The organism is Erwinia sp. QL-Z3, from assembly GCF_004551645.1.
In the GTDB taxonomy this organism is placed as follows: Bacteria; Pseudomonadota; Gammaproteobacteria; order Enterobacterales; family Enterobacteriaceae; genus Erwinia; species Erwinia billingiae.
The window spans coordinates 4,830,188-4,926,645 of sequence record NZ_CP037950.1 but is presented as its reverse complement, the minus strand read 5'-3'; the positions used below and the strand labels follow the sequence as shown (position 1 = coordinate 4,926,645).

Annotated in this window: 141 protein-coding genes, 1 tRNA gene and 1 pseudogene (1 of these 143 cut by a window edge); 91 read left to right on the top strand and 52 right to left on the bottom strand. The window is 51.2% G+C overall.

Features of this window, described 5'->3' with window-relative positions; translation table 11 throughout:
* Positions 1-47: 47 nt before the first annotated feature.
* The gene (mgrA, locus tag E2F51_RS23750) at positions 48-1,037 is read right to left on the bottom strand and encodes an L-glyceraldehyde 3-phosphate reductase (protein ID WP_013203269.1); all 990 of its coding nucleotides are present in this window, start codon (positions 1,035-1,037) and stop codon (positions 48-50) included.
* 204 nt (positions 1,038-1,241) lie between these two features.
* Between mgrA and E2F51_RS23745 the strand changes: the two genes are divergently transcribed.
* Together E2F51_RS23745 and glk are read left to right on the top strand one after the other, a co-directional pair.
* Entirely contained in the window at positions 1,242-2,894 is a 1,653-nt protein-coding gene (locus E2F51_RS23745) for an alpha-keto acid decarboxylase family protein (protein WP_134824788.1), read from the top strand.
* A gap of 161 nt (positions 2,895-3,055) precedes the next feature.
* A complete protein-coding gene (gene glk / locus E2F51_RS23740; protein ID WP_013203267.1) occupies positions 3,056-4,021 on the top strand; it encodes a glucokinase in 966 nt (321 codons plus the stop codon).
* A gap of 47 nt (positions 4,022-4,068) precedes the next feature.
* On the opposite strand, the gene E2F51_RS23735 is transcribed toward glk, so the two are convergent.
* From E2F51_RS23735 to E2F51_RS23725, 3 genes are all read right to left on the bottom strand, one after another.
* Positions 4,069-4,800 carry a LytTR family DNA-binding domain-containing protein gene (locus tag E2F51_RS23735; protein ID WP_013203266.1) on the bottom strand — a complete coding sequence of 244 codons (732 nt, stop codon included), beginning with the start codon at positions 4,798-4,800 and terminating at the stop codon, positions 4,069-4,071.
* Positions 4,801-4,826: 26 nt separating this feature from the next.
* Positions 4,827-6,521 carry a sensor histidine kinase gene (locus tag E2F51_RS23730; RefSeq protein WP_081461042.1) on the bottom strand — a complete coding sequence of 565 codons (1,695 nt, stop codon included), beginning with the start codon at positions 6,519-6,521 and terminating at the stop codon, positions 4,827-4,829.
* 125 nt (positions 6,522-6,646) lie between these two features.
* Positions 6,647-7,885 carry a DUF1479 domain-containing protein gene (locus E2F51_RS23725; RefSeq protein ID WP_134824787.1) on the bottom strand — a complete coding sequence of 413 codons (1,239 nt, stop codon included), beginning with the start codon at positions 7,883-7,885 and terminating at the stop codon, positions 6,647-6,649.
* 107 nt (positions 7,886-7,992) lie between these two features.
* Between E2F51_RS23725 and E2F51_RS23720 the strand changes: the two genes are divergently transcribed.
* Positions 7,993-8,520: a GNAT family N-acetyltransferase gene (locus E2F51_RS23720; RefSeq protein ID WP_013203263.1), complete on the top strand. Its 528-nt coding sequence runs from the start codon at positions 7,993-7,995 to the stop codon at positions 8,518-8,520.
* Positions 8,521-8,638: 118 nt separating this feature from the next.
* Positions 8,639-9,874 carry an alanine transaminase gene (gene alaC / locus E2F51_RS23715; RefSeq protein WP_134824786.1) on the top strand — a complete coding sequence of 412 codons (1,236 nt, stop codon included), beginning with the start codon at positions 8,639-8,641 and terminating at the stop codon, positions 9,872-9,874.
* Positions 9,875-9,925: 51 nt separating this feature from the next.
* Here alaC and ypdK read toward each other — a convergent pair whose 3' ends face one another.
* The 3 genes from ypdK to E2F51_RS23700 form a co-directional block, all read right to left on the bottom strand.
* Positions 9,926-9,997: a membrane protein YpdK gene (ypdK, locus tag E2F51_RS23710; RefSeq protein ID WP_105760737.1), complete on the bottom strand. Its 72-nt coding sequence runs from the start codon at positions 9,995-9,997 to the stop codon at positions 9,926-9,928.
* Positions 9,998-10,184: 187 nt separating this feature from the next.
* Positions 10,185-11,213: an HlyD family secretion protein gene (locus E2F51_RS23705; protein ID WP_134824785.1), complete on the bottom strand. Its 1,029-nt coding sequence runs from the start codon at positions 11,211-11,213 to the stop codon at positions 10,185-10,187.
* A gap of 4 nt (positions 11,214-11,217) precedes the next feature.
* Entirely contained in the window at positions 11,218-12,819 is a 1,602-nt protein-coding gene (locus E2F51_RS23700; RefSeq protein ID WP_134824784.1) for an MFS transporter, read from the bottom strand.
* Between the two features lie 166 nt (positions 12,820-12,985).
* Between E2F51_RS23700 and E2F51_RS23695 the strand changes: the two genes are divergently transcribed.
* From E2F51_RS23695 to E2F51_RS23680, 4 genes are all read left to right on the top strand, one after another.
* Positions 12,986-13,768, top strand: coding sequence for an IclR family transcriptional regulator (locus E2F51_RS23695; RefSeq protein ID WP_134824783.1), 783 nt, complete (start codon positions 12,986-12,988; stop codon positions 13,766-13,768).
* A gap of 12 nt (positions 13,769-13,780) precedes the next feature.
* Complete coding sequence (locus E2F51_RS23690) at positions 13,781-14,233, top strand: universal stress protein (protein WP_134824782.1); 453 nt, start codon at positions 13,781-13,783, stop codon at positions 14,231-14,233.
* A 52-nt stretch (positions 14,234-14,285) separates the two neighbouring features.
* Complete coding sequence (locus E2F51_RS23685) at positions 14,286-15,092, top strand: hypothetical protein (protein ID WP_134824781.1); 807 nt, start codon at positions 14,286-14,288, stop codon at positions 15,090-15,092.
* Between the two features lie 250 nt (positions 15,093-15,342).
* The gene (locus E2F51_RS23680) at positions 15,343-15,630 is read left to right on the top strand and encodes a hypothetical protein (RefSeq protein WP_013203256.1); all 288 of its coding nucleotides are present in this window, start codon (positions 15,343-15,345) and stop codon (positions 15,628-15,630) included.
* A gap of 119 nt (positions 15,631-15,749) precedes the next feature.
* On the opposite strand, the gene E2F51_RS23930 is transcribed toward E2F51_RS23680, so the two are convergent.
* Positions 15,750-15,911: a hypothetical protein gene (locus E2F51_RS23930; RefSeq protein ID WP_013203255.1), complete on the bottom strand. Its 162-nt coding sequence runs from the start codon at positions 15,909-15,911 to the stop codon at positions 15,750-15,752.
* Positions 15,912-16,207: 296 nt separating this feature from the next.
* On the opposite strand from E2F51_RS23930, the gene E2F51_RS23675 reads away from it, so the two are divergent.
* A complete protein-coding gene (locus E2F51_RS23675) occupies positions 16,208-17,089 on the top strand; it encodes an SMP-30/gluconolactonase/LRE family protein (RefSeq protein ID WP_053144385.1) in 882 nt (293 codons plus the stop codon).
* A 56-nt stretch (positions 17,090-17,145) separates the two neighbouring features.
* On the opposite strand, the gene E2F51_RS23670 is transcribed toward E2F51_RS23675, so the two are convergent.
* Positions 17,146-18,372, bottom strand: a complete 1,227-nt coding sequence (locus tag E2F51_RS23670) for an MFS transporter (RefSeq protein WP_134824780.1) — start codon at positions 18,370-18,372, stop codon at positions 17,146-17,148.
* 191 nt (positions 18,373-18,563) lie between these two features.
* Positions 18,564-19,814 (bottom strand): mechanosensitive ion channel family protein, encoded by a 1,251-nt coding sequence (locus E2F51_RS23665; protein WP_013203252.1) that lies wholly within the window; start codon positions 19,812-19,814, stop codon positions 18,564-18,566.
* A gap of 328 nt (positions 19,815-20,142) precedes the next feature.
* Between E2F51_RS23665 and E2F51_RS23660 the strand changes: the two genes are divergently transcribed.
* Positions 20,143-22,077 (top strand): methyl-accepting chemotaxis protein, encoded by a 1,935-nt coding sequence (locus E2F51_RS23660; RefSeq protein WP_134824779.1) that lies wholly within the window; start codon positions 20,143-20,145, stop codon positions 22,075-22,077.
* 52 nt (positions 22,078-22,129) lie between these two features.
* Here E2F51_RS23660 and E2F51_RS23655 read toward each other — a convergent pair whose 3' ends face one another.
* Complete coding sequence (locus E2F51_RS23655; RefSeq protein ID WP_013203249.1) at positions 22,130-22,342, bottom strand: hypothetical protein; 213 nt, start codon at positions 22,340-22,342, stop codon at positions 22,130-22,132.
* 114 nt (positions 22,343-22,456) lie between these two features.
* Complete coding sequence (locus E2F51_RS23650) at positions 22,457-22,777, bottom strand: hypothetical protein (protein ID WP_245174161.1); 321 nt, start codon at positions 22,775-22,777, stop codon at positions 22,457-22,459.
* A gap of 274 nt (positions 22,778-23,051) precedes the next feature.
* Between E2F51_RS23650 and E2F51_RS23645 the strand changes: the two genes are divergently transcribed.
* The 4 genes from E2F51_RS23645 to E2F51_RS23630 all read left to right on the top strand — a co-directional run bounded on the left by E2F51_RS23645 (position 23,052) and on the right by E2F51_RS23630 (position 25,098).
* The gene (locus tag E2F51_RS23645; protein WP_167738430.1) at positions 23,052-23,459 is read left to right on the top strand and encodes a hypothetical protein; all 408 of its coding nucleotides are present in this window, start codon (positions 23,052-23,054) and stop codon (positions 23,457-23,459) included.
* Positions 23,460-23,609: 150 nt separating this feature from the next.
* Positions 23,610-23,951 (top strand): hypothetical protein, encoded by a 342-nt coding sequence (locus E2F51_RS23640; RefSeq protein ID WP_134824778.1) that lies wholly within the window; start codon positions 23,610-23,612, stop codon positions 23,949-23,951.
* Between the two features lie 24 nt (positions 23,952-23,975).
* Positions 23,976-24,272 carry a hypothetical protein gene (locus tag E2F51_RS23635; protein WP_013203245.1) on the top strand — a complete coding sequence of 99 codons (297 nt, stop codon included), beginning with the start codon at positions 23,976-23,978 and terminating at the stop codon, positions 24,270-24,272.
* A gap of 112 nt (positions 24,273-24,384) precedes the next feature.
* A complete protein-coding gene (locus tag E2F51_RS23630; protein ID WP_134824777.1) occupies positions 24,385-25,098 on the top strand; it encodes a YoaK family protein in 714 nt (237 codons plus the stop codon).
* Between the two features lie 524 nt (positions 25,099-25,622).
* Here the strand turns inward: E2F51_RS23630 and E2F51_RS23620 are convergent.
* From E2F51_RS23620 to E2F51_RS23925, 4 genes are all read right to left on the bottom strand, one after another.
* Positions 25,623-25,877, bottom strand: coding sequence for a hypothetical protein (locus E2F51_RS23620; protein ID WP_134824775.1), 255 nt, complete (start codon positions 25,875-25,877; stop codon positions 25,623-25,625).
* Positions 25,874-26,500, bottom strand: coding sequence for a hypothetical protein (locus tag E2F51_RS23615; RefSeq protein ID WP_134824774.1), 627 nt, complete (start codon positions 26,498-26,500; stop codon positions 25,874-25,876). Before E2F51_RS23615 ends, E2F51_RS23620 begins: the two co-directional genes overlap by 4 nt.
* Positions 26,497-26,721 carry a hypothetical protein gene (locus E2F51_RS23610; protein ID WP_134824773.1) on the bottom strand — a complete coding sequence of 75 codons (225 nt, stop codon included), beginning with the start codon at positions 26,719-26,721 and terminating at the stop codon, positions 26,497-26,499. Before E2F51_RS23610 ends, E2F51_RS23615 begins: the two co-directional genes overlap by 4 nt.
* A gap of 293 nt (positions 26,722-27,014) precedes the next feature.
* A complete protein-coding gene (locus tag E2F51_RS23925; RefSeq protein WP_167738429.1) occupies positions 27,015-27,188 on the bottom strand; it encodes a hypothetical protein in 174 nt (57 codons plus the stop codon).
* A gap of 124 nt (positions 27,189-27,312) precedes the next feature.
* Here E2F51_RS23925 and E2F51_RS23600 point away from each other — a divergent pair, with 124 nt between their 5' ends.
* Positions 27,313-27,996, top strand: a complete 684-nt coding sequence (locus tag E2F51_RS23600; RefSeq protein ID WP_134824772.1) for an SOS response-associated peptidase family protein — start codon at positions 27,313-27,315, stop codon at positions 27,994-27,996.
* Between the two features lie 11 nt (positions 27,997-28,007).
* Here E2F51_RS23600 and E2F51_RS23595 read toward each other — a convergent pair whose 3' ends face one another.
* The 18 genes from E2F51_RS23595 to E2F51_RS23520 form a co-directional block, all read right to left on the bottom strand.
* Positions 28,008-28,529 carry a hypothetical protein gene (locus E2F51_RS23595; protein ID WP_134824771.1) on the bottom strand — a complete coding sequence of 174 codons (522 nt, stop codon included), beginning with the start codon at positions 28,527-28,529 and terminating at the stop codon, positions 28,008-28,010.
* Positions 28,526-28,858, bottom strand: a complete 333-nt coding sequence (locus tag E2F51_RS23590) for a hypothetical protein (protein WP_134824770.1) — start codon at positions 28,856-28,858, stop codon at positions 28,526-28,528. The genes E2F51_RS23595 and E2F51_RS23590 overlap by 4 nt, the downstream gene beginning before the upstream one ends.
* 44 nt (positions 28,859-28,902) lie before the next feature.
* A complete protein-coding gene (locus E2F51_RS23585; RefSeq protein WP_134824769.1) occupies positions 28,903-29,937 on the bottom strand; it encodes a phosphoadenosine phosphosulfate reductase family protein in 1,035 nt (344 codons plus the stop codon).
* 3 nt (positions 29,938-29,940) lie between these two features.
* Complete coding sequence (locus E2F51_RS23580; protein WP_134824768.1) at positions 29,941-30,348, bottom strand: hypothetical protein; 408 nt, start codon at positions 30,346-30,348, stop codon at positions 29,941-29,943.
* A gap of 2 nt (positions 30,349-30,350) precedes the next feature.
* The gene (locus E2F51_RS23575; protein ID WP_134824767.1) at positions 30,351-30,662 is read right to left on the bottom strand and encodes a hypothetical protein; all 312 of its coding nucleotides are present in this window, start codon (positions 30,660-30,662) and stop codon (positions 30,351-30,353) included.
* A 20-nt stretch (positions 30,663-30,682) separates the two neighbouring features.
* A complete protein-coding gene (locus E2F51_RS23570) occupies positions 30,683-31,387 on the bottom strand; it encodes a Rad52/Rad22 family DNA repair protein (RefSeq protein WP_134824766.1) in 705 nt (234 codons plus the stop codon).
* Positions 31,369-31,536 (bottom strand): hypothetical protein, encoded by a 168-nt coding sequence (locus E2F51_RS23920; protein ID WP_167738428.1) that lies wholly within the window; start codon positions 31,534-31,536, stop codon positions 31,369-31,371. Before E2F51_RS23920 ends, E2F51_RS23570 begins: the two co-directional genes overlap by 19 nt.
* Entirely contained in the window at positions 31,533-31,724 is a 192-nt protein-coding gene (locus E2F51_RS23565; RefSeq protein ID WP_134824765.1) for a hypothetical protein, read from the bottom strand. The genes E2F51_RS23920 and E2F51_RS23565 overlap by 4 nt, the downstream gene beginning before the upstream one ends.
* Positions 31,725-31,837: 113 nt before the next feature.
* On the bottom strand, positions 31,838-31,975 hold the full coding sequence (locus tag E2F51_RS23560) for a protease FtsH-inhibitory lysogeny factor CIII (protein WP_134824764.1): 138 nt from the start codon (positions 31,973-31,975) through the stop codon (positions 31,838-31,840).
* Positions 31,972-32,481, bottom strand: a complete 510-nt coding sequence (locus tag E2F51_RS23555; protein WP_134824763.1) for an HNH endonuclease — start codon at positions 32,479-32,481, stop codon at positions 31,972-31,974. Before E2F51_RS23555 ends, E2F51_RS23560 begins: the two co-directional genes overlap by 4 nt.
* 20 nt (positions 32,482-32,501) lie before the next feature.
* Entirely contained in the window at positions 32,502-33,602 is a 1,101-nt protein-coding gene (locus E2F51_RS23550; RefSeq protein ID WP_134824762.1) for a hypothetical protein, read from the bottom strand.
* A 139-nt stretch (positions 33,603-33,741) separates the two neighbouring features.
* Positions 33,742-34,188 carry a hypothetical protein gene (locus E2F51_RS23545; RefSeq protein ID WP_134824761.1) on the bottom strand — a complete coding sequence of 149 codons (447 nt, stop codon included), beginning with the start codon at positions 34,186-34,188 and terminating at the stop codon, positions 33,742-33,744.
* Positions 34,166-34,348 (bottom strand): hypothetical protein, encoded by a 183-nt coding sequence (locus tag E2F51_RS23540; protein WP_134824760.1) that lies wholly within the window; start codon positions 34,346-34,348, stop codon positions 34,166-34,168. The genes E2F51_RS23545 and E2F51_RS23540 overlap by 23 nt, the downstream gene beginning before the upstream one ends.
* A gap of 42 nt (positions 34,349-34,390) precedes the next feature.
* Positions 34,391-34,621, bottom strand: coding sequence for a hypothetical protein (locus E2F51_RS23535; RefSeq protein ID WP_134824759.1), 231 nt, complete (start codon positions 34,619-34,621; stop codon positions 34,391-34,393).
* Positions 34,622-34,825: 204 nt separating this feature from the next.
* Positions 34,826-35,113 (bottom strand): hypothetical protein, encoded by a 288-nt coding sequence (locus tag E2F51_RS23530; protein ID WP_134824758.1) that lies wholly within the window; start codon positions 35,111-35,113, stop codon positions 34,826-34,828.
* A 574-nt stretch (positions 35,114-35,687) separates the two neighbouring features.
* Positions 35,688-36,665, bottom strand: a complete 978-nt coding sequence (locus E2F51_RS23525; protein WP_134824757.1) for a P63C domain-containing protein — start codon at positions 36,663-36,665, stop codon at positions 35,688-35,690.
* A 153-nt stretch (positions 36,666-36,818) separates the two neighbouring features.
* Positions 36,819-36,959, bottom strand: coding sequence for a hypothetical protein (locus E2F51_RS23915; protein WP_167738427.1), 141 nt, complete (start codon positions 36,957-36,959; stop codon positions 36,819-36,821).
* Between the two features lie 48 nt (positions 36,960-37,007).
* Positions 37,008-37,670, bottom strand: coding sequence for a LexA family transcriptional regulator (locus E2F51_RS23520; RefSeq protein ID WP_134824756.1), 663 nt, complete (start codon positions 37,668-37,670; stop codon positions 37,008-37,010).
* Positions 37,671-37,751: 81 nt separating this feature from the next.
* Here E2F51_RS23520 and E2F51_RS23515 point away from each other — a divergent pair, with 81 nt between their 5' ends.
* From E2F51_RS23515 to E2F51_RS23420, 20 genes and pseudogenes are all read left to right on the top strand, one after another.
* Complete coding sequence (locus E2F51_RS23515) at positions 37,752-37,937, top strand: Cro/CI family transcriptional regulator (RefSeq protein WP_134824755.1); 186 nt, start codon at positions 37,752-37,754, stop codon at positions 37,935-37,937.
* A gap of 114 nt (positions 37,938-38,051) precedes the next feature.
* Entirely contained in the window at positions 38,052-38,390 is a 339-nt protein-coding gene (locus tag E2F51_RS23510) for a hypothetical protein (RefSeq protein WP_134824754.1), read from the top strand.
* 33 nt (positions 38,391-38,423) lie between these two features.
* On the top strand, positions 38,424-39,251 hold the full coding sequence (locus E2F51_RS23505) for a DNA-binding protein (protein WP_134824753.1): 828 nt from the start codon (positions 38,424-38,426) through the stop codon (positions 39,249-39,251).
* A gap of 581 nt (positions 39,252-39,832) precedes the next feature.
* Positions 39,833-40,204: pseudogene (locus E2F51_RS23500) on the top strand (Replication protein O); the annotation flags it as partial.
* On the top strand, positions 40,201-40,905 hold the full coding sequence (locus tag E2F51_RS23495; protein WP_134824752.1) for a replication protein P: 705 nt from the start codon (positions 40,201-40,203) through the stop codon (positions 40,903-40,905). The pseudogene E2F51_RS23500 and the gene E2F51_RS23495, both read left to right, overlap by 4 nt.
* A gap of 499 nt (positions 40,906-41,404) precedes the next feature.
* Positions 41,405-41,836, top strand: coding sequence for a recombination protein NinB (locus E2F51_RS23490; protein ID WP_134824751.1), 432 nt, complete (start codon positions 41,405-41,407; stop codon positions 41,834-41,836).
* Between the two features lie 364 nt (positions 41,837-42,200).
* Positions 42,201-42,407, top strand: coding sequence for a protein ninH (locus tag E2F51_RS23485; protein ID WP_134824750.1), 207 nt, complete (start codon positions 42,201-42,203; stop codon positions 42,405-42,407).
* A complete protein-coding gene (locus E2F51_RS23480; RefSeq protein ID WP_134824749.1) occupies positions 42,400-42,606 on the top strand; it encodes a hypothetical protein in 207 nt (68 codons plus the stop codon). Before E2F51_RS23485 ends, E2F51_RS23480 begins: the two co-directional genes overlap by 8 nt.
* Positions 42,591-42,767, top strand: coding sequence for a protein NinF (locus E2F51_RS24370; RefSeq protein WP_134824748.1), 177 nt, complete (start codon positions 42,591-42,593; stop codon positions 42,765-42,767). The genes E2F51_RS23480 and E2F51_RS24370 overlap by 16 nt, the downstream gene beginning before the upstream one ends.
* Positions 42,733-43,314, top strand: coding sequence for a recombination protein NinG (locus E2F51_RS23470; protein ID WP_134824747.1), 582 nt, complete (start codon positions 42,733-42,735; stop codon positions 43,312-43,314). The genes E2F51_RS24370 and E2F51_RS23470 overlap by 35 nt, the downstream gene beginning before the upstream one ends.
* Positions 43,311-44,045, top strand: a complete 735-nt coding sequence (locus E2F51_RS23465; protein ID WP_134824746.1) for a site-specific DNA-methyltransferase — start codon at positions 43,311-43,313, stop codon at positions 44,043-44,045. Before E2F51_RS23470 ends, E2F51_RS23465 begins: the two co-directional genes overlap by 4 nt.
* Positions 44,042-44,173, top strand: coding sequence for a YlcG family protein (locus E2F51_RS24365; protein ID WP_134824745.1), 132 nt, complete (start codon positions 44,042-44,044; stop codon positions 44,171-44,173). The genes E2F51_RS23465 and E2F51_RS24365 overlap by 4 nt, the downstream gene beginning before the upstream one ends.
* The gene (locus E2F51_RS23455) at positions 44,157-44,780 is read left to right on the top strand and encodes a hypothetical protein (RefSeq protein ID WP_134824744.1); all 624 of its coding nucleotides are present in this window, start codon (positions 44,157-44,159) and stop codon (positions 44,778-44,780) included. Before E2F51_RS24365 ends, E2F51_RS23455 begins: the two co-directional genes overlap by 17 nt.
* 690 nt (positions 44,781-45,470) lie before the next feature.
* Positions 45,471-45,878 carry a hypothetical protein gene (locus E2F51_RS23450; protein WP_134824743.1) on the top strand — a complete coding sequence of 136 codons (408 nt, stop codon included), beginning with the start codon at positions 45,471-45,473 and terminating at the stop codon, positions 45,876-45,878.
* On the top strand, positions 45,875-46,114 hold the full coding sequence (locus E2F51_RS23445; RefSeq protein ID WP_134824742.1) for a hypothetical protein: 240 nt from the start codon (positions 45,875-45,877) through the stop codon (positions 46,112-46,114). The genes E2F51_RS23450 and E2F51_RS23445 overlap by 4 nt, the downstream gene beginning before the upstream one ends.
* Positions 46,111-46,578 carry a glycoside hydrolase family protein gene (locus tag E2F51_RS23440; protein ID WP_134824741.1) on the top strand — a complete coding sequence of 156 codons (468 nt, stop codon included), beginning with the start codon at positions 46,111-46,113 and terminating at the stop codon, positions 46,576-46,578. Before E2F51_RS23445 ends, E2F51_RS23440 begins: the two co-directional genes overlap by 4 nt.
* Complete coding sequence (locus E2F51_RS23435; protein WP_134824740.1) at positions 46,575-46,919, top strand: hypothetical protein; 345 nt, start codon at positions 46,575-46,577, stop codon at positions 46,917-46,919. The genes E2F51_RS23440 and E2F51_RS23435 overlap by 4 nt, the downstream gene beginning before the upstream one ends.
* On the top strand, positions 46,916-47,212 hold the full coding sequence (locus E2F51_RS23430; protein WP_134824739.1) for a hypothetical protein: 297 nt from the start codon (positions 46,916-46,918) through the stop codon (positions 47,210-47,212). The genes E2F51_RS23435 and E2F51_RS23430 overlap by 4 nt, the downstream gene beginning before the upstream one ends.
* Positions 47,166-47,360, top strand: coding sequence for a hypothetical protein (locus E2F51_RS23425; protein WP_134824738.1), 195 nt, complete (start codon positions 47,166-47,168; stop codon positions 47,358-47,360). The genes E2F51_RS23430 and E2F51_RS23425 overlap by 47 nt, the downstream gene beginning before the upstream one ends.
* A complete protein-coding gene (locus tag E2F51_RS23420; protein ID WP_134824737.1) occupies positions 47,357-47,620 on the top strand; it encodes a hypothetical protein in 264 nt (87 codons plus the stop codon). Before E2F51_RS23425 ends, E2F51_RS23420 begins: the two co-directional genes overlap by 4 nt.
* A 69-nt stretch (positions 47,621-47,689) precedes the next feature.
* On the opposite strand, the gene E2F51_RS23415 is transcribed toward E2F51_RS23420, so the two are convergent.
* The gene (locus tag E2F51_RS23415) at positions 47,690-47,983 is read right to left on the bottom strand and encodes a hypothetical protein (RefSeq protein WP_245174160.1); all 294 of its coding nucleotides are present in this window, start codon (positions 47,981-47,983) and stop codon (positions 47,690-47,692) included.
* A gap of 405 nt (positions 47,984-48,388) precedes the next feature.
* Between E2F51_RS23415 and E2F51_RS24180 the strand changes: the two genes are divergently transcribed.
* The 32 genes from E2F51_RS24180 to E2F51_RS23260 all read left to right on the top strand — a co-directional run bounded on the left by E2F51_RS24180 (position 48,389) and on the right by E2F51_RS23260 (position 72,086).
* The gene (locus tag E2F51_RS24180) at positions 48,389-48,550 is read left to right on the top strand and encodes a YnfU family zinc-binding protein (RefSeq protein ID WP_256372243.1); all 162 of its coding nucleotides are present in this window, start codon (positions 48,389-48,391) and stop codon (positions 48,548-48,550) included.
* A 6-nt stretch (positions 48,551-48,556) separates the two neighbouring features.
* Positions 48,557-48,766: a helix-turn-helix domain-containing protein gene (locus E2F51_RS23410; protein WP_134824735.1), complete on the top strand. Its 210-nt coding sequence runs from the start codon at positions 48,557-48,559 to the stop codon at positions 48,764-48,766.
* A 73-nt stretch (positions 48,767-48,839) separates the two neighbouring features.
* Positions 48,840-49,037, top strand: a complete 198-nt coding sequence (locus E2F51_RS23405) for a hypothetical protein (protein ID WP_134824961.1) — start codon at positions 48,840-48,842, stop codon at positions 49,035-49,037.
* Positions 49,038-49,046: 9 nt separating this feature from the next.
* The gene (locus tag E2F51_RS23400) at positions 49,047-49,676 is read left to right on the top strand and encodes a putative metallopeptidase (protein ID WP_134824734.1); all 630 of its coding nucleotides are present in this window, start codon (positions 49,047-49,049) and stop codon (positions 49,674-49,676) included.
* Positions 49,677-49,707: 31 nt separating this feature from the next.
* Positions 49,708-50,187: a DUF2280 domain-containing protein gene (locus E2F51_RS23395; protein WP_134824733.1), complete on the top strand. Its 480-nt coding sequence runs from the start codon at positions 49,708-49,710 to the stop codon at positions 50,185-50,187.
* Positions 50,174-51,646 carry a DNA-packaging protein gene (locus E2F51_RS23390; RefSeq protein WP_134824732.1) on the top strand — a complete coding sequence of 491 codons (1,473 nt, stop codon included), beginning with the start codon at positions 50,174-50,176 and terminating at the stop codon, positions 51,644-51,646. The genes E2F51_RS23395 and E2F51_RS23390 overlap by 14 nt, the downstream gene beginning before the upstream one ends.
* Positions 51,647-51,658: 12 nt before the next feature.
* Positions 51,659-53,059, top strand: a complete 1,401-nt coding sequence (locus tag E2F51_RS23385) for a DUF4055 domain-containing protein (RefSeq protein WP_134824731.1) — start codon at positions 51,659-51,661, stop codon at positions 53,057-53,059.
* A gap of 125 nt (positions 53,060-53,184) precedes the next feature.
* Positions 53,185-53,937: a DUF6651 domain-containing protein gene (locus E2F51_RS23380; RefSeq protein ID WP_134824730.1), complete on the top strand. Its 753-nt coding sequence runs from the start codon at positions 53,185-53,187 to the stop codon at positions 53,935-53,937.
* Between the two features lie 15 nt (positions 53,938-53,952).
* Positions 53,953-55,077, top strand: a complete 1,125-nt coding sequence (locus E2F51_RS23375; RefSeq protein WP_013203196.1) for a P22 phage major capsid protein family protein — start codon at positions 53,953-53,955, stop codon at positions 55,075-55,077.
* Positions 55,078-55,123: 46 nt separating this feature from the next.
* Complete coding sequence (locus E2F51_RS23370; RefSeq protein WP_134824729.1) at positions 55,124-55,351, top strand: hypothetical protein; 228 nt, start codon at positions 55,124-55,126, stop codon at positions 55,349-55,351.
* A complete protein-coding gene (locus E2F51_RS23365) occupies positions 55,351-55,743 on the top strand; it encodes a hypothetical protein (protein ID WP_013203194.1) in 393 nt (130 codons plus the stop codon). The genes E2F51_RS23370 and E2F51_RS23365 overlap by 1 nt, the downstream gene beginning before the upstream one ends.
* 1 nt (position 55,744) lies before the next feature.
* Positions 55,745-56,389: a hypothetical protein gene (locus E2F51_RS23360; protein WP_134824728.1), complete on the top strand. Its 645-nt coding sequence runs from the start codon at positions 55,745-55,747 to the stop codon at positions 56,387-56,389.
* A gap of 1 nt (position 56,390) precedes the next feature.
* A complete protein-coding gene (locus E2F51_RS23355) occupies positions 56,391-57,212 on the top strand; it encodes a hypothetical protein (protein WP_134824727.1) in 822 nt (273 codons plus the stop codon).
* Between the two features lie 3 nt (positions 57,213-57,215).
* The gene (locus tag E2F51_RS23350; RefSeq protein ID WP_013203191.1) at positions 57,216-57,401 is read left to right on the top strand and encodes a hypothetical protein; all 186 of its coding nucleotides are present in this window, start codon (positions 57,216-57,218) and stop codon (positions 57,399-57,401) included.
* 60 nt (positions 57,402-57,461) lie between these two features.
* The gene (locus E2F51_RS23345; protein WP_134824726.1) at positions 57,462-59,018 is read left to right on the top strand and encodes a phage tail protein; all 1,557 of its coding nucleotides are present in this window, start codon (positions 57,462-57,464) and stop codon (positions 59,016-59,018) included.
* A 45-nt stretch (positions 59,019-59,063) separates the two neighbouring features.
* Positions 59,064-59,495 carry a hypothetical protein gene (locus E2F51_RS23340; RefSeq protein WP_134824725.1) on the top strand — a complete coding sequence of 144 codons (432 nt, stop codon included), beginning with the start codon at positions 59,064-59,066 and terminating at the stop codon, positions 59,493-59,495.
* Between the two features lie 10 nt (positions 59,496-59,505).
* Complete coding sequence (locus E2F51_RS23335; RefSeq protein ID WP_134824724.1) at positions 59,506-59,883, top strand: hypothetical protein; 378 nt, start codon at positions 59,506-59,508, stop codon at positions 59,881-59,883.
* Between the two features lie 178 nt (positions 59,884-60,061).
* Positions 60,062-60,502, top strand: a complete 441-nt coding sequence (locus E2F51_RS23330; RefSeq protein WP_245174159.1) for a hypothetical protein — start codon at positions 60,062-60,064, stop codon at positions 60,500-60,502.
* A 251-nt stretch (positions 60,503-60,753) separates the two neighbouring features.
* On the top strand, positions 60,754-61,320 hold the full coding sequence (locus tag E2F51_RS23325; protein WP_134824723.1) for a Panacea domain-containing protein: 567 nt from the start codon (positions 60,754-60,756) through the stop codon (positions 61,318-61,320).
* Positions 61,321-61,323: 3 nt separating this feature from the next.
* On the top strand, positions 61,324-61,734 hold the full coding sequence (locus E2F51_RS23320) for a hypothetical protein (protein ID WP_134824722.1): 411 nt from the start codon (positions 61,324-61,326) through the stop codon (positions 61,732-61,734).
* A gap of 82 nt (positions 61,735-61,816) precedes the next feature.
* A complete protein-coding gene (locus E2F51_RS23315; protein ID WP_134824721.1) occupies positions 61,817-62,215 on the top strand; it encodes a hypothetical protein in 399 nt (132 codons plus the stop codon).
* Positions 62,216-62,285: 70 nt separating this feature from the next.
* On the top strand, positions 62,286-62,633 hold the full coding sequence (locus E2F51_RS23310; RefSeq protein ID WP_134824720.1) for a hypothetical protein: 348 nt from the start codon (positions 62,286-62,288) through the stop codon (positions 62,631-62,633).
* An 84-nt stretch (positions 62,634-62,717) separates the two neighbouring features.
* On the top strand, positions 62,718-63,086 hold the full coding sequence (locus tag E2F51_RS23305) for a hypothetical protein (protein WP_134824719.1): 369 nt from the start codon (positions 62,718-62,720) through the stop codon (positions 63,084-63,086).
* A 65-nt stretch (positions 63,087-63,151) separates the two neighbouring features.
* Entirely contained in the window at positions 63,152-65,437 is a 2,286-nt protein-coding gene (locus E2F51_RS23970; protein WP_209215466.1) for a hypothetical protein, read from the top strand.
* 10 nt (positions 65,438-65,447) lie between these two features.
* Positions 65,448-66,437: a hypothetical protein gene (locus E2F51_RS23295; RefSeq protein WP_134824718.1), complete on the top strand. Its 990-nt coding sequence runs from the start codon at positions 65,448-65,450 to the stop codon at positions 66,435-66,437.
* A gap of 2 nt (positions 66,438-66,439) precedes the next feature.
* Positions 66,440-67,555 (top strand): phage late control D family protein, encoded by a 1,116-nt coding sequence (locus tag E2F51_RS23290; protein ID WP_167738425.1) that lies wholly within the window; start codon positions 66,440-66,442, stop codon positions 67,553-67,555.
* Positions 67,552-68,151: a phage baseplate assembly protein V gene (locus E2F51_RS23285; protein ID WP_134824717.1), complete on the top strand. Its 600-nt coding sequence runs from the start codon at positions 67,552-67,554 to the stop codon at positions 68,149-68,151. The genes E2F51_RS23290 and E2F51_RS23285 overlap by 4 nt, the downstream gene beginning before the upstream one ends.
* A gap of 9 nt (positions 68,152-68,160) precedes the next feature.
* Positions 68,161-68,526 carry a phage tail protein gene (locus tag E2F51_RS23280; protein WP_134824716.1) on the top strand — a complete coding sequence of 122 codons (366 nt, stop codon included), beginning with the start codon at positions 68,161-68,163 and terminating at the stop codon, positions 68,524-68,526.
* A gap of 3 nt (positions 68,527-68,529) precedes the next feature.
* On the top strand, positions 68,530-69,657 hold the full coding sequence (locus E2F51_RS23275) for a baseplate J/gp47 family protein (protein ID WP_245174158.1): 1,128 nt from the start codon (positions 68,530-68,532) through the stop codon (positions 69,655-69,657).
* The gene (locus tag E2F51_RS23270; RefSeq protein WP_134824715.1) at positions 69,658-70,320 is read left to right on the top strand and encodes a hypothetical protein; all 663 of its coding nucleotides are present in this window, start codon (positions 69,658-69,660) and stop codon (positions 70,318-70,320) included.
* Positions 70,321-70,386: 66 nt separating this feature from the next.
* On the top strand, positions 70,387-71,667 hold the full coding sequence (locus E2F51_RS23265; RefSeq protein WP_134824714.1) for a hypothetical protein: 1,281 nt from the start codon (positions 70,387-70,389) through the stop codon (positions 71,665-71,667).
* 8 nt (positions 71,668-71,675) lie between these two features.
* Positions 71,676-72,086 (top strand): tail fiber assembly protein, encoded by a 411-nt coding sequence (locus tag E2F51_RS23260; RefSeq protein WP_134824713.1) that lies wholly within the window; start codon positions 71,676-71,678, stop codon positions 72,084-72,086.
* Between the two features lie 362 nt (positions 72,087-72,448).
* Here the strand turns inward: E2F51_RS23260 and E2F51_RS23255 are convergent, their stop codons facing one another.
* From E2F51_RS23255 to E2F51_RS23245, 3 genes are all read right to left on the bottom strand, one after another.
* Positions 72,449-73,243 (bottom strand): acyltransferase, encoded by a 795-nt coding sequence (locus E2F51_RS23255; protein WP_134824712.1) that lies wholly within the window; start codon positions 73,241-73,243, stop codon positions 72,449-72,451.
* A 50-nt stretch (positions 73,244-73,293) separates the two neighbouring features.
* On the bottom strand, positions 73,294-73,545 hold the full coding sequence (locus tag E2F51_RS23250) for a hypothetical protein (RefSeq protein ID WP_134824711.1): 252 nt from the start codon (positions 73,543-73,545) through the stop codon (positions 73,294-73,296).
* A 222-nt stretch (positions 73,546-73,767) separates the two neighbouring features.
* Positions 73,768-74,013 carry a hypothetical protein gene (locus E2F51_RS23245; RefSeq protein ID WP_134824710.1) on the bottom strand — a complete coding sequence of 82 codons (246 nt, stop codon included), beginning with the start codon at positions 74,011-74,013 and terminating at the stop codon, positions 73,768-73,770.
* Between the two features lie 399 nt (positions 74,014-74,412).
* Here E2F51_RS23245 and E2F51_RS23240 point away from each other — a divergent pair, with 399 nt between their 5' ends.
* Both E2F51_RS23240 and E2F51_RS23235 read left to right on the top strand, forming a co-directional pair.
* Positions 74,413-74,655 (top strand): DNA polymerase V, encoded by a 243-nt coding sequence (locus tag E2F51_RS23240; RefSeq protein WP_209215464.1) that lies wholly within the window; start codon positions 74,413-74,415, stop codon positions 74,653-74,655.
* 1 nt (position 74,656) lies between these two features.
* Complete coding sequence (locus E2F51_RS23235) at positions 74,657-74,977, top strand: hypothetical protein (protein ID WP_134824709.1); 321 nt, start codon at positions 74,657-74,659, stop codon at positions 74,975-74,977.
* Positions 74,978-75,972: 995 nt separating this feature from the next.
* On the opposite strand, the gene E2F51_RS23230 is transcribed toward E2F51_RS23235, so the two are convergent.
* Together E2F51_RS23230 and E2F51_RS23225 are read right to left on the bottom strand one after the other, a co-directional pair.
* On the bottom strand, positions 75,973-77,145 hold the full coding sequence (locus tag E2F51_RS23230; protein WP_134824708.1) for a tyrosine-type recombinase/integrase: 1,173 nt from the start codon (positions 77,143-77,145) through the stop codon (positions 75,973-75,975).
* 163 nt (positions 77,146-77,308) lie between these two features.
* Positions 77,309-77,383, bottom strand: a tRNA-Arg gene (locus tag E2F51_RS23225).
* A 194-nt stretch (positions 77,384-77,577) separates the two neighbouring features.
* Between E2F51_RS23225 and E2F51_RS23220 the strand changes: the two genes are divergently transcribed.
* Positions 77,578-78,747: a site-specific integrase gene (locus E2F51_RS23220; protein ID WP_134824707.1), complete on the top strand. Its 1,170-nt coding sequence runs from the start codon at positions 77,578-77,580 to the stop codon at positions 78,745-78,747.
* On the opposite strand, the gene E2F51_RS23215 is transcribed toward E2F51_RS23220, so the two are convergent.
* Positions 78,731-78,913, bottom strand: coding sequence for an AlpA family transcriptional regulator (locus tag E2F51_RS23215; RefSeq protein ID WP_134824706.1), 183 nt, complete (start codon positions 78,911-78,913; stop codon positions 78,731-78,733). The two genes, E2F51_RS23220 and E2F51_RS23215, sit on opposite strands and share 17 nt — an antisense overlap.
* 49 nt (positions 78,914-78,962) lie before the next feature.
* Entirely contained in the window at positions 78,963-79,313 is a 351-nt protein-coding gene (locus E2F51_RS23210; protein WP_134824705.1) for a hypothetical protein, read from the bottom strand.
* Positions 79,314-79,359: 46 nt separating this feature from the next.
* Here E2F51_RS23210 and E2F51_RS23205 point away from each other — a divergent pair, with 46 nt between their 5' ends.
* Entirely contained in the window at positions 79,360-80,043 is a 684-nt protein-coding gene (locus E2F51_RS23205; RefSeq protein WP_134824704.1) for an SOS response-associated peptidase family protein, read from the top strand.
* Positions 80,044-80,054: 11 nt separating this feature from the next.
* Here the strand turns inward: E2F51_RS23205 and E2F51_RS23200 are convergent, their stop codons facing one another.
* The 6 genes from E2F51_RS23200 to E2F51_RS23175 form a co-directional block, all read right to left on the bottom strand.
* Positions 80,055-80,699 carry a hypothetical protein gene (locus E2F51_RS23200; RefSeq protein ID WP_134824703.1) on the bottom strand — a complete coding sequence of 215 codons (645 nt, stop codon included), beginning with the start codon at positions 80,697-80,699 and terminating at the stop codon, positions 80,055-80,057.
* Positions 80,696-81,034 carry a hypothetical protein gene (locus tag E2F51_RS23195; protein WP_134824702.1) on the bottom strand — a complete coding sequence of 113 codons (339 nt, stop codon included), beginning with the start codon at positions 81,032-81,034 and terminating at the stop codon, positions 80,696-80,698. The genes E2F51_RS23200 and E2F51_RS23195 overlap by 4 nt, the downstream gene beginning before the upstream one ends.
* Positions 81,034-81,342: a hypothetical protein gene (locus tag E2F51_RS23190; protein WP_134824701.1), complete on the bottom strand. Its 309-nt coding sequence runs from the start codon at positions 81,340-81,342 to the stop codon at positions 81,034-81,036. Before E2F51_RS23190 ends, E2F51_RS23195 begins: the two co-directional genes overlap by 1 nt.
* Positions 81,343-81,590: 248 nt before the next feature.
* Positions 81,591-81,773 carry a DUF1317 family protein gene (locus E2F51_RS23185; protein WP_134824700.1) on the bottom strand — a complete coding sequence of 61 codons (183 nt, stop codon included), beginning with the start codon at positions 81,771-81,773 and terminating at the stop codon, positions 81,591-81,593.
* Positions 81,734-82,183, bottom strand: coding sequence for a hypothetical protein (locus tag E2F51_RS23180; RefSeq protein WP_134824699.1), 450 nt, complete (start codon positions 82,181-82,183; stop codon positions 81,734-81,736). The genes E2F51_RS23185 and E2F51_RS23180 overlap by 40 nt, the downstream gene beginning before the upstream one ends.
* Positions 82,184-82,669: 486 nt before the next feature.
* Positions 82,670-83,329 (bottom strand): LexA family transcriptional regulator, encoded by a 660-nt coding sequence (locus E2F51_RS23175; protein ID WP_209215587.1) that lies wholly within the window; start codon positions 83,327-83,329, stop codon positions 82,670-82,672.
* Between the two features lie 92 nt (positions 83,330-83,421).
* Here E2F51_RS23175 and E2F51_RS23170 point away from each other — a divergent pair, with 92 nt between their 5' ends.
* From E2F51_RS23170 to E2F51_RS23115, 12 genes are all read left to right on the top strand, one after another.
* On the top strand, positions 83,422-83,625 hold the full coding sequence (locus E2F51_RS23170) for a Cro/CI family transcriptional regulator (protein WP_134824698.1): 204 nt from the start codon (positions 83,422-83,424) through the stop codon (positions 83,623-83,625).
* Between the two features lie 22 nt (positions 83,626-83,647).
* Positions 83,648-84,172: a YmfL family putative regulatory protein gene (locus E2F51_RS23165; protein ID WP_134824697.1), complete on the top strand. Its 525-nt coding sequence runs from the start codon at positions 83,648-83,650 to the stop codon at positions 84,170-84,172.
* 26 nt (positions 84,173-84,198) lie between these two features.
* Complete coding sequence (locus E2F51_RS23160) at positions 84,199-84,408, top strand: hypothetical protein (protein ID WP_134824696.1); 210 nt, start codon at positions 84,199-84,201, stop codon at positions 84,406-84,408.
* Positions 84,401-84,577, top strand: a complete 177-nt coding sequence (locus tag E2F51_RS23155; protein WP_134824695.1) for a DUF4222 domain-containing protein — start codon at positions 84,401-84,403, stop codon at positions 84,575-84,577. Before E2F51_RS23160 ends, E2F51_RS23155 begins: the two co-directional genes overlap by 8 nt.
* Complete coding sequence (locus E2F51_RS23150; RefSeq protein WP_134824694.1) at positions 84,574-85,608, top strand: conserved phage C-terminal domain-containing protein; 1,035 nt, start codon at positions 84,574-84,576, stop codon at positions 85,606-85,608. Before E2F51_RS23155 ends, E2F51_RS23150 begins: the two co-directional genes overlap by 4 nt.
* Complete coding sequence (locus E2F51_RS23145) at positions 85,605-86,048, top strand: PerC family transcriptional regulator (protein ID WP_134824693.1); 444 nt, start codon at positions 85,605-85,607, stop codon at positions 86,046-86,048. The genes E2F51_RS23150 and E2F51_RS23145 overlap by 4 nt, the downstream gene beginning before the upstream one ends.
* A gap of 118 nt (positions 86,049-86,166) precedes the next feature.
* Positions 86,167-87,468, top strand: a complete 1,302-nt coding sequence (locus tag E2F51_RS23140; RefSeq protein ID WP_134824692.1) for a chromosome partitioning protein ParB — start codon at positions 86,167-86,169, stop codon at positions 87,466-87,468.
* Positions 87,465-88,091, top strand: coding sequence for an MT-A70 family methyltransferase (locus tag E2F51_RS23135; RefSeq protein WP_134824691.1), 627 nt, complete (start codon positions 87,465-87,467; stop codon positions 88,089-88,091). The genes E2F51_RS23140 and E2F51_RS23135 overlap by 4 nt, the downstream gene beginning before the upstream one ends.
* Positions 88,088-88,471, top strand: coding sequence for a RusA family crossover junction endodeoxyribonuclease (locus E2F51_RS23130; protein ID WP_134824690.1), 384 nt, complete (start codon positions 88,088-88,090; stop codon positions 88,469-88,471). The genes E2F51_RS23135 and E2F51_RS23130 overlap by 4 nt, the downstream gene beginning before the upstream one ends.
* Before the next feature lie 80 nt (positions 88,472-88,551).
* A complete protein-coding gene (locus tag E2F51_RS23125) occupies positions 88,552-89,355 on the top strand; it encodes a KilA-N domain-containing protein (protein WP_134824689.1) in 804 nt (267 codons plus the stop codon).
* Between the two features lie 9 nt (positions 89,356-89,364).
* The gene (locus E2F51_RS23120; RefSeq protein ID WP_134824688.1) at positions 89,365-90,369 is read left to right on the top strand and encodes a DUF968 domain-containing protein; all 1,005 of its coding nucleotides are present in this window, start codon (positions 89,365-89,367) and stop codon (positions 90,367-90,369) included.
* An 11-nt stretch (positions 90,370-90,380) separates the two neighbouring features.
* Positions 90,381-90,749 carry an antiterminator Q family protein gene (locus tag E2F51_RS23115; protein WP_134824687.1) on the top strand — a complete coding sequence of 123 codons (369 nt, stop codon included), beginning with the start codon at positions 90,381-90,383 and terminating at the stop codon, positions 90,747-90,749.
* Here E2F51_RS23115 and E2F51_RS23110 read toward each other — a convergent pair.
* The 3 genes from E2F51_RS23110 to E2F51_RS23100 are packed head-to-tail and all read right to left on the bottom strand — an operon-like array spanning position 90,746 to position 92,301.
* Complete coding sequence (locus tag E2F51_RS23110; protein ID WP_134824686.1) at positions 90,746-91,159, bottom strand: hypothetical protein; 414 nt, start codon at positions 91,157-91,159, stop codon at positions 90,746-90,748. The genes E2F51_RS23115 and E2F51_RS23110 overlap by 4 nt on opposite strands.
* Positions 91,156-91,407 (bottom strand): hypothetical protein, encoded by a 252-nt coding sequence (locus tag E2F51_RS23105; RefSeq protein WP_134824685.1) that lies wholly within the window; start codon positions 91,405-91,407, stop codon positions 91,156-91,158. The genes E2F51_RS23110 and E2F51_RS23105 overlap by 4 nt, the downstream gene beginning before the upstream one ends.
* Positions 91,408-92,301, bottom strand: a complete 894-nt coding sequence (locus E2F51_RS23100; protein ID WP_245174157.1) for a hypothetical protein — start codon at positions 92,299-92,301, stop codon at positions 91,408-91,410.
* Between the two features lie 316 nt (positions 92,302-92,617).
* Here E2F51_RS23100 and E2F51_RS23095 point away from each other — a divergent pair, with 316 nt between their 5' ends.
* The 4 genes from E2F51_RS23095 to E2F51_RS23080 are packed head-to-tail and all read left to right on the top strand — an operon-like array spanning position 92,618 to position 94,374.
* Positions 92,618-93,001, top strand: coding sequence for a phage holin family protein (locus E2F51_RS23095; RefSeq protein WP_134824684.1), 384 nt, complete (start codon positions 92,618-92,620; stop codon positions 92,999-93,001).
* Positions 92,988-93,272, top strand: a complete 285-nt coding sequence (locus E2F51_RS23090) for a phage holin family protein (RefSeq protein ID WP_134824683.1) — start codon at positions 92,988-92,990, stop codon at positions 93,270-93,272. Before E2F51_RS23095 ends, E2F51_RS23090 begins: the two co-directional genes overlap by 14 nt.
* Entirely contained in the window at positions 93,269-93,895 is a 627-nt protein-coding gene (locus E2F51_RS23085; protein ID WP_134824682.1) for a glycoside hydrolase family 19 protein, read from the top strand. The genes E2F51_RS23090 and E2F51_RS23085 overlap by 4 nt, the downstream gene beginning before the upstream one ends.
* The gene (locus tag E2F51_RS23080; protein WP_371732196.1) at positions 93,895-94,374 is read left to right on the top strand and encodes a lysis protein; all 480 of its coding nucleotides are present in this window, start codon (positions 93,895-93,897) and stop codon (positions 94,372-94,374) included. The genes E2F51_RS23085 and E2F51_RS23080 overlap by 1 nt, the downstream gene beginning before the upstream one ends.
* A 29-nt stretch (positions 94,375-94,403) precedes the next feature.
* Here the strand turns inward: E2F51_RS23080 and E2F51_RS23075 are convergent, their stop codons facing one another.
* The gene (locus E2F51_RS23075) at positions 94,404-94,919 is read right to left on the bottom strand and encodes a helix-turn-helix transcriptional regulator (RefSeq protein WP_134824681.1); all 516 of its coding nucleotides are present in this window, start codon (positions 94,917-94,919) and stop codon (positions 94,404-94,406) included.
* A 203-nt stretch (positions 94,920-95,122) separates the two neighbouring features.
* On the opposite strand from E2F51_RS23075, the gene E2F51_RS23070 reads away from it, so the two are divergent.
* From E2F51_RS23070 to E2F51_RS23055, 4 genes are all read left to right on the top strand, one after another.
* Positions 95,123-95,413, top strand: a complete 291-nt coding sequence (locus tag E2F51_RS23070; RefSeq protein WP_134824680.1) for an HNH endonuclease — start codon at positions 95,123-95,125, stop codon at positions 95,411-95,413.
* Between the two features lie 12 nt (positions 95,414-95,425).
* Positions 95,426-95,635, top strand: coding sequence for a serine acetyltransferase (locus E2F51_RS23065; protein WP_134824679.1), 210 nt, complete (start codon positions 95,426-95,428; stop codon positions 95,633-95,635).
* A gap of 180 nt (positions 95,636-95,815) precedes the next feature.
* Positions 95,816-96,250 carry a hypothetical protein gene (locus E2F51_RS23060; RefSeq protein WP_134824678.1) on the top strand — a complete coding sequence of 145 codons (435 nt, stop codon included), beginning with the start codon at positions 95,816-95,818 and terminating at the stop codon, positions 96,248-96,250.
* 12 nt (positions 96,251-96,262) lie between these two features.
* Positions 96,263-96,458, top strand: the beginning of a protein-coding gene (locus E2F51_RS23055; RefSeq protein ID WP_134824677.1) for a terminase large subunit. Its footprint extends 1,337 nt past the window's final position; the window shows 196 of its 1,533 coding nt (coding positions 1-196); its start codon is at positions 96,263-96,265; its stop codon lies beyond the right edge, outside the window.

Genomic DNA, 96,458 nt, shown 5'->3' with positions numbered 1-96,458 from the left:
TGAGATTTATCTGGAGAGATCCCGCCGCAGGGCGCGGCGGGACGGGTTTAGCCGAGAATGCTGCTGATTTTTTGCAGTTCAGCCTGGCTGAAATCACGCTTTTGCAGCATGCCAACCGCATCATCAATCTGGCTGGTTTTACTGGCACCAATCAGCACCGAGGTCACGCGGTTTTCCCGCAGCACCCAGGCCAGCGCCATCTGAGACAGTTTCTGCCCACGCTCCTGCGCCATCGCGTTCAGCTGACGCACCTTCTCCATTTTCTCCGGGGTCAACTGGTCGCCGCTGAGGAACTGGCTGCCGCTGGCCGCGCGCGAATCTTCCGGGATACCGTTCAGGTAGCGGTCGGTCAACACGCCGCCAGCCAATGGGGAGAAGGCAATGCTGCCGACGCCTTCTTTTATCAACACGTCCAGCAGACCGTTATCTGGCGCACGCTCGAACATCGAGTATTTCGGCTGGTGGATCAGACATGGCGTGCCGAGCTGCTTGAGGATGCCAATGGCTTCTGCCGCCAGTTCAGCCGGATAGTTGGACAGCGCGATATACAGCGCCTTGCCCTGACGCACAATGTGGTCCAGTGCGCCCATCGTCTCTTCCAGCGGCGTTTCAGGATCCGGACGGTGGTGATAGAAGATATCGACGTAATCGAGTCCCATACGCTTCAGGCTCTGGTTCAGGCTGGCAATCAGATATTTGCGCGAACCCCAGTCACCATAAGGGCCGTCCCACATGGTGTAACCCGCTTTGGACGAAATGATCAGCTCATCACGGTACGGCGCAAAGTCTTCCCGCAGGATGCGGCCAAAGTTTTCTTCAGCTGAACCCGGTGGTGGACCGTAGTTGTTAGCCAGATCGAAATGAGTGATACCGTTATCAAATGCATGGCGCAGCAGCTGACGGCTGTTATCCACGCGGGTGCTGTCGCCGAAGTTATGCCATAAGCCTAACGAAATTGCCGGTAGCTTGAGGCCACTCCGTCCGCTGCGGTGATAGGTCATTTTCTGATAACGTTCTGCATCTGCCTGATAAACCATGAATAAATCCTGTTCAGTAGAGGTCGGTTTCCGGGAAAGCATAGCAGTGTATACGGTTACACCGAACCGGTTCGCGCGGTAGATCGCAACTTGAGGATAATTCCGAGGCGTAACGACAGCTTGCCACTGCAACAGCCTGCCGCTGTGCTGCGCATTGAAAAATATCGCTAATACTTTGCTGAGGACAACTGTGGAGAAAGAGCTATGCAAAGTCTTACCGTTGGGGAGTACCTGCTGTCGCGCTTACGGGAAGCCGGAATTGGGCATCTGTTCGGCGTGCCGGGTGACTACAATTTGCAGTTTCTCGATGATGTTATTACCAGCAGCGAGATTGGTTGGGTCGGCTGCGCCAATGAGTTAAATGCCGCCTACGCGGCCGATGGCTATGCGCGCTGCCACGGCGCGGCGGCGTTACTGACCACCTTTGGCGTCGGTGAGCTGAGTGCGTTAAACGGCGTGGCAGGGAGCTATGCCGAATACTTACCGGTTATTCATATTGTCGGTGCGCCTGCAACGGCCGCCGCCCGCGAAGGTCTGCTGCTGCATCACACGCTGGGTGACGGTGACTATCGTCACTTTATGCGCATGTCGCAGGAGGTGACGGTCGCCCAGGCAATATTAACGCCAGAGAACGCCGTGGAGGAGATCGACCGCCTGCTGATTGCCGCTTTACATGAACGGCGTCCGGTCTACCTTTACTTAGCAACCGATGTGGCGGTGGCAAAAATCATCCCTGCCGCCACGCCATTGGCGACAGAACGGCCCTGCGATGCGGCGACCGTCGCCGCCTTTGCTGATGCGGCAGACCAACTGCTGGCGGGGGCAAAAAACGTCGCCATGCTGGCGGACTTCCTCGCCGACCGGGCGCAGCAGCAGGGCAAGCTTAAACAGTTGTTAACCGATGCGCCGATGCCGTTTGCCACCTTATTGATGGGTAAGGGCGTGCTCCCCGAGCAGCATACCGGTTTTGCCGGAACCTATGCCGGTGCTGCCAGTGCCGGTCACACCCAGCAAATTATTGAGCAGGCCGACGTGCTGATTACCGTGGGCGTGCTCTATACCGACACCATCACCGCCGGATTCACGCAAAATATCGACAGCGCCAAAACACTCGCTATCGGGCTTTCATCCAGCCGCATTGGAGACAAGACCTTTACCCAGTTGCCGATGAGCGCCGCATTAACCGCGCTGCAGCCGCTGGTTAAACGTTATGCCGCGCAATGGCCTGAACCCGAGGTTTCGCCTCCGCCGCTCAACGATGTACCGTCAGACGCGCTCACGCAGGACAGTTTCTGGCAGGCAATACAGCATTTTCTTAAGCCTGGTGATATTGTGCTGGCCGACCAGGGCACCTCGGCTTTTGGCGCAGCGGCGTTAAGGCTGCCTGAAGGCGTGACCTTTATCAGTCAGCCGTTGTGGGGATCGATTGGTTATACGTTACCCGCCGCTTATGGCGCGCAGGTTGCCTGCCCCGATCGTCGGGTGGTGCTGCTTAGCGGCGATGGATCGGCTCAGCTGACCATCCAGGAATTAGGGTCGATGCTGCGGGATGGTATGAAACCCGTCATCTTTATCCTGAATAATGCAGGATATACTGTCGAGCGGGCGATCCATGGCGAGCATCAACGCTACAATGATATTGCCGCCTGGAACTGGACGCAGCTGCCGCAGGCGCTGAGCCTGAACTGCGCCGCGCAGAGTTGGCGGGTGGAGCAAACGGTGCAACTGGTTGAAGTGATGAAGGTTATCGCGCAAAGCGATCGCCTGTCGCTGGTGGAGGTGGTACTGCCACCACTTGACGTGCCGCCGCTGTTGCAGGCGGTCTGTGAAGCGCTAAATAAACGAAATTCTGCATAATGTTACAGAATTCAGATTGATGCCCGTGGGCAAGGACGTCGCGGGCAGGTAAGGTAGTCGATTAACGTGCCTCGCGTGCCTGTTTTGACCGGGGAGGCGTTGTTGTTTGAGTGGGGGAAATTTATAGTGTGTTTAAATGACGTAAGCGGAGCAAAACAATAATGACTAAGTATGCTTTGGTAGGTGATGTTGGCGGCACGAATGCCCGCCTGGCACTGTGTGAAGTAGAAAACGGTGCCCTTTCACAAGCCAAAACTTTCTCCACAGCAGACTACGACAGCCTTGAAGCTGTGATCCGCTTCTATCTTGACGAACAGAAGCAGGAGATTACCGACGGCTGTATCGCTATTGCCTGTCCAATCACTGACGACTGGGTCGAGATGACCAACCATGACTGGGCGTTCTCCACCAGTAAAATGAAAGCCAACCTCGGCTTTGAGCACCTGGAGATCATCAACGACTTTACCGCCGTTTCTATGGCCATCCCGATGCTGTCCGCAGACGATGTGATGCAGTTCGGTGGCGGCAAAGCGGTCAACGACAAGCCGGTTGCGGTCTACGGCGCAGGGACCGGTCTGGGCGTTGCTCACCTGGTTCACGTTGATAAGCGCTGGGTCAGCCTGCCGGGCGAGGGCGGTCACGTCGATTTCGCTGCTAACAGTGAAGAAGAAGACCTGATCCTCGAAGTGCTGCGTGCGGAACTGGGCCACGTCTCTGCCGAGCGCGTGCTGTCTGGTGCCGGTCTGGTGAATCTGTATCGGGCGATTGTTAAATCAGATGACCGGGTGCCGGAAAACCTGAAGCCGAAAGACGTGTCGCAACGTGCGCTGGATGACAGCTGCACCGATTGCCGCCGGGCACTGGCGATGTTCTGCGTGATCATGGGCCGCTTTGGTGGCAACCTGGCGCTGAACCTTGGTACCTTTGGCGGTGTGTATATCGCCGGCGGTATCGTGCCTCGCTTCCTGGAATTCTTTAAATCGTCCGGCTTCCGTGCCGCGTTTGAAGACAAAGGCCGCTTTAAGGATTACGTGCAGAATATTCCGGTATTCCTGATCACTCACGATCAGCCAGGCCTGCTGGGTGCCGGTGCGCACCTGCGTCAGACGCTGGGCAGCGTGCTGTAACTGTGGTAACAGGGCCGGTTTCCCGGCCCTGATCTTGTTTCCTTCCTCTATAACCGCATCAGCTGGCGAAACTCTTTTACTTTGCTGCGGCTGACCGGCACCTGAAATTCCAAATCCCGCAGTTTCAGCATGTAGGTGTTATTAAACCAGGGTTCGATTTCGCGGATCTTGCTGAGATTGATGCAATACGATCGATGGCAGCGGAAAAAGGCCTCTTCCGGCAGCCTGCTACAGAATTCGGTGATATTCATCGACATCACATACTCTTCCCGCCGGGTGTAGACAAAGGTCATTTTTTCATGGGCTTCAGCGTAATAAATATCGTTGATATCGGTGACGATAATCCGCTCATCCTTAACCAGGTTAATGGTATGCACCGAACTGCGGACGGCTTCCGGATTGCTCTGGTGCGCGGCCTGTTGCAGGGTATTTTCGACCTTGCGCAGCATGGTGATAATGCGCATCTCATGATAGGGCTTGAGGATGTAATCGAATGCTTCCAGCTCAAAGGCATCCACCGCATGTTCCTTATAGGCGGTGATAAAGACGATCAGCGGCTTTTGCGCGAACTTGCTGATGTTCTGCGCCAGCAGCACGCCGTCCAGTGATGGGATGTTGATGTCGAGGAAAATCACGTCAACCTGGTGGCTTTGCAGATATTTCAGCACGTCCAGACCATCGTCAAACGTGGCCTCAAGGGTCAGCTGGCTGTGTTGTCTGATTAGCCAGCTCAGCTCCTGCTGGGCCAGAAACTCATCTTCAACAATTATCGCTTTCACATCATTTTCCCGGAGTTAGCAGGGCATTACGCCCGTAAAGAGACGCTTTCACTGGCCGGCAGAGCCGTGCCGTTTTTACTGATATAAAAGGCGATTTCAGTGCCCGGATTGCGCCGGTGAATATGCAGACCTTCGCCGTAAAGCAGCTTTACGCGGTGATGAACGTTGAGCAGGCCGATTTTATTGCCGGGCATCTCATTACTTTCCACCCGCGCCATCACTTCTTCGCTAATGCCATTGCCGGTATCGCGCACGGCGATGCGGATCCGGTCGCCCTGGTCTTTCAGGCTGATGGTCACCACGCCTTTTCCACGGCAGGGATGGATGCCATGCACGATGGCGTTCTCAACCAACGGCTGAAGCAGCAGGCTGGGCAGCGCGCAATTGACGTCTTCATCAATGTCATAGATTACCGTCAGCTTGTCGCCAAAACGCGCCTGTTCGATGGCGATATAATCCTTAACCTGATACAGCTCTTTCTTGATATCGATGATCTCATCATCGTTCAGCTCAAGGTTATAGCGCAGGTAGCGCGCCAGATTGGTGATCAGCTGCCGCGCGGTATCCGGATTCATGCGGATTGAGGAGGAGATGGCATTCAGCGCATTGAACAGGAAATGCGGGTTGATTTTGCTTTGCAGCGCGCGCAGTTCGGCTTTGTTCGCCATTTCACGTAGCTGCTCGGCGCGGGACACTTCCAGCTGGGTGGAGATAATTTGCGACAGGCCTACCGCCATCTCTTTCAGCGACCAGGTGATGCGGTGCGCATGGCGATAGTAAATTTTCAGCGTGCCGGTGACTTCCCCTTTTTCCCACAGCGGGATCACAATCATCGAGTGAATTTCCGGCGTGCGGTGCGCCTCGTCGTTATTCTTGATGATGATCTCGCCGTTGGCGATCGAACGGGCGGTGGTCGGGCTGATCGCGTCATCCCCGTTGTGGTAATTCGCTTCGCCAACGCCGACATAGGCGAGGATCTGGTTTTTGTTGGTGATGGCGACCGCATCGGCATTGATATCATTACGGATAATGTCACACACCTGGCGCAGCGACTGGCTGTTGACATGCCGGAACAGCGGCAGGGTTTTGTTGGCAATCTCCAGTGCCAGCTTGGCCTGTCTGGCGGCAATGGCCTCTTTTTCGCCCTCAACGCTCTGGATTAACAGCACAATCAACCCGATGCTTACCGCACCGAGGATCATCGGCACCGCGATTTCCGAGACGATTTCAATGCCTAAGGTAGTGGGCTGTGACCAGACGACAATCAGGATCATGGTCAGGGATTCACACAGCATGCCGCCGAGAATACCCACGCTCCAGCGCTTCTCTTTCACCACTTTCAGGTTGATATAGCCGGAAACCACGCCGGCGATGATGCTGGTGATCAGGCAGGGCACCGAGGTCACGCCATGAACATCGATCAGGAAACGGTGCAGGCCGGCAATCACGCCGGTAACAATCCCAACCCAGGGCCCAAACAGAATGCCGCCGGACATAATCGCGATGGTGCGGACGTTAACCAGCGAGCCATCAACGTTGATGCCGCTCCAGGTACCAAACAGGGCAAATAGCGAAAAGATGGCGGTAACGGCGATCAGTTCCTGGCGTGAATGCTCGTCTTTTTGCAGCAGCTGCCGGAAATGGCGCGTGCGGGTCATGAAGAACAGGCAGATCAGCATCAGCGCGGCGCGGTCCAGCACGGCTAACAGCATTTCAAACATCGAGTGCACGGGCGCCTCGGCGGAGGGAAGAGGGGAAAGGGCTATGATAAGGAAAGCGGGCGGGATGTGCCAGGCATCGGCGCAGTGATTTGCGCCGATGCCTGTCCAGATCAATTTCGGATGGGCTATTTCATCTGGGATTTGCCCAGTTCGGTCAATTCGGCTTCCGTTGCGCGGCCGACAAAGTCCACTTCGAAATCATCGGCGGCAAAGTCCGGCGGCGAGCGGCCCTCGATAAAGGCTGGCCACTGACGCTGCAGGTAGGCTTCATTTTTCGCACACCAGGGCGCGGCAGAAATGTACATCACGTTGCTGTCGAAATCGCCCTGATGTTCATTCTCAACCGAATGGATCACATCGCAGTGCCAGAATACGGTATCGCCGGCTTCCATATCGGGAATTGCGGAAATCCCAGTCAGCAAAAGGGGATGCCATTTTTCACTGATCGAGAGTGCACGGCCCGGCGCCGCGCCACAGAGATCGTCTTCCGGCACATCATCCTGGACGGCACGCAACAGGATCCACGCCATCACGTTTGCTACCGGCAGCAGGTTCAGCGTACCGCCGTGTTTGCGCTGCGGCGAAAGCGCCGTCCAGCCCTGAAAGGTGCGGAACATTGAGCATACGGCCGGTGACGCAAATTCACGCACCTCGGTACGCATTTCTCCATCGAATGGGTTATATTGCTGCCAGTTGCCGCTGAAAACGTGACGGTAAACGTGGCGGAAATTCTCATCCAGCCAGCGTTCAAGCGAGCCGCCATCAATGTGCGGCGACAGGCCAAGTGACCCCGAGTTCGGTGGCCGTCGACGCGTGCGATCGGCATAGCTGACGATGCGCGCAGGGTCGAAATGCTGCTTGCCGTGACTTTCGGTTTGCCACAGCGTATTCAGGAATACCTGTACCGCGTTCATCCGCGCGTGCTGGCGGGCTTCAACCTGCGGCTTCGACCAGTAGATGCCGTAAATCTGCGGTTTACCCTGTTTGAGATCGCCAAAATAGTTGTCTTCCGCCGCATGCTTAAGGCGCTCGACAAAGTTATTACGGTCAAGGTAGTTACCGACTTCCTGATTCCAGGCCTCGGCCTGTTCCTGGGGCAAAACCCCGTGGATGACGCAACAGCCACGTTGCAGGATCTGCGCTTTTTGCTGGCGGGTGACGCGGTGCTGAAGTATATCCTCGGCATCCAGCTGCGGCACGGGATTTTCACCGCGTTGCTGTTGCGCATTCAGTTCGGCAATTTGCTGGCGGATGTTGGCATCAACTTCAGCAAATACGTCTGCATAGTTCGGCAGTGCCTTGCGCAGCTGACGTTTAATATCCGCAACGGCCTGCGGGATGTTATCAATGTTGAGGGAAGACATGGCGATTCTCCTGTAACACTCTCGTTATGGTTATGTAGGGTTGATGTGAATTACAGCGCTTAAAAGCGGCTAAGTTTGTGCGAGACTTCCCCTTTTGTGAGGGCACTATGCATCTGTTTACCGAACGGCTGGAGCTGAAAGGGTTAAAGCCGGAAGACTGGCAACTTTTCCATCGGGTACATACCGATAAAACCAGCATGGAATTTATCAGCGCCGTGCCGCAGCTGGCCGATATCCGCCAGCGTTTTCACGATCGTCTGGCCCCGTGGCAGGTCACCAGTTTTCATATGCTGTGCCTGACCGTCCGCTTGAAAAGCAGCGGTGAGATCCTTGGGCTGATTGGCGCCAACGCCGAGTGGGCACCGTATCGCCAGGCCGAAGTGGGCTATTCCTTCCTCAACGAGCACTTTGGCCGTGGCTATGGCAGCGAGGCATTAGGCGCGCTGGCGGGCTATCTTTTCGAACACTGTGAGTTTCATAAACTTAAGGCGCAGGTGGTGGAAGGCAACTGGGCCTCGCGGCGGGTGCTGGAGAAAAATGGTTTTATCCTTGAAGGCACCCTACGGGATAATTATCTGTTACGCGGGCAATGGGTGAACGATTGGGTGTTTGGAAAGCTGAAAAGCGACGCCTGAAAATATTTTATCTCGCCTCTCGACAGGGCAGCGGACTCTACGTTATGTTCGTTGTTCGACCAGTTTCTGGTCAGCGTCGCTCGGATGGTCCGGGCGCTAACGTAAATCAGAGGTATCTATGGCTGACAACAGCTCACCACGCCGTTTTTCCCGCATTGAACGTCTTCCCCCTTACGTGTTTAACATCACGGCCGAACTGAAAATGGCCGCACGCCGTCGTGGCGAAGACATCATCGATTTTAGTATGGGCAACCCCGATGGCCCTACGCCGCCGCATATCGTGGAAAAACTCTGTGCTGTCGCTCAGCGTGACGATACTCACGGCTACTCTACCTCGCGCGGTATTCCGCGCCTGCGTCGGGCCATTTCACACTGGTATAAAGACCGCTATCAGGTGGATATCGATCCCGAGTCTGAAGCGATTGTCACCATCGGCTCAAAAGAGGGCCTGGCGCATCTGATGCTGGCCACGCTGGATCACGGTGATACCGTGCTGGTGCCGAACCCAAGCTATCCGATTCATATTTACGGTGCGGTGATTGCCGGCGCGCAGGTGCGTTCCGTGCCGCTGGTGGCGGGCGTCGACTTCTTTACCGAGCTGGAGCGGGCGATCCGTGAAAGCTATCCAAAGCCGAAAATGATGATCCTCGGCTTCCCGTCTAACCCAACCGCGCAGTGCGTTGAGTTAGATTTCTTCGAGCGCGTGATTGCGCTGGCGAAGCAATACAACATTCTGGTGATCCCCGATTTGGCCTATGCCGACATCGTCTATGACGGCTGGAAAGCCCCGTCGATTATGGAAGTGCCGGGCGCGCGGGATGTCGCCGTTGAGTTCTTCACCCTGTCGAAAAGCTACAACATGGCCGGCTGGCGTATTGGCTTTATGGTTGGCAACAAAGAGCTGGTGGCGGCACTGGCGCGAATCAAAAGCTATCACGATTACGGCACCTTTACTCCGCTTCAGGTCGCCGCCATTGCAGCGCTGGAAGGCGATCAGCAATGCGTGAAGGACATTGCCGAGCAGTATAAACGTCGTCGTGATGTGCTGGTGAAGGGGCTGCATGAAGCGGGCTGGATGGTCGAAATCCCGAAAGCCTCGATGTACGTCTGGGCGAAAATCCCCGATCATTACGCACAGATGGGCTCGCTGGAGTTCGCCAAGCATATGCTGCAGGAAGCCAAGGTTTGCGTCTCGCCGGGCATTGGCTTTGGTGATTACGGTGATACCCACGTGCGCTTTGCGCTGATTGAAAACAGCGACCGTATTCGTCAGGCGGTGAGAGGCATTAAATCGATGTTCCGCGCGGACGGCATTTTGCCGGGCGCAACGAAGCTGAACGAAGAAGAAGCGTAAGGACTGGGGTCAGGCCGTGTGGCCTGACCCGCTTAATCAGCCCTGGCAGGGTTAAACCATCAGATAGAAGGTGCCAACCCAAAGTAGCAGGATAAAAGAGATCCCCATCAAAGCATATTTCACCGCAAAACTCCTCTGAGCGCCTACGTCTGGGGCGATCCCGGGCCTGCGTAACGCGAACAGATACGATACGGCAGACAGTTACGCCCTACCGTATCAGGTAGCCATAAGAAGCTTATGGCAGGATCGTTCGCTAATTTACCCGCTCTGTTCCGCAAAATAAAGCCGATTGTGCTATGAATCACTGGTATCACGGCGTCTCGATGGACGGGATCACCGACATCCCAACCCGCAAACGCGCCACATCGGCCTGGCCCGGTTCAAACACAATCTTCACCGGCAGGCGTTGCACCACCTTGGTGTAGTTACCCGTGGCATTATCAGCCGTGATCGCCGCGAAGGTGGAACCGGTGGCCGGAGCAATACTGTCGACATGCCCGCGTAACGTCACGCCCGGCAGCGCATCAACCTCAACGGAAACCGGCTGGCCTGGCTTGACGTCGGTCAGCTGAGTTTCGAGGAAATTCGCCACAACGTAGGTCTGGTGCAAGGGAACCACCGCCAGCAGGCGGGTTCCGGCGGCCACCCACGCGCCCTGACGGACCGAGCGTTGTCCTACTGAGCCATCAATCGGCGCCGTAATGGTGGTGTACGACAGGTTCAGGCGCGCCTGATCGACACTGGCGGTTGACGCGGCGATATCGGCTTCAGCCTGTTTGATACTGGCCTGCAAAATACCCACCTGCTTGCGTGAGGCGAGGGCGGCGGCCTGACTCTGACGCAGCTGGGCCGAGGCTTCACGCATTGAGGCATTGGTTTTCTGCTGCTCGTCGGCGGTGGTGGTGCCGCTTTTTAGCAGGCGGCGATAACGCTCGGCATTCTGTCCGGCATAGTTCAGCGTTGCTTCGCTGGAGCTGACCGCCGCATCATTCTGCGCAATGGTCGCCTGCTGCTGATCGAGCTGCGCCTGAACGCTGGTGAGCTTGGCCTGGCTGACCTGCAGGTTGGCTTCTGCGGTTTCCAGCGCGACGCGATAATCGCGGTCATCGATGGTCGCCAGCAGGGCACCGGCCTTAACCGCCTGGTTATCGCTGACGTTAACGGTGCGGATATACCCCGACACTTTTGGCGCAACCAGCGTGTAGTCCGCGGTCACCACGGCGTCATCGGTGCGTGACTGGTGGCGATTCATTGCTGACCAGACAAAAAACACGATGCCCAGCAGGATCGCTAGCAGCAGCACTAACATTAAGGTTCTTTTGGCAGGTGTGAAGCTCATATTATTATCTCGTTGCTTTTGCGGCTTGTTGTAAAAGGGTTTGCGGCGGATAAACACGCTTGGGTAGCCAGACGGTCAACAGCACCATCAGCAGGGCAAAACCAATGATCAGCAGATAGGCATCGCTGATGCTAAGGATCACCGCCTGATGCTTGAGCAGCGTGGCGAAGTGGCTCAGATTTTCTGTTGAGCTGGCGCTGCCATCCGGCAATAACGGCGTCAGGCTGCTGGCACTGGCAGAGGTGTCCGCGGTCATCAGCCACGGACGATTGCCCAGGTTATCGACCAGCGTATGCGAGTGAAACTTCTCGCGGTGGGTCAGGAAATTCTCCACCAGACAGCTGGCCGCCACGCTGGAAAAACCGCGCACGGTGTTAAACATGGCCGAGGCAAAAGGCCCTTCCGGTGGCAGAACCACGCTGGTGGCGCTCATCAATACCGGCAGGATCAGCATCGGCTGGGCAAAGGCTTTCAGCAGTTGGATCAGCCAGAAGTTCTGTCGCGCCCAGTCGTCAGTCAGCTGCATGCCCATCAGGCAGGAGATGATCATTAATGCCGCGCCGCAGGCCAGCATCCAGCGGCAGTCTATCCAGCGCCGGTTGAGTAACGCCGCCATAAAGGGCGCAATGATCAGCTGTGGCAAAGCGATGGTCAGGGCCAGCGGCGCAAACTGCACCGTACGGAATCCACTGACCTGACCGAAGTACCCCGACGGCAGAGCAGAGCCGGACAGCGACACCATCAGCACGCCCGCCAGCACCAGCAAGCCATGGGTCAGATTCCGGCGCTCCAGCATCTGCAACTTAAACAGCGGCAGCGGGTGATACCACTCGTTGATAAAGAAGACGATCAGCAAGGCAAAGGCGCTGAGCATCATCCCGCTAATCAGCGGTGAGGCAAACCAGTCAAGGCGTTCGCCCTGGCTCAGCGACAGGATTAACAGCGCAATACCGCTGGTGCCGGTCAACATGCCGAACAAATCGATCTGTTTAAAACGCTCAAAGCGGGTGGGATCCTGCGGAATTCCCCAGCCAATTAACAGGTTGGCGATCAGGATCAGCGGGATCACCTGCCAGAAGACGAACTGCCAGCCGACCGAATCGGTCCAGAACGCCGCCAGCGACGCGGCAATGTTGGGGCCGAAGGTGGCGGTTAAGGCATAGGCAGCCAGTCCATAAAGCTTGATCGGCGGCGGCAGAAAACGCAGTGCCACGGTCATCAGCATCGGCGGCAGCGCGCCACCAAAAATCCCCTGGATCACGCGTAACGCGATAAATAAAGAAGGCGTGGGTGCGAAAGGCTGCAATAAACCCACCAGCGCAAAGCCGGTTGCGACGGTCAGGGTAAAGCGCCGCAGGGAAAACGTCACCGCAAACCAGGGAGCGATCATCATCGCGGCGACTTCTGCCGCCTGATACACCGAGGTGATCCAGCTGGCCTGGTCATAGCTGAAGCCAATGGCTGCCCGCACATCGGCCAGCGCCAGGTCGGTGACGCGGTCGTTTAATCCTGAGGTCAACGCAGCGATCAGTACACCCACCAGTCCCAACGCCAGACGCAGAGTAAACGGGTGGGGAGCAGGCGGCGCTGCTGGTTGAGCAGTCATAGCAGGGGCTCCGTCAGGAAGGAAATAAATTACGATGCACTGTATTGCATTGTGGTACATTTGCCGCAGAGTTTACAGTGTGAATGGGTGTATTGCAATGCGATACAGCCTGCCTGGAACGGTAAATAAGTGCTAAAGTATCGTCATCAAGCAAGGAGCAACGCGTATGTCTGACCCTATTACACAGCGTGAGGATGAGCGCACTGGGGGGATCCAGGTGATCTCTCGTGCGGCGAAAATATTGGATGCGTTGGGCAACCGTCCCGACGGCATGAGCCTGGGCGAAATCGCCCAGGCGGTGGATTTACCCCGTTCGACCGTGCAACGCATCGTCGCGGCGCTGGATTCGGTGCAGCTGGTGCGCAGTTCCGGCGCAGGCGGCGTCCGGCTTGGGCCGGCATTGCTTCGGCTCATTGCCACGCTGCATACCGACGTGGTGGCGATTGCTCAACCCTGGCTGCAGGCGCTGTGCGATGCCACCGGTGAAACGGTTTCTCTGGCGCGTGCCAGCGGATTGCAGTTGGCGATCGTGCATTATGTGGTGGCCGATCGTGAGCTGCGCGTGGTTCCGCGCATCGGCCTGAATCTGCCGTTGTACAGCACCTCCGGTGGCAAAGCGCTGCTGGCGCTGGACAGCGATGAACAGGCTCGCGCCGTCGTCGGCGATGCCTATGAAGCCATTACCGATCTGACCGTTAAGGCGTTTCCTGAACTGATTGAACGCCTTAAGGAGATCCGCCGCACGGGTCTTTCTTACGATCGGGGCGAGACGCTGGAAGGGATCTCCACGATGGCGGTGGCGATCGATACAATTCTGGGCCGTTTTTCCATCAGCTTGCTGGTTCCGTCTACCCGTTTTCAGAAGCATGAGGCGCTCTACCGTACAGAGATCCTTAAATGCAAAGAGGCGCTGGTGGATGAGATAGGCAAAGCGGCCTTACGTGACTGACAGGAGAGGGAAATGAAAACGCTTTTAGTCGCTGTTGATAATTCCGCTATAGCCCGCAAGGTGGTGGCACTGGCCACTGAACAGGCGCAGGCTTTGCAGGCCAACGTTGTGGTGCTGTGCTGTATCGATGCCAGCTATGCCAGCACCACCGGCACCTACCTTATCGAGGCCGGGGAAGACCCGAATGATTTCGGTTGCGCGCTGGATGAGCAAAACACCGCTGAAGCCGCGGTGCGTCAGGCACTGGCGGAACTGCAGCGCGCCGGCATCGCCTCCACCGGGCGTGTGGTGGCCGGTGAGTCTGCGGAAACCATCGTCGCGCAGGCCAACGAACTCTCTGCTGCGATGATCATTATGGGCCGCCGTCATCTTTCCTCTTTTAACCGTCTGCTGAAGGGCTCTGTCAGTGCTGCCGTGATCGAGCGCGCCAGCTGCCCGGTGCTGGGGGATGTTCGGCTAGATTAACTCCGCCTATTGGGCCGCGCATCGCGGCCCGCCTCTACAGGTATTTACTGTCATGTCCCAGGCTACACTCATCTCCTTAATTAGCGGCCTGCTGGTCGTTTTATTTCTCGCGTGGTTGTCAAAGCGGGGTTCCCTCAGTAAAGCCAAAGCGGTTTTACTGGCCTTTGTGCTGCTGTTTGCCGGTAACCTTTATTACTTTGGTTTTGTGGCACCGCAACAGCAGCAGGAAGCCCGTCTGGCTGCGGCAGAGCAACGTCTGGCGACGCTGCCGGTCTACCGCACCATCAAAGATCAGCAGCCGGCACTTTACCAGACGTTGGATCAGGAATTTATTCGCGCCTTACGTGAAGGCAACAGCGAGCAACAGGCGCTGGAACGGTTACGTCCGATGCTGTCAGACCTGCTGAATCAGCGCATCAGCTATGCCGGCGATCGGCAACTGCATGATTATATGGCCGTAGCGCTGGAAGAAATGAAAGTCATCAGGCAGAAGGACAGTGCACTCTGTTTCAAATACCTTTTCCCTCAGGTGGAAGGTGGCGTTAACACCGCAGAAATATTACCCAAGGCGCTGATCGACAAAGAGATGGCCAGCATTGATGATTTCCTGCTGCACAGCCACGGCGCACAGCAGCAGGTCGATGTGGCGAAGGGCCGTGCCGCTCTGCAAACCATCGTGCGTTCGCTATACGGCAAGTGGGGCAGCGATCTGCAAACGCTTAACTCCCCGGCCGAAGCGGGTTCTGATAAAGGTAAACTCTGCGATATGACCATTGACCTTTATCAGTCGGTTCTGGCACTTCCGGTTAATAATTCTGCAGACGTTTTACGTATTATTCTCGACGGTAACGCGAATTAAGCGCAAAAAAAAGCCCGCTCGCCGCGGGCATAACACATTGTTATTGTAAGTCATTCATGGTGTTGGCAGACATTAAAATATGTCTGTACGGATAATCGCATCCCTTTCCAGATAGCGCCAGACGGCTTCCTGAATCGATTCAATTGGTAAAACAATGCATTTGCACGGTAAAGAAACTGCAAATGCGGGATTTTCCGATGGCGTCAAGAAAGTCGGCTGTTATCATGCCGCACCGAACGAAGGAGCTAAAATGAAGAAGTTAGTGACTGGCGCCGTTGCGCTGGCTGTATTTGTATTAGCCGGTTGTACTTCCAGCAAGCCAGGGGCATTTGAAAAAGTTGATGAAGATCCTGCGGTAAATACTGTGCAGTATCGTTTTAATCCGTCCACCGTCAATAAGATGGCGATGCAAGAGGATGTGGAACGCTACTGTACAGAACGCGGGTTTGATAAAGTGGAACCGATTAAACCGCAGGAAAGTCGGGTGCCTGGATTAATGAACGCCTGGTATCAGTGTAATTACAGCATTAAAAGCTAAAACGAAAAAAGGGCGGGGAAAATTCCCGCCCAATATTTTTTTCAACGATCTTATTATATTGCCGTGTGCAGGCTTTGCCCGCTTGAGGATGAGTTTCCTCACCCTCTTAGAATTTCTGCTTACCAGCCCCGATGCGGGCCATTTCCGTGGTGATAGCCGCCATGATACCCGTTATGATAACCGCCGCCGTGATGTCCGCCACGATATCCATCATGCACGATACAACCGTTCAACATCAGCATTACGCCCAGAACCGAGACAACTTTAATGAGTTTTTTCATTGTGAATGCTCCTTCACTTTTTCAATGACTACAACTTTACTTGAGAAAAGTGGAGGAATAATGCCGGTTGTGTAGAGTTATTTAATCAGGTATTTCCAGATATTTCAAATTTGTGTTTAATAATTGCGGCATAATATTCATAAATAAGATAAGACCTAAAATAAGCCGTTTCCATCCGGAATGCTCTTAATTTATCGCCAGCGGCGAATAAACCTTAATACGAATCAATTTCACCTCAGGCCGCCACCGACATCAAATATGCAGTAGACTTAGGGCAGACTGACTAAGGAGAAACTATGAGTTATCAGGTAGAAAACGTGCTGTCGGCGCAGGCGGAACTGGGTGAGTGTCCGGTCTGGTCTGTCAGGGAACAGGTCCTCTATTTTGTCGATATTCTGGCGCCTGCTTTGCACCGGTTCGATCCACAGAGTGGTAAGCATCAGGTTTTCCCGGTAGCTGAGGACATTGGCTGCTTTGGCCTGAATGCTCAGGGTGGATTTGTTGCCGCATTACGCAGCGGCGTCTGCATGCTGGATGATCACGGGCAGATTACTCAGCGCATCGCGCCAAATCCGGGTGATGCGGAACGCAGCCGTTTTAATGATGGCCGCGTCGATCGCCACGGTCGTTTCTGGTGTGGCAGCCTGTGGGAACCGCAGGATCGCAACGGCGGCAAGCTGTGCCGTCTGGACGAACACCTGACGCTGACGGTGCAGGCTGAAGATATCAAAATCTCCAACGGGCTGGCTTTCTCACCAGACAGTCGCTGGATGTATCAAACCGATACGCCAAACGGCGTGCTCTGGCGTTATCCGATGGATGAACAGGGCGAAATCGGTCCACGCGAAGTGCTGCAACGCTTTGTGCAGGAAGAGGGCGGTTTGCCTGATGGTGCCGCCGTCGACAGTGAAGGCTTCTACTGGGCGGCAATGTTTGATGGTTCCCGGGTGATCCGTCTCGATCCCGCTGATGGACGCATTGTGGATGAGATCCCGTTGCCGGTTCGCTGGCCGACCATGGTGGCATTCGGCGGGGAGGATCTGAAGACGCTGTATATCACCAGTTCACGCGAAGACCGCACGGCAGAAGAGCTGGCGCGCTATCCTCAGTCAGGCGATGTGTTTGCGGTAAGAGTGGCGGTGGCGGGAATTGCCGAGCCGCTGTTTCAGGCGAAATAATCCGGGAAGGGATATATCTACAGTGTATGAATGGGGCGAATTATCTCCCCATTTTTTTACGCGTGCTGCAGCGCCTTTTTCTCTTCTTCCGCACGGTGCGGTAAGCGAATGGTGGCAGACATAATCAGCGAAATCACCAGCAGGGCCATAATCAGGCTGAAGGTGATGGTGAAGCCGCCAAACAGCGAAGCAATCAACGACCCCAATACGCTACCGATACCAAAGCCCAGATAAATCAGCCCGTAGTTTTTGGTCAGATTGTTCAGGCCGAAGAAGTCGCTGACCAGCGAGGGGTAAACGGTAATGGTGCCGCCAAAGCTGAAGGCCACGCAGGCGATAGAGATAAAGAAGGTGGTTTCATTCATCTGGGTAAACAGCAGGATGCTCATGCCCGCCAGCGAGACCACCTGCGCCAGGGTAATCACCCGGATACGGGCCATCTTGTCGGACATCACGCCGAGGATCAGTCGTCCACTCAGGTTAGCAATGGCGATAATGGTCACCGCATTGGCCGCCGTTTGCGTCGACAGATGCACCAGGCCTTCGCCAATATCTTTTGCCACGCCAATCACATACAGGCCGCTCATACAGGCGGTCAGAAACATCAATGCCAGCATCCAGTACTGCGGCAAACGCACCGCTTCGGCCAGAGAGAAATCGCGGGCTTTACTGTGACTGCCCTGCGCTGCGGCAGATTGTTTCGGCGCTTCCTTCATAAACAGTGCGCCGGTGACAATCAGCGCCATCGCCAGCAGACCCCAAATCAGGAAGGTATTTTCCAGGCTGTAGACGCTGAGCAGGTAGCCGCAGATAAATTTAAAACCGAGGCTGCCCAGCCCGTAAGCCCCAATGGCACAGGCGGAAATCAGCCCTTTGCGTTCCGGGAACCACTTCACACAGTTCGACAGGGTCATCAGATAGCCGGCGCCATCCGCCAGTCCCACCAGCACGCCCGCGCTCAGATACAGCATAAATAGGTTGCTGGAGTGCGCCGTCAGATAAAAACCAATCGCCATCAACACGCCCGCACCGATGGTGACGTTGCGCACGCCAAAACGCTCCTGCAGCTTGCCGGCCAGGGAAGAAGCAATCGCCAGCCCCAGGCTCAGCAAGCCAAAGGAGAACGCCACCTGGCTAACCGGGGCATCCAGCTTATGCGACAACTGACCATTAAACAGGCTCCAGGTATAAACGGAGCCCAGCGCGAACTGGGTAATGATGGTGCCGAACAGGGTTAACCAGCGGGTACGGTTAACGCTTGTGCTGACGGGCTGTGTGCTCATGGAAAGCTCCCGGGGGAAAGTTTAAGAGAATGAGCAGATGATAAGCCGGGACTTCGCGCGCGGGGAGAATAGGGCATGAACTGCCGTCAGAGCGGAATGAAATGCCTGTTAGCGGGTATGAATGGCATGGCGAAATACACAGCGGGCGTTGGCGGACGGGCTTTTCAGCATCCCGTCCGCCGGTTCAGCCCTTATTCCGCGGGGGAAAAGCGCATATTGCGCATATCATTGCCGGTCGGCGTCTGGTGCACGCGCAGGCCGAATTCAGGCAGCAGCGCAAAGATGTGGTCAAAGATATCTGACTGGATCTTTTCGTACTCCAGCCAGACCGTGGTGTTGGTGAAGACATAAATCTCAATCGGCAGGCCTTCAGAACCCGGCGCCAGCTGGCGAACCATCAGCGTCATATCTTTGTGGATCTGGGGATGAGACTTCAACCAGGCTTCGAGCCAGGCGCGGAAGGTGCCAATATTGGTCATATGCCGGCCATTCAGTGGCGTGGTGAGATCGCAGCCCAGGCTGGCATTGTGGTTAGCGACTTCAGCGACCTTGCCGTCGAGATACGGCGTCAGCAGCTGCGCGCGATTCATCCGGGCGATCTCTTCATCTGACAGAAAATGAATGCTGGTGGCATCAATATTCAGGCTGCGCTTGATGCGGCGGCCACCGGATTCGGACATGCCGCGCCAGTTCTTAAACGAGTCGGAAATCAGCGCGTAGGTCGGGATGGTGGTGATGGTTTTGTCCCAGTTGCGTACTTTCACCGTGGTCAGCCCGATATCAATCACGTCGCCATCCGCGCCGTATTTTGGCATATCCAGCCAGTCACCCATTTTCAGCATATTGTTGGCCGAAAGCTGAATGCCGGCGACCAGGCCGAGGATCGGATCCTTAAACACCAGCATCAGTACGGCGGTCATCGCACCCAGACCGGTCAACAGCACCAGCGGGGATTTGCCAATCAGTAGCGAGATCACCATCAGCCCAATCAACAGGGTGGCGATCAGTTTGATGCTCTGAAAAATGCCGCGTAACGGCAGCTGGCCGGCAAAGCTGCTGTTATCGGAGAGCTCCAGCAGGACGTCCAGCAGCGAGTAAAGGATCAGCAGGGTGAAGATCATCAGCCAGACCTGACTGGCGATCATCAGCACGGAGTAAATCGGCTCGTCGCCCTTCAGGAACACCTCAAGCTGGATTTGCAGCAGCACGCCCTGCATCAGCAGCGCGAAACGGCTGAACAGCTTTTTATCAATGATGGATTTTGGCCACAGGTGTGAGGATCGGTCGGCAAACCGACGCAGGAATGGCAGCACCGCGCGGTGCAGTAAGCCATGCACAATCAATGAGATGATGGCAATCAGGGCGATGATGGCGAAGAGCGCAATCAGGGGCGCGTAGGGCAGGTCGAAGGCGGTCAGCCATCCGGTTATCAAAAGTTGCATGTGGCTATTATCCCTTCAGGTGAAGCTGTCCAGAGTGCAGTTTCAGTCAAAAAAATATCGTTCAGGCGGGCCTTTGGGTTCATGCGAACCCCAGCCTCCCGGCCTTTGACAGCGCAGACGTTCCGCTGCCAGCCGTTATTATCAATTAAGCGCGGCGATGAATGAAGGGTAAATCCGATCCTTTACCTGCGCTGACATACTCTGTTTAAGGTTTTCTCACGGCAGGCCGATAACCCGAGGATGTGATGGTTAACAATCACGCTGTGTCATCTCTTACGCCACCCTTTCTCTCAGTTATCACGACTTCTTTACTATGAAGGAAATCACTATGCCGGGGATCCCAGTTCGTCTGTCAGGGAAATTGACACTAGGTGGCATTTCGATGCTGCTACTCATCACATTAATTGTTTATCTTGCCATCTCGCTGCGCGGCCAACCGAGGGTGATCGAAGCCAGTAACAGTCTGATCCAGCAGACCGGCGAAAACATTGTCGGCCAGCTGAATCAGCAGTTGATCCGCATTGAAGGCGAAGTCGTCAGCATGGCGCGTCTGGCGGAAGTGCTGCCCCATCAGGACGATTTATTCAAGAGCGTGCTGCCGCAGATTATCGACAGCAAAGGTGACAAAAGCATTGCCGGTGGCGGCATCTGGCCGGAACCGAATGCCTTTACCGAGGGGGTTGCCCGTCGCAGCTTCTTCTGGTCACGCGGCGCCAACGGCACGCTGGATTACTCCGACGGCTACAACGATCCTGCCGGTGCGGGTTACCACAATGAAAGTTGGTACACCTCAACTAAAGCGGCATCGCGCAGCAAGTGTAACTGGTCCGAAGTGTACCAGGACCCGGTTTCCAACGTGAATATGGTCACCTGTAGCGTGCCTTACAGCGCGGGCGACAGGTTTGCCGGCGTGGCAACCTTTGACGTGCTTTTGGATAACCTGTCTGGCTTTATGGCCAAGAATGGCAACCTGACCGGCGGCTATGCCTTCGCGTTGGACCAGTCCGGTAACGTGCTGTATTTCCCCGGCAGTAAAGACAAAGCGTTGAAGAAATTCAGCGCGCTGGCGGATGAGCAGAAGTGGCTGGCGCCGGTGGTAAAAGGCCTTGCGACGGCAGCCCATCAGCCGGGAACCACCACGCTGAATAATTTGCAGGATGATTACCTGCATACCCGTGCTCAGGTCACGCTGTTTAAGATGCCGGATACCGGCTGGGTGATCGGCCTGGTCACGCCGGAAGCAAACGTGACCGCGTTGGCCAGAAATATCATGCAGGATATCTTCGTGGTGCTGATCCCGGCGCTGCTGGTTCTGCTGGCGGGTGCCTGGTTGTTTGCACGCGGGCTGACCACGCGTCTTGAATCCACGCGTGCCGCGCTGGATGAGATTGCCAATGGCGATGGGGATTTAACCCGCCGTCTGGATGCTTCCGGCAAGGATGAGATCGCGGAAATTGCCGTATCGTTTAACCAGTTTGTCGACAAGATCGCCGGGGTTATCACTAATGTGCAGGCCAGCGGCATCAACGTGGCTGCCAATGCCACCTTCCTGGCAGAGGGCAATCAGGCCCTGTCGGCGAAGATTGGCGATCAGGCCGCTGCATTGGAGCAGAGTGCCGCTGCGATGGAGCAGCTCAACGCCACCGTGCAGCAGAATGCCGAGAACACCCGGCTGGCAGATGCCTTCACCGAGCAGACGGCGCAGATTGCCCGCAGCAGCAGCGAAGTAATGCATAAAGTGATTGATACCATGGCGACCATCAAAACCTCTTCCAGCCGCGTCGGCGAGATCCTGAGTGTGATTGATGGCATTGCTTTCCAGACCAATATTCTGGCGCTGAACGCTGCGGTTGAAGCCGCCAGGGCCGGTGAGCAGGGCCGTGGATTTGCGGTAGTGGCCGCCGAAGTCCGCGCGCTGGCACAGCGAAGCGCTAATGCGGCGCAGGAGATCAAAACCTTGATCAGCCAGTCGGATACCACGGTGCTGGCAGGCAGTAAACTGGTGGAAGGTGCAGGCGAACAGCTGGAAGGTTTGGTGAACGACGTGCTGAAAGTGAAGCAGGTTGTTGGTGAAATCCGCGTTGCGGGCGATGAGCAGAGTAAAGGCATTGGTGAAGTGACGCTGGCCGTCTCGCAGATGGAGCGCAGCATTCAGCAAAACCTGCTGTTGGTCAATCAGACCGCGGAAAACACCCAGGCACTACGGGCAGAGGCTTCACAGCTGGCTCAGGACATCTCGTCGTTTAAGGTGGCTACCTCGTAACGGCCGGACGTTAATGCAAAACCCCGGTCCAGATGCTGGACCGAGGTTTTTATTACTTCTGAATATAGCTGCGGATAGCGTCAGCAATCGCTTTATTCGCGTGGCGATCGTCGCGATGTTCCGCGTCCTCGGCCACTTTCATCAGGTATTTATTCAGTTTGCCGCCGGTTGGCACGTTGCCATAGGCAATCAGCATCTGCACGATATGCCTGAGGGCAACGACTTCAACGGTGAGGCGTTCAACGATAGGATCTTTTTCTGACATAGGGTACTCCGCCATGATTCGGTATGTATTTCCCACCAGCTTAGGGGCAGGGAGCAAAAATCAATCAATGGAATACACCGGCATAACGGTGGCTAATCAAATCGGGCGAACGCATCAGGACAGGTGCAATACCGCACCGGGCATTTTCAGGAAGTTAAACAGGTCGGCCGCAGCGCAATGGGAAAGATCTTTCTGCACGGTGGCATTGCTGTAATTCATCAGGGTGATTCTTTTTAACTGATGCCAGACCAGAATAGCCGATACCGCCAGCGAACAGGTTTCCTCACTCTGCTTGCAGAGCAAAGTGTAATGCCACTCTTCATCGAGTTCATTTGAGAAGAACTGCATCGACTCGGCTGGGATCAGCGCTTTGAGGTCGGGCAGCAAAACATCACTCACACGGTGGGCCATACGCAGGGTAAAAGTGGCAGGCATTCAGTGCATCTCCTTATTCAGATGACTGGAGTTTACCCTGTTAATTTGTCTTAATGCGACGTTTTTTAAAATATTATTGAATGAGAATTAATTAATTCAATTCAGGTCGCGCTTTTTTCACTTCAAAGGGGATAATGGTAAATATAATTATTGATTAACAACATGGCCAGGCGTTAATATATCGACCCTCAACATAATACTCTTGCAGATAACCTTATTTTTATCTGGCCGTTTTGCGTGCTTTCAGGAAATTCGTTAATAAAAGGGCAGGGAAATGAAAAAGTTGGTTTTGGCCTTAGCAGTGTTAACTTTGGCAGGCTGTGCAAGGCCTTATGGTCCTGCAGATAAAATTTTTGATAATCAGATTGTTACCCCATCTTCATCCGGTCAGCAGACCAAGGTCACCATCACCCGGCAGAAGCAGTTTATTGGCAGCATGAGTGGTGGGATATGTAGGTTTGTTATTACCGTTGATAATACTGAAGTGGCTTTATTGCGTCAGAACCAATTTGTGACGACCTATTTGAAAAACGGGCCGCATAAATTACGCGTCAGTAACGATTGTAGTGTGCTGACGATGGGAATGAGAAAAACGTTGGATATTACCGCAGACGGTACCGATCAGGAATATGTCGCCGAGGTGGGTTTCTGGGGACAATATCGCATGTGGCGCACCAAATAGAATTTCAACACCAGGGCGACAGATCTCTTTCGCCCTATCATCAGTTATACTGACGGCCTGAACGGTAAAGTATGCATTGCAGTGATGCACACTTTACCCTGGTTAGCAGGTCCACTTCCTGCCTCCGCTTCAACAGGTCATGCCTCCGTTATGATAAAAACATCCCTGCTTCTCTCCACGCTAATGCTGTGCCTGTCACCGGCAATGGCGGCAATGCAATGCGGTCCTTTTCATTTAGATCGCCACCAGGACGGTAGCGTTTACGTCAATAACACCAAGCCCAGCCAGCAGAAAGTCACTTTTACCGGTGATAAAGGGGATTACGATAATGTGAAAATCCATCTGCGGGTTAAGAATACCAAGGCACCGGGTATGCTGGATATGGACCAGGCTGTTCAGCACGGCAAGGCGACATTGAACGTGCAGGTGGTGCGAACCAGCGCCAGCCAGATCCGCATCAGCGGTTCCTACGACTGTGAAAAAGTCGGATAGCCCTTCAGTTTGACGAGAACATAGATGAGAAAAATACTGACTGTGTTGGCCATTGTTCTGTTTCTTTCCGGCTGCACCTCTTCAACCGGCAAGGATTTCGATGACGCCAAGCTGAGCAAAATCCAGTACGGCCAAACCAGCCGCCAGGATCTGATTTCGCTGTTCGGCCAGCCGACCACGGAAACACCATACCCGGAGAATCATCTGCTGATGATGTGGAGCTACAGCCAGGCGAAAGCCGGCAGTACCACTGAAGGCAAAACGCTAACGGTGCAACTCGATGGCGGCAAGGTTAAAAGCTACACGGTGAGTAAGACCTGAGGGAAGGGGAATAAAGCAATGGTGTCATCTGCAGATACCCTGGCTGCTCATCTTGTCACTGATGAAAAATGAGCGGATCATGTGTCTACCCCAGGTGAACACGGCAGGTTCCATGTTAATCAGCACTGAGAATTCGCGAAGTCATGTAGCAGATACACAACTTGCTTGTACGCTCGCCGCCGTTGCCGGAGCCCTGAACACCGCAGCATTTGAAGCTGTCGGTTTTTTCTCTGCCAACATGACGGGAAACGTCTCTTCACTGTCAGATCATCTGGCGAAGGCAAACCTGGCACCAGCCATTTTCTTTCTTTCGATTGTTAGCATTTTCATTGCCGGTTCTGCATTCTCGACAATTGTTATCAATTCAGGTCGCAGAAAGAAAATGCGTACGGTGTACGCCATTAATATTTTTATTGAGGGTGTCGGGCTTGTCGTGCTCGGTATTGTTGAGACCTATCTCACGCCAGTTTCCCCCGGCGTGTTACTTATCTTAAGCCTGAGCTTTTTAATGGGCTTACAAAATGCTGTCGTCACGCGAATATCTAACGCGCGTGTAAGAACAACGCATGTATCAGGCACATCTACGGATATCGGTATAGAGCTGGCCTTGCTCTTCGATGTGCTCAGGCGAAAGGAATCACCTAAGGACGCTCCGCTTTATCTTGAGAGACTCAGGCTGCACTCATTCACCTTGCTGTCATTTCTGGCTGGTGGGATCGCAGGAATAGGGTTGTTCCATTCGCTTGGATATGCGTTCCTGATACTGATAGGTGTTGGTCTGATATTTCTGGCGCTGCATAACATGCTAAAGAGGCATAAAAATTAATAATAACATTTCATCGCCTGCCTCTTTTCCGCTCAGGTAAACGGCTAAAAAAACAATGCGTAAAATGATTTAAGGGAATGGTTGATTGACTTGGGATCTGCGAACTAAAACGGAGGGTGGCGAACGGTCAGATGGTGTCCCCTGCAGACAGCATACTCATCATGCAGGGGGTTGAGTAGGAAGGATAAATTCGAGTGTGGAAATAATTATGCCCGCAGTTATGCCCGCAAAGTTTCAATTGGACTGGTTATCGGGGTTCAGATACTGGCTCTTCCAGTTTTGATAATCGCGATACGGCCAACGAGAGCAGCGGCCTAATTTTGTTGGGGGAGAGAGTTTCCCGGCTTTGATTTGAGAGTAGAAGTATTTTGGTGTGAAACCAGAATCGCTGACCATGAACTTCATGTCAACAAGAGAGTCCTCTCGGAGCTCGCGCATAGTAGGGTACCTCGTTCAGAGTATTTTGAATATCGCCCAGGCGGCGATCACGAATGCTATTGCGATGAGAATGTGGGGAAGGGTGATCACGTTGCCTGTTGTTTTAATTTCTCGATAATCTCATCCGGGTCTGCTGCTGTTTCTGCGCAGCACTGATAAAAATCATCTTCGTTCTCATCCGTCAGCAAAGTGATCGCTTGCGCCTCTTCCTGACTGAGTTGGTATTGTCGAATATCGTCGAAAGCTACGTAGCAAAGGCGACCTCCCAGTATATCAGTCTGCGAACCTATTGCTGGCTCCTTGCCATCTTCGTACTCAACGACAAATGTGTACCGGCTCATCTCATCTCCTTGGCCACTTCGCGCTCTGCTAGGATTTTTTCCTTTTGCTCATCGTCCAGTATGTCGTCAGACACAATCGCCACACGGTCACTTCCGCCCCATGAGACAGGCTCGCTTTCCTTGATGGCCTTGTTAAGGGAATCAGCAGCATCAAGCACTGCCTGCGGGAGAGAGTAACAATCGCCACCATCAGGGATAATTTCTTCGCAATGCTGCTCAACGTCGAAATATGGAGGGTAGTTCGGTTCACAAACCATCAGTTTTAGCTCGCTTGGCAGCACTGAATTTTCCCAGCAGTAATCAGCCAATGTCTCAATATCAAAGAAATACTGGTCGTCATCAAATATAACCAGCGGCTCACCCGCCCAGACCACACGCTCCATTTCAGCAAACTTTGCCTGACGACTTTCGCGGTGACACTCTTCGCAGTAACCGTGTGTGCTGTGGACTGGATGCTCATCTGGTTTGTTTTTACACTTGCGATGCGTTGCTCCGCACCAACGCGCCTGGTTCTCATCGTTACCCCAATAGCGGCCTTGACGGTCTACCCAGCCGGTGATGGTTTGAATACTGGCCGCCTCGGGCGAATCCATTAAAACGATTTTTTCAGACTGCTCTTTCATGTTCTGGTTTCCTTATCCACCACGCGCACGTAATAGGTAAGCCACAGGCGTGCTGAGAACTTACCTGGCGGCAGCGCGGTGATTTGTTTAGTGTGTTTGTCTAACAGAAGGGTGGTAATGCGATCGTGCTCTGACTTGGGTTTGCCGGTGATGGCCTTGAGGATTTCAGCTCGACACTTGCGGGCTACTGACCTAAACGCGTTTTCCTGTGCTGGCGACATAGCACATCCTCACGCTACACGGCGCTGCTTGGCTGCCCACTGATTAAGCTCATCATCTTTCCTGCACTCCGGGCAGCAGTAGCTCGCACCCTGCTGAGATTGCTCTCCACAATCTCCATTGCGGCAAATGGGTGACGGTGGTTCCGGCTTCTTCCTGTTAGCCAAAGCAATAGTCCTTTCCAGTTCTTCAAGCTCAGACGCCTGGTCGGTTATGTCTGCATGCATGGGGATTTCTCCAATTTTTGGCAATAAAAAACCGCCTCGGTGGGCGGTCTCTAACACATTCGCGTCTTTTAGAAATCTGGCAGCTCGCGGCGAGCTTTAGCCAGCGCTTTGTCCATGCGGTCAAGCGAAGCGGAGGGTGGTAAGATTCCACGCTCTTGGCATATTTCTTTAATGATTCCCTGAGCCAAAACCAACTCCTCAAATAGGGTTGCTACCAGCTCTCGCTTTTCTTCATTTGTCATTTTATGGCCTAACCTTTATGTTTAGCTGATGAATTTTAATCCATTATCGCGCCTATCGGTGAACCTCGCCACACTCAAGCTGAACAAATCTACCGCCTAAACTATCCTTAAGATGGAGGTGCCTATGTGCGGACGATTCACGCAGTACAGAACACGCGAAGAATACCTGAAAGAGTTTGCCGACGAAGTAGAGCGGGAGATTGCTTACGACCCTGAACCGATCGGCCGGTATAACGTGGCGCCCGGCACTAATGTCCTGCTGCTAAACCAGCGAGATGATTCCATTCATCTTGATCCAGTTCACTGGGGCTATGGGCCCGAGTGGTGGGACAAAGCACCACTGATCAATGCCAGGGTAGAGACCGCCGCCTCCGGCCGCATGTTCAAGCCTTTGTGGAATCACGGGCGCGCTATCGTTATGGCTGACGGCTGGTATGAGTGGAAGCGTGACGGCAGCAAGAAGCAACCTTACTTCATCTACCACAAATCCGGTAAGCCCATCTTCTTCGCCGCTATCGGCAAAGCTCCCTACGACAAGCAGAACGAGAACGAAGGCTTTGTGATTGTCACTGCCGCCAGCGATAAAGGCTTGGTCGATATCCATGACCGCCGGCCGCTGGTTCTGAGCACATCCGCTGTGCTGGACTGGCTCAATCCCGACACTACTTCTGAAGAGGCGCAGGATATCGCCAAGGAGCAGTCCATACCCTCAGATGAATTCACCTGGCATCCGGTATCGAAGTCAGTGGGCAGCGTGAAGAATCAGGGGAGTGAGCTGGTCGAGGAGATTGATGATCCGTTGCTGTGAGTGAAGCGAACTCACTCGCCCTCCACGGTGAAGCCCTGTTCGCGAAGCATCTCAACAACTTCAGAACATTTATAAAATAACCCATCAAAAGGGTTATCCACATATGGAACTGGCAACTTAATCGCCTTGCAGCCAAGCTCTTTGGCGGCGTTCAGGCAACTGTTCCAGCCTAAATGGTAGTCGTTAAAGTCAACCGTTAAGGCATATTCAGGCGGCAACGCTGACGGCTGGGCGGTGAACAAGCCTCTGGCCTTGTAACCGTATCGGGTGGCCTCTGCTGGGTCGTAAATATCAGTCCATTTTCCTGAATCTCCCAAAAACTGCCACGCAACAGGCTCACCCGCTGCCGCGTCCCGGCGTGCAATTTCGGCTTCCAACTCAGCAATGCGCTGCTTTGCGGCTTCCAGTTGGTTGATCATAGCGATAACAACATCTGGGGTTGCGGTGACGCGAAACTCAACAATTTCTGGTGAACCCTGGCCTGCTTCATTGGCCTTGTATGCAATTTCTTTCAGTTCTTTCAGATCGATCATGGCTGCTCTCCCGCGCGAAGTTCTGAGATAAATTCAGCAGCATCTTTTTCGGTAAACAGATTATTTGCCAGCTGACCACAAAGAGCGTTGATTTCTTTTAGTTGGGCATTCTCAGCAGCCATCTTCTGCACCTTCTCTTGCAGCGCGTCACGCTCAGCGTAAACCGCCATTGCTGCTTCAGCGTCTTCACGAAAAGCCAGGTCAATGATGCCCTGACTCAGTCCTTTGTCGTCCAGCGCATATAGAGTCCAGAAGGTTGCTTCGCTGTCTTCGCAAGTCACTGTTTCTTCGCCGTCATCCCGGCAACCTGATACGTAATATTTTTCCATTTCATAGCTCCGTAATTGGTGCCGGCAGAACGCCAGCCCAATGGTTATTCGCAGACCCCAAGATAAATGCTGCTGCAGGCCGTTTTGTCTTCCATTGCGCCAAGCATGTCGTACTGGCGTCCGCCACGTGTCGTAAGTGCCCAGTCGCGGTAGTTTTCGATGCCGTGGGATTCGAGAGTCACCTTGCTGCCATCTGTCTCTGCATTCATCGGGTCCATTCCCGAGTGGAAGAAAGCTGCATTACCACGGCGGGAGCACTGAGCAACAATCCTTTCCCACTCGGCAACCCGACTGATTTCTTCCGGCCAGCGAGTGAATATCTCCCCCAGCTCGGACTTATTGACGCTGACGCATGGCATGCACCCAACCCGCCCGCATCCCTGCTGGTAAAGTGGGTTAGGTTTGATGCCATGACGCCTGGCCAGAGCGAATACCTCATCATGCGTCCACTGCAGAATTGGTCTGTAAAGCGATAGCCCTGGACCCAGATCGAATCCCTCCTCCCATTCCGTAAGAGCGGCGCGAGATGGTGACTCCTGCGCCCTGACACCCTGCCAGCTGATCACGCGCTTACCTGAGTTGACGATCCTGTCAACGACCTGCTCCTGCATGGGGATTTGTTTAAGTTCAAATGTGCAGAACTTTCGCTTGGTTGAAGGGAATGTGCCTTTCCATATGCACATGTCCAGGAACGGTATGCCTGTGGGTTGAAGCGCGCGCAGAGCACGCTTGATAATTTTTCCCGCTTCCTCTTCTGAGTAGCCAAGGTCTTTTACCAAAGATACCGGCCAGCGCTCTTTCACGAACTCACGCTTTGCTGCGATCCGACCTGAAAAGTCAGCTTTTACGCGCTTCAGTGGGCCCAGATGTGATTCCAGATAGTCTAGGTATTCCATCGTCTGCGCATGCTCATGGCCCGTGTCAGCGAAAGCAGCCTCGAATTCGACCCCAGCTTCAATAGCCAGTAGCCATTGCGCCAGACTGTCTTTTCCGCCGGATACCGTGACAACATTCATAACGTTCTGGGCATAGCAACGCAGTTCGGCCTTAAAGCCAACTAGGTGTTGTGCTGTGTTCATGGTTTACTCCTGAAGTGGCCAGAGACCTGCTTGCAACAAGCGCGCTCGGCGCTGGGCTGCGATGATGTTCTTTTGGCGCTGCTCTTCATTAGCCAGGCTGAACGACCTCACGCTAACCACGATGGTCTTGCCTGCTTTCGGGGTAATGCGCTGAGGGCGAGAGGTGAGGGTGTAGATGCGGTCGCGATTCCCTTCGCTGTCGGTAATCCATTCACTGGCTTCAATGGTGGCTGTCTGGTTGGCTCCGACCTGCCATCGCATCTGAGCGTGAAGGTCGGTGACAGTCATCTTCAATATCTTCGCCAGCTCCGTGCCGGTCATAGGCCGCTTGCTGAGTTGCCAGCATGCTAATTCCTTGAAGCCATCGTTTTTGCATCCGGTGCGGCGGCGATAAAAGGGATTTTTCTTCATGCTTACTCCTGACGAACCGACCAGCCGGCACCATGGCGGTGGCTTTCGTAGTCGGTGAATGCATCGCGCTGAATGAGTGGGGCGGTCACGATGATTTGCGGCAGCTTCGGATAGAACGCCGCCTCTTCCGCAAACTTCCGTGTCCATCGCTTAACGGTCCGTTCTGCCATCGATACGTGGCGGGGGTGAGATTTGCCATCCTTGGCAGCCTGCCATGCCGCACAACAGTCAGCGGCCATCCTTTCCAACATCTGCTCTCTGTCAGATTTAGGGCGCAGCAATCTGGCCTCAATATGAGGGTTACTGTTTGGCATGGTGGTTTCCTGCGAGTGGGTTAGGCGGCTTGCTTCAATTCAGCCAGGCGAATGCCGGTGATGTCTTTGCATTTCTCCTGGTGTTCTTCGTGGCCGGCCAAATCTTTCCATGCTTTGGCGTATGCGCTGCGAAGTTTGGCGGTGTCGTTTTCACTTCCAGCATATTCAGTGAAGTCACTGAGCAGCTTGTCTGCGTCAACCGGTGTTGGTGTCGAAGGCTGGGGCTGTACCTGCGGGCTCTGCTTTTGTGATGGTAATGCCCAAGAAGGAAGTGTTGGTGGTGCCCACCAGAATATCTTTCCGTCTTTCGTCTTGGCGCGATTCCATGCGTTGTTCTTTTCAGTGGATGTCTGAGCAAATCCTTCTTCCAGATTATAGAGATAGCGGCCAATCCCCCACTGAACGGCGGCGCGTTTCATTGCTCCGGACATTCCGCCTTTAACCGCCTCAACCTGGGTGTTTTCGGCGGCATCCCACTTGGTGATCCCCTCGCCATCAAACTTTATTGAGATGCCACACATGACCCCGCCGCATGGTGCGGGTTGATACTCATTGCGCCAGAATCCTTTGCCGCAAACTTCGTCCAGCCGGTTCATGATCGCCCGATTAGTAACGTACGCCAGAACCATTGCATAAACCTTCCCCTGGCCAGTCGTCCCTGACTGCTGCACGCGCCACTCAATATCACCTGAGTCAAACGGCTCATCTAATCTTGAAAGTTCCATGAGGCACCTCCCATCATCATTTCCTGCTGCTCCGTGAAGTGATCGGCATTTGCTTCCTGCTGTGCCAGTTCATTTGTCATCTGCTCAGGCAGAATGGCTTTCATCATGCTGATGAAGCACTCGTGCGCTTCAATATCTGCAAGTGTCATGCTGCTCTCTCCTGAACGTTGTAGCCGCGGGCATTGAGGTATTCGAAGATTTCCCGCTCATCAATCTGACCAAGCAATTCCTTTGCGTTGATGTCATCAAGCATCACTTCCTCGGCTGTGATGGTGATTTCCCCGGGGCGAACTCCGCACTTTGTCGTGAAGTACGCGCACTGAAATTTGATGTTCATGGTTTAACCGACCTCCGAAGTAACCGCATTGCCATCGCCCAAAGCGGGGCATCTCCAGTTAGCTGCGCCAGCCGGCAAAGCTCTTGAGCGCGATTGAAGTAACGAGTTTTCATTTACGGCCTCCCTGGCTGGTTCAGAATGTCGATTAGGCTGCGGAATGACTTACGTAGGCGTTCGGTAAGTCGTGAAAGTTGGGATGGGTAAAACTGAGCGGAGCCCACAATGGCCCCGCCCTCGATGGCATAGTTCATCGTGGGTCTGTTCCTGTTTTAAATGGTGAGAATTCACCGTGGTATTTAATTGAGGCCTGCTTGTAAGCTTCTGCTGCCTCTTCTTTTGAATCGAAAAAACCGATGGTCAACCGTTTCCGATTAACAGAAATCCGAGCTACCCATTTCTTATTTGGTAGTTGCCAACTAACGCCTTTAAATCCAGAGGTGTTGTCTTTCCTCTTGATGACGTTTCTGTTGTTTTGCAGTCGGCTGGCAATTCTCAAATTGGTGATTCTGTTGTCCAGTTTTTCACCATTGATATGATCGATTTCTGTATCGGGGAATGTGTTATGAACTAAGAGCCAAGCTATTCGATGGGCGGGGTAGGATTTTCCATTAATTTTAATCCTAAGATATCCGTTAGAGGATATCGACCCAGCAACCCGACCGGGCTTGATGCTTTTCGAGGCCGGAAGTATCCATGTAAAAATCCCGCTATCACTGTCGTAATTAAGAATCTTTTTCACTTCACTTGCGGTTAGCATCCAAGGCTCCAATGAGTTATTTAATAGTTAATGGTGGTATGGGGGATGAGGTCACCTTTGAGGGCTACCAGTGTTGCAATGGCATCTTCGCGAGTCAGTCCGGCGTGAGCGATCAAGGCGTTTACTACAGCGGTGCCGATCGTCTTGCGATGCACTTCGTCAGCAGCGCGGGCGGCTGCCTCATCGGCAATGCGTTTTTCTTCAGCCAGGCGAGTGGCTTCTTTTTGGCCGGCTTCCTGTTTTTCACGTTCTGCTGTAGCCAGTTCTTCCTGCTGTCTTTCAATCGTTTCAGCCGTGGACAGCAACTGCTTGATTTGTTCAATGGCTTGTTGCTTGGCATTTTCAGCAGCACCAATCAAAGAGCCAAATCTTTCATCGATGGGCCACGCGACAGTTTCAGTGAGTGTGTCTTTGATGCACTGAATTGTGCCACCCTGACGAACGCCTGAACGTCCTGACCGCGCGATGATTATCTGGTGCTGAATGCCGCTAATTTCACTCAGGGCATCTTGATGCTGCTGATGCTCACGAGCCTGCTGTTGCTCGGCTTCCTGCCTTGCCTGCTCGATAGCCTGCCGCTTAATCTCTTCCTCACGGGCAACGCGATGGCGTTCTGCTTCGGCCTTTGCTTCAGCTGCGTCTCGGTCGAATTTGTCATTTAGCAGAAGGGCGATTTCGTGATCTGATTCGAACTGCTTTTTCAGCGCTTCAGCGGCGGCCAGCTCTTCAGCTGCGATGCGCTGGCGCTCTTCCTCAGCGGCCTTTTCAGCAGCAATCCTTTCCTGCTCAGCTTCCCAATCGGTTAGTGGTCGGCGGACTTCATCCTTAAGTGCATCCAGACGTTCACGCACAATGCGGCGCTGTTCATCAATCTGCTTTGGAAGCTCCTTTAACTCTGCTACAACGTCCTTGCCTACGCCGTCGATGTAAGTTTTTGACCGGGCCACTTTGTTAGCCATGGAGCCAATTGCTTTGCGGCTGGTAACAGTGCTGAGGTCAGGCACAAAAAGGCGAGCCTCTTTCTCAATGTGCTGAATGATTTCTTCAATACGGGTCTTGTCCTTGAAAACTGACAAAGCGTCCGCTTTTTCAATAACAACCAAATCCGTTGTTTCGCTCATATTCCTCTCCTGTGGGCATAAAAAAGGCCTCCGGAGAGGCCAAGCTGAACAATAACGGCCAACGCCACCTTGTCTAAAGCGCGTTGGTTGATGACTGGGCGCCATCGTCGAGCCGAATCAATGAATCAGCTCTGCGATATCAGCCAGATAAATTTGAGTTCCAGTTTTCAATGGCGGAGACAGGGCTATCGAAAGTTACACGCGCAATCCAACTACAGCACTTCAACTGGAATTGATTGAGGATGTATGGCTCAGGACCGATGCGGCAGCCTCTATCCCATTCAAAAGCCTTAATAGATGGCGTCTTCTTGCAGAAGGGGCATGCTGTAGCGGTAGGTAGGTTTTCAAACGTAATATCATCTACCGATTCATCATTCTCAGCCCACTGAAGCTCACCGGGTAAAACCAGTGAATAGCCATTCCAGTAATCAAACTCGGGCGATAAAACATTTTCGTGTCCTGCGCCGCGCATTCTGAATTTAGCCCTCGCGACCACAATTAATCCCTTAACTTTGCGACTGCCCATTCGCCACAGATAAACACCGGCTGCATCAGGCTTGCGCTCAGAGTATTTCACCCAATTCATAACCTTCATCCTTCCACCTCTCAAACTGGTCTTTGTTCATCTGCTGGCTGATTACCTTGCCTGCAAATACCCCTTTACCTTCTGTTAAATCAGCACGCCAATGACAGCCACAGGCCATCTGTGTGACGCGCCATTTACCGTCTTTGCGGTCGACTATCATGGTGTGCTCCGGGCATAAAAAAGGCCGCCTGGTGGCAGCCTGTTATTCGTTATCAATAAACGCCAAGGTGGGTATAAGCTTTCCTTCAACATCACCCATCACCGCCCTGACATCACGAGTATCGCTAATCTGTGATGCAGGGATATCCACGGTAACCCGGTAGAAATCACCACGCTGTTTGTACTCAGCTTTGCAACTAAACTGGCTAAATGGCCTGATGAACACACCCAGAGGCTTCAGTTTGTTGAAGGTTTCCTCAATCTTGCTTGTCATCTCTCACTCCAGGCAGTGCCGCTGTTAAGGCCTACCAAGTCCCACCTTCGGGCGCGAAACCTGTTTTTAAGGGCAAGCTCAATATAAGTTCGTCGCGCTCCTTTCATGCCTTTTGCTCTGCATTCGGCAGCGCGTGAGCGGTAATACTTCACTTCATCTCGACATTCTTGTGCCCAAACTTCTGTAAACTTTGTCATGACACCCTCACTTAATAATGTGAACCGCACCTTTACGGCTTGTGCGGAACCCGGCTTGATACAACGCCACATCACCCATGCAGATACTCCCTGCACTTGGCTCAGGCTTACTTCGCATTCCAGGTGCTGTTACTGCTCTGAATACCGAGCTGCTGCATCCTGTAACCGCCTCAGCAAAGTTACGCGCAAGCGACCTATCGAAACTGCGCTCTGCAACCTTCGCTGCTCTGCGTGCTTTGTAGCGGCTTTTAGCTGTGCCTTGTGGCTTAGGTTCTTTCCAGATGATGGTTGCCATGATTGACCTCCGGGTTAGATGATTTTGGTGATTGGATGGCCGGTGCTGATCTCCGACTTTCTGGATGGCACTAGCCAGACCTTGTGCGGTGACACCGCTCATACCATCTATCACTGCGCTGCTGCGACTTACGTTGCGATCCCGGTGCGCATCAGCCTGCGCATTCATCCAATCCCAAAATCATCTGATTCTGGCCCCGCCGATTAGAGCGGAGAGCAAATTGTTAAAGTGACTGCGTTCCCTGTCGTACTGCTTCAGCGTCCTGCTGTGAGAACTAATTTAAGACAACTTAAATTAATCGTCAAGCATGAATTAAAGAAAACTTAAATTATTTATCGTGAATGATCACCGGTGAAAGAGCAGGGTGCTTTCAGGGGGCTTAGGGGGGGTGAGCTGGTTAAACTGCAGGCACAAAAAACCGGCCGCTAGGGCCGGAAGGTTGCTGTGTATGTCTTTGTTGTTTTTGCCTGATCGGTTATTACAGGCCTAATTATTTTGCGAAAAAATTAGAGATAGGACTGTGATTTTGGGCACAAAAAACCCGGCGCGGTGGCCGGGTCGGTGGTCAGTACAATTAAAAATCGGGCTTCATCTTCCCGAACACCTTATCTATGCCCTGTTCGTACTCTTCTTTAGTGTCGCTCATTGCCGCCACACCTAAGAGCTTACCGATGTGCTGCCGGAGTGCCTTTACTCCAATTTCTGAAAGAAAGAGGTGCAATTTGTCACTAGGCTTACCTCCTTCCTCTCTGCTTGCTTTGATCTGATCTAATATTTTCCCTTTGCTTTTAGCTAGGGGTCCATAAATTTGCATGTTAGTTAATTGACCAAATCGGATCGGCCTTCCTCGTTCTGGCCTATTGAGTTGATACAAGCGGTACCATTCCTCATAAAGTTCATCAGGGAATTCTTTTTCATAACCGCGAGCTTCCTCTCTAACAAAGGCTTTGAATGCGTCAATTACTTCCTGAACTTCTGGGCGATATCCTGCAATGGCATATCCTAGGCCTTTTAAACCAGCCTTCATGGATGCTGTTACAAGCCGTTGTGCAAGTTCAGCTGATTTAGCTCTTGATGCTGGCAAGGCGCCAGCCCTTTCTGCATTTATAACGGCTGTGGCAATATCTCCAATGAGCACAATATCGAAACCATGAGCTTCATCTGAGAGAGAGTTTGGGACCGGGGACCTCCATTGAAAAATAAGAGGTTTCTCTATTTTTTCCAGCAAAAAGGGATCAATGAATTTCGACATATAATTCGTGTTGAGGAATCGGTCAACATCCCTTCCGTGTTCGCCTATGCCTAACAATTTAGCTAGTCCAGTTTTAGATACAACGACGGTTTTATCTAAGTCATCCAGAATATAGCACTCAGCATCAATGCCAAAATCGTCCATGAAACTGCCTTTATGCGTTGCCTTACTAGGCTTGCCTTTCCATCTGGCTGCAGCCGCCTTTTTTGCAATACCAGCACGCTGCTCTTTAGTTAAGGACTTGGCTCTGGCGAGCCCACCCTTTGCTTTACCTTCTGGAATTATTTTTTTGTCAGACATTATGCAAGCACCTATGTTATGAAATGTGCTTGCATAATAAACAACGCATAAATAAACTAGCAAGCATTATTTTTAATTTATGCTTGCAACATTCGAGGTAATAAAAAAGGCCGCATCTCTGCGACCTCTTCTCACCCGTACGTCTCTTCCGGCCTACTTGCCATCAGCCCATTTGGTAATCTGGCTGTCAATCTTGCCATCGAGGTAATCTGTCAAGTGGGGCGTTCCTGCCTTCAGTAGCAGGGCAATACACGCTGCAAATGCCAAAACAAGTAAAACTCTGCTGATGCTCATAACCTCTCCTTGCATAGATTAACTGAACGTCTCTTCCGGCCAGTGGGCTTAACGGCGGTGGTTTTTCCTGCTTATACGGTGCTCAATCATCGTTCCGATCACGTTCAGTCTTCCAGAGTCTGAACGCAGAGTAGGGAAGTCATCGTTCAACGGGACCAGCTCGTAAACATCGTTCCCGTGATCATCTGTGCCCGTGGGACGGTACTTTTTAAACACAGTTTCGTTCTTCAACTCATCTCTGGCCACTACGAAATCGCCAGGCACTGGGTAAACATCTGGATCAACGATAATCCGATCGCCTGGAGTGAATTTTGGCATCATGGAATCGCCTTCAATCACCAGAGCAAAGGTAGATTCTGAGCAGTTATCGTCCATAAGAAGATAGCTGATACCGCCATCATGAGCCCTGTATTCCTGACTCTCTGTCCACATCCCTGCCTGCACGTAACTTAGCACTGGAATCCTTTTACTTCCCATATCTGAAGGGGAGACGTTCGAAACCGACTCTTCCCCAGTGGAAATGAAGTTTGCTGTAACCCCTAACGCTCGCGCCAGGGCAAGCAGGTTCTCACCTCGAGGGGATGTTTCGTCCTTCTCCCACTGGGAAATCGAGACGTGAGAAACCCCTACCTTTGCAGATAAATCTTTCTGCGTCAGACGCAGTTCTTTTCTTCGCGCACGTATGCGCTCGCCAACCGATGTGATTTTCATAATTAAGATATCTTAAATCGTGTTGACTTAAGTTTCCTTTAGTTAGATAATTTAAGAGTTCTTTAATTTCGGAGCGAGTCCATGAAAAAGAAACATGTAATCGGCCACTTCGGAACCCAGCGAGCAGTAGCACGTGCATTAGGCATTAGTGATGCAGCCGTATCTCAGTGGAAGGAGATTATCCCTGAGAAAGACGCCTACCGATTGGAAATCGTCACAGCTGGCGCCCTGAAGTACCAAGAGGCCGCATACCGCGTAGCCGCTTAAGCAATACCGCTCTTTAAACAATCAGGCCGCCAGCCTAACCGCAGGCAAACAACTAAGTGGCAAGCCCCACGGCTTGCTCACGTAACTAACCAATTAACACGGAGATAGTAAGAAATGGAACACGCAACATCACGCAAATCAGGAAGTATTGCGTTTATCGGTCGCCACCTTCTGGCCACTGCTCACCAGGCATTATCAAACACCCGTCAGTCAGTGGTTGCCAGGCTGCTTGAAGTAGCTGACTCAACCATCCTCAGAAGAACCGAAAAATACCCGGAAATTATGGAAACTCTCGCCGCCTGCGGTGTAGAGGATTTTGTGATGTCTGGAGAAAGGAAAATGCCGCTGGAACATTACCGGCATCTGATCTGGATACAGCTTGAATATTCACGGCTGCAGCTGGAAATGACAAAAGAAAAACCGCAAGAGAGCGCGAACTCTTTTGCGGCTTAGTGCGAATGACTGGATCAATTCACAGGAGTAATTATGTCATCACTTTCACAGTTGTACAAATACAAAGACCAGAACGGCACTGAAACCACGGTACGAAAGACCTTCCTTGTTCCGCTGTCAGAAATTTATGTCGAGCCGGGATATAACGTCCGTGATATCGATCAGGCGCATGTTGAAGAATTCCGGGATGCATTCATTGCTGGCGAGTTTGTTCCGCCCTTGGCGGTTCAGGTCACCGATCAGGGCGTCAAGGTTATCGACGGCCATCACCGGTATTACGGCGCAAAGCTGGCTACCGAATCCGGTACCGAGATTCCACGCCTGGAGTGCAAAGACTTTGTTGGCACTGAAGCCGATCGCATTGCCTTCATGGTCACCAGTTCTCAGGGTAAGGCTTTGGCTCCTCTTGAGCGTGCAGCCGCTTATCTGCGCCTGAGCAATCAGGGATGGGAAGTGGGTGAGATAGCGAAGAAGGTAAAACGCAGCGTTGCTGATGTTGATCACCATCTTCAGCTGCTGGAGTGCGGCGACAGCCTAATTGAAATGGTGAGGGCTGGCGAGGTGGCACCGACAACGGCGGTCGCTCTTTCCCGCCAGCACGGAACACATGCTGCCGCAGTCGCTGAGATTCAACTGGGCAAGGCCAAAGCATCTGGCAAGACCAAGCTTACCAAATCGGCGGCAATACCTCAGTTCAGCGCTCACAAGGCACGTCGACTGGCAGAGCTTCTTTGTGATTCCAACCTGTTCGTAGTGGCTGGCAATCACGCATTAGCGCTTCCTGAGGCCGTAGTGGAAGAAGTAACACGAATCCTCGCTGAATACCGTTCTGGCATCAGCGACAACTCAGGCCGGGAGTAATCATGAACCTTGCCTATTCAAACGTAAGACCCATACGGCCTGATAAGCAGGCCACTGACAGACCGGAGGCAACCGGTAAGGGGTTTGCCTTGCTGCACAGAAAAATTATGGAGCTGCCTTTTTACAGGACGGATTCTGATGCTGTTCATCTATGGATTCACTTCATCCTTTCTGCAAACCATGCGGCCGGACCGGTAGCCACCGAGTTTGGTGAATTGCTATGCAGGAGAGGTGAGTTCATTACCGGGCGGCATACCCTGGCACAGGAGACGGGAATTGACCCCAACAGGATTAAATATCTGCTTCTGAAGTTCGAAAAATTGGGGATGATCAGCAAGGAATCGAACAAGAAGTTTTCGAAGATTCTGGTCACAAAATACGACGATTATCAGCAAAAAGTTGTGCCAACAGATTGCCAACAAAGTGCCAACGCAATCCCGCTTACAGCAAGGGCTGGAGAGGAGGTTGTGCCAACAGATTGCCATCAAAGTGCCACAAACAATATAACATCTAATACTAACGTATTAGATTCTAGTCAGAGAATTTCCCCTCCTGCCGCCCAGCAAGAAAAACCTCAACGACCTGAAGCAGCCATTCAATCATCGAAAGGTGACAAGTGGGGGACTGCTGACGATCTGAAAGCGGCTGAGTGGATGTTCGATGTGGTGAAGGCAATCGAGCCTTCTGCAAGAAAGCCCGCCTTTGCAGGATGGGCAAATGACATCCGGCTGATGCGTGAGAAAGATGGCCGCGACCATCGCGGCATGTGCAGCCTGTTCCGCTGGGCCAGCCAGGACAGTTTCTGGTGCGGCAATGTTCTGTGTCCTGCAAAGCTTCGTGAGAAGTGGTCGCAGCTGGCAATCAAACGCGACAAGGTGAAATCCGGTACCGGAACTGGCAAGCCTGTCCTGGACTTCAACAACACTGACTGGGCAGAGGGGTTACAGCTATGAGAAACCTGGTAACGGCCATCCAGAACCGTGATGGCAAATCACTTCAGCAGATGTACGCGCCTGAAAAGCTTGTCCAGCAGGTACCGGAGCAGGCGATCAAGATATTCAACGAACTGTTCCGGGAGCTTAAAGCGGCATTCCCCGCGCTGATGGCAACCATCAAAGAGCAGGATGACCTGAATGAGCTGCGCCGCCAGTGGGTGCTGTCCTTCGCTGAGAACGGCATAACCTGCATGGACCAGGTGAAGGCCGGGATGAAGATAGCCCGCCAGCAGGAAACACCGTTCCTCCCGTCGCCCGGCCAGTTTGTTGCCTGGTGCAATCAGGGCGAAGCAAGTCGTCATGGCCTGCCTGACTCTGACGAGCTTTACGACATGGTGATGACCTACAGCGCGCGGCGCGGTGATTTCTCTTCACCCGAAGCCTACCCGTGGCCAAACAACCCGGCCTACTGGATGGTGACAAAGCTCTATTCGGAAATGCGCTCGCTGAACCTGACCGATCCGGAGCTTCGCAAGCGCTGTGCCAAAGAGCTGAAAACTATGTCACGTAGGATTCAGGCTGGCGAACCCATCCCGGCACCGGTAGTGCAGATTCCAAAACTACACATCCCGGTCAGCAATGAGAGGGGCCTGGATAAAATCGCTGAGCTGCGAGAAAGATACGGTCTTCATAAAAGTAAAAATGAATATCAGAGATGAATGACATTTTAGTTAACAAAATTGAAGTTATTTTTCTTTGGGAAAGTTGATATGTTACCGGTAACGGCCTATGTTTTTTGTGGGTATGTTCACTTTCATTAAAGGAGTTACTAATGAGGTTTAATTTAAAGTTACTTAAAATCATTGAGTTGTTGGTGTTGGCTCTCTTCGTTATCCTGATTGCGTACTTACTGATTACCGGGCTATCTTCCGCAGTCGGATTAGATAAAAGTTGGCCTTACCCACAAAGATGATGTATTTACACCAGGGAAATATAAGAATTATAACTATTTAAACAAAGATTCGAGGTTTTGTGATGCAATCAAATAAAGAGTCTCTTGAACAAGAACGCTCGAGTTTTCAAAAGCTCAGAAATTCCATTCTCTTACTTAGGGTATTGATAATCGAAAGACAAAGTTACCAAGTAATCAATGAGTTCATCAGCACCATTGATGCAGAGATAGCAAGCTTGCAGGAGCAAAACACCCGGAGGTAAACCGTGAAGCAAACATTCGTGTTGCGTGACAGCAACATCCGACAGCACATCATCAGCACCATCCAGCAGTTACCCGCCAATTCCTCCAAGCCATACCAAATCGTAATCCAGGAAGACACCAGAAGCCTCGCGCAAAACAGGATGCTGTGGTCATGCCTGAATGACGTCTCACGTCAGGTCATCTGGTATGGGCGAAAGATGGACTCCGAAAGCTGGAAGCATGTTTTCAGCGCCAGCCTGAAGAAACAGGACACAGTACCGGGTATCGATGGGGGCTTTGTCGTGTTGGGCCAGTCAACAAGCAAAATGCGCGTCAGTGAAATGCGTGACCTGATAACCCTGATTCACGCATTCGGCGCAAACCACAATGTAACTTTCAGCGATGAATCAGTCCGTGCAGCAGAATGGGCTTCGCGCTTTGGAGATGCAGCATGACAGCACGCGACCGAATCAAAGAGTTTCTGATCGGCCGAACCGGACACGTATCAACCAGCATCATCCACGACCACATTGAATCACTTGGCTATAAGCGATGCAGCTCCTGCTCAGCGCTATCTAAGATGGCCTCAAGGGGGGAAGTGCTAATCGAGGGATATCACATTCACACCTCCGCGAGGCTTAATCCCGCTTACAAAGCGACAGAAGCCTCAGCGCGTCAGACGGCCAATCATTCTCACCTGGCTAAGCCAATGGGGCGTGTGCCGGGCAAGCCAAAGCGTGAAAACGCGATATTCGATATGTGCCGGGAATACAGCAGCATTTACCGGTTAATCGATCGACCACTACGCGGAGTCAGGGTATGAACGCACAACTCACCACGATACCTGAATTACTCACCCTCACACGCGGCAATCAAACTGAGGCTGCAAGGAAGATTAACTCTAACCGAGCAACCATCAGGAAGTATGCCCGTGACTTTAAGGCTAATCAGCACGCGATAGTTAATGGCGTGCTGATGGTCTATCGCGGTCAGTTAGGGCAGCACAAGAGGAATGGTCATGGCTAAATCATGGTTCCATCACTCAGACTGCACCATCGAAGAAGCCAACCAGTTAATCCTCAGCTACACCGCCCGCAACATCAAAACCGAAAAGCACCTCGCCGCCGATTACAAGTCGTGGACGGTATCGGCATTGCTTCCAGAAACCAAATACGAACCGATCCCAAGCAAGCGCTGGGAACAGCCGATATGGAGCAGGGTATGAGTGAGTCATATGACAGGGTATGCGCGGAGTGCAGCCGCCCATTGAGCGAAGACGAAGCACACTGCTGCGACGATTGCGCTGCCTGGATGCTGGAAGACCCGAACGCTAACATAGCAGGAGGATACGATGGCAACAGTCATCAAGCCGCCGAAACCCCGTAAATGCAAATGCTGCCCCACCAAGTTCACACCCCGCAACAGCCTTCAGACCGTCTGCTCTCCCAAATGTGCAATCCAACTCGCTAACCAGCTATCCGATCGTAAACAAAAGCGACAGGAGAAAGCTGAGCGTGCTGCATGGAACAAGCGCAAAGCCGATGTTAAGCCGTTAAGCCACTGGATGAACATGACCCAGCGGGCATTCAACGACTACATCAGGGCGCGGGACGGGGAAGTCTGCATCAGTTGCGGCAGCACAACGGCGGTCAGCTATCACGCCGGGCATTATCGCTCTACTGCGGCGGCATCGCACCTGAGATTTAATGAGGACAATGTTTCATCACAATGCAGTGCGTGCAATACCCACCACTCCGGCAACATCGGGCCGTACCGCATCAACCTCATATCAAAAATCGGCCTTCAGCGCGTCATAGCGCTCGAATCTGACAACAACCCTCACCGATACACCCGTGAAGAACTGGATTCGCTACGTGCGAAATACAGGGCTTTTCTGCGGGAAATTAATAAGCAAAGGAGCGAAGCAGCATGATTCAATTACATCATGGTGACTGTTTTGAAGTGCTGCCCACAATAGCAGCAGGAAGCATTGACCTCATTTGCGCGGATGTACCTTACGGTACCACTGAGTGCAAATGGGATTCGGTTCTCGACCTCGAGCGCATGTGGCTGGAACTTTACCGTGTAGCAAAACCAAACGCGGCGATAGTGATTTTCTCAGCGCAGCCATTCACCAGTGTTTTAGTCGCCAGCAACCTCAAGAACTGGCGAAGTGAATGGATATGGGAGAAGGGGAACGCTACAGGGTTCCTGAATGCCAAAAAGCAGCCACTTCGTGCGCATGAAAACATCGAGGTTTTCTATCGTCGGCAGCCAACATACAACCCGCAGTTCACCCACGGTCATGAGCGCCGTACGAGTAAGCGCAAAACAGTCGATTCTGAGTGTTATGGAAAAGCCTACACCCTAACCGAATATGACTCGACATCACGGTACCCTCGAGATGTTCAGTTCTTTTCGAGCGATAAGCAGAAAGGCAATTACCACCCCACTCAAAAGCCAGTGGCTTTGATCCGGTACCTAATCGAAACCTACAGCAATCCCGGCGAGACAATACTCGATTTTACGATGGGTAGTGGTACCGCTGGTGTGGCATGTCAGGAATCAGGAAGGGATTTTATCGGTATTGAGAAAGACTCGGCCATTTACCAAGTGGCATGCGATCGCATCGGGTACCGAAATGAAATAACGGAGGCTGCATGATCGACTATCTCCGACAGAAATGGCGTCACCTCCGGCTCTACCGCACCCGCAACACCTTCCCGATTGACTACCGCATCCTCCGCAACACAGCAAAGCTAATGGGAGCCAGAAATGAGAATAGAGCGTGACTATCAGCAAATAGTTCGCCTCGCTGGTGTTCGTACTGCCGCTGACATGCGCAGGCTATTCGGAACCGGCTGGAAGACCATCAACCGATCGCAGCAGGCATGGATTCGCAATCTGCTGACCGTATGGGGTGATCACCTTTCCGGTGATGAGTATGAGCGTGGTGAAATTAACGTTCTTGGCAGGCTCATGATGCGCTGTGAATGGAGTGAGCAGAAAGCCAGGCAGATAGAGAGGGTTGTCACAGAGCTTCACTGTGAAGGCTACAGAGGGGAAGAGTTACTCCGTAAAGCCCGTGACATCCTGGTCCCACAATCATCAGCCGGCAACATCATCGCTCTCGCCAAAGAATCAGATGATGCTGCCTTTATGGAATCGGTAATCGTGAAAACGTTTGGACGGGATAACCCGATCCGCTCTGTAGCCAGATTACGATACTGCAAATGCAAGAGCGCGCAAAACATCGCTCAGTCGTTAATTTACTTCACCGGCGTAACACCGAAAGAGGCCCGCAATAGAATGGAATGGGCGCAGGATATCCTTGAAGGAGAATTGTATTACGCTGTAAAGCGTGAAATGGAGAAGGAATATTCTGCATTGGCAGCCTGATAGCACGAATAGCTAAAGACATTGGGCAATAAACCTGGCTAAATGCAGCTATGCTCGGGAAGTAAAGCGAACTGAGCGCGGTGATGCTGAAATGAAGCGTCACAAAAAAGCCCTGGCCTTAACGGTTGGGGCTTTTTTCATTAATTAAATTCAGCCATATTAAATAATTAAAGGATTTAATTATTGCGCTTGAATCTGAAAAAATATCAGCATTGCTCTAAATTTTTTGTGTAACTCATTCCGCTAAAGATATTTCCTAATGTCGGGGTGTTATGACGAATGTTGATATATTTACATTCCTACATGTTACTGTCTGGAAACGGACTCCGTAACATCGGGATAAATCATGGGTGATTACTACTACATGGAAGATTCCAAAAAGTTAAGGTTAAGGATAATTGTGCACAAGACGGGTTGTATGGAGATGACCCGAATAAGAGATGACAGACTTTTTCTCGGAACATTTTACACAAGCAATGATGCATTGAGTGTTGCGATAAAAAGACAGCCTGGGGCAATTAAGTGCCTAAGGTGTTGCTCAAAATAATAATTCAAAGGCTGCCTTCGGGTGGCCTTTTTCGTTTTGCGCTCCGTGAATCCCCTTAAGACTCTCCTGTGTCCATTCTCACGGCAGCGCATTTTATTACAACAGCAAAAGAGCCGGTCTGACCGGGATCGCCGGAGACGGCTATGGCATTTGATATAACCAAAGAGTTCTTCATTGGTGCTGGCGGATCTCTGGCCGCATCCATTGCTGGAGTCATGGCGTTTGGTCGTTACTGGGTTAGCAGCAGGGCGCAGAACGCTAACGACAAATCTCAGATCAACATGCTGCAGTGGCAGATGGATCAGTTAAAGCTTTCCAAGGAAGAGAACAAGCAGCTGCGTGATGAGATCGAAGAGCGTGACGAGACGATCAGAAAGTATTGGGCTGAGATATCAGAAACCAAAACTACGCTCCAGATAATCCAGTTATCCCAAAAACACCTCGAAGAACAAAACACCCTACTTAAGGAGCAGGTGAAAGAACTGACCACTTCAAACATGGAGATGGTTAAGCAACTCATCGAGCTTCGAGAATCCCTGAGGGTTCAATGATGATCAAGAACTCCCAAGGTGAAACCATCCTTACCTGGCAAATGCTGGTGATTATTTCTTTAACGTCATTCGCAATATTTCTTGGCGGGGTTTCATCCGGTTACTTCTACTTTCGTGCTGAGTACCTGCCAAAGGCAGAGGCCCGCGACAAGGTAGTTGAAGAGATTAAGAAGCAGGTCGATCAGCTTCCCACACAAAAAGAACTTAAGCAGGCGGTAACGGAGGATTCGAAGTGAGCCAGATTATTGCGATCCTCAATTACGAAGAGGGTTACCGGGAAATTCCTTACGTTGATAGTGAGGGTTACCCGACAGTAGCGGTCGGCATCAAGATTGGCCCCAAAAATGCCAACCTGGCCAACTACACGTTCCGCGTGCCTAAAGCAGTCAGTGACACCTGGACGCAGTGCATGGTTGACCAGAAAATCCGCGACATGAACACCCGCCAGAATATTGCCATCGCTTTGAAGCAATGCAATCCGGCGCGTGCAGACATTCTCTATTCCATGGCATATCAGATGGGCGTGGATGGGCTGGCGGCATTCAAGAACACGCTGGTGATGATATCTAATGGCAACTTCTCAGGCGCATCCGCCGGCATGCTCAACAGTAAGTGGGCGGTGCAAACGCCAAAGCGCGCACAACGCCATGCTGAAGTAATGCGAACCGGTAGTTATGACGCTTACAAGGGGCTGATATGAGCCTGTTAATTTTCTTCGCCATCATCCTGATCGCCATCTTCGCCTTACTGCTAATTCGCAAATACTCATCAATCGAGTTTGTGGCGCATGCCCGGCTGCTGTTCAAAGCTTGGTCCGTGTGGCTGGCCTCGATCGGATCAGCGTTAAGCGCATGGGTTCAGTCCTTCCCTGATGCCGCTATGAATGGCTGGAACATGCTGCCACCTGACATCAAGTCGTTTCTGCCTCAGAACTACCTCGGCCTGATTGGGGCGTTCATGGTGGCAATGGCCGTCATGTCCCAGTTCATCCGCCAGCACAAGCTGGTAGAGCAGAAGCAGGAAATGGAGCGCAGGCCATGAACGAATTCATCTCACTGTTTACGGGTGGTTGGGGCTGGTTAGCCGGCATCGGCCTGGTTGCTGCAGGGTTCATTGGTAGCTACTTCGGCGGCAAGAAGATTGGCACCGTGAAAACTCAGGCGGCCGCAGACGTTACCGCAGCGAAAGTTGAATCAGCCCAGGTATCTGCCGTTGCTGAAAAGCAGAAAGAAAACACAGAGGTGGTGAAGGATGTTCAGCAAAGCAATTATGCTCTCAGCGATAACGATGCTCGTCGCAAGCTGCAGCAGTCCCGATTCAACCGGTCAGAGTAACCCGACCACGGTAGCTGACTCCAGCTGCACGCTGTTCAGCCCCATCTACACCTACGGCAAAGATTCAGAGCTGATGGACATTCGTACCGTCAGGGAAATCAACACGCATAACGACACCTACGTGAAAGTTTGCGGAGAGCCAAAATGAACATCCTTAAACGAGCCTGGCTATGGCTCACCACAAAACACCAGAAGGAAACACCTGTGACCGACATTACCGCATCAGACACCGCACCAGAAGCAACCACCACCGTGCAGACCGTTATAGTTGATCCAACCCCGGTAGCAGTGGTTAAGACTGGGGTAAAGGATTTCGAAGCGGCTTTCGCATTCGTTGAAGCTGGTGTTGCTCAGCTGGGTAACGCGGCCAAAGACGAACTGAAAGCGCTGGCGCAAAAGTACCTGTAGGCCATTACAAGAGCCATTAACTTTTCCAAATGGCTCTGATAATGCTTACCGAATGACCAGGGAGCGATGCTAGCTAATAGCCTTACCCATAGCTATCTTGAAAGCATTTTCTTTTGCTTCAGACGGATGATTTTCATTCTGAAGAGAAAGCCATTCATGTACGCAATATGGTTTAACTTTCTGAATGGTAACGAAGTGGCCTCTATCCTTGTTCGCTATGTAACCATCTATCACAGGGGTTAATACGCTCTTCACGGTAATAGATAGATTAGATTTAACCCAGATTATAAACTTTAAGTCACCAGGTGATATAACCTTTAAAATCTGTAGGTTATCTTTTCCTGATGGGATCGCTGCTACCACATCCCATTCCATAGCTCACCACGAAATTGTTAAGGGAATTTTAACAATAGAGCATTTAAAGCTAAATTACATCACCTGTACGGGTAATACGCATACAAAAAACGTTGCTATAGCACTATGACACTGATTAGTTTAAATTAATTATGGCAAGGGTAAACTTTCTCTCAACATTCCCCACAAGAGAGAGTGAGAGTGGTAGCGATTAGTCATGCAAACCGCCCTTACAGGCGTGGCGTGACCATAACAAGGCGCATTTGCTAGTGCGCCTAATTAAGATTCACCCCAGAAACATTATCGGCCTAAGGCCGCTGTGATAATCTGCTAATCCATATAGACATCATGGTTTGAGTAAAAAATAACCAGAGGTGGTATGATTAGGCCCATTCACCAAAAAGGCCAAATGCGATGTCCTACTTTAACCAGGTAATGGACCAAATTGCTAAAATCACCTCTTACGCGACTTGTCCTGTATGCGGAGAAAAATCAAAACAGTCCATTAGTAAACAGTCCCATGAAAAGATTATGCTTTGCCCGCATTGCAAATCACTTTTTGTCATCCATGGGTAACTCTCGATGAAAACACTACTTCAGGTCTACTTTGGAAACCGGATTGCATTGCTGAGAAAAGATAAGCATCTGACTCAGGAAGCTTTGGCTGATGCATGTGATTTAGACCGTAGCTATCTCAGCAGCTTAGAAACAGGGAAAAGAAATCCTTCTCTGTCCACCATCAGTAAACTTGCTAAGGCCTTAGGGATTCATATGAAAGAAATCTTCGGCTAAGGGCATCAGGCCAACATTCATGAAGCAAAAAATATACTCAGCCGCCTCCGGGCGGTTTTTTATTGGAGTGAATATGCCTGGCACCTACCGCATCACAGTAACCACTAAGTCAGGTGAAACCCACGAAGGCCTGATGAACCGATCACAGCCTGAGATGGTTAACGGCTTCATCGGTGTAGCCAAAGAAGACGGCTCATGGGTTTACCTGGCGCCGGACGACGTGCTCAAGATGGAGTACGTGCCGGAAGCAAGTGAAGAGAATGCCAATTAAGGGGGAAGTATGCAGAGCGATCAACTTAACCGACCGCGACCAAAGCAAAGCTTCCTTGATGCATTCCATCCTCACATCAGTCTTACCCCTGCCAATGAAATCCACAAATGGGTAAAAGAGCACATCCTCAATGAGGAAGGAAACCTTCATAACCCTGACCACCTCCATCTGCTTGAGGCCGATATCCGCTTCATGTGGGCATCGAGCGCTTTCACAAAGCAGGGTAGGACTGTGTTAGGTCAGGCTGAAGAAGTCGCTATGCGGGCAGGTGGCTGGCAGAAGGCAAGAATGCAGCAACAGATGCATGACTGGTTCGGAGATGTCCCCCGATTCATCATCACTCTTGCAGGGGATTACTGCTCAGAGTGTAGTGACCTCGACTTCTGCGCGTTGGTTGAGCATGAGCTTTATCACATAGCCCAGGCACAGGATGAATTCGGCGCACCTAAGTTCAATAAAGAGGGGCAGCCTGTACTGGCCATGCGCGGACATGACGTTGAAGAGTTTGTTGGCGTTGTCCGTCGTTACGGTGCCAGTGCAGACGTTCAGCAGTTAGTGGAAGCTGCCAGCAAGCCTGCTGAAGTGGCCCATCTTAATGTAGCCAGAGCATGCGGAACATGCCTCATGAAGCTGGCTTAAACATTTATTCAGATTGTCATGGAGGAAGCCAATGGCAGCATTATCGACAGAGGTTAAATCCTTCATCGTACAGTCTCTGGCTTGCTTCGAGCCTCCATCGAAAGTGGTTGAGCTTGTAAAGGCGGAATTTAACGTTCAGGTATCACGTCAGCAGGTGTCGCAATACAGCCCAGGCAATGCCATGGCGGAGAAGCTCAGTCAGAAATGGGTAGATCTCTTTAAGTCGACACGTGAACGATTCCAGAACGAGATATCCGATATCCCGATCGCCAATAAGTCCTACCGACTTCGGACTCTTGACCGGATGATGACAAAAGCCGAGAGCATGAAAAACATGGTTCTGGCTGCATCACTCATTGAGCAGGCCGCCAAAGAGTGTGGTGATGCTTATACCAACCGGCAGAAGGTTGAACACACCGGGAAAGATGGCGGTCCTATTGAGTCAGCCACACTGACAAAAGACGAATACAAAGCTGCGCGGCGGGAGATGTTGGAGGATGACGACTGCTGAGCAAAAGAACTATGCACGCCGGTTAGAGTGTGAAGAGGACGGGCTTTATTACGCTCGATACTTCTTCAAGCAGCGCACCGGCGGAAAGATGATTGTCGCGCCGCATCACAAAGTGATTCAGCAAACGCTGGACCGCGTTATCGATGGTGAGATTACCCGGCTCATTATCAACGTCCCGCCTGGCTACACCAAAACAGAGCTGGCAACCATCAACATGATGGGGCGTGGGCTGACGCTGAACAATCGAGCCCGTTTCATGCACTTGTCCTATTCGCACAACCTCGCTCTACTCAACTCATCAACCGCACGCGGCATGATCAAGTCGAAGGCTTATCAAAGCATGTGGCCGATGGAATTGCGGGATGATGCTGACAGCAAGGCGATGTGGTGGAACGAGTATGGCGGCGGCGTGTACGCCTCTTCAGCTGCTGGGCAGGTTACAGGCTTTCGAGCAGGGCACATGGAGCCAGGCTGGCAGGGCGCATTAATTATTGATGACCCTGTAAAGCCTGACGATGCCTATAGCGAGACAGTTCGCGATGGTGTTAACAACCGCTTCAACGAAACAATCAAGTCACGACTGGCTGTCGAAACCACGCCGATGATCGTGATTATGCAGCGCATACACTACCAGGACTTGAGCGGGTATCTGCTACGCGGAGGTAGCGGCGAGAAGTGGCACCACCTGAATTTGCCGGTACTCGTCGACAACAGCCAGTCCTACAGCGCGCTTTACCCGGAAAACACTCACGCGATACCGATTGACCATGGTCTGCCGGATGGCTGGCTTTGGCCTTTCAAGCACAATGAATCACATCGCATTTCGCTGTTCTCTCACCGCAGAACGGCTGAGGCGCAGTACATGCAAAAGCCACGGCGCTTTAATGCCGAAGGTGCGCTGTGGAATGAGGGAATGATAGCCAGCGCGCGTGCGCTGCAAATTGCTATCGAAGCAACCCGTACCGTTATCGCGATTGACCCGCAGGCAGTGAATAATGAAGACAGCGATGAAACCGGTATTGTGGCCGCCAGCTCATACGGAAAAGGCAATGAGCGCCTGTTTTCTGTCGATGGCGACTACTCCGGTAAATTCTCACCAAACGGCTGGGCCAAAAAGGCCATATGGGCTTATAACGAACATCGCGCTGAAGCGATCGTGATCGAAACCAATCAGGGTGGCGACATGGCCGAGGATACCTTGCGAAATGCTGGGTTTACCGGCCGCATCATTCGGGTGCACGCCAGCAAAGGGAAATACGCCAGAGCTGAACCGATCTCAGCTCTTTATGAACAAGGCCGCGTGGCGCATAGAGGCAACCTCTACGCCCTGGAAAATCAGCTGATGGAGTACGTGCCAGCAACCTCTAAAAAATCACCAGACCGGCTCGATGCGCTGGTTTGGGCAATAACCGAATTGTTCCAGCCGAAAGGAACGACGGTCAGGCCTTTCTCTGGATAACTGGATAAAACAATGAGTAATGACGTTCGCAAGAGGTCAGCAAAAGTCGAGGCCATCGCCACTTGCTGGCCGATGATTACTGCCTTACTCGGCGGTACGTCTGCAATGCGTGATGCCGGGAAAGTTTATCTTCCTCAGTGGCCGAATGAGGATGAAGGCTTTTATAAAAATCGCCTGAAATCTGCCACTCTGTTTCCTGCTTTCTCACGAACCATTGAAGTGCTCAGCGGAAAGCCGTTTTCCCGTCCGGTTACGTGGGATGAGAAGAAGGTACCTGAGAGCATTCAAAAAATGTTCCCGGATATCGATATGCAGGGAACAAACCTGCATTCGTTCCTTGCCAGCGTTTGCGAAGAGGCAATGGGGTATGGCCTGAGTGGGATTCTGGTTGAGCATCCCCCCACCGAAGGGAACCTGACGGTAGCTGAAGAGAAGCGCCGTGGGCTAAGGCCTTACTTTGCCAAGATAGCCGGCAACAGTTTGCTGGACTTCGACTCAAAGCGGATTGATGGTCAGGAGACATTCACCATGCTCCGCTTCGTGGAAGTGGTATCTGAGCGTGATCCGCAAAATGAGTTTGCTGAGAAACAAATTGAGCAAGTCAGGGTGCTGAATATCGGCAGGTGGCGAATCTATCGTGAGAAGAAAAACGAGACGACTGGCACCATAGAGTGGAAGTTGCATCAGGAGGGCACAACCAGCCTGCAGAAGATAACCTTCGTGCCGGTATATGGTGACCGACTGGGATTCATGCAGTCCAAGCCGCCAATGGCTGAACTGGCCTTCCTGAATGTTGAGCACTGGCAGTCTAAAAGCGACCAGCAGACAATCCTTCACGTTGCCCGCGTACCGGTCCTCTTCGGTAGAAAGTTGGGTGATGGGCCGATCACGGTAGGTGCCGCCTCAGCGATAGTTTCTGATGAAGAAGGCGCTGATCTCAAGTACGTCGAACATACCGGCAAAGCCATTGAAGCCGGCCGTGTTGATATCCTCGACCTTGAGGATAAGATGCGGCAAATCGGCGCTGAGCTGCTTGTTGTGAAGCCTGGACGGCAAACGGTTGTTCAGACTGTGGCTGATAATGAGGCCGGTACATGTGCATTACAGCGCATCATCGGCGACCTCACAGACGCAACAAATCTCGCACTCGAATACATGGCTGAATGGATAGGCGAAAAGGAAGGCGGTTCGATAACCATCTTCAGAGACTTCGGCGCGGCCACACTGGCAGAAGCATCCGCTGAGTTGTTGATGGATATGAATGTTGCCGGAACGCTTTCTGATGAAACGCTGTTCTACGAGATGCAGCGGCGCGGCCTGATTAACAGCGATGTTAAATGGCTGGAGGAGAAAGGGCGCATTGAATCCCAGCCGCCGAAAGCCTCCAAAGTAAGCACACCTCTCACCGGCTAGCACCCCGCTGGTTGGACTGACTCAGGCTCACGTTAACGCGTGGGCCTTTTTTATTGCCGAAATTCTGCGGATGCAGAGCGGCGCACCGGGCCGGATGGCCTAACGATAAGGTTGGAGGACCAGATATGAAACTGAAACTCGACGAAAACGGCCATGTAGTTGTATCCGATGGCAAGCCTGTTTATGTGCATGACGATGGCAAAGAAGTAGCCTTTGACGCTCCTGGCACTGTCCAGACTATTTCCCGCCTGAACGGTGAAGCAAAGTCACACCGTGAGCGTGCGGAGTCAGCTGAGACGGCTGTGAAAGCTTTTGAGGGTATCAAAGACCCCAAAGAAGCGATGAAGGCACTCGAAACCATTAAAAACCTCGACGCTAAAAAACTGGTGGATGCCGGTGAAGTCGAGAAAGTCCGCGCAGAAGCGATCAAGGCGGTTGAAGACAAATACGCTCCGATTCTTCAGGAACGTGATGACCTCAGCAACAAACTGATCGCCGAAAAAGTTGGTGGAAGCTTCGCCCGCTCGAAGTTTATTTCAGAAAAAATGGGTATTCCCGCCGACATGGTGGAAGCCCGCTTTGGTAATAACTTCAAGCTCGAGGGTGACAGCGTCATCGCCTACGACAAATCAGGCAACAAAATCTTTAGTGCAAGCAATCCAGGCGAAGCTGCCGGGTTTGATGAAGCGCTGGGGATTCTCGTCGAACATTACCCATACAAAGACCAAATCCTCAAAGGCACCGGCGCATCAGGCGGTGGTTCTGGCGGTGGCAATGGCGGTAGGGGTGGCAAAACAATTTCCCGCGCCCAGTTCGAAGCACTCAGCCCAACAGAGCAGAGTTCCCAGGCTAAATCAGGCGTTCAAATTACCGATTAATAGGAATAAAATTCGATGGCTAACACCCTCACCGGCCTTATCCCTGACTTGTACGAATCACTGGACGTAGTTTCTCGTGAACTGGCAGGTTTTATCCCGTCCGTCACTCTGGATGCTTCCGCTGAGCGTGCTGCGCTTAACCAGGCTATTCGTATCCCAATCTCACCCGCCTCAGCTGCAGAAGATGTCGCCCCTGGCCAGCTTCCGCCAGACGACGGCGATCAGGTGATTGGTAACACCCCATTCACCATCTCCAAATCACGCATGGTGCCGTTCCGCTGGAGCGGTGAAGAGCAGAAAGGAATCAATAACGGTCCAGGTTATAGCAACATCCGCCGCGACCAGATTTCGCAGGCAATGCGTACTCTGGTTAACGAGATTGAAACCGACCTGGGCAAACTGGCATACCTGTCTTCACGCGCATCCGGTACCGCCGGCACCACGCCATTCGCTACTAACCTGAGCGACACCGCGCAGGCTCGTAAGATCCTTTCTGATAACGGCGCACCGCTGAGCGATCTGCAGTGTGTTATCGACACAACTTCTGGTGCCGCACTTCGTACCCTGGCTCAACTGACCAAGGCGAATGAAGCGGGTACTACCGCGTTACGTGCCCAGGGCACGCTGCTGGAACTGCATGGCTTCAATATTCGTGAGTCGGCTGGCGTGGCAACCCACACCGCTGGTACTGGCGCGAGCTATGTGACCAATGGTGCGCTGGCGATCGGCGCAACCGTCATCCCGGCACAGACCGGTACAGGCACCATTCTTGTTGGTGATGTCGTCACCATTGGGGCATTCAAATACGTGGTCACCTCAACGCTCTCTGGTGGTTCATTCACCATTGGAGCACCTGGCCTGCGTGCTGCTGTTGCCACCGGCGCGACGATTACTGTTGCCAGCAACTTCACCGCGAACTTCGCATTCAGCCGTTCAGCAATCGTATTGGCAACTCGCGCGCCTGCTTTGCCTGAAGAGGGCGATATGGCCGATGACCGCATCATGATCACCGACCCGCGTACCGGTATGGCGTTCGAAGTTTCGATGTACAAACAGTACCGCCGCGTTCGCTATGAAATTGCGGCCGCATGGGGCTGCCAGAACATCAAGCCTGCTCATACTGCGATCATGCTGGGCTAACAACTCTGCCGCCGGGAAGCTGGCGGCTTAACTCTGGAGAAATATCATGGCTACCAAGTCTGAAGCTAATAATGACCAGACCAATGAACAAACCAACGATCTCGCCAATGTCGATAACGCTGACGCACTGAAAGCAAAAGAGAGTGTCAAGCTTGTGACGATGGTGCGTGACCCGGATATCTACGAAGCCCCGCATGAAGCCAGTGTTCATCCTGATGAAGTTCAAAACTACCACTCAGGCGGCTGGGTAGAGAAGAAAGACGAGGCGAAGTAATGCTCACCGATCAGCAACTGGCCGACACGCGGCGATATATGGGTTATTCAATGCTTGGCGATATAGTTGCTGATGACAACAGCGACTCAGCTTATGGCTGGGTTTCTGCTGGTGCATGGCAGACTTTGGCTCATCGCCTTAAAACTCTGCGTCCCGAAGAGGAAACAATCGTCGTTAAATACCTCACGACACTGGCTACTCTCGAGGACGCAATCCCGGCTTCTGGCGACAACCTCGATACTGACCAGGCTGCGGTGTGGTATCACAATAAAAACGAAGTTCGTGACCGCACTAAGCTTTACACGCAGTGGCGTCGCCAGCTCTGTGGTTTCATTGGCATAGCTCCGGGGCCATCACTGGGCAACGGTATCACTCAAGTTATCAGGGGGTGATATGGATGCTGCAAAGCTGAGAAGTAAGGTTTATATCGGCTATGGTAAAGCGGCGAAGCGTATCGGTTATGATGCTCAGCAGTTCAGGGCAACAAGTGCAGCGGATCCGCTTGCAACTGAATCAATTCAAACGCTGCCGGCATCTTTCACCACAAACTTCTCTTACAGCGCACCGAATAAATACGGGCAGGCTACGTGGCTAGGTGTGTTTGATGGGCGTGAGTTCCTACCCGGCGATTTTCTGGTTTCCCCTCAGGATGGCACTTTCTTTGTGGCCGCAATGCAAACCACTCTCCCGATCTATTGTGTTCAGACCAACAGAATCATAAAGGTTCTTCGGACAACGCAGGAGCCGGGGAATGGCGGGCTGCAGGGATATGGGGGCACAACCGCGGCTAACGAGTTGGCGATTATGTCTGGCTGGCCTGCCAACATCCTGCAGGGTACGAAAGGGGAGAAAAGCTCCCTGAATCTACCGGCAGATGCAAAAACGCCATGGTATGCAATTCTGTTTCCTGCTTATCCGGGTATCACTCTGCGTACCAGCGACATTATCACCGACGATATAGAGCGCCGATATGTCATCTCAAGTGCTGAATTAACCGATATGGGCTGGCGCGTGACCGCGATGCAGGCAATGGTGTGATATGGCTGACCAATCAGAAGTAAGCAATGTGATAGCCGCGAAAGTGGCTGCAACGGTATATCCGAATGGCACTGCATCACCAAGCATCGCAAATGCAGTCATCAAGATTTACCCGGGCTGGCCTGTCCCTAACATCCTTCAGCAGGATATCAACGCTGGAGGTGCCCATATTTCAGTGTGGGCATTACCAACTGAGCGGAAGATTGGGAGTGAATTGGGGCGCCCTTACCGGGTAATCAGTACCGGCGAACCTCCGATGATAGCAACGGTATCAGGTCAGCAGGTGACTCTTTCCGGTGCTATATCGCTGCCGACGAACGTTTACTTTCTGATTGATGGCGTTGGATTTCACTATCCGGTTCAGGGGGGCGATTCACTTACCTCAGTAGCTACCGCCATGGCATCCCAGATACCTGGCGCGAGTAATGCAGGGCCGGTGATTAGCATTCCTGATGCCAGAACCATTATTGCGCGTACTGGCGGCGTGGGCACGGCTTCGAGAGAACTTCGCCGACAGGAGAAGGACTTCCAGATAACCGTTTGGGCGCCTTCACCACAAATGCGCTCCCTGATAGGCCCTGCTCTTGACTCTGCTTTGTCAGAAGAGAGCAATGTTTCACTGGGCGACTTTGCCCCGGCCTACATACTTTATAAGCGTCAGTTTGATACTGATGCCAGCGAGAACTACCTCGTTTATCGCCGCGACCTGATTTACACCGTCAACTACGCCACAACTCAAACCATTGCAGCGCCGCAGGTTATCGCTCCTGTGATGAATATTACCGACACCTCTGGCAACCTCATTAAAACCATTCTGGAGTAAAAAATGGCAGATTCTGCAGAAGAAACCGCACCAGTCGCTAAGGCTGATACGAAAGGGCCAGGCTACATCCTGGTGGTTCGCCATGCCTTTGCTGACTATCAGGTTGGTGAAGAGATTAGCGACTCAGCAACGATCAAAGAAATCCTCGAAGGTGAGCAGGCCGTGTACGTGATCAAGCGCGCCGCGTAATTCATCCCCTGTGACATCCCAACCCGCCCATTGTGGCGGGTTTTTTATTTGGAGAAGAACATGCCGATTTACCAATCTGGCAGTTTAAACACTACGGCGCTCACGGCCCCTGATTTGTATGTTCAGGTTGTGGCACCGAAAACGCGATACATCAATGGCGTTGCGACTGACGGCCTTGGTATTGTCGGCATTGGCAGTTGGGGCCCGGTTAACAGCGCGTTTCTGGTTGGTTCGGATACTGACCAGCAGCTCTATCTCGGATCTCCGCAGAACCGTAAATACGACCTTTCAACGGCCGTCTCAATCTCTCTTCAGTTGGGCGCGACTAATATTAACTGCGTTCGCGTGACCGACGGCACCGATATGGCAGCCAGCATCGCTCTGAAGGATACTGCGTCAACTCCAGTGACTGGTATCACACTGACCGCCATTTATACCGGTACGCGTGGGAATAGCATTCAGGCAGCAGTAACGGCTGGTACAGCGGTAAGTTCTTACAAGCTTACGATCAACCTGCCGGGCCAGAGTGCTGAAGTGTTCGATAACATCACCGGTACCGGCGCGACTCTATGGGCAAACATGCTGAGTGCTGTGAACAACGGGCAAACCAGCGTCCGTGGAGCAAGCCAGTTAGCGATTGCCACGATCGGAACCAGTACCGCTGTGCCAAATGTTGTCGCAAGCTATACCATGGCGGGCGGCACCGATGGCACTGCGACCATCACTGATACCACGCTTCTGGGTACGGATGGCACCAGCACTACCCGTAAGGGCATGTATGCACTGCGCGGCACCAATTCTCAGGTAATCAACCTAGCAGATCTGACTGATTCAACGGCCTGGCCGACTATGGCAACTTTTGCTGCAGCGGAAGGTTCATTTGGTATCAGTCAGGGGGGTGCTGGTACGACCTATTCTGCACTTTCAACATTGCTAAACACTTCCGGTGTTGATGACTGGCATATGAAGGTGATCGTCGGTGACTGGCCGTACTGGAAAGACACGGTGAACGGCGTGAATCGCATGATCTCCCCGGCAACCTTCGAAGCGGCAAATATCGCGTCCCGGTCACCGCATATTTCCACGTTGAATAAGCGGATCAGCACCATTATCGCAACGCAGCGCCAACTGGCAAACCAGCCTTACTCAATCCCTGAGATTGGGGCGATCAACTCTGCGCGTCTGGACGTCATCACAAACCCGTGCCCTGGCGGAAACTATTTCGGCATGCGTTCCGGCAGGAATACCAGTTCGGTGCAGAGCCAGAACGATGACACTTACACCCGCATGACCAACTACTTATCGCTGACCATCGCGGCAAGCTTTGGTGATGTTGTAGGCCAGAACCAGACAACCGAACTGCGCAGGGAAACGAAGAGCACCATCGAGTCATTCCTTACATCCCTCGAAGATGCAGAGATGATTGGTGACCCGAACGGCGGCCCGGCCTTCTCCGTGAAACTGGATGCTTCTAATAACCCAGATGCCCGCGTTGCACTGGGTTACATGGTGGCTGACGTGCAGGTCAAATACCTCAACGTGGTGCGCTACTTCCTGGTGAATCTGGAAGGTGGTGGCAGCGTTTCAATCGCGGTTTCCAATACCCCATCCAGCTAACAACCTTAGCCCTGCTAATCCGGGGCTTCTTCTTGGAGAATTACCATGCCGCAACTTGGCTACACTCTGGGCCGCGATGTCGCCGTTGATATCAACACGCCAACCGGCAAGCTTCGCATCCCGAAAATCATGGGGTTCGATTCAAAGCCTCAGGTCTCAACCAACAAAATCACGCCCCTCAATGGCATCAGTGATGAGCTACAAATCCCTAATGGATGGAACGGCACAATCAACGCTGAGCGACAGGATGGCACCCTTGATGACTTCTGGGCGCAATGGGAAGAGAACTACTTCAATGGTATCGACCAGCAGAAGGGCACCATCACTGAGACAATCACCGAATCGAATGGCACCGTGAGCGTATACCGCTATGAAGGCGTGTCGTTCCACCTGACTGATGCCGGTAACAAAACTGGCGATAAGACCGTCGCTCAGGTGCTGTCATGGACCGCAAACCGCCGCAAAAAAGTTAACTAAGGGAAAATAAATGGCTCAGGTAACAGTGCACGAAACCAAAGATGAAGAAGCGAAAGCGCCGGCAGTAAAAGACAACCAGGTGAAGGATTCGAAAGGCCGGTTAATCACACTGCGCGAACTGGACCCGCTGCAGGAGTCTCGCCTGACCGTTGCGGTCGGTGCAGAGATGGCAATGAACGTGATGTATATGAACCTGTATGCATTCCCGGTCGCAGCAGTTGCGGAAATCGATGGCGATGATTATGCGGTGCCGCAGAACGCAAAGCAGGTTGAAACGATGCTTTCGATTTTGGGCAAGGAAGGCCTGAAGGCCGTTACCAAATACCTGCGTGTTAAGAGCGAAGAAGAAAGCGCGGCTGACGCCGTGGATGCCGCAGCAAAAAACTAGCCCAGAACCCCGGCTTCGTTAACCAGTGCTGGCTGATGAAGTCAGGGGTTCCTTTCAGCGTTATTTTCCCTGGCTTGAATGAACTACTCCCTCATGAGCGCATAGCGATGGGCGTTGTAACCAGAGAGTTCGAGGGCGGCGTTTACAACTGGGCAACCCGGCAGTGGGAGGAGAGCACATGATGGACCTTGATATGTTCGCAAGAGAGATTGCTCAATCCTCCGCTGCAATTGCGATTGGGCTTGAAAGTCAGTTTAAGCTAATCGTGAAAGACATTGAGGAAACGGCAAAAGAAGAGCTGGGCGTTTACCAGCCTGCCGTTGGCTCTTTCGATGCCTGGGCGCCTCTTGCTGACTCAACAATGGCAGGGCGCGTGTCAGCTGGCTACTCGGCCAATGAGCCGCTACTTCGGTCAGGAGAGTTTCGCGAATCAATTGAAAGTGAGATCGTAGGACTGGCAGCGATTGTGGGGACCAAAAGCGAGATTGGGTTATGGCAGGAAGTTGGCACCGACCGCATCCCGCCAAGGCCATTCATCGGCCCCGCGTACGTCAGGAAGATTGACCCTCTGATGGATGCGATTGGGCTGGCTATCACGACTGGCTTCAAGGCTTACTGATTACTACTTGGCGAAGAAGACGCGGCGGCTGGCTAAAGCTATTACGTAATCTGACGATAACTGATATACGATAAATTTTAGGGCGGCGGATTCTAGCTTAACTTCCAGCTTGGATGCAATATCTATAATCTCATAAAATTCATGCGGATATATCTGATGTCATCAAAATGAGTCAACCTTACATTGAACGGTTGACGACATCGTCATAGAATCTAATCAGAAGTTTTTTCCATCTTAACCCGGAGTAAGTTATGTTCAGCGAAGAAAGAGTGGCTCAAATGGCTGCTTACCTGCTATCGAGAGATGGCGGGCGCATGGCATATCTTAAGCTTATTAAGTTATTGTATCTTTCTGACCGAAAATCACTTGATGAGTATGGGGAATCTATCAGTGGAGATAGATTTGTCGCCATGAAACATGGTCCTGTTTTGTCTCAAACCTATGATTTATTGAAGAATGGTGGCGATAAAGACGGGGCTGGTTGGAACTACTGGGTGGCAGGCAAAGCCAATTATGAAGTTGCGCTCAATGTTGCAATTCTGAATCCTGAAGGTCTTGATGAGTTGAGTGATGCAGACATTGAGGTGATGGATAGAATTTATGATGAATTTGGCAGCATGGGTAAGTACCAAATTAGAGATTTTACTCATGAGCACTGTGCTGAATGGCAGGATCCAGGCAATACCTCAGTTGCAATACCATTTTCATCAACTTTTTCAGCTTTAGGTCGAACTCGTGAAGTTGCAGAAAAATTGAGTGGCAAAATTATTGATTCTGAGCAATTAGATTGCGTCCTTAGCCGCTATAAATTTGGATAAAGAATGGCGCAATTTATTCCATTAGCTAAAGGCTCTATTTTGGTCCCTTCAGGAGGGTCAAAACATTTGCATATAGTGTGCAATGACCCAGTTCCTTATCCAAAGTATTCTAATGCAGAATCTGTTTTGCTCGTAAACATAACTACGGTTTACCCTGATTTGCCCTATGACCCGACTTGCTTATTGGAAGTAGGGGATCATCCATTTATAGGGCACCAAAGTTATGTTTACTATCGAAAAGCCGATGTTTTTGCATCCACAAAATTAGTGGCTGGAGTTACCGCTGGGGATTTAATAATCAAACAGCAATGTCCTGATCATACATTTCAGCGTATTTTAGATGGTTTCATGCAGTCCAAGCAGGTCATCAGAAATGTTAAAAACTATTATCAAAAATATATAGCTAATCCCTAACCCGCACTCGTGGGTTTTTTTCTTCCCATTGCGACGTACCCCGTCTAGGATTTACTTCACTGATACTCATGGAGATAGGGTTATGGAGCTAATCATTGGCATTTTAGGGCTTCTCGTTATTGCTGCTTTTGGATTTTCATCCATGAGCGCAAAGCAAAAAGCAGCCGATGACCCTGCCAACAAAGATGTTGTTTACTTAGATCAAATCTTTGAGGTAGCCAATCTTGATGATGCCAGCAAATATTTAGTTATAATTTATCGGCAGAGTGGGAATATCCAAAAGAAGGACAAAATCTACTCATCGGCAAACGATGCCATTAAAGCAGCCATCACAACCTTCAAGCGAGCCAAAATCCCCTTCGTATCAATTACAGAAAACTCAGTTGATAGACTTTCGTTTAGCCGACCATGGCATAGCCATAAAGGAGCTTCCGAGGGGAGAAAGGTTGGGTCTGTTTTAATTGTTCGGATGAACGAATGATGCTTTTGCGTGGACTTGCTTAAGCCCCATGCTAGGATTTATCCCAACACTTACGTTTGGGGATAGGGATATGAAGTTAGCTTTAGTGGTGATGGGATTGCTGGTGTGCTCCGTGGCGCAAGCTGATTTAGAGAGTGCAGCAAAAAACCTAAGCGACTGCGTAACTCAATATGCAGACAGCCAAGTCAAAACAACCAAATCAGCTGGCATCATCTCTGATGAAGCTTTTGAAAGATGTAGCGCTGAACTCTCTGAATACCATGACTCAATTGGCCCTGACAAAGCGCAATGGTCTGGTTTAAATGCGCAACAAAAAGAAGCCATTTCAAAAATCAGGGATCAGGCAACAACAAAAGTTCGCGAGAGTATATCCTCACAGATCATCACCTTCATCACAGATTCTCGCAAAAGCTCTTAAGCCGCTTAACTGCGGGTTTCTTGCTTCCTATTGCGCTATATCCTAGCTAGGATTTGTACCACTGTTACTTATGGGGATATGGATATGATAAAGGCATTTGTGCTGGGGCTTTTGCTGGCAGCCGTTAGTAGTTCTGCACTTGCTGAAGAACACTTGAAGGCTGGCGAAAATGCAAACCTTTCAGACGGTGGCTGGGTATGCCGGACATTGGAGAAGGCGGTTGCTTCCAGGATTATCGGTCCATTTGAAGAAGCCAAAAAAAGTGACGCCATACATCAATTGGACAACGGATCGTGCCTTGGCTACTCAATCAGGCCTCTTAAGGTCATTGGCTATGATGACTACCTTATCCCTGAGTCTCCCGAAAAAGGGCGGCAGTTTGTCGCAGTGAGAGAACCCCGTTCTGGTGATACTTGGTATGCATACATTGGATATCTGACGCCTGCTAAATAAACAAATTACAGAACAGAACCCAGCCAATGAGCTGGGTTTTTTTATGCCCAAACAAAGAGGTTGCTATGGATGTTCAGGCTTACCGCGTAGCTGTTCGCATCGCACTTGATGACCAAATCACCCGCAACATGCTGCAGGTTAGCCGTGATGCCATCCAGCTCAATAAGAAATTCGTTGAGATGGCGAAAAATATCAAAGCGGTAACTAGCGCGACCAAAGAAGCCGCTTCAGCAATGCGCTCTTTGAATAACTCTCTGACCAATCAGTTTGCGGGAGCAACGCGCGGTGCGAATGAATATGCCAGCGCTATGCGGTCTGCTGCGGATCATGCACAAAGAGCCAGTACTGCCACCCGAAATCTTCCTGCGCTGACCGGTGGTTATGGCGGCGGGTCTGCATTCCCAGCCATGGCTGCGGGTGCATTTGCATTATCGGCTGGCAGTGCTGGCGGCGGTGGCGGGGCTCGCCGGGGTAATGGGCTGATGGCATTGCCAGGGCCACAAGGTCAGGGAGGCGGATGGGGCGGATGGAATAATGGTGTTCCACCCGGTGGATGGGGTGGTGGCGGTTCAGGTGGGGGAGGCAATAGCTCATCTAATCGCGGATTCGGACCGGGTTCTCATGCTGATGGCATGACAAATCTTGCGACCGGCTATCTTGGCTTGAAGGTGCTTGGTGGGTTTGTTGATGAGGCTGCAAAGTACCAAACTATTTCAGAAAAATTCAATCAGTTCAAAATGGGCGATGCTGCGTTGAAGGATGCGCAAAAATACGCAGACGCCCAAAAAATCAAAGGTACTTCTGATAGCGAAATGCTAATGCTGATGGTCGAGGCTCAGGGGGTATTTAGACAAACACACAGTCTTGATGCTGCAAAACTTGCGGCTCCTGTCATGGCAAAATTAGGTTACGCCTCGCGCGGATTAGATCAGCATCAAAGGGAAGCTACAGAGGCCAAGCAAATGGATATGCTGCGGTTTGTTGAGACGGCTGGCGGGCTTAAAAGCCCTCAACGCTTCAATGATTTGATGGATGCAGGGTTCCGAGCAATTCAGTCCTCAGGTGGCAACGTGGACTTTACCCAATACAGACAATTCATGGCTAAGGCTGGTACTTCAGCATTTAATCTCAGCAATAAGGCCCTTTTTGCTGAGCTTGAGCCAATTATCGGGGAGCTGAAGGGTAGTTCGGCTGGCGATGCATTAATGACTTCCTACAACCGGCTAAACGGAATCGTAAAGTTGCCTAACCAAGTCACCAGAGACCTAATGGAAATGGGAGTATGGGACAAAAATAAAATCGAGCTGAACAAAATGGGGGGTATAAAGCGCTTTACTGGAAATCCGCTGGTGAACTCCAAGCTGTTTAGTGAATCTCCGATTGATTATTACAAGCAAATGATTTTGCCGATTTATAAAAAAAATAATTTTTCAGAGGACCAAATTCAACGAGAAAACGCCTTAATTTTCGGCAGAACTGGCGGGAAAATGTTTAACCTCGTTGATAAGCAGATGGAAACAATTCAGCATTCAGTGGAGCTTTTCAATCAATCGAGAGGCCTGAATGATTCCTACAATGCTGTCAGTGGCACTTACAACGGCAAGAAAATTGATTTCGAGAAAAAATGGGAGAACCTACAGTTAGTCATGGGCAAAGAGGGGGGGGTGTTAGATACATTCACCTCCGGCCTGACCAAGTTGACTGACTTAATGCAGCGCATGACAGATATCGCACATAGACATCCTGAGTTGGCAAAGTTTGTCGGGCAAGCAGCATTAGCGGTAACTGCATTAGCCTCAGTGAGCGGTAGCATTTGGCTGATGAAGCACGCGACCGGCGCCTTGATTGGTCCGCTAAAATTTTTGACTGGTTCAAGTGGCTTCCCGCTTCTTGAAAAGTCATTAGGAACCCTTCCAAATGCTGTCACACTGGCGATAGGCGGGGTTCTCGCAGCTTCAACGGTAGAAATCTACAACCGAATTAAAGCAATTAAGGAAGGTCGGCCTTACGACCAGATTGCTTCACAGTCCGCTGAAATGTCAGAGCGCGATCGCCTTGCCCATGAAAACGCTAAAGCTAATGGAGGGAGCTATAAACCATGGGCACCATCCCAATCTGATTTCGATTCTGAGAAAGGGCGCTATCCATCCGTGCCGCCAAAATCGTCATCAGCCAGCAATCAACCCGTGAATCTATTACTCACCCATGAGGGTCGGCAGGTTCTTGTGGCCACAGTAATTGGTGGGATGAGCAAGCAGGCAACGAAAGCCCCATCTTCGACCAGCGCATTTGATTCATCCATGCTCATGGCCTATCCGGGACAGGTAAGTAAGCTCTCTACCCCAAACTAACGGAGTCGTTATGGCGTTCTTAAGCGCATTGAACAATTTCGCGCAGGGCTATGACCCCACAGCGACCCGGGTAGTACTCGGGGATTTCGAGTTTCTGGATTTCGAAGTCCCTGAGCGCATCGCCATACCCGGCAGGCAGAAGACCGTTCTTCACCAGATGATTGGTGGTAAGCGGACTGTTGACGTTCTAGGCATCGAATATGACCCGCTATCATGGTCTGGCATCATTACCGGTTCTCAGTCCGGCGATCGTGTCAGCGCGCTCGAGCGGATGCGTGACGCCGGGGAGCAGTTAACCCTGACGCTGGATAATTACAGCTTTACGGTGGTGATAACCTCGTTCACTCCGGTATATGAGTTCATCTACCGACGACCATTCACGATTGAGGTGGCGATCGTCAGCAACAATGCTTCGCCACTGAAGGTGGATGCATTAACCGGGGCGCTTCAGGGACTCATTGATAGCGATGTAGGGAAATCCCTTGGCCTCGCTGACATCATCAACGTTGATAGCGTTACAAGCGCTGTCACGACCGTAAAAAGCGCTGTTAAAGAGGTGACTGACTTCGCACATGCCACGGTTGAGCAGGTTCAGTCTGTTGTCAGGCCTATCGTGGCCGCGCAGGTGATGATTCAGCAGCAGATCGGTCAACTTGAATCCGCTGCTAATGACATCACGACCCTGGGCGGGCTTGTTCCGGGCAATCCGATTTCGAAGACCATCAGCAACCTGTTATTGCAGGCTGACCAGTCAACGAAAATACCGGCGCTCTACAACCTTCAAAACGTGCTTGGCCGGTTAAATAAAAATGTAAATTCAGGGCAGACTGCTGATGGCGTCAGATCGGTAACGTTGTCTGGCGGCAATCTTTACCAGGTTGCTTCTGACCAGTACGGAGATGCCTCTCTCTGGAGCAGCATTGCTTCGGCCAACAACCTTACTGACCCGCAACTAACTGGCATCAACACGCTCACCATACCCTCTAATCCGACGAGTTAGCCATGGATGTGAACAACGCAATAACCGAATCCAGCGCCCGCCATATCAGCGGGCGTTGTCTTTTGAATGGGGTAGAAGTGCCGTTTGTATCCTTCAGTGTCGAGAGTAATGGCTTTCGAGGGGCCTCTACCTTTGATCTTGTACTGGCGACATCAGCGCTCCCTGCCACTATGGGATTACTGAATTATTGGGCGGTGCAAACCACGATTAAGGTCGAGCTGTCCGCCTCAATAATTACCAAATCAGGAACGAACGAAAAGAAGCTGATTATCGGGAATATCGATAACTGGCATTACGATCCGGCGCGCTTCGAAATCACTGCAGATGGCCGCGATTTCATTGCTCTCCTCATTGATGCCAAGTCAGCCGGCGAAAGCTTCAAAAACTACACCAGTTCGCAAATCGCAACGATGCTGGCTGAGCGCCACGGTCTGAAAGCGGCGGTTACTCCAACAACGCAGCGCTTCGGGGAGTTTTACCAGATTGATTCAGCCCACCTCACCGGCGAACAAACCGAATGGGACCTGCTGACAACGCTGGCTGCTATAGAAAATTTCTCAGTCTGGGTGGAAGGTGAAACCCTCTATTTCCAGCCAATGAAAGACCCTGCAAAAGCCGATAACTACGTGATTCGCTGGCAGCCGCCGGGGGCATTAGCTTACCCCCAGTGCAATATGTCTGATGACCTGTCTTTCTCGCGGGCATTGACGATATCAAAGGGTGTTACGGTTGAAGTGTTGAGCTGGAACGCCAAGAGAAAGAATAAGCAATTCGTTGCCTCCTACCCTAAGAATGCCAAGGGAACCACACCCGGTAATGCCACGGCTAAAACTCAGGTTTACCGGGTTATCCGCAACGGCCTTTCTCCTGAGTCAGCTGCAGCGCTGGCGCAGACCATATATCAGCAGGTCATTCAGCATGAGATGAAATTCAGCGGCTCGACCGCCGGCGATAACTTTCTTATGCCACAAACTATGGTGCGTATCGAAGGCACAGCGAGTCCGTTTGATCAGCTTTATTACTGCGACAGTGTTCGACGCACTCTGAGTTGGGAGTCCGGTTATGCGATGAGCATATCGGGCAAGAATCACAGCCCAGCACTGGAGGTATCAGAGTGAGAGCATTACTGAATGCAATGGCCGCGCAGGCGCAGCAATCCGGGGCAGGGCAAAGCGGCACGCGGCAGGGCGTTATTACTGCGTACGATCCAGATAATTATGCGGTGAAGGTTCAGCTTCAACCAACGGGTGAGGAGACGGGTTGGATACCACTCAGTTCTCCGTGGGTCGGCAGTGGGTGGGGGATGGCGGCGGGCCCGATGATTGGCGCTGTTGTTGAGGTGGAGTTTGATTCTGGCCTCATGGGCGCTGGCATGGCTGCAGGGCAATTCTTTAACGATGTTGACCGCAGCCCCGGCCCGCCGTCTGGTGAGTTCTGGCTCATCCATAAAAGCGGATCGCTTCTGAAGTTTCTCAATGACGGTGAAGTGCTCCTGAGTTCGACTACCAAAATCACCTATGACGCCCCGGCGCACCATTTTACCGGTGGCGATGTGACAATGGAAAAAAACCTGGTCGTCGTGAAAGACATCAGCGACAACAACGGTGCATATGGCACCGTGCAGAAGGTCAGAACCACCTACAACGGACACACCCATCCAGAAAACGGCGATGGCGGCGGCACAACCAGCAAGCCAAACCAACAACTCTCATAGCGGTGACTCATGTACGACATCTATCACTATGTTGGCGGGGAACTCAGCACCTCGCCAGCGGGAGACCTGCGCCCGGTTACCGGCACGGAGAGGGGAAAACAGCGGATTCTGCGCCGCCTGATGACTAATCCTGGCGATTACGTTTTCCATCCTGATTATGGCGCTGGCCTGGGTAAAAAAGTCGGGCAGAACGTCAATCTGAACGAGTGGAAAGCACTTATCTCCGGGCAGGTGCAGCTTGAAGAGTCCGTGGCGAGTAACCCAGCACCATCAGTATCAATCTCACTGGTTGATGGCGGGGTGTGCGTGACGATCAGCTACACCGATTCAACTTCCAACACACCGGAAACTCTCAGCTTTGACGTAACGAGGTAACACGTGGCATCACTTAATACTAAAACGTTCGCCACTCTGGTCAGTGATCAGGTCACTGCGATGCAGGCTAAAGCTGCTGGCCTCGTTGATCTGGCTATCGGCAGCATCCTGCGCGCGCTGGCTGAATCAAATGCTGGCGTCGCGATGGGGATTCAGCAGCTTATAGTTAATCTTCTGGTGGTAACCCGGGCGGCTACCTGCTCAGGCGACGATCTTGATTCGTTGATGGCTGACTTCAGCTTCACGCGCCTGTCAGCAGTGCAGGCCACGGGGCAGGTAACATTCAGTCGGTTTACAGCAACCAATCAGGCACTGATTCCGGTCGGTTCCGGCGTAACCAGTACAGACGGCACGCAGGCTTATTCGGTCATCTCTGACATCACCAACTCTGCTTATGACTCGACGCAGTCCGGATATGTGATTACCGCCGGAGTTAGTTCGTTGTCCGTACCTGTAAGGGCAGATACCGCCGGTGCGGCAGGAAACGCGCAGGCTGGCACTATCACCGTTATCTCCGGTTCAATCCAGTACGTGGACACGGTAACCAACAGCGCTACGTTTGTGAACGGTGAGGATGCGGAGTCAGACGATGACTTCCGGGCCAGATTCGTGCTTTGGATAGCCTCACTCTCAAAGGCGACTAAAGCTGCGATTGGTTACGCACTGAGCAGCATGCAAAGCGGCGTCACCTATACGCTAACCGAGAATTATGCCTATAACGGGACCTCTCAACCCGGCTATTTTTATGCGGTGGTTGATGATGGCAGCGGTACCCCGTCGAACACATTTATCAGCCAGGCATATGCAGCGGTTGATGCGGTGAGGGGCTTCACAATCACCTTCGGCGTCTTCCCGCCTACGGTGGTGACGGCGAATGTCGTGATGGTCATCACCACTGATTCATCTGGCGACCACGCGACGATCGTTGGGATGGCGCAGGCAGCGATTCAGAAATACATCGCCAGCCTGTCGCTGGGGCAATTACTGCCGTATTCGAAACTGTCCAACATCGCATACGGCGCCAGTTCACTTGTTACTAACGTCTCTTCTGTAACCCTCAACGGCGCGACAGCGGATATTGCCGCAACCGGAAAACAGGTGATTCGCGCCGGCACAATCTCGGTGAGCTAAATGGCGACAGGCGATCAGAACGACATTTACACGCGCCTAAAAGGGCTCTTACCACCTACCTGGTTTGGTGACAGCAATCCTATCCTTACCGGCGCTGTCACTGCCTGCGCCAGCGCGCTGGCTTGGTGTTACTCCCTGTATCTGTATGCGAAGCTCCAGACGCGAATCAGCACAGCAACGGATGGATGGCTCGATCTGGCGGCCTTTGATTTCTTCGGCACGAACATGCAGCGCGCAGCGGGGCAATCGGATGACCTATTCAGAAATAAAATGAAAATTAGCCTGTTCAGGGAGCGTGGCACCCGGCAGGCAATCATCGATATTCTGGAGGACATGACCGGCAAGACGCCTTATATCTTTGAGCCTCAGAGACCGCTAGATACTGGTTCATACGGCGGCCCCATGATTGGTTATGGAGTTGCGGGAGGCTATGGCTCAATGATGCTGCCATATCAGGCGTTCGTAACTGCCTATCGCCCATCAGGTTCAGGCATTCCCTACATAGCAGGTTACTCATCCACACCTTCTGGCTACAGCGTCGCATCACGCGGTGAGTACGCGTCACAGAGCATGATTACCGGGAGCGTTACTGATGCACAGGTCTACGAAGCTATCGCGGCAGTGAAAATGGAAGGCACTATCGTCTGGGTTCGGTTGCAGTAAACATACCTCAATTCACCATCCTCAACAGGCCACCCATCGCGGTGGTCTTTTTATTAGGAAACATAAATGGATCGTCAAATCGTTTATCCGGGCTCGATTCCGCTCGAAACAGACCTGCTCAACACCAACAAGTACGCCATGATTGGGCTGGCTAAACTCGCCGCTGCCATGATGGGGACGACTACCTATCTGCGCGGCCTGGCCTGTACGCCATCAAGCCCAGCCTCAATGGTAGTAAACGTTGCCAGCGGTGAAATCTATAGCGTTCAGAACGTCGATAACACAGCATATTCATCGCTGGCTGCCGACACCTCGAATACGATCCTGAAGCAGGGTGTCGTGATGTCATCTACCGCGTTCACGCTTACAGCACCGACGACCGCGGGTCAGAGTATCAACTACCTGATTCAGGTTGCTTACTCTGACACTGATTCAGGCGCAAAGGTATTGCCCTATTACAACGCTGCAAACCCGTCAGTGGCATATAGCGGCCCTAACAACTCTGGCACAGCACAAAACACCGTTCGCTCTGGTGTCTGTACGGTGGCACTCAAAGCTGGCGTTGCTGCGACTACTGGCACGCAGACCACGCCATCGGCCGACACCGGATACACAGCCGCATGGGTTATCACGGTTGCTCAGGGCGCGACTATCGTTGCCGCCGCCAACATCACTACCGCTGCAAATGCACCGTTCCTGCCAGCGGCTGGTCTGGTAGCGTCTGTTCAGCAGAGTGCTATGACGTATGCTGCTGATACGGGTGCTGCAAACGCTTATGTGGCTCAGTTTGTTCCGGCCATACCAACCCTTGCAGACGGGATGCGCTTCACCTTCAAAGCAAAAGTCGCCAATACAGGTGCAAGCACATTTGCTGCAAATGGTGGTTCAGCATACCCACTTTATTCTCATGCCCATCAAGCACTACAGGGAGGGGAGATAATTGCTAATGGACTCATTGAAGTGGAGTGGAACAGCTCTCTTACTGCATGGGTTATGTGCGGAAATAGTGGCGGGGCGCTTCCGGTTATTGCTGGCTCGCAATCAAATCATGCTGTTAATCTTGGGCAATTTTCAAATAATACCGGGTCCCCAGGCTATCAGAAACTACCAGGGGGATTAGTTATGCAGTGGGGTACTGCTGCGGTGCCTGCATCTGGTTCAGCGGTGGTTACCTATCCGTTAGCATTCTCGCAAGGTGTAGTGCAGATGGCTACGCCAATTGATAGTAGCTCAACTAATAATTATCGTGTCGGAGTAGATACCTCAACTTTAACTACTTTAACACTCCGCTCGACTAATACACAAAACACCACTGGAGTTATGTGGCTTGCTATCGGCAAAATCTAAGGAATAACATGGAAAACAAATATTTCTACTCTTCAATCACGGGCGGGTTTTACCTTGAAAATGTACATGACTATATTCCTGATGATGCTGTTGAGATTGATATCGATACCTACAACTCACTGCTTTCTGGTCAGGAAAAAGGTCTAGTAATTACAGCCGACAAGAAAGGCAAACCGCAGTTATCCAACCCGCCTGCACTCAGTAAAGATGAAGAGCTAGCGCTAGCTGAATCAAGGAAAGCATCTTTAATGGCTGAAGCAACTGTAGCAATCAACCCGCTCCAGGACGCAGTTGATCTGGGGGAGGCAACCTCAAAAGAAGAGGCGCTGTTGAAAAGTTGGAAGCAATACCGCGTGACATTAAATCGCATGGATCTATCTTCTGCGCCTGATATAAAGTGGCCAGATAAGCCACAATAAATCAGGCAGATGATATTTAATCAGTTGGCTAACATCCTGTTAGCCAGTTTTCGACCGTAATTCCTGAGTGGAACTTCAATTAACCTGAAGTTTAACTCTGCCAATACTGCTGTTAGCGCAATAGCGGAGATTGTCATTATGACGCATAAGGCTATTGATTTTGATGGGCCAACGCCAATGGAGACATAATGCCGCACTGTCGATTCCTGTACGAAGTATATTACTGGCATATGGATTATGTAGATAGCATATGACCTTGCTCCCACCCATAGAAAGAATTTTCTGATGGGGTTAGGACAGTAAACGTACCCTTTATTAAATGATGAGATATAAACAAAGACGAATGACACAAGTGAAAGATATCAAACAAGGAACCTGCTTCCATTAAGATAGTCACCTCTTACCATCATCATTATAAGTAAAGCTATTGTGACTAAGATGGAAAGTAAATTTTTATGCAAAAATGCAGGTTCATACTTGGATGATTTACCATTCAATCTCCACGTAGCAATCAAAACACCCCATAGCATGGCGTCAATCCGGAAGTTGAATGTCATGTTTCCTTGCCTGTGGATGAAGAAAAGCACAAACAGCATGATAGCAATCACTGCTGTCCTTTTTTCTCGTGGCGTAAACAGGAGAAACAATGGAAAAACTATGTAGAACTGCTCTTCAAGCGAGAGAGACCAATATGGACCGAAAGTGACCTGAAGGTGTGCGTCACTCATAATTGCGGAAACAACATTGTAATTGTAGGTTATCACTGAAAGCGCTTGGTAGATATTGAGATCCATCCTGCCAAAAGCGCCAGATATATTATATGTGGCCGTCATTATCAGCATTATGACAACCCAAAAAATAGATGTTGGCATCAAGCGAAAAAGTCTTTTAATGTAAAATGCTTTAATCTCAGCCCTGTTGCTTTTTCCAATCTCTTTATTTGAGTCAATGGACATCATTATAGACATGCTTACTACATAACCTGATATACAGAAAAATAGGTCGACACCACCCCAGAAGCTGAACAGTCTGTTAATTGAAGCGAAGAAGGTATGGTCACTCCAGAAGTACAGAGAAGGGAAGTGCTGCACCAGAACCATGATGATTGCGAAAGCACGCAGAATTTCAATATCGCTGTTTGGCCTCAGCTTTTCCATTTTCCCTCAAATATATTCAATAATAATATTGTGATATTCATTCAGCTTAGTCACCAAGTCATTACGTCGACTTTCACTAACTCTTCTCTCGATCTAAGGATTTCTTTTGATAGCGCCGAAACAGAAGAGGCAATGAACTGCTCCTGAGTAAGGTCGCCACTTTCATAGCTCTTCACAAGAGCTTTGAGAGCGGGTGAATCTTTCGAGACAAGTTTAATGTTTTCAGTTACAGACTCATACGTCTGCCCATCAGCAATATCTTTTTCACTGACTGAAAGTAACTTCTTCAGGCGGTTAAGCATGTCTTTACCCTCCAAATATTTTTGACAATGTATCACATGAGTTCAGATCGCAGAACAGCGTTTAATGATGCGCTACGCTATCCATAAAAAAGCCCCGGAGACGGGGCAGCTACAGACCGCGCCGATCTCAGCAGGCTGCGGGGGTGGTAAGCTTAGGTAAGCAGTTGAGCGGGAGCCAAACGATGGGATAAAAAACCCGGCGCGATGGCCGGGTTGAGGTACTTAATACTTATAAACCAACTGGTATGCTGCAAAGGCGTCTTTGTGGCGAACGTTTCCAGCCTGGCTTTCAGGGAGCTCGGCCAAAATACTATCATCATTGGAAGACGGGATGCCTTTTGCCTTATTGAGCATTGCGAGTTCAAAAGCGCATCCTGCGCATTTATGGCGACCTGTTTGCCCCTGGCTCTCTGGCAACACTGCATACATCGGGTTATAGCGGTGATTCTTATTGCATATAGTCTTCATAAAGCACCTTTAAAAATAAGGTGCCGAACGCTTTACAGGGGATCACGCTTGAGATAATCTCTTTTGCGAGATCTCAAGAAAACATTCAAGCACTGACTGTTTTTATTGGCCCTTAGTTGTTGACGCAGCTAGGGGCCTTCCCTTATGTGCAGATCACTATTTAACCGCACAATATCGGGATAATATCCAGGCAGCACAAAAACCTCAATAAAAAGATCAGCTTAACTGCTGTATTTTTTCTCATCTGTGCATTAAGCCTGTTTTACCTCATCCCAAGTCCACCGAAAACTAAATTTCGTTGCCCACCAATAGCTTTACAATTCCCTCAGGGCCCCGCCTTGATCAAAAGTGCCGATCAATATTACTGTATATGCATACAGTATTTGGTTGGGGGCCATCATGGCACGCAGAGACGACATTGCAACAGCATTCAGAGCAAGCATCAAAATAGCGCCGAACGGCAAGCGCACGGTTACCACGGTCGACTTCGTTGAGCATCTGACGAAGGTGAACCACGATTTTACCCTGGCTGAGGCAAACCTTTGGATTGAGCACTATCAGGGTTGCTTCCGCGACATCTCGACAGAAGAGGGTGAGCGCCGGATGTTCCACCTGTTCAATCCAAACAACGGGGGCCACTGATATGGGATTTCCCTCACCGGCTCAGGACTATGTTGAATCGCGGATCGACCTGAACGAGATATGCCAGGTGCGGCCCAGCGTGAGCCTTTTTGAAATTGACGGCGTTATTCATCTGCTGGATTCGGGCGCTAGTCCTGTCTCAGGGGATATGCTCTGTTTCGAGCTGTACGGCGAGAGGGCGGTAGGTAAGCTGATGGGGCAGTCAATCATCACCCGTGACGGTGAAGCACTTGAGGCGGCTGCTATGGAAGATATCGTGGTGCTGGGTAAGTTGACCTTCATGGTGTCCAATTACCACGATGACAGCCGGCCGATAATATAACTGCTAAGAAATTACAAAAAAAAGCCCACTTTGGCGGCGGGCTAAATCCTTGTAGTACACAGGTTGGTATATCTAATGAGGTTAACGATGGATATCGTTACTCTAACCATAGTAGGGCCACGCTAAACTGCAAATTATAGGCAAAAAAATCCCGGCTATCATGGCCGGGAGATTAAGTGCATCAAAAAAATCCTGGGTTCCGTTAGTGCCCTCACTACAGCCCGACAGAGGACGCTGTAATGAACTACCGGTAGAGAAGTTATCGGTTCTGCGCGCCAAAGCTTGAGCAATATTTTCGAGTTATTGATGGCAGAAAAAATCGGCCGTGGAGCCGGGAAAAAGGACAATATTACTCTTGAACCACACATACGTATTCCGCATGTCCAGAATATTTAACCTACTACGTGGACCCAGTCGTGGCTCCAAGCATGTAATTAGGGTTCGAAAGTTTAGAGGTTTCTGAGTGAAGGGTATTGGTCATTTGACGCATAAAAAGAGCCCGCTTTGGCGACGGGCTGAATATTGGTTGTGCACAGGAATGTCTTATGAGTATAGCGATGGATATCGCAATACAATCATAGTAGTACCAATCTAAATTGCAATAAATGCAAAAAAAATCCCGCCAGATTGGGCGGGAAAATCGGTGTTGGGATACTTCTTTGATATAGGGTGCTCTTCGGCCCCACAAACATTATAGCCGAATTTCAGACAAAAAAATCCCGGCACTAGGGCCGGAAAATGATCGAAGCTCTTGAACCACACATGCATAATCATCCACATGTGTAGAACATTTAGCCTACTACTCTCAGTTGATGCTGGCTCCAGGCATATTCTTAGGGAGTCAAAGTTCGGATTTTTCTGGTGTAGCTATGTTTTTGGACTTGATTATTGACTGGATCTGGAGGGCATAGAGGGAAAGTACTGGACGAGCTAAATGTGATCGGCAAGGTAACCTTTTGCGCCCGACGCGTTTACGAGGAACGCCGGCCGACAATTTAGTTAACCTTTCCATCTACCCAGTCAGCCCACCACTGCATCATCTCCCGGCGTTTTTCCAGGTATTGAGCGTGGTTATAAACGCCACGCATATTGTTCTTATCAACGTGCGCGAGTTGTCTCTCAATGGCATCATGGGGCCAGTTCTTCTCATTCAGAACCGTGCTGAACTGGTGCCTGAATCCGTGGCCGCAGGTCTGACCTTCATAGCCAATCCTGCGAATCACGCCGAGAATGGTGTTTTCGCTGATGGATATTTTCTTATTAACTCTTCCAGGGAACACGCGGTCATACTGACCTGAAATCCTCTGCATATCTTGAAGTAATGAAACAACCTGATCTGACATCGGAACAACATGCACGCGCCTTCCCTTCATTACTGAAGGGTCAATGTGTATCAGCCTGTTTTCGTAATCGATGTCTGCCCATGACAGTGAGCGCAGTTCGACAGTTCTCATTGCCGTATACTGCAGCACCTGTGTGGCAACTTTGGAAATGATGCTTCCACTATAAGAAAGAAGAGCGTCATTGAAGGCATGGATTCGGTCCATTGTCAGAAAAGGGTAATTCTCCTTTCTGTAACCTTTTTGCGCGCCAACTAGATCAGGAGCCGGATTGTATTTCGCCCGACCGGTGATGATCGCATAACGGAAAACCTCTCCACAACGCCGCCTGGCTTTATCGGCGCGCTCCATAGCACCCCTGTCTTCATACAGGCGGATCACCTTGAGCAGAATCATGGGCTCAATCTCTTCCATCCTCAGATGGCCGATAAGCGGAAGGATGTCATCATCAAACATGCTTCGCATCTCTGAAGAATAACCCTCAGACCAAACCTTTGATTTATGAAAATGCCATTCGTTAAAAATATCCTGGAAGGAATCTGCAACCAGCTCCTTCTCTTTCTTTTTTATTGCCTGCTTCAGGCCTGCGGGGTCCAACCCGGAAAGAAGCTTCATTTTAGCTTCCGACTGCCGCGACCTTGCCTCAGTGAGACTCACCTCAGGGTAGGGGCCGATCACTAGCGTCTTTTCCTTCCCTTCGAAACGATATCGAAGGCGCCAGACCTTCTTGCCTGATGGCGGAACGAACAGAAACAGACCTCCAGCATCCGCGAGGCGGAACGCTTTTTCCTTTGGTTTGGCTGCTTCAATCTGCTTGACCGTCAACATGTGGGCATAATTCCGGGGTGATTTTTCAGTATGCCCACAATATGCCCGCAAAAAAGCGGTGCAGTCAAATCATGTGGGGTAATTTCGGGTAACAATGAATTGAGGGAGAAGGCTTATAGCAAGGGGGTTTGGTAATGCTGGGTGATGGCGGGTAATGACAATGTGGTGTCCCCTGCAGGAATCGAACCTGCAACTAGCCCTTAGGAGGGGCTCGTTATATCCATTTAACTAAGGAGACGTAGAGCGACGGCGTTTTAAATCGTTCGTCTATGTTTCTATCTTACCGTGTTTTAACAAGTTTTTTCAAGCTTTGCGTTTCCTATCGTTTCCCTCTGGTCTTGATGTTCCTTCCTTGATATCGCTTCGTTCACTTGCCATTGCGTACACATTGAGTACAGAATAGATTTAAGCAATGTGTACAGGATACTAAAAGTGGCTCTCAGTGATACGAAACTTCGCAGCATCAACGGTAAACCCTACTCAGGCCCCGCTGAAGTCACTGATGGTGACGGCTTAAGCGTTCGCATCACGCCTTCAGGAACCGTAACATTCCAGCATCGTTACAGATGGAATGGAACTCCTACGCGAGTCACTGTAGGACGCTATCCTTCCACTTCCCTGAAGGATGCCCGCATTGCCGTGGGCGAGATGCGCGCATTGTACACTAAGGGCATTAACCCAAAAACCTATTTTGCCAGCAGCTCTGGAGAGTTAACTCTTCTTGAGTGCCTTAACGCGTGGTGGGATAAGTATGTGACCGGCCTTAAAGAGAACACTCGTATTCTCTACAAATCGGTCGTGTACAACACCATGTACACAGAATTTCGGGATGTTCCCGTATCCAGCATTCCCGTTTCGCTTTGGGTGCAGTTCTTCGATAAGCAGGAAAAGAATAATAAAAAAAAGGCCAGAGTGTTGCTGCTCCAGCTGCGTTCAGTGATGAACTGGTGTATCAGCCGGCAACTGATCACATCCTGTGAAGTTTTGAAGTTAAGCGTGAAAAATATCGGAAAAAAGCCTGATGTAGGTGTTCGGGTTTTAACTTACACAGAGCTGGCAAAGGTATGGTTAGCTTTGGAAAATAACAAGGTATTTTCCTCCAACAAGTTACTTCATCAAATGTTGTTACTTTGGGGAGCCAGGCTCTCCGAACTGCGGCTATCGACGTATGCAGAGTTCAATATGGATGACTTAATCTGGACCACTCCAACAGCACACTCAAAAATGGGCAATGTTATTCGTCGTCCGATATTTGAACAAATACAGCCTTACGTCGAGCGCCTGATCTCTATGGGGAATCCAGTGATGTTCCCCGGCCAAGATTTGGATAAGGCAATAGACCGATCGTCATCTAATTTGTACATGAAAAATCTCAGGAAAAAGATTGATATACCTGAATGGCGCACGCATGATTTCCGGCGCTCATTAGTAACAAATTTATCTGGAGAGGGAGTAATGCCCCATGTCACCGAAAAGATGCTGGGGCATGAACTTGGTGGTGTGATGGCTGTTTATAACAAGCATGATTGGCTGGAAGAGCAACGTAAAGCCTATGAGCTTTACGCTGATAAAGTCTTCTGGCACGTTAAACAGCTCGGTTAACCCCGCCATCTTCAATCCATTTAAAAACCGCCTTGCGACTGTATCTCGCCGGGTGGGTCAAAACAGGCAATGGGAAGCCATGTTTCTTACGTAAACGCCATAATGCCGTGCGTGCCTTACCGATCTCAGCCATCACTTCCTGCTCAGTCATATAGTCAGTGCTCATATTAATCTCCGCTTTCCCGCTGCATCGGGCTTAATGGTGCTGTGACATGTCACAGCTTGATTTTGATGTCATGCCAGCCAAAAGTTTGCCAGCATGTTGAATCGCCTATCTTGTAGAAATAACATCCATCTGGATCACCCGGCAGCGCATCCCCGCACTTACCGCACCGCTTCTGCTTTAGCTCAGCCAGAATCCTCTCAAGCTCTGCATTGTCTTTGCGAATGAGCAGGGTGATATACTCATTCATATCGTAAGGCTCCCTGAAAGGGCGACGTGTCGCGCAGTTCTGCCGGAGCATCTCCAACTCTTGCTGATCCAGAGTCAGCTCCAGCTTCCCTAATCCTTCCTCTGCCTGGCGTTGTCGCTGAGCTGCTTTACGTTCTGCAGCCGACTTACTCATATGCGACTCCCTTTGAGCTGCTAAGCTCAAATGAGGGGGTACGACTATGTGCGGACGCTTCACTCAGTACAGAACACGTGAAGAATATCTGAAGGAGTTTGCCGACGAGGTAGAGCGGCAGATTGCCCATGACCATGAGCCGATCGGCAGGTATAACGTCGCTCCAGGCACACGTGTTTTGCTTCTCAACCAGCGCGATGACAAGTTGCATCTCGATCCCGTTCACTGGGGCTACGGGCCCGAATGGTGGGATAAAGCCCCACTGATTAACGCCAGAGTCGAAACGGCAGCAACAGGCAGGATGTTCAAGCCGTTGTGGAACCACGGACGCGCGATAGTCATGGCCGATGGCTGGTACGAATGGAAGCGTGACGGCAGCAAGAAACAGCCATACTTTATCTACCATGAATCCGGTGAACCCATTTTCTTCGCCGCCATCGGTAAAGCGCCATACGACAAGGAGAACGATAACGAAGGCTTTGTCATTGTCACAGCCGAAAGCGATAAAGGGCTGGTGGACATTCACGACCGCAGGCCGCTGGTTATTGAGCCTAAATCCATCATGGAATGGCTCGACCCTGAAACCAGCAGCGAACGGGCCAGTGAGATAGCCAAAGATGAGTCCGTGCCGGCTGATGAGTTCACTTGGCATCCTGTGGCTAAAACGGTCGGTAACGTTAAGAACCAGACCGCTGACCTGATTGAAGAGATTGATGATCCGGTTCTTTAATGGAAAAGACATCACTCACCTCCTACATGCTGGAATTCAATAACCCACACCCACGGGTTAGCCTGCCAACTGGCTTCGCCGTAGATTTTGCTCCAGATGATTGAGAACTGAAGCTGGGCGTCATTTATTGCTGCTTGCGGAGCATCGGCCCACCATTGTGGCCCCCACATCGCCTCCCCAAGGGTTTTGATGCCTTCAGCCGTAACGTCTTCCGCACTGATATCCTTCAATCGCTCCAAACGAACTCCGGTAATCTCCAGCGCTACGCGGGAGGCCCAGCGCGGCATATGTATAGATGGGGTCCACTTGTCGATCACGGCTGGTTTATTGCATTTCTCAATTGGCACCCGGTGTGTCTGCTGCGTCCAGCTCTGCTGCTCACTTGCCTTATAAACCAGTGTGGCCACGTCAGTAGCCCGGCTATGTACGCGGAACGTCTCACGCACCCAAAGGCGATCACCAACTTCACCGAACGGGCATAATGTCGAGGCAAGCCGACAGCCAACGTAGCTCACAGCACCACCTTTACCACGCACAACCGGATTTTCCATGCCACGCTCATGATCGAGTTTGATGATCCGGCGCGTCTGCGTCTTTCTGCCGTCGAGAACTGCACGAACCATGTCGGCGTTGAAAATGATTGGTCGCTCTTTCATGATGGCTCTCCTGCGCGGAGTTGCTGACCTAAAGCATAACGAGCGTCAACAGGGTCTTCACCTTCTTCGGTATCTAGATAATCACCGTTAACGCTATCAACCATTGCCTTACAGCAGATGTTGCAGCAACGATAAGTCATCAGCTCTCCGTCGAACTTACACACCGTGCTGCGGTGAACCTCTTCCGGTTGGATATCGCCATAGCAAACGAAACAGGTATATTTTTTACGACCGGTGACTATTTTATTTGATAACTCCACATCGTCCTGATCACCGAAGTCACCCTGAAACAGGTCAAAATCTAAAGCACAGTCGATTTCATCTTTGCTATACATCACTCACCATCCTTAGCTGCACGGAGCCATATACAAACAGCACCATCATCCGAGTCATGAATAGAACCAACGAACCATCCATCACCTGCAGGCGATTCTGGATTCCAGTTAGAAAGGTCTGCGCCATCAATATCAGGATCGGACATTTCCTCATCCCGATATTCGACTGACCATTCCAATCCCTGAGATTCCATCCAGCTTTTGAATTCGTCATTTGGTATGTATTCACGGCCATCACAAAAAGCCAGGTAATCTGGATGCGTCCAGTAACCGTAATCATCACGCTGAACTTCAATTGGCTGAATCATTCGATAGCTCCCGTGCATTTTTTGCCAGAACTGAACAGCCAAGGCTGCTCACTCAAAGGTTTAGTTTTATCGTATGGGCGCTGGATCATTTGGCACCGCCAGATTTCATGAAGGTTGCATGAGCTAACAGGCTGAGCGTGCCGTAGTAATCACCCATATTGAATTTGATGAGGTGCATATACCCGCGATTGTGAAGCTTCACAGGTATGCAGCAGCCCATTTGAAGACGCCTGACATGGCGTGGTGCTTTAGTGGACATAAATTTGGCTCCCATACTGAGCATGAAGATGCTGGTTCAGCTTTTCAGCGAGGTTCTGAGCTTTGATGGGGTTTGAGATAAGCCCATAATCGGCACACAACCAGCCGGCTTGCTGGTGGCAGTAGCTGAAAGTTATGAATCCAACTGTGATGGCATCGGTTGGCGTCTGCATGGGAACCCCTCCATGCCCGGAGTGGGGCCGTTCAGCACTCGGTTGATCACTTCACTGGCAAAAGATTTTTCGCCAGGCAGATCGAGCGCAATCGAAAGGGTGGTCTGGACCATCTTTAAGTGGGCGTTCTGCTCGATGTAGGTTGCCAGCAAGTCAAACTTCACATACTGCCCATTAGGGCATGACCGCATATAGGCCATCTCGTGGTTCATCTGCATCATGTAATCAGGCTGGAAGCGCTCTACCTGTGAATCTGGGGAGGCTTTAACGAGTGCCTGACGAATATCGAGGCGAACGGCCAGAGCACGCAGCAGGCAGGAGATATCCGTGAAGGATTTATCCAGCTCTTTTGCTTTACCGAAAGCTTCGGAAACCAGCTCTGACGTTGTTAATTCTGCTACTTCTGCCATGTGTGTACCTATCAAATTCAGGCTGCACGAATCCCTTGCCAGATTGGCAATAATTCAGAAGGCCTTGGTGTATTTAATTGGCTGGTGGAGCACTGCATTAATCCACAGCCTGTCTCCGCTGAGTGAGGTGGGGTCAGGAGTTGAACCTGCATCAGGTGGATCGACCTGACTATCACCGGATATCCCACATCGGCAAGGCCGTTCGCTTAGCGTCTCAAAGCGTTCAACAAAGACCCGCCTTGCAAATGCCCTTGCCTGATGTGAAAAAAGTGCGGGTAAACCGGGTTATAAATTCCCTGGTTAGGAGGTAACCGGATACCCGCCAAGACTACACACAGCATTAGAACCTCTGGAGATGGCTTGGTAACACCTGTTAGCCATCTGGTAGAGCTAAAGGTAATTAAAGTTACAGTTGTTGTCAATGGGTTTGGTAACAAGAGTTACATATGGAGGCGAAAATAAACCCGTGGGTACGGGTTTGGAGGGTTAAAGTTCTTGGACTACCTGAACGACTTTGCCAAGAATGCGACAGGTATTGTCACACTGGATCGGGTTAAAAATTGGATTAAGGGGCATCAGATATCGGTAAGGGCCATCAACCACCATTTTTTTCACGGTGGCATCAGAACTGCCATCAATAACGGCCACAACAATTTTACCGTTCAGATCATCAAACGAACCATAGTTCGGCTCCACTATGACAGTAGAACCTTCTGGGATGCTTGGATACCCATTTGGATTAGTCATAGATTCGCCTCTGACGTCCAGGGCAAATGCATCTTCAGAAACCTTCACAGTAGTAGAGCACCATCTAATTACATCACTCAGCCGAGCTGCTGCATACGAATCAGTCCAGCCACCTGCCTGAACGGAAGATATGACAGGCACCGATATCATCGGCGGAGAGATTGGTTTTAGCCTTGTATCATCCTTGACGTGATCACCCGTTCCATAGAGCAACCATTCTGGAGAGCAGGTAAGAGTTTTCGCCAGCTGATGAAGGTTTTCACCTGCCGGTCTAACCGTTCCGTTCTCCCATTTGGTTACAGATACCCGGCTAACTCCAAGTAGCTTAGCCAACTGTTGCTGTGTGTAGTCCAGTTGGGTACGTCTCTGTCTAATTCGATCATTCATCTCGGTTTTCATGTAACCAATGTTACGCGAATCCGATGTAAAAGATGTTTGCGTAATTTGGTAACTTTTGTTACCTTCATCTAATTCCAAAAGAGGAGACATAAATGTACAAAAACCTTGTCATTCAGCATTTCGGTGGCGTTGTGAAAACCGCCGATGCTTTAGGTATTAAACACCCGGCAATTTCTCGCTGGGGCAGTGTAATCCCTGAAAAACAGGCGATGCGTCTCGAACGTATTACTAAAGGAGCTTTGCGTTATGAGCCAACGCTCTATGAGACAAACCATAACCGATCGGCGAAAGCCTGATAACTACCAAAGGTAAAGGCAAATGGTGGAATTACAGCAGATTGTGATTCAGGCATGTAAGCAGTACGAAGGCACGAATAGAGAGATTGCTGAATTCATGGGATTGAAATATGGCGAGTTTAACAACCGCCTGCACATGAAAAACGGCACACGATTCTTCGATATGGACCAGCTGGCATTCCTGCAACACGTGGTAGGTCATCCGTTCCTGGCAGACTACTTTGCTGCTCAGTTTGGGATGCTGGTGGTTGATAACCCGAATCCGGAGCTGGTGGATAACGTGGACCTGTTTACTTTGCAGATGCGCGCAGACGCTGCCAGAGGTTTAGCAGCACAGGGCAAGCTGGATGCTGAAGAGGATGGGGTGGTTGAGTATCACGAACTGAAGTCAGTAACACAGAGCGTTATGAAGTCCATTCGCTACACCATGCAGGGTGTACTGACCTGGGCAGCGTTGCACGGTATGCAGGCCGATGCAGCAGATTTGATGGTGGGCAGAAAAGTTGATGCCCAGGAGATTGCAGCTCCCGGGCATCGTCGCACTTAAGTCACTTTTAGCGGAGACACAAGCACATGAACAGTTTACTTAAAAAAGCTGGCATACCGCAAATGCGTTGTAAGCCATTGCCGGGTGGTAAATCACCGGTGCCGTATTGCTATGAGTCCAGATTAACTGGCGAAGCGGTGAACAGCAACTACCAGGCTGAAGAGTCACGGGTAGAAATCATGAAGGTCTGGCAGCAGGTCAACGAACTGGCATCAGAGGGAGGGCTGCGTGGATGAAGACAGCCAAAACCTCAAAAGGAAATACCGGGATCATCGCGGCGTTCTGGTCACTGTCATCCGCTGGGACCGTATCAACCAGCAAGTCATCTACCTACGTGAAGGGTATCCGTATGAGTGCATGCAGCCTCTGGAACTCTTCATCAAGAAATTCACGAGGGTTATATGAGCGTTAAGTTATCCGCATACGTTTGGGACGGCTGCGCTTTGTCTGGCATGAAGTTGTCGGAGGTGGTGATCATGGCTCGACTGGCTGACTGGTGTAATGACGAAGGAGTGTGCTGGCCAAGCGTGGCAACTATTGCGCGTCAGATTGGAGCTGGTGAAAGCACGGTTCGTAATGCGATCGGCAAGCTGGTGAAGGATGGATGGTTAAGCCGCCGTCAGCGCCGCCAGGGCAACCGGAACGCGTCGAATGTTTATCAGCTAAACGTGGCAAAGCTGCGTGCTGCCGCCTCTAAAGTTCACCCGCCAGAATCTGACACCTCAGAATCTGACGCGTCAAAATTTGAGGCATCAAAATCTGACCCGTCGAAATCCCAGCGTGAAAACGGTTTTGACCCTCTGAAATCTGGGGGCGATCCGTTAGTAAATTCAAAACAAGAACCATCAGATAAAAAGACTTCTTGTCAGCCTGCTGCGCAGACCGACCCTGAAGTGGTTTTGACTGACATGGCTAAGCAGGTATTAACCCACCTCAACCGGATTACCGGACAGCGATACCAGGTGAGCAAGTCTTCGATGGAGAACATCCGGGCCCGGCTGGGTGAAGGGTTTACCACTGACGAGCTGATCCTGACGACCGATTACCTGAACGCCAAGTGGGCCAATGACCTGAAGATGGCTGAATACCTTCGCCCCACGACGATGTTCCAGCCAACGAAGTTTCAGGGGTACCTCAGCGGCGCTAACGGCTGGCTCAAAGCAGGCCGACCAAAGTGCGTAAACGGGGAGTGGGTCAGGGAGAACGGCGAAACCATCGGCAACAAGCGTGAAGACCACACCGAACGTGACGCAGCCTACCGTCGCTTCATTGGCAGCGGAAAACCTCTTAGAAACCCAAGCCAGCTGGAAGAAATGGTTAAGGCTGAAGCCAGCAGGGCAAACGTTCGTTCGATGAATGCCAGTTTCGCAGTGAGCCGCTGGAACAGCATCTGGAAAGACTGCGCACAGCGCACATCGGGGAGTAACGCAGCATGAATATTCGTGAATTGGCTGTCGAGTTTGTCCGAAAAAACCCTGGCTGCACTTCAACGCAGATCGCCAACGGTGCAGGTATACCGCGCCGCCTGATCCAGCCGCTGATGACCGAGCTTTACACCCAAGAAGTTGTGACCCGATATGCGCGTAAGGCACATCCATTTTTCTACCGCTTACCGCTGGAATCCGATCGGGCATGCCTGGGACCTAAGTATGAAACGCACCGTGCGAAGGCTGTTGAACTGGAGAAGTGTGGTTTATGGCGACGTGCGGCCCGTGAATGGCTTCAGGCGATGGATTCAACCATCAACGAAGAGGCCCGAGACAAGGCTGCTACACGCCGGGAGTACTGCATAAGTCATGGCTGCGTTGGCATTCTGACTGATGTCTCCAGCGTTAATTCTGTGTCCGTTCCGGCCATTGATCTGTGGAGGGACTGATGAAAAGCAGACTACGGGCGCATCTCAACCGGCATGAAATTTTTTATCACAGTATTCGCATCGCAAGCGTATTGATTGCTCTGCTCTTTTTGGCTCTGGTTATGGAGATGGTAAGCAAATGACTTCACTTTCAGTAGTACACAAGAACCGCGACGATTCAGAAACCGATATCGTCCCACGCAAAACCTATTTCGCAGGGCTGAAAGAGTTTTACGTCGAGCCTGGCTACAACGTTCGTGAGATTGATCAGCAGCACGTTGAAGAATTCCGTGATGCGTTCATACAGGGCGAAGAAGTCCCGGCACTGATTGTACAGGTCACCGAGCAGGGCCTGAAAATCATTGATGGTCACCATCGCTACTACGGCGCGTTGATGGCGATTGAAGCTGGCCATGAAGTCGCCCGCCTGGAATGCAAAGACGCTAAGGGGTCAGAGGCTGATCGCATTGCGCTGATGGTCACCAGTTCTCAGGGGCGTGCGCTGTTGCCGCTGGAACGAGCCGCTGCTTACCAGCGTCTGATGAACCAGGGCTGGACTGAAGCGGAGATTGCTAAAAAAGTAAAACGTTCGGTAGCTGACGTTGAGCATCATCTTCAGTTACTGGATTGCGGTGACGAGCTGATCGGTATGGTACGTGCCGGAGAAGTGGCCGCAACCACAGCAGTGTCGATGTCCCGTGAATTCGGTACCAAAGCGGGCAGTGTTGCAACGCAGGAGTTGGCGAAGGCCAAAGCAGCCGGCAAGAAGAAACTGACCAAAGCCGCAGCCATGCCACAGTTCAGCGCCATCAAAGCACGCCGCCTTGTCGAACTGCTGGGGGATGCCGAGGTAGGGATGATGTCAGGCGGTTGCAAGTCGCTGGTGGTACGTGAAGAACTGATGGATGAAATCACCGCCATCCTGAAGGAGTACCGTAAAGGGGTTAAGGGTGATGCACCTGAAGCCGGTAATGATGACACCGTGACTGAAAACCCATTGCCGCTGACCAAAGCGGAAATCATCTCTCAGAGTGGTGTGGCCACCTGGGCATGTGCGGCTGCGGCGTTCGGCGATATTGATGCCTTCACCTTCAGCCAGTCGAAGTATGCGCACACATGGGCCGCTGACTCAGTTGAAAATCCAGAGGCGGTAGTCATTCCACAGGAGACGATCCGCAAGGCTGTCAGTTATATCAACAGCTATGGTGACACAAGCGAACTGCGCGAGTGGGTGAATAAGAACTATCAGGATGAGGCTGTTCAGGAAGAGATGTTCCTGCGCTTCAGCACCGTGTACCGGGAAAATCAGAGCGACGTTAAATCAGCTGCTGAATTCCTGAAGTTACTGAACTGCACCCTGAGCGCCAGCTGGACGAATATCCGCACCTTAAGGGCAGCGGTAAAGCAGGCGATTGGCGAACTGGCGGGGGCGGCTCAATGAAATACGGGCTTATCTACGCTGATCCACCCTGGCAGTATGGCAACACCGTTAGCCGCGGTGCCGCCGATGGCCATTACAACACCATGAACCTGACCGAACTGAAGAGGCTCCCCGTGTGGGAGCTTGCTGAAGATAACTCTGTTCTGGTGATGTGGTACACCGGGACACACGTTGAAGAGGCGCGTGAACTGGCAGAGGCGTGGGGGTTCGATGTACGGCAGATGTTCTGCTTCACATGGGTGAAGTTTAACCCCCTGGCTGAGCAGCGTTTCAATAAGGCGATCACCGAGCAGACTATCTTCGACTTCACCGAGCTGCTGGACATGCTTAATGCTGAGACCCGGATGAATCCCGGCAATTACACGCGGGGTAATCAGGAGTCTGCGCTGGTGGCAGTCCGGGGAACGGGGCTGGAGCGAAGCAGCCGATCGGTAAAGCAGGTGATCTACTCATGCCAGGGTGAGCACAGTACCAAACCGGCAGAGGCCAGATTCAGGCTTGAAGAGCTTTATGGCGATGTGCCACGCATTGAACTGTTCGCCCGCCGCCCGTCAGAGGGATGGGATATATGGGGCAATGAGTGTGAGAACAGCATCCAACTGGTACCGGGGAGGGTTGCTTGAAGTTAACCTTGCCATTTCCACCAAGCGTTAACGGGTATTGGCGTTCCACAGGGAAGGGAACGCTAATCAGCGCAAGAGGGCGCACGTACCGCGTCAATGCCATCGCCTCAGTCTGGGAGCAGCTTAAACGCCGCCCACAGCCAATCACCCATGAAATTGATATCCCCGTCATCCTGTACCCACCGACCCGCGCTAAGCGTGATTTAGACAACTTTCTGAAAGCCTTATTCGACAGCCTGACATATGCCGGAGTATGGGCTGATGACAGCCAGATAAAGCGGATGTTCGTGGAATGGGGTGATGTGACATGTCACGGTAAGGCGGAGGTGACGATCAATGAATTTCATCGTAAAAACAACGATGTCACGTTGTCCGAATAAGGCCAGGGATGTATATTTATACAGTCACTTCGTTACGTTTTGCATGCAGGCGAGCGTAACCACAATAAGCGGAGACAAGTATGAATCAGTTACTCGTAATTGATGGCGTTTCTGTACGCCAGGATAACTCAGGGCGGTATTGCCTGAATGATTTACATCGGGCTGCTGGTGGAGAGGATCGGCATAAACCGGCGAACTTCTTCCGTCAGGAGAACATCAAGACACTGTGTGCAGAAATCGACCGTTGCTCAGATTTGAGCATCGGGTCGGTTGAGTCGATTCGTGGCGGACCCAATCAGGGAACCTACGTCAGCAAAGAGCTGGTGTATGCATATGCCATGTGGAGCAGCGCGGTATTCAATCTGAAGGTCATCCGAACCTTCGACGCAGTGGTGACCGGGCAACAAATTAGCCAGCGTTCTGACCAGGTGCAGGCAGGTGTAATCCTCCTTGAGTCTGCATCACGTATGCTGAACTTCTCAAACTCTTCCAAGCTGGGCGCATATCAAAAGCTACAGGAGTTTGCTGGCCTGCCGAACATGATGCCCTCATACGCTATCGACGCCCCATCTGATTCGGTAGACGGTTCAAGCCGTCCCACAATGGCTCTGACGACGTTGCTACAGAAACATGGCATAACTTTGCCTACAGCAGATGCATTCCAACGTTTGAAAGAAATTGGAATCGTTGAACGCATGTCCCGGCCCAGCAATTCGCCACGGGCACGTGGGGGAATGAAGCTGTTCTGGTCCATTACGAGCAAAGGACTGGCGTTTGGGAAGAACATCACCAGCCCCAGTAGTCCCCGTGAGACACAGCCGCACTTCTACAACACGAAGGCACAAGAGCTGATCCGTTTAATGGTCAGCTCCAGCGCTGCATAAGGGGTATTGATGAGAGCGTTACTCAAGCCCTGCGTACAGTCCGATCTCGGTGTGGTTCTGTTAAAGCCTGGCCGTGACCTGATGCCTTTATTTCACCAACGCCGAATCCTTATCAGCAGCGAACCTGAGTATATGCATGGCCATGCGTCCGGGGCCGTTGCTGATGTAGGCCAGCCACTGTTGGACGATCCGGCCATATTGTCGTTCTTCACACATCAGAGGGTGATAAATGCCGCCGGCGGGATTGATGCGCTGGAGAATCATCTCAGGAAGGGTATCGGTTGCCAGTGGCACGGAGACTGGCACTCTACAGATCACACGACAATGAGAACGGATGAGGGCGCGGTCAGGTTGTGCTGGCACCACGATAACGAACTACGTGAAATGGCATCGCTTCCAAAGCTCCTGGCAATATCTCAGGTTAACTCTGCCAAGTGGATTATTCAGTCAGCGCTGGTGGCTTTTCATCTACCAGAGGGGCATCAGCTGACGCTTCCAGAACTCTGCTGGTGGGCCGCTACCAAAAACGTTATCGACCTGATGCCTGAACCGGCAGCGCGCCGGGTTCTGAAGATGGGAGCAGAAAAGATAGCTACGGGAGTAATGCGGGAGTCCGAGATTGTCCCTTCAAGAACGGCCACAAGCATTCTGGAAGAACAGGCCAAGCAGGTACTGGAGATGGCCATTGATCCGGAGACACCAGAAACATTCCTGTTGAGGCCCAAGCGTCGTCGCTGGACCAATGAAAAGTATACCCGGTGGGCAAAATCTCAGCCTTGCCTTTGTTGTGGCAAGCCTGCTGATGATCCTCATCACCTGATTGGTTACGGCCAGGGTGGAACGGGAACCAAAGCGCATGACTTATTCGTGATCCCGCTATGCAGAGCGCATCACGATGAACTTCATGCGGACATGCGGTCGTTTGAAGCGAAGTACGGCACTCAGCCAGAAATGCTTTTGCGAACGCTCGACAGAGCCCTGTCACTGGGCGTGATCGCCACGGGCAAAAAATAGCGGAGACAAAGATGCGTAACATGAAATATGTGCTTGAGTGCTGGGGTGGATGGGCGGCTTCTGAGGGGAGTGGAGTTGACTACTCACCGATTGCTGCTGGATTCAAAGGGCTATTGCCTGCGGAATCAAACCAACGACCATCTTGTTCAGATTTTGACGGGATAATCATCGATAGTTGTATAGCCAGACTTAAAAAATTCAAACCTGAAGAGTATGAATTAGTAGTTGCTCACTATCGTTATAACATTTCCCTGAGAACTATTGCTCGTCGCCGTCATTGTGCAGATGGGACAGTAAGAAAGGAGATGCAAACTGCAGAGGGATTTGTGTGTGGTGTTCTTTGTATGCTTAACATTACTTTAGAAATGGACAATTTCTAAGTTTGGCTGCTACCGTTAATTGAGGGGGCTATGTTGTATTTTCCTGAAGCATAGTCCTGTCTTAGCGTCGCTAATTGCATCTTTGTGGCCGAGTAAATTTTACGAGCCTGAATTTTTGTTTCATCATCTGCATAAGCATCATCGATGACCGATTTTTGTTCTTTCAAATCTCGTTTTAGGCCGGAACGCAAACTCACAAGTGCGTGAGGCTCCATAAATCGGCAATAAATGTATAAGCCAATAAAAGATATGAGTGAACTAACCACGGGGACACAAAGAGCGGCAACCTCTTGAAGACTACCATCAAGATAACGAGTTAAACCCATCATAAGCGAACCTAAACCCGCAGTGCTCAGAACGCCATTACGTATGTTTGACGTTGATGTATCAGATGCGCTGTTGTTGCTCATTTGTTGTTACCGCCATGATTTTCTAATTGTTTAACAATTGGAGAATCAAGTGACAAATTTACAGTTTTCTCACTGACTAGATGCCCTTCATGAAAATGGCGGATGATGAAAACTTGGTCTTTTTTAAATTTTCCAGCGATAAAGTAACCCAAAGCATAAAAAAACTTCCATGCGAAAGGGGACAGGATCGCTAATCCCGTCCACATGACGAAAGAATAAATTGTTTCAAGGGCTTCGGGTTCACTCACTCAGAGAATTTTCCTGTCTGCTGCTGCGCGATGTCGGATGACTCGTGAAATCACATACTCAGTACGCTGTGAACGAGCTGTGGTTTTAGTAATAATAGACAGAGAAACCTCATACATATCGCCTTTTGTAAAGCTCTTCTCGCTATCCTTAACGCGAGTCATGAAGCCCTCGTCTTCCATACGAACAGAAAGTTCTTTCCCATCGTATACCATCTTCCAACCACGATTTGAATCGAAATTAACTTGAGTGATAATCACATTAGTGGTTTTAGTTTGGGTCTTTTCGTCAGATAAAGATGCTCTTGGAAGAGGCGTAAAGTCTTGAACTGCTTCACCTTCCACACTGAAAACAGGCTTTTTTACCCCTTCTAATTCGATTTGGAACGATGGTGCGCGTTCATCATTCAAGGGCTGGGTAATAACTTCATTCATCGCCTTCCTGATTACAGGATCGGCAACAAGTCTAGCTACAGTTGTGTTTATCTCCAGTTCACCGTCTTCAAACTGAATAGTTGACTTCTCAGAGCCTGCAACAGTATTTATGTTTAATATTCGCTTATCTTTCAGCCTACTAGCTACACCAAACGCAGTCCCACCGACCACAGTTGCTGAAGCAACGCTTATACCGAGGTATTTCATGACTTCAAGAGCCCCAGCACTCTTGATCATAAGAGCAAATTCAATGACTAAGGAACCTGCTTTAGCCGGAGCCGTAACTTCAAGTTCTAAGGTGCTTTCTTTGTTGATGATGTCATCTGCTCTGTTGACCATTTTGGCGAATTCAACAATCGACATACCTAGGTCATAAGCGTTCATCTTATGGTTTGCGATGTCTGAACCTTCTGCAGCGCCATAATGAACTGAAAATCTTTTAAACTCTTGCTGATCAGCCAATTTAACATTCCTTCGAAAAATGTGATTGTTTATAGGAATAAAAAAAATCGATAAGTGAAGCTTCGGAAGGGTAAAAGTACGCCCAAAACTATTGCGAATTATTAATGAGATTGAAGAATACAAAAAAGGTTATGCGTACGCAAAGGTTACTTTAACGTGATAAGGGTGGTCACTTAGACACAACGCTTAACCTCAAAAAGGTTCTTTAGAGGAACCAGCGGGCCACTGATAGGCCACAGATTCCAGCCTCGGCATAAGTCGGGGCTTTTTTATGCCCCTCAATTGTTGAGAGGACGCTACAGCATAAGGGGGCGAAATGTCCGATCCGCTATCGGGAGGAGTAGTTGTTACGGCGGCCGGGTTAACAGGGGCGAGCATCTTTGGTCTGTTTACTGGCACTGATTATGGTGTCGTATTCGGAGCGTTCGCCGGTGCAGTTTTCTACGTTGCTACTGCTGCTGACCTGACTCTGATACGGCGTGCAGCCTATTTTCTCGTTTCATACTTCGTTGGCATCTACGGTGCTGGGTTAGTTGGTTCAAAGTTGTCGTTATGGTCGGGCTACAGTGATAAGCCGCTTGATTCTCTGGGGGCAGTAATCATCTCTGCTGTGGCCATCAAGACATTAACCTTCTTCCTTGAGCAAGACCCCACCACCTGGCTACAGCGATGGAGAGGGGGAACCAATGGCAATAAGTGATCCGCTACTGATCGCAAACGTAATTACGTGCACTGCGATTGTTGTCCGGTTAATGGCATTCCGTAAGCCGGGAGCAAAACATAACTGGTGGGCATCCTGGCTGGCATATCTGCTGGTCCTGTCATATGCGACGGTGCCTTTCCGGTTTTTCTTCCATTGTTACGGTTCGCCCCACTGGGCCGCCGTAGCTATTAACCTCATCATCTGCGCTGCCGTCTTCCGGTCACGGGGGAATGTGGCTCAGCTACTTCATGTATTGAGACCACAATGAACCTAAACCAATTACAACGGGCGGCTGGCATCAGCGCTGGATTAGCTGCGCGCTGGTATCCACATATTGATGCGGCAATGACTGAGTTTGGCGTTAACAGTCCGCTGGAAAAAGCAATGTTCATCGCGCAGTTGGGGCATGAATCAAAAGGGTTCACTGCCGCTCGCGAGAACTTTAACTACAGCGTTCAGGCGTTGATCGACACGTTCGTGCCGGAAAGGCTTACCAAAGACCAGGCTCTGATGCTTGGACGTAAGCCTGGCGAGAATGCTCTGTCATTAGAGCGGCAGCGGGCGATTGCCAATCTGGTGTACCAGAAACGCTTCGGCAACAACCAGCCCGGCGATGGGTGGAAGTATCGCGGCGGTGGGCTTATCCAGACAACGTTCCTTGATAACTACCGCGCCACGGGTAATGGCATCAAGCTGGATTTGGTGAGTAACCCGGAGTTGATAGAGCAGGATCAGAACGCTGCCCGATCGGCGGCATGGTTCTTCGTGTCGAAAGGTTGCCTTCAGTGGGCTGGTGCGATTATCAAATGCACTCAGGTCATCAACGGTGGGCAGAACGGCATTGAAGACCGGACTAAGCGTTATAACCTGGCTAAATCGGTACTCGTATGATGGCGTTCGCCGGGGAGTGGCTGGTAGATAACTGGCGTGCTGTTCTGGTGGCTGGCTTGATGTTTCTGTGCATGGGCTTTGCGATGTCAGCAAACAGCTATAAGGCATCAGCTGATAAGCAAAAGGTACTGGCTGTAACGGCCCAAAACCTTGCAGACAGCCGAAAGGAAACCATTGATGACTTGCAGAGACGCCAGAAAAGTGTGGCGGCGCTGGATGCCAAATACACGAAGGAGTTAGCAAATGCTAAAGCTGAAAATAATGCTCTGCAGTCTAAGCTTGATCTTGGTGGCAGGGTGCTCGTCAAAGGCTCCTGTAAAAATCCCGCCACCACCACCTCCAGCGTGGGCGATGGAACCTCCGTCGAACTCTCTTCAGTTGCTGGACGAAACGTTCTCGGTATCAGAGCCGGAATCAAAAGCGACCGAACCAAAATAGCCACGTTACAACAGTATATCAATGAGCAGTGCCTAAGATGACTTAACCTCATCTTAGGCACTATGCCTCACTACGAAGAACCCAGCAAATTTCCGAAGGGACTAACACGAGTTGTTTTAAGGGAATGGTTCATCTGTGGATACATAGCGTAACCAAAGACTTCAATACCATAATAATTGTTATTAAAATCTTTGTAAGGATTACTCAATGCTACATTCGAGTAACCGCGATTTTTGAATACGTGAGATGAATAGTATTCGTTGGCTTCTTTAAGCAATTGGTCATCACTCTCAGGGAGGGTGCTGGACATTACCACCCAGCCAGCGGCATTCATCATGTTCATGTATTGTTCAGCAATACTCATTACAAGTGATGGCTGGATAGCAAGATTGCTGCAAATAGCCAAGAACACGTCCATTGTTAATGGGGTTTTTCCAGACTCGATTTTATTAAAACCACTCGGTGCTTTACCTAAACGCTCAGCCAATATAGCCTGCTGAATTCCTCTTTCTAGACGGTATTCTTTGAGTATTAAGGTGGCGATACTTGTTAGGTTTGTGTGACGCTGTGTGCTTTCATCGACCATTTTTGAATCTCCTAAGAGGTAAGGTGCTTTCTTTGCAGGAATTCGTATTTCCTTGTGGGTAATTTAATTTCCTGTGAGGAAATTGGCAAGTCTTTTTTCTTATTTATCCTTTATTCTTGCACTCACTACTGTTCACTAAGCACAGATTTGATATTTTTCTGTGTTTATTCAGCTGGTTAAGTTAGGTCTCAACGGGAGGGGTAATGGCCTCTAATTCACCCTGGCATAACCTCTACAACACTAAGCGCTGGTATCGCCTGCGCTATCACCAACTCCAGAAGCAGCCGCTGTGTGAGTTCCATCTCAAACGCAATCAGATTATATCCGCCGCCATCGTTGACCACGTCACGCCGCATAAAGGTGACGAATCGCTTTTTCACGATCCCGATAACCTTCAGAGCTTATGCAAACGATGTCACGACTCAGTAAAGCAACGCATGGAGAAGGGCGGAACGGTGACTGAGTTCGACGATGAAGGCCGCGTTATCTGGTAAGAGGAGCATTGCATGAAGGACTTGAAGATAGAATATCGCGATGGGCAGCTGGTTGAGTTCAGCATTGATGGGATTGTGTTTAACTCAGTTACTGCAATCGGATTGAGCCATGAGATTGGTGCGACAATGCCTTCTGTCAGCATGTCTATATCCATCGGAAGCGGAAAGACACTGGTACCCTCCAGCCTGTGCCGGCAGAACCAACAAATTATCGAGAAATGACAATTGTTCTCGTTTAATGGTCGAAAACTTCCCAGTTTGGTGCGAGATTATTCAAGTGAGACAGATTCTCATCTGAATCCGATGATGGTAGGGGGGGGGGTTAAAACTCTGGAGGCAAATATTTAAAGACCGCGCTCCCAGATTTATTTTTAAAAACGTCCAGAAAAAAAGGAAAAATTAATGGCACAGCGAGGCAGAAAGTCTCTGGCTGCGACCTCTGCTGTCTCGCTGCCGGCATTGGCTGAAAGCAGGATCCAGCCTTCATTGCATCTCAGCGATCCGGAGATCACCGTCTGGATAAGACTTGTAAATGACAACCCAGCAAGTTCATTCACCGAAACGCACCGCGACATGATGGAGATGTATTGCCGCCATGTTGTGCAGTCGCGCTTACTTACTACTCAGATTGAAGATTTCGAATTGGAATGGCTGTCGCGTGAAGATGGTCTTAAGCGTTATGACAAGCTGCTTACCATGCGAGAACGGGAAGTGCGCTCTGCATCATCTCTAGCAACGCGGCTTAGAATTACCCGGCAGGCAACCGCCGAACCAAAAACGGTGGGCCGTGCAAATAACAATCTTGCGCGAGATAAAAAGCCCTGGGAGATTGACTGAGGCTTTTAGCAGATGGCTAATAAAACGCTTACCCGCGCTGAAAGAAATATCGCTTGGTGCGAAAAACACATCCTGATCCCTGAAGGCAAGTTTGTAGGCAAGCCCTTAAATATGGCTCCTTTTATGAAGGATGACTTCAGGGCGATTTTTGACAATGTACATGGTACCCGTCGGGCAATAATTACGCGTGGGCGCAAAAATGCCAAAA

Bases quoted from the DNA above. Each gene is read 5' to 3' on its own strand.
- mgrA (WP_013203269.1), bottom strand. From the start codon at position 1,037: ATGGTTTATCAGGCAGATGCAGAACGTTATCAGAAAATGACCTATCAC.
- E2F51_RS23745 (WP_134824788.1), top strand. From the start codon at position 1,242: ATGCAAAGTCTTACCGTTGGGGAGTACCTGCTGTCGCGCTTACGGGAA.
- glk (WP_013203267.1), top strand. From the start codon at position 3,056: ATGACTAAGTATGCTTTGGTAGGTGATGTTGGCGGCACGAATGCCCGC.
- E2F51_RS23730 (WP_081461042.1), bottom strand. From the start codon at position 6,521: ATGTTTGAAATGCTGTTAGCCGTGCTGGACCGCGCCGCGCTGATGCTG.
- E2F51_RS23725 (WP_134824787.1), bottom strand. From the start codon at position 7,885: ATGTCTTCCCTCAACATTGATAACATCCCGCAGGCCGTTGCGGATATT.
- E2F51_RS23720 (WP_013203263.1), top strand. From the start codon at position 7,993: ATGCATCTGTTTACCGAACGGCTGGAGCTGAAAGGGTTAAAGCCGGAA.
- alaC (WP_134824786.1), top strand. From the start codon at position 8,639: ATGGCTGACAACAGCTCACCACGCCGTTTTTCCCGCATTGAACGTCTT.
- E2F51_RS23705 (WP_134824785.1), bottom strand. From the start codon at position 11,213: ATGAGCTTCACACCTGCCAAAAGAACCTTAATGTTAGTGCTGCTGCTA.
- E2F51_RS23700 (WP_134824784.1), bottom strand. From the start codon at position 12,819: ATGACTGCTCAACCAGCAGCGCCGCCTGCTCCCCACCCGTTTACTCTG.
- E2F51_RS23695 (WP_134824783.1), top strand. From the start codon at position 12,986: ATGTCTGACCCTATTACACAGCGTGAGGATGAGCGCACTGGGGGGATC.
- E2F51_RS23690 (WP_134824782.1), top strand. From the start codon at position 13,781: ATGAAAACGCTTTTAGTCGCTGTTGATAATTCCGCTATAGCCCGCAAG.
- E2F51_RS23685 (WP_134824781.1), top strand. From the start codon at position 14,286: ATGTCCCAGGCTACACTCATCTCCTTAATTAGCGGCCTGCTGGTCGTT.
- E2F51_RS23680 (WP_013203256.1), top strand. From the start codon at position 15,343: ATGAAGAAGTTAGTGACTGGCGCCGTTGCGCTGGCTGTATTTGTATTA.
- E2F51_RS23930 (WP_013203255.1), bottom strand. From the start codon at position 15,911: ATGAAAAAACTCATTAAAGTTGTCTCGGTTCTGGGCGTAATGCTGATG.
- E2F51_RS23675 (WP_053144385.1), top strand. From the start codon at position 16,208: ATGAGTTATCAGGTAGAAAACGTGCTGTCGGCGCAGGCGGAACTGGGT.
- E2F51_RS23670 (WP_134824780.1), bottom strand. From the start codon at position 18,372: ATGAGCACACAGCCCGTCAGCACAAGCGTTAACCGTACCCGCTGGTTA.
- E2F51_RS23665 (WP_013203252.1), bottom strand. From the start codon at position 19,814: ATGCAACTTTTGATAACCGGATGGCTGACCGCCTTCGACCTGCCCTAC.
- E2F51_RS23660 (WP_134824779.1), top strand. From the start codon at position 20,143: ATGCCGGGGATCCCAGTTCGTCTGTCAGGGAAATTGACACTAGGTGGC.
- E2F51_RS23655 (WP_013203249.1), bottom strand. From the start codon at position 22,342: ATGTCAGAAAAAGATCCTATCGTTGAACGCCTCACCGTTGAAGTCGTT.
- E2F51_RS23650 (WP_245174161.1), bottom strand. From the start codon at position 22,777: ATGCCTGCCACTTTTACCCTGCGTATGGCCCACCGTGTGAGTGATGTT.
- E2F51_RS23645 (WP_167738430.1), top strand. From the start codon at position 23,052: ATGAAAAAGTTGGTTTTGGCCTTAGCAGTGTTAACTTTGGCAGGCTGT.
- E2F51_RS23640 (WP_134824778.1), top strand. From the start codon at position 23,610: ATGATAAAAACATCCCTGCTTCTCTCCACGCTAATGCTGTGCCTGTCA.
- E2F51_RS23635 (WP_013203245.1), top strand. From the start codon at position 23,976: ATGAGAAAAATACTGACTGTGTTGGCCATTGTTCTGTTTCTTTCCGGC.
- E2F51_RS23630 (WP_134824777.1), top strand. From the start codon at position 24,385: ATGTTAATCAGCACTGAGAATTCGCGAAGTCATGTAGCAGATACACAA.
- E2F51_RS23620 (WP_134824775.1), bottom strand. From the start codon at position 25,877: ATGAGCCGGTACACATTTGTCGTTGAGTACGAAGATGGCAAGGAGCCA.
- E2F51_RS23615 (WP_134824774.1), bottom strand. From the start codon at position 26,500: ATGAAAGAGCAGTCTGAAAAAATCGTTTTAATGGATTCGCCCGAGGCG.
- E2F51_RS23610 (WP_134824773.1), bottom strand. From the start codon at position 26,721: ATGTCGCCAGCACAGGAAAACGCGTTTAGGTCAGTAGCCCGCAAGTGT.
- E2F51_RS23925 (WP_167738429.1), bottom strand. From the start codon at position 27,188: ATGACAAATGAAGAAAAGCGAGAGCTGGTAGCAACCCTATTTGAGGAG.
- E2F51_RS23600 (WP_134824772.1), top strand. From the start codon at position 27,313: ATGTGCGGACGATTCACGCAGTACAGAACACGCGAAGAATACCTGAAA.
- E2F51_RS23595 (WP_134824771.1), bottom strand. From the start codon at position 28,529: ATGATCGATCTGAAAGAACTGAAAGAAATTGCATACAAGGCCAATGAA.
- E2F51_RS23590 (WP_134824770.1), bottom strand. From the start codon at position 28,858: ATGGAAAAATATTACGTATCAGGTTGCCGGGATGACGGCGAAGAAACA.
- E2F51_RS23585 (WP_134824769.1), bottom strand. From the start codon at position 29,937: ATGAACACAGCACAACACCTAGTTGGCTTTAAGGCCGAACTGCGTTGC.
- E2F51_RS23580 (WP_134824768.1), bottom strand. From the start codon at position 30,348: ATGAAGAAAAATCCCTTTTATCGCCGCCGCACCGGATGCAAAAACGAT.
- E2F51_RS23575 (WP_134824767.1), bottom strand. From the start codon at position 30,662: ATGCCAAACAGTAACCCTCATATTGAGGCCAGATTGCTGCGCCCTAAA.
- E2F51_RS23570 (WP_134824766.1), bottom strand. From the start codon at position 31,387: ATGGAACTTTCAAGATTAGATGAGCCGTTTGACTCAGGTGATATTGAG.
- E2F51_RS23920 (WP_167738428.1), bottom strand. From the start codon at position 31,536: ATGACACTTGCAGATATTGAAGCGCACGAGTGCTTCATCAGCATGATG.
- E2F51_RS23565 (WP_134824765.1), bottom strand. From the start codon at position 31,724: ATGAACATCAAATTTCAGTGCGCGTACTTCACGACAAAGTGCGGAGTT.
- E2F51_RS23560 (WP_134824764.1), bottom strand. From the start codon at position 31,975: ATGAACTATGCCATCGAGGGCGGGGCCATTGTGGGCTCCGCTCAGTTT.
- E2F51_RS23555 (WP_134824763.1), bottom strand. From the start codon at position 32,481: ATGCTAACCGCAAGTGAAGTGAAAAAGATTCTTAATTACGACAGTGAT.
- E2F51_RS23550 (WP_134824762.1), bottom strand. From the start codon at position 33,602: ATGAGCGAAACAACGGATTTGGTTGTTATTGAAAAAGCGGACGCTTTG.
- E2F51_RS23545 (WP_134824761.1), bottom strand. From the start codon at position 34,188: ATGAATTGGGTGAAATACTCTGAGCGCAAGCCTGATGCAGCCGGTGTT.
- E2F51_RS23540 (WP_134824760.1), bottom strand. From the start codon at position 34,348: ATGATAGTCGACCGCAAAGACGGTAAATGGCGCGTCACACAGATGGCC.
- E2F51_RS23535 (WP_134824759.1), bottom strand. From the start codon at position 34,621: ATGACAAGCAAGATTGAGGAAACCTTCAACAAACTGAAGCCTCTGGGT.
- E2F51_RS23530 (WP_134824758.1), bottom strand. From the start codon at position 35,113: ATGGCAACCATCATCTGGAAAGAACCTAAGCCACAAGGCACAGCTAAA.
- E2F51_RS23525 (WP_134824757.1), bottom strand. From the start codon at position 36,665: ATGTCTGACAAAAAAATAATTCCAGAAGGTAAAGCAAAGGGTGGGCTC.
- E2F51_RS23915 (WP_167738427.1), bottom strand. From the start codon at position 36,959: ATGAGCATCAGCAGAGTTTTACTTGTTTTGGCATTTGCAGCGTGTATT.
- E2F51_RS23520 (WP_134824756.1), bottom strand. From the start codon at position 37,670: ATGAAAATCACATCGGTTGGCGAGCGCATACGTGCGCGAAGAAAAGAA.
- E2F51_RS23515 (WP_134824755.1), top strand. From the start codon at position 37,752: ATGAAAAAGAAACATGTAATCGGCCACTTCGGAACCCAGCGAGCAGTA.
- E2F51_RS23510 (WP_134824754.1), top strand. From the start codon at position 38,052: ATGGAACACGCAACATCACGCAAATCAGGAAGTATTGCGTTTATCGGT.
- E2F51_RS23505 (WP_134824753.1), top strand. From the start codon at position 38,424: ATGTCATCACTTTCACAGTTGTACAAATACAAAGACCAGAACGGCACT.
- E2F51_RS23495 (WP_134824752.1), top strand. From the start codon at position 40,201: ATGAGAAACCTGGTAACGGCCATCCAGAACCGTGATGGCAAATCACTT.
- E2F51_RS23485 (WP_134824750.1), top strand. From the start codon at position 42,201: ATGAACGCACAACTCACCACGATACCTGAATTACTCACCCTCACACGC.
- E2F51_RS23480 (WP_134824749.1), top strand. From the start codon at position 42,400: ATGGCTAAATCATGGTTCCATCACTCAGACTGCACCATCGAAGAAGCC.
- E2F51_RS24370 (WP_134824748.1), top strand. From the start codon at position 42,591: ATGGAGCAGGGTATGAGTGAGTCATATGACAGGGTATGCGCGGAGTGC.
- E2F51_RS23470 (WP_134824747.1), top strand. From the start codon at position 42,733: ATGGCAACAGTCATCAAGCCGCCGAAACCCCGTAAATGCAAATGCTGC.
- E2F51_RS23465 (WP_134824746.1), top strand. From the start codon at position 43,311: ATGATTCAATTACATCATGGTGACTGTTTTGAAGTGCTGCCCACAATA.
- E2F51_RS24365 (WP_134824745.1), top strand. From the start codon at position 44,042: ATGATCGACTATCTCCGACAGAAATGGCGTCACCTCCGGCTCTACCGC.
- E2F51_RS23455 (WP_134824744.1), top strand. From the start codon at position 44,157: ATGAGAATAGAGCGTGACTATCAGCAAATAGTTCGCCTCGCTGGTGTT.
- E2F51_RS23450 (WP_134824743.1), top strand. From the start codon at position 45,471: ATGGCATTTGATATAACCAAAGAGTTCTTCATTGGTGCTGGCGGATCT.
- E2F51_RS23445 (WP_134824742.1), top strand. From the start codon at position 45,875: ATGATGATCAAGAACTCCCAAGGTGAAACCATCCTTACCTGGCAAATG.
- E2F51_RS23435 (WP_134824740.1), top strand. From the start codon at position 46,575: ATGAGCCTGTTAATTTTCTTCGCCATCATCCTGATCGCCATCTTCGCC.
- E2F51_RS23430 (WP_134824739.1), top strand. From the start codon at position 46,916: ATGAACGAATTCATCTCACTGTTTACGGGTGGTTGGGGCTGGTTAGCC.
- E2F51_RS23425 (WP_134824738.1), top strand. From the start codon at position 47,166: ATGCTCGTCGCAAGCTGCAGCAGTCCCGATTCAACCGGTCAGAGTAAC.
- E2F51_RS23420 (WP_134824737.1), top strand. From the start codon at position 47,357: ATGAACATCCTTAAACGAGCCTGGCTATGGCTCACCACAAAACACCAG.
- E2F51_RS24180 (WP_256372243.1), top strand. From the start codon at position 48,389: ATGTCCTACTTTAACCAGGTAATGGACCAAATTGCTAAAATCACCTCT.
- E2F51_RS23410 (WP_134824735.1), top strand. From the start codon at position 48,557: ATGAAAACACTACTTCAGGTCTACTTTGGAAACCGGATTGCATTGCTG.
- E2F51_RS23405 (WP_134824961.1), top strand. From the start codon at position 48,840: ATGCCTGGCACCTACCGCATCACAGTAACCACTAAGTCAGGTGAAACC.
- E2F51_RS23400 (WP_134824734.1), top strand. From the start codon at position 49,047: ATGCAGAGCGATCAACTTAACCGACCGCGACCAAAGCAAAGCTTCCTT.
- E2F51_RS23395 (WP_134824733.1), top strand. From the start codon at position 49,708: ATGGCAGCATTATCGACAGAGGTTAAATCCTTCATCGTACAGTCTCTG.
- E2F51_RS23390 (WP_134824732.1), top strand. From the start codon at position 50,174: ATGACGACTGCTGAGCAAAAGAACTATGCACGCCGGTTAGAGTGTGAA.
- E2F51_RS23385 (WP_134824731.1), top strand. From the start codon at position 51,659: ATGAGTAATGACGTTCGCAAGAGGTCAGCAAAAGTCGAGGCCATCGCC.
- E2F51_RS23380 (WP_134824730.1), top strand. From the start codon at position 53,185: ATGAAACTGAAACTCGACGAAAACGGCCATGTAGTTGTATCCGATGGC.
- E2F51_RS23375 (WP_013203196.1), top strand. From the start codon at position 53,953: ATGGCTAACACCCTCACCGGCCTTATCCCTGACTTGTACGAATCACTG.
- E2F51_RS23370 (WP_134824729.1), top strand. From the start codon at position 55,124: ATGGCTACCAAGTCTGAAGCTAATAATGACCAGACCAATGAACAAACC.
- E2F51_RS23365 (WP_013203194.1), top strand. From the start codon at position 55,351: ATGCTCACCGATCAGCAACTGGCCGACACGCGGCGATATATGGGTTAT.
- E2F51_RS23360 (WP_134824728.1), top strand. From the start codon at position 55,745: ATGGATGCTGCAAAGCTGAGAAGTAAGGTTTATATCGGCTATGGTAAA.
- E2F51_RS23355 (WP_134824727.1), top strand. From the start codon at position 56,391: ATGGCTGACCAATCAGAAGTAAGCAATGTGATAGCCGCGAAAGTGGCT.
- E2F51_RS23350 (WP_013203191.1), top strand. From the start codon at position 57,216: ATGGCAGATTCTGCAGAAGAAACCGCACCAGTCGCTAAGGCTGATACG.
- E2F51_RS23345 (WP_134824726.1), top strand. From the start codon at position 57,462: ATGCCGATTTACCAATCTGGCAGTTTAAACACTACGGCGCTCACGGCC.
- E2F51_RS23340 (WP_134824725.1), top strand. From the start codon at position 59,064: ATGCCGCAACTTGGCTACACTCTGGGCCGCGATGTCGCCGTTGATATC.
- E2F51_RS23335 (WP_134824724.1), top strand. From the start codon at position 59,506: ATGGCTCAGGTAACAGTGCACGAAACCAAAGATGAAGAAGCGAAAGCG.
- E2F51_RS23330 (WP_245174159.1), top strand. From the start codon at position 60,062: ATGATGGACCTTGATATGTTCGCAAGAGAGATTGCTCAATCCTCCGCT.
- E2F51_RS23325 (WP_134824723.1), top strand. From the start codon at position 60,754: ATGTTCAGCGAAGAAAGAGTGGCTCAAATGGCTGCTTACCTGCTATCG.
- E2F51_RS23320 (WP_134824722.1), top strand. From the start codon at position 61,324: ATGGCGCAATTTATTCCATTAGCTAAAGGCTCTATTTTGGTCCCTTCA.
- E2F51_RS23315 (WP_134824721.1), top strand. From the start codon at position 61,817: ATGGAGCTAATCATTGGCATTTTAGGGCTTCTCGTTATTGCTGCTTTT.
- E2F51_RS23310 (WP_134824720.1), top strand. From the start codon at position 62,286: ATGAAGTTAGCTTTAGTGGTGATGGGATTGCTGGTGTGCTCCGTGGCG.
- E2F51_RS23305 (WP_134824719.1), top strand. From the start codon at position 62,718: ATGATAAAGGCATTTGTGCTGGGGCTTTTGCTGGCAGCCGTTAGTAGT.
- E2F51_RS23970 (WP_209215466.1), top strand. From the start codon at position 63,152: ATGGATGTTCAGGCTTACCGCGTAGCTGTTCGCATCGCACTTGATGAC.
- E2F51_RS23295 (WP_134824718.1), top strand. From the start codon at position 65,448: ATGGCGTTCTTAAGCGCATTGAACAATTTCGCGCAGGGCTATGACCCC.
- E2F51_RS23290 (WP_167738425.1), top strand. From the start codon at position 66,440: ATGGATGTGAACAACGCAATAACCGAATCCAGCGCCCGCCATATCAGC.
- E2F51_RS23280 (WP_134824716.1), top strand. From the start codon at position 68,161: ATGTACGACATCTATCACTATGTTGGCGGGGAACTCAGCACCTCGCCA.
- E2F51_RS23270 (WP_134824715.1), top strand. From the start codon at position 69,658: ATGGCGACAGGCGATCAGAACGACATTTACACGCGCCTAAAAGGGCTC.
- E2F51_RS23265 (WP_134824714.1), top strand. From the start codon at position 70,387: ATGGATCGTCAAATCGTTTATCCGGGCTCGATTCCGCTCGAAACAGAC.
- E2F51_RS23260 (WP_134824713.1), top strand. From the start codon at position 71,676: ATGGAAAACAAATATTTCTACTCTTCAATCACGGGCGGGTTTTACCTT.
- E2F51_RS23255 (WP_134824712.1), bottom strand. From the start codon at position 73,243: ATGGAAAAGCTGAGGCCAAACAGCGATATTGAAATTCTGCGTGCTTTC.
- E2F51_RS23250 (WP_134824711.1), bottom strand. From the start codon at position 73,545: ATGCTTAACCGCCTGAAGAAGTTACTTTCAGTCAGTGAAAAAGATATT.
- E2F51_RS23245 (WP_134824710.1), bottom strand. From the start codon at position 74,013: ATGAAGACTATATGCAATAAGAATCACCGCTATAACCCGATGTATGCA.
- E2F51_RS23240 (WP_209215464.1), top strand. From the start codon at position 74,413: ATGGCACGCAGAGACGACATTGCAACAGCATTCAGAGCAAGCATCAAA.
- E2F51_RS23235 (WP_134824709.1), top strand. From the start codon at position 74,657: ATGGGATTTCCCTCACCGGCTCAGGACTATGTTGAATCGCGGATCGAC.
- E2F51_RS23230 (WP_134824708.1), bottom strand. From the start codon at position 77,145: ATGTTGACGGTCAAGCAGATTGAAGCAGCCAAACCAAAGGAAAAAGCG.
- E2F51_RS23215 (WP_134824706.1), bottom strand. From the start codon at position 78,913: ATGAGCACTGACTATATGACTGAGCAGGAAGTGATGGCTGAGATCGGT.
- E2F51_RS23210 (WP_134824705.1), bottom strand. From the start codon at position 79,313: ATGAGTAAGTCGGCTGCAGAACGTAAAGCAGCTCAGCGACAACGCCAG.
- E2F51_RS23205 (WP_134824704.1), top strand. From the start codon at position 79,360: ATGTGCGGACGCTTCACTCAGTACAGAACACGTGAAGAATATCTGAAG.
- E2F51_RS23200 (WP_134824703.1), bottom strand. From the start codon at position 80,699: ATGAAAGAGCGACCAATCATTTTCAACGCCGACATGGTTCGTGCAGTT.
- E2F51_RS23195 (WP_134824702.1), bottom strand. From the start codon at position 81,034: ATGTATAGCAAAGATGAAATCGACTGTGCTTTAGATTTTGACCTGTTT.
- E2F51_RS23190 (WP_134824701.1), bottom strand. From the start codon at position 81,342: ATGATTCAGCCAATTGAAGTTCAGCGTGATGATTACGGTTACTGGACG.
- E2F51_RS23185 (WP_134824700.1), bottom strand. From the start codon at position 81,773: ATGCAGACGCCAACCGATGCCATCACAGTTGGATTCATAACTTTCAGC.
- E2F51_RS23180 (WP_134824699.1), bottom strand. From the start codon at position 82,183: ATGGCAGAAGTAGCAGAATTAACAACGTCAGAGCTGGTTTCCGAAGCT.
- E2F51_RS23175 (WP_209215587.1), bottom strand. From the start codon at position 83,329: ATGAAAACCGAGATGAATGATCGAATTAGACAGAGACGTACCCAACTG.
- E2F51_RS23170 (WP_134824698.1), top strand. From the start codon at position 83,422: ATGTACAAAAACCTTGTCATTCAGCATTTCGGTGGCGTTGTGAAAACC.
- E2F51_RS23165 (WP_134824697.1), top strand. From the start codon at position 83,648: ATGGTGGAATTACAGCAGATTGTGATTCAGGCATGTAAGCAGTACGAA.
- E2F51_RS23160 (WP_134824696.1), top strand. From the start codon at position 84,199: ATGAACAGTTTACTTAAAAAAGCTGGCATACCGCAAATGCGTTGTAAG.
- E2F51_RS23150 (WP_134824694.1), top strand. From the start codon at position 84,574: ATGAGCGTTAAGTTATCCGCATACGTTTGGGACGGCTGCGCTTTGTCT.
- E2F51_RS23145 (WP_134824693.1), top strand. From the start codon at position 85,605: ATGAATATTCGTGAATTGGCTGTCGAGTTTGTCCGAAAAAACCCTGGC.
- E2F51_RS23140 (WP_134824692.1), top strand. From the start codon at position 86,167: ATGACTTCACTTTCAGTAGTACACAAGAACCGCGACGATTCAGAAACC.
- E2F51_RS23135 (WP_134824691.1), top strand. From the start codon at position 87,465: ATGAAATACGGGCTTATCTACGCTGATCCACCCTGGCAGTATGGCAAC.
- E2F51_RS23125 (WP_134824689.1), top strand. From the start codon at position 88,552: ATGAATCAGTTACTCGTAATTGATGGCGTTTCTGTACGCCAGGATAAC.
- E2F51_RS23120 (WP_134824688.1), top strand. From the start codon at position 89,365: ATGAGAGCGTTACTCAAGCCCTGCGTACAGTCCGATCTCGGTGTGGTT.
- E2F51_RS23115 (WP_134824687.1), top strand. From the start codon at position 90,381: ATGCGTAACATGAAATATGTGCTTGAGTGCTGGGGTGGATGGGCGGCT.
- E2F51_RS23110 (WP_134824686.1), bottom strand. From the start codon at position 91,159: ATGAGCAACAACAGCGCATCTGATACATCAACGTCAAACATACGTAAT.
- E2F51_RS23095 (WP_134824684.1), top strand. From the start codon at position 92,618: ATGTCCGATCCGCTATCGGGAGGAGTAGTTGTTACGGCGGCCGGGTTA.
- E2F51_RS23090 (WP_134824683.1), top strand. From the start codon at position 92,988: ATGGCAATAAGTGATCCGCTACTGATCGCAAACGTAATTACGTGCACT.
- E2F51_RS23085 (WP_134824682.1), top strand. From the start codon at position 93,269: ATGAACCTAAACCAATTACAACGGGCGGCTGGCATCAGCGCTGGATTA.
- E2F51_RS23080 (WP_371732196.1), top strand. From the start codon at position 93,895: ATGGCGTTCGCCGGGGAGTGGCTGGTAGATAACTGGCGTGCTGTTCTG.
- E2F51_RS23075 (WP_134824681.1), bottom strand. From the start codon at position 94,919: ATGGTCGATGAAAGCACACAGCGTCACACAAACCTAACAAGTATCGCC.
- E2F51_RS23070 (WP_134824680.1), top strand. From the start codon at position 95,123: ATGGCCTCTAATTCACCCTGGCATAACCTCTACAACACTAAGCGCTGG.
- E2F51_RS23065 (WP_134824679.1), top strand. From the start codon at position 95,426: ATGAAGGACTTGAAGATAGAATATCGCGATGGGCAGCTGGTTGAGTTC.
- E2F51_RS23060 (WP_134824678.1), top strand. From the start codon at position 95,816: ATGGCACAGCGAGGCAGAAAGTCTCTGGCTGCGACCTCTGCTGTCTCG.